The organism is Dactylosporangium sp. NPDC049525 (assembly GCF_040676755.1).
Taxonomy (GTDB): domain Bacteria; phylum Actinomycetota; class Actinomycetes; order Mycobacteriales; family Micromonosporaceae; genus Dactylosporangium.
The window spans coordinates 1-113,166 of sequence record NZ_JBFAPO010000025.1 but is presented as its reverse complement, the minus strand read 5'-3'; the positions used below and the strand labels follow the sequence as shown (position 1 = coordinate 113,166).

The following is a 113,166-nucleotide window of genomic DNA, read 5'->3' as shown; positions in this document are numbered from 1 at the left end:
CGAGTCGAGCCAGGACACCTGTCCGTCGTCCGTCCAGTGCGAGGCGAAGGAGTCGCGACGGCGCAGCACGGCCGCCGCGTCCAGCTCACCCGTCACCGCCTCACGGGCTCCGGGCAGCTGGCGAGCCGCCCGGAGCGCGGTTGCGCTGCGCAGCAGTGCCTTGGTCGGCATACAGGCCCAGTAGGAGCACTCGCCACCGACCAGTTCCCGCTCGACGATGGCGGCGGTCAGACCGCCCTGCACGATCCGGTCGGCGATGTTCTCTCCCACCGGCCCTGCGCCGATGACGATGACGTCGTACGTGGTGTTGTCCATGTCAGTTTCCCTTCGCAGCGCGGCCGAGACGGATTGCCGAGATGAGGAAGAAGATGGCGCCGGGGATGGCATAGCCGATCGCGTTGGTCAGCGTCGGGTCGGCCGCGGAGGCACCTGCGATGAACGACCCGCCGGCGAGCACGGAGATGCCACCACTGATGATCATCGGCCACTGGCCGCCCATCTTGCGGCGGGTGACGGCCACGATGAGCTGGATCAGCCCGGCGACGATCGCCCAGGCACCCCACACGCGCAGGACCGCCGGGATGTCGGACGCGCTGGCGGCGGCCACGCCGGCCGCGGCGAGCAGGCTGACCGCGACGTTCGCATACAGCAGATTGGGCGATCCGGTGGTGCGCGAGGCGCGGGCGTCGATGATGGCGGAGGCCACATCGAACAGCGGGTAGAGCACGAGCAGGGTGACGGCGAGCGGGCCGAGGTGCTCGGCGGTCGTGAACATCACGAGGGCCCAGACGATGGCGAACGCGAAACGGACGAAGTACAGCCGCCGCAGCGTGGATGCCGTCGTCGAGATGCCGGGAGCGGCAACGGTGGTGGTCATGCTGTTCCTCTCGAAGGTTTCTGCGGGGGTTGCGACCAGCGGGTGCCGCGGTCGGGGACCTTCACTCTGGGAGACCGAACGTTCTGTCGCTGCCCACAATGACGCCTTCGTGGGAAGGAGTCAAGACCGAACGTTCTATCTCTATTGGTGTGCGATGAACGCAGCAAGCCAGATGGCGAGACCGAACGTTCTGTCGCTACCATCGGTCCATGGCGCGTACCGATACCGCAACCCGGCCGTCCGAGGCACGACTCCGGCTCCTGACCACCGCGACCAGGATCTTCTACGCAGAGGGGATCCACTCGGTCGGCGTCGATCGGATCATCGCCGAGTCACAGGTGACCCGGGCCACGTTCTATCGGCACTTCCCCGGCAAGGAGGATCTCGTCCTCACCTATCTGCAGGAGATCGACCGGGCCCTCCGCAGCCAGGTGGACACGGCCGTCGCCGGCCTTCTGCCCGGCGACGCCGTCCGCGCCGTCGGGGCGTGGATCGCCCAGGGCATCCAGTCCCCAGGCTTTCGCGGATGCGCCTTCCTCAACGCCGTGGCGGAGTATCCCGATCCCGACCACCCCGTGCACCGGGCCGTCCTCGCCCATCGGCAGTGGTTCCTCGACACGGTCAACACCTTGATGGCCGGCATCCACGAAACCGAGGCCGAGCCTGCCGCGCAACACTTCGTCATGCTCCGCGACGGCGCCATGGCAGCCGGCTGCCTTCTCGATCCGACACTGATCTGCGCGACGTTCCTCCGCGGCGTCGAGGGACTCGTCCGGACTCATGCCGCCCGCCAGCCATCCTGAGCGGCGGCCCGGAGCCGGATCTCCTGGCGACGAGCGCTGAACGCCGCCGACACCGTGCTGCGCACCTGACCGGCCGAAGGGAACCCTGATGCACGTCCTGCCCGAACTTGTTCACGGCATCGCCGAGGTCGAGGCCACCCCGCGCGGCATCCGGCCACACCGGCTACCCACCTGGGTACGGGAGCAATTCCCGGACGGACAGCTGCTGTCGATGGAGAGCCAGCCGTCCGGCGTACGCGTCGTGTTCCAGACGACAGCCAGCACCGTCGAGCTGGTGACCCACCCGACCCGGATCGCCTACGTGGGTGCCGAGCGGCCGCGCGGGCACATCGACGTCTACGCCGACGGCGCGCTCGCCGTTCGCGACGTGCTGACCGGCGGCGACCGGATCGAGGTCGACCTCGCCACCGGGCAGACCGCGTTCACACCCGGGCAGGCACACACGACCACGGTGGCCGGCCTGCCCACGGGCCGTCACCGGCTGGAGATCTGGCTGCCGCACAACGAGACCGTCGAACTGATCGAGCTGAGGGCCGACGCCCCGATCGAACCGGACGACATCGGACTGCCGCTGTGGGTGCACCACGGCAGCTCGATCAGCCACGGCTCGAACGCCCTGGCGCCCAGCGAGATCTGGCCGGCCGTAGCCGCCCGGCATGCCGGTGTCGAGCTGCGCAACCTCGGCCTGGGCGGCAGCGCGCTGGTCGATCCGTTCCTGGCCCGCGTGATCCGCGACGCACCGGCCGACTACATCAGTGTCAAGCTCGGCATCAACGTCGTGAACCTCGACGCGATGCGGCTGCGTGCCTTCATCCCAGCCGTCCATGGCTTCCTCGACACGATCCGCGACGGCCACCCGGAGGCCCCGTTGCTGTTGATCTCACCCCTGTTCTGCGCCATCCACGAGGAAACACCCGGCCCAGGCGCGATCGACCCTGTCTCGATCGGCACCGACCAGGTGCGTTTCATCGCGACCGGGACACCCGGGGACGTCACGCTGGGACGCCTGACACTCCAGGTCATCCGGCGCGAGCTGCGTTCGCTGGCCGATCGCCGCGCGGCCGACAAGAACCTGCACTACCTCGACGGCACCGCCTTGTACGGTCCGACCGACGCCGCCGAACTCCCGTTGCCCGACGACTTGCACCCGGGCCCCGAGGCCCACCAGCGCATCGGCACCCGGTTCGCCGAGTACGCCTTCACCGGCGCCGGCGCATTCGCCCGGTGACCGTCTCGACGGACCGCGGCTTGCCGATGGCGGCTCGGCGGCGTCCCTGACGAGGTCGGTCCGCATGGCGGCAGTCCCGCGGATCGTCCACCCCCGCGTCGCCGAGCATCATCGCGACGCGTCCGCTCAGCGCCGACACGGGCGACCGGGCGCTGATCGAGGCCATCCGCACCGACGGGGTTCGTGTTCGATCGTGGCACCGTCCTCGACGGGGCTGGCGGCGCGAGGCGGTGGCCGCTCTCAGGCGGCCCGCGACGAGCGCCACACCGCCGTCGCGGGCGGCCTCGCGCACGTCGGCGGTACCGCTCATGGCGTTCACCGTGCACCCGGCGCTGCGGCCGGTCGGCGCGCGGCGCCGGTGCAGCATGTGTTACTCGATGTCCGAGAACAGCCCTGTGAACGTCACCTGCGTCCCCTGGAGCCCGCCGAAGACAGCAGCGGCAGCCGGCGCGGCCACCGCGGCGGAGGCGTCCTCGTAGCTTTCGAAGTACAGGTCGAGCGTTCGGTAGGCGGGCGTGGGCGTGCCGTCCTCCTTCGGCCACACCTTGGCCGACTCGACGCGCTGGAGCTTGGGCAACGACCTGGCGGCCGCCTGCACGTCGGCGTAGTCGCGCTCGAATGCATCGGGGTTCGCGGGGTTGTCGATGATCAACGTGATCTTGGTGGGCATGCGCTCTCCCTGCATGTTCCGCGTGTGTCGAGAAGAAGTCGTTCGACAGGTGGAATGAACGTTCTGTCGCCAGGAACGGTACCGACTCGCGGGACCACGTGCAAGACCGAACGTTCTATCTTGCTGTTACTCAGGTGACCCTGCTGGCCGAAATAACCACGTTGGCACCCCACACACTCCTGCCTGTTCCGAACTTCCAGGCCTGTCAGGCACACAACACGATCGTGGCCGGTCTCCGCTCACCCGGAGCAGGCGATCTGAACTTCCAGCCTTGCGCCGCGACATGCAGATCGCCGCCTGCGCGCTCCCTCGAACAGTTGCTGTCGACGTGCATCGCGGCCGGCGACCGTACACGCTCGCTCAAGATCAGCGCTAACGCGCCGCGGCTGCCCGTTCCAGCAGCTCTGCGGTGGCCGCCCATAGGCGCCGCTCGCGGTCGCGGTCGCGGGCGACGGGCTGTACCTCGGTCGGCTTCGTCTTCACCACGAACGCGCCGTCGCGCAGGTGCGCCCACTGCTCGCCGACGGCCATCGCGGCCAGCAGCGGCCCTGAGCGTTGTGGGGTCGATACACCTGGAACGTGACCCAGGGCACGACCGATTGCCTGGAACGCCTTGGGAGCGTCGCGGCCAAGCGCGGTACCCGGCATCCAGCCGGGCTCGAACACCGAAACGTTGATCCCGGCCCCGGCGTGGCGCTGCAGCTCGTGGGCGTAGTACAGGATCGCCAGCTTCGCGTTGGAGTAGGCGATCCCGGACTCGGTCATGCCCGGGTTCGTGTCGCCGCCGGCGGGACGGGCGAGCTCGACCGGGTCGGCCCACCTGGCCTCCGGCACGTGCAGCATCCGGCGCCACACGTTGGCGCTGTAGGTGTTCGAGCCGACCAGCACGGCCCGGGCCGGGGCGGTGAACGAGCCGAGCAGGTCACCGATGAGCTGCGCGTGCGCTAGGTAGTTGACGGCGAAGGTCATCTCGTAGCCGTCGGCGGAGGCCTGGCGGGTATCGGCCGACATGGCGCCCGCGTTGGCGACCACAGCACGCAGCGGGTGTACGGCGCCGGCGGCGAGCAGGTCGCCGACTGCGGCCGCGGCGGCGCGTACGTCGGCCAGGCGCGACAGGTCGCAGCCGATCTCGCGGACACGAGCGCCGCGCGCGCGGGCCTCGCCGGCGACCGCGGTCAGGTCCGGCCCGGCGCGGCCGACCAGCAGCAGGTCGGCGCGCCGCTCGGCCAGGGCGAGCGTCGCGTAGCGGCCCAGATTACGCGTCGGGCCGGTGATCAGAACGGTTCCGGGATGGATGGAAGTCATAGCCTCAGCCTGTAGGCTCGGCGCGGCGTCAGGCAGTCGTTCGGTTTTCGTAGGACTGCCAGGACCACGACAAGCCCAGGCGGCCTCGCGCAGACTGGACGCTGTGGAAGCGTGGGAGTTCGGCCGTACGATGCGCCGCTGGCGAGACCGGGTGGCACCCGAGAACGTCGGCGTGCCGGTCGGGCGACGCCGCCGGGCCAGCGGGCTGCGCCGCGAGGAGTTGGCCGCGCTCGCCGGCATCTCGACCGACTATCTGACCCGGCTCGAGCAGGGCCGTGCGACCGCGCCCTCAGCGCAGGTGGTCGAGGCCCTGGCTCGGGCACTGCGCCTGGCCGACACCGAACGTGACCTGCTGTACAGGTTGGCTGGGCACGCCCCACCCGGCCTGGACGTCGTGCCGTCGCGGGTCACCCCCAGCGTGCAGCGGCTGCTCGACCGGCTCGCACACACCCCGGTGGTCGTATACGACGCGACCTGGACCCTGATTGTGGCCAACGCGCCCTACGACGCGCTGATGGGCGACACGTCGACCTGGCACGGCCTGGAACGCAACACCGTCTGGCGCAACCTCGCCGGCCTGGCCACCCGGGTCGTACACACCCCGGTCGAGCAGGCCGACCATGAGGCCAGGCTCGTCGCCGACCTGCGCCTGACCGCCTCGCGTTACCCTGCCGACCACGCGCTGCGTCTGCTGATCGCCGAACTGGCCGGCAAGAGCCCGCGCTTCGCCGAACTGTGGGACACCGAGGCTCCGCCACTGTCCGACCCGTCGAAGCACAAGATCGTCGACCACCCGGCGGTCGGGCGCATCACCTTGGACTGCGACACACTTGTCGTCGCCCTGGACGATCTGCGCATCACGGTCTACACCGCCGAACCGGGCACCGAGGACGCCGAACGCCTCGCCCTTGCCGTCGTCCTGGGCACGCAGACCCTCGTCGAGTAGCCACCTCGCGGACGACAGCGAGTCGTGCAAAGTGGCGCTGATTGCCGGTTCGGTCGTCGCGGGGGTGCTGCTCGCGCTCAACATCGTTCTGGAGATCGACTCGCAGCGCAACCTGAATGCCTGCGCTTACCTACTCGTGTCCCTACTCGTGGCCGGGGCGGCACCGGCAGCTGTCGGCGCGTGGCTCGCCCAGTCGACAGCGGGGTCCGGCGCGGGGGCCTCGCAGCGATTGCGCACCGCTGCCGGCTGGATGCTGGTCGCCGGGACCGTCATCGCCGTCGTGCTGCTGGAGACGGACGTCTACTTCTGACCCCGGCATGCCGATGAGCTCCTCCACCTGCAGACGCGTACTCCGATCGCTGCGCGTCAAGCACCGTCAGAGCACCAGAGCCTGAATGGTCGGGATCCGGGTCAGGCTGGTTCAGATTCGGATTCGAGGCTCAGGCCTGCGGCGGCACCCGCCGGTCACCTCGTGAAGCCACCGCCGGGCACTGGGGCGGGCAGCGGGCCCGGGGGAAGGAGGGCCGTCAGGGCAGCTGCCGCGCGGGCGGGGGCCGCGGACTCCGGTTCGTCGATCAGGTGGCGCACAGGGTCGCGGACGCCGTCTGCGAGCGCGGGCCGCAGCGCCGCAGCGATGATGGCGGGCTGCCACCGCTCCTCGGTCAGCACCTGGGCCCGGCCGAGCCGGGCGAATCGGGCGGCGTTGTCCGGCCGGTCCGCGCCGTGCGCCAGGATGACCTGGGGCGCGCCCGCGAGCAAGGCCCGGACCGCGGTGCCAAGGCCGCCGTGATGCAGCACCGCCACCGCCCGCCGCATCACCGCCGGGAAGGACAGCCGGGGCTGCCACACGGTGCCGTCCGGCAGCCGGTCGGGCAGCAGTTCGCGGCGCGGGGCCACGACGGTGGCCGGGTGCCCGAGTTCGGCGACGCCCGCGAGCGCGACCCGATAGAACTCTGGATGCGGCGGCGGCCCGGCGCCGCCGGCGACGAGCAGCGGGCACTGCCCGCGGCGGTCGCCCGGGCCGGCGTCATCGGGGAATCCGGCGAGTCCGGCGTCGGCGAATCCGATGGCGTCGCCGGTGACGAAACCGGTCAGTTGGACACCTGCCGGTGCGGGGGTGCCGGCCCGGTCGAACCAGTCCGGCCACAAACCCAGCATCGGGTAGGCCGCACCGAGCCAGGACGCCCAGTCGGCCACCGGTGGCAGGCCCATCGCGGCCCGAACCGTGCTCACGGCTCCCGCCCGCCCGCCCCGTTCACCCAACGCAGCCTCCGGGGTGACCGTCAGCCGGCCCGGGGTCAGGGCCACCCACGCCGCGGGTGCGTTGAGAAACTCCGCGGCGATCAGTACCGGCAGCGCCGACCCGGGCGTTCCCACCAGCACCGTCGCGTACAAATGGTGGTGCCGGGCGAGCAGGACGACCTCGTGGCGCAGCTGGTCCGCTCCATATTCCCGACCGGCCGTGTCCTCGGTGTCAATCGCGGCGAACCCGATGCCGGCCCGGCGCGCCACCGCGGCGAACGAGGCGTGGCTGACCAGGATCGCCTCGTGGCCCGTCGCGACCAGTTCGGCGCCGATGCGCACGAATGGCAGGACATCACCGGCGGTGCCGCGGGTCGTCAGCAGAAAGCGTCCCAATTGAGCCCCTCCACGGTGTACGTCCGTCATGGTGGTGGGTCGGCACGCCGCCGCGACACCACCGAAGATGCAGATTCGCGGGCCCGCGCGGTCAGCCACCGTCCGCAAGGTCGGTGCGCCGTGGATCTTCGATTCCTTGACGGCAGCCTCGGACGAATCGGTCGGCAGGGCTTGTGTACTAGGGTTGCCCGGCGAGTAGCAGACCAGGCGGTGGCTGGTCTGCGGGGTGGTTGAAAAGGGGAGGTGTCGCGAAATCGGCGCCTCGCAGGTCGACGGTGCCGCCACTGAACTGCGCATCGGCGGAACTGACCGCAGCCAGGAACTGCGCGCGTTCGAGGTGAAGTACTCCGCCGGTGAATCGCGCGCCTTCGAAAGATGCTGGCCCCACGCCTCATCCCAGATGGGCGAGGGTGATGGTTCCGACCGCGATGCCGGCCGCGAAGGAGACTCGGTCGCCCTTGAAGGCGACGGCCTCCACGGGGTCCAGAGTGGCCTGCATCGCGATCGTGGCACCGCTGGTGGCGGCCCAAATCCGAATCGTGGCGTCGGCGCTGCCTGAGACAATCGTTGCGACGTCGCCGATCCGACCTGTCGCAAGCGCGTAGACGGGACCGCTGTGCCCGGTCAGTGGGTTTCCGATTGGTGCGCCGGTTGCGGCATCCCACAGCCGCAGCGTTTTGTCTTCGCCGCCGGTGACAATTACGTCGCGGTCGCCGACGCGGCTCATCACCACCGCGTAGACGGGCCCATCGTGGCCGCGCAGCGGATCGCCGATCGGTGTGCCGGCGGTCGCGTCCCACACCTGCGCCGTGCCGTCCTTGCTTCCGGACACGATCACGTCAAGCCCACCGATTCGCCCCACCGCCACCGTCCCGGCAACATCAGTGTGGCCAGCGAGCAGGTCACCGATCGGCGTACTGGCAACTACATCCCAGACTCGCACAGTCCCGTTATGGTCTCCGAACGTGTCTCGAAAGCCGAAGCTGCCAGTGCTGCCAGTGACGATGACGTCGCGATTGCGGACTCGGCCGATCGCGACGCCAAAGATCGCTCCCGTGTGGTCAATGAGCGGATCGCCGATCGACGCGCCCGTCGCCGCATCCCAGATTCGCACCATGCCGTCGCCATAATTGTCGTAATCGGCCATGTATTCGGTCGCCGCGCTCCCGGAGACGACGACATCGCGGTGACCGATTCGCCCGGTAGCCACTGCACGGACAGGGACGTACTGGGAAAGCGGCTCGCCGGCGGCACTACCGGTAGCCGCATCCCACAACCGCACCGTTCCGTCGTCACTGCCGGACACGATCACCTCGCGGGCACCGATCCGTCCCGTCGCCACCGACTTGACCAAGCGGGTGTGGCCAGAGATTGGGCCGCCGGCGAGTTCGGCAGATGTGGCGTCCCACCAACGCACCGTATTGTCATTGCCACCGGAGATGATCACCTCACGGTCACCGATGCGCCCCATCACGACCGCGCTGATTGCATCGGTGTGGCCAGCGAATGGATCGCCGATCGGCTTGCGAGTGGTCGCGTCCCACCGCCGCACCATGCCGTCATCGCTGCCGGAGACGATCATGTCAAGGTCGCCGATGCGCCTTGTCGCAACCGCAAGGACCCGGCCAGTGCCGGGTGTGCGTAGCGCATACAACTTGTTGCGGGTCGCCGCGTCCCACACCACCACTTCGCCGTCATGCAGCTCTTGATCGAGCGAGTTGTCGCTGATTACGCCGCCGGAGACGATGACGTCGCGGTCGCCACTCCGCCCCATCGCCACCGCATTGACCGACCCGGACATGTGCTCGAGCGGCCCACCGACCGGCATGCCGGTTGCTGCGTCCCAGACCCACACGGTTCCGAATCCGCTACCAGCGACGATGAGGTCGCAGTCGCCCACCCGCCCTACGGCCACCGCAAGAACCCCCTCTGGAGGGATTGGATCGAGGTGGCCGACGAGCGGGTCGCCGACCGGTGTTCCGGTGGCGATGTCCCACATGCGCACCGTGGCGTCTTCGCTGCCCGAGACGACGATGTCGCGGTCGCCGGCCCGGCCGACCGCCACGGTGTTCACCGGGTGGGTGTGGCCGGTTAGGGGATCGCCGATCGGTTTGCCGGTCGCAGCATTCCACAACCGCACCGTAGCGTCCTTGCCGCCGGAGACGACCACATCGAGGTCGCCAGACCGCGCAATCACAACCGCGCGGACAGGACCCTCGTGACCGGTCAACGGATCCCCGATTGGTGTTCCCGTTGCGGCATCCCAGATGCGCACCGTCCCGTGGTCGCCGGACACCACCACCTCTCTGCCACGGATGCGTCCGAGCGCCAATGCCCATGCCTGGAGGCCAGCAAGGGTCTGATAGGCCCGGCCACGTGAATGGGCCCACCCGATCAGTGGTTGGCCAGTTCGACGATAGCGGCGAGTGAGTTCCGGCAGGCCCAGGTGGGCGCAGGTGAGCGCGAGCAGTCCGGCCCGTGGCGCCCCAGGTTCGAGCGTACGGGCCCGCCCCGCCAACATTTGCAGTGCCGCCGCCACCGCCGCACTCTCGCCGGCAAGGTCGGCGGGCAACACGGCCAGGAGCCGGGTCAGCTCGGCAACGCTGGGGTAGACGGGATCGGCGAGCAACTCTCCAAGCCGACCCGCGGCCTGGGCGTGGTTGGCCGCGAACGTTCTCGCGTAATCCCCAGCGTCCTCCCACCCACTCGGGGTCGCTGGCACCAGGCAGCCCAGGATCTTCGCCTCATCGACTAGCCGGGGCCGGTCATGGAGAAGCTCGTCGGCGAGAGCCTGGTGGAATAGGCGGGTAACCCGCCCCTGCTCCACGGTGGACGATTGGAGGAGGTAGTCGGCGGCTGCGCCGTGGCGCAGCATCCCCAGGTATGCCGCGCTGACTGGGAAACCCAGCGCAGAGGCGAAGGCGGTCCATTGGTCATCATCGACCCCGATACCGCGGGCGTAGGCCAGCGCAGTGAGCAGGCCTCGGACATTCTCTCGTTCCACAGGCGGTAGCTGGTTGAGGTACTTAGCCAGCGCCTCGCCGACGCTGGCAGGCAGGCTGCTTGGCTTAAACCCCGGCGCGCTCGGGTCAACGACCTCGTTATGTCGGGACAGGGGGTCGGCGGTCAGCGCCGCCACCAGGTAGTTCCGCCCGGCCCGCCCCGCGACCGCCATAGCCAGCCGCCCCACGAGTTCCGCGTCCGTCCGGTAGCGCCGCCACGCCCCCGCACCCGGCGCCGGCGCCGTCGCCCCGTCCTGGCGAAGCACCGCGGACGCGAACTCGGCCAAGTCGAGCGGTTCGAAGAACCGATTGTTGTCCAGGTCGACCAGGTTCACGTTGCTGTCCCGCCCGACGCCGAGTCGGGATAGTAGAGCAGACGGACCGAACCGGTTTGCCTCGTCTGTGGCAAGTGCCCGGGTGGCGACCACAACCCGGAACGCGGGCAGAGCGCCCAGCGCAGCCAGGGCATCGGCCAGGCTGTCGCGCTCGTTGGTGCTGGCCGCCTCGTCGAGCGCGTCGACGACGATCCGCCAGATCCCGCCCGATGGTGGCGTGGCCTGAGAGATACGGTCGAGCATGTCGGAGATCGTCTCAGCCGCTCTGGTGTGGGTGGTGACAGCGATAGCGTGCAGTAGGTCGGCCAGGGTGGCCGTCCGGGCGTGGAAGACCAGCCCGAGCTCCCGGTCCTCGGCCAGCCCCGCTGGTTCGAGGGCAAGGGCGACGCGAGCGACCACGGCAGACTTGCCGGCGCCGGGCTGGCCGGTCACCACCAGGACCTGTCCTGGAGGCCGCTCGACCTGCAACCAGTCACCGATCGCCTTCAAGGCGCGGACACGCCCCTTGAACAGGTCCCCGCCTCGGGCCAGCGCCCGCTGACCCCGGGCGCGGAGTTGGATGTGCTCCCGTACCACTTCGGCACCCGCCCGTCCGGCGTTGGCGCCCGCATACACCCACCCGGTACTGGACTTTCCAGCCAGTCCTGCAGGCAGGGGCCGCTGACCCAGCAAGATCCCCACGAGCTCCCGTACGCCGTCAGCGGTCAGCTCGTCCACCGCAACGAGCGCGTTCTGCCCCAGGTTGAACAGCTCCGGCACGTACACCGCCACCCCGCCGGGGAGCAGAACGGGCAGGACCTTGCTCGCCCTCTCCCGGCCGTCGTAGATGATGTCGCGCAATCGGCGGGCCTCCCAATGCACGCCGCGTCCCTCGTCCTCCGGAAGGTGCTGCGGACTGTCCGCGCGGCGCTTGTAGGCGGCAGAGACGACAACCAACACGAAGTCGGCCAGCTTGATCTGGTCTAGGCACCATCCTGGCCAGTCCCGTTCGCGGTCTTGGCCGACCTCCTCGGCGTGGACCTGGTCCAGAACGGCGTCGATGCCGGCTTCGACGAGCAGGTCTCGCAGCTGTCGCACCTGGGCCTTGTGAGTGTCGCTCTCCTGCGCGTACGACAGGAATACCCGTGGCATCACCGCCCCCATCCGCAACGGCGCAACAGCCACCGCACCCCGCTCCCCTCCAACCCTCGCGACTATCCGCCATGATGCCAACCATCGACGAACCCGCGCCAGCAGCCAAATGGCCGGCCGGTTCCGACCTTCCCGCCCGGCCTCGCGAATCAGGGGGGACCAGCACCGCCGCAATCAACGCGCGGAGCAGACCGAGGTCGAATGATGCTCGTCGGTTGGAATTCAAGTCCCAGTGCAATCGGCAGTGGTGTTGGGCCGAGGGTGTGGGAGGTTCGTCCCGGCAGTCACACCGATCTCCGCGGCCTCAGATTAGGTCCGGCACAGCCAAGATGCCGGACCTTGGGCAGTACTGCAGCACACGCCTCAGCGGCCAAGACCGAATCGGCGACGCCTCAGCGCGGCGGTATCGACCCGCCCTCACCGCCTGGCACGACCCGTACGCCAACCCGCCACGCATCGCGACCCTCGGGCCCGTCCACGAACCCGCCGACAGCACCATCCGAGTCGCCACCGTCCGCACCCGCCGTTGGCTCGGCCACAAGCCGGCCTGATCACGCTGTCGAGTAGCGCAACAGAGCCGGTCGGCGCTTACCTGTGGCGGTGAGCGAGGTTAGGGGTCCGACCCAGGGTCCCGGCAAAGGGCGAGTCTTCGCCAACCACCTCAAGCCGGACAGCCATCACGACTTTGCCGGGGCCCTGCCGGCGTGGGTCAGCCAACCTGGCCGCGGTGCGCGTGCTGCGGGTTTCGAACCGGATGCAACACCTGCCCGATCTGCTATTGGACCGACGACGGCCGCAGCGAAGCGCACGCCGAGGCGGTGGCAGGCAGCCGCAACGGCGACCTGAGTCTCGCCGATGCCCGGCTCAACTACAGCATCTACGGCGCCAGCACGCCCCGCTACCAACACCTGGTGCGCCCACCCCGCGACGACGAACGACCCTGACGCAGCGATCGACACCCGGACGAGGCCAAACCTTCCTCCGAGAGGCAGTCCCACACGTCCGTGGCGGCATTTCCTCGCGGTTCGGGGTCAGCCGACGCCCTGGCAGGGGCGGCCGTCGATGACGCACGCGGTCGGGGTCGCGTCCAGCAGCGCAGCCCCACTGACCCGGAACGACACGGTGACGGACGTGCCCGCACCGACCTGTGCGGTGGTGGAGACGGGGATGAATGTCCACACGGCACCGTCCCGGGTGACCGTCGCCCCGGCGACGTCCGTGACGTTGAGCGTGCTGCGCGGCAGGGTCAGCGTCACCGTCCAGCCGTTCACCGGCGCCGTGCCCAGGTTGGTGATCGCCACCGTGGCCTGGTAGCCGGCGAGGCCGCCGTCGGCCCCCTTGGTGAACCTGGCGGTCAGCGGCACCGGCGCGGCGGTCCGGGACCCGCTCGGGGTGCTCGGCCCCGGTGTCGGCTTCGTCGAGCGGCTCGGCGACGCGGTGACCGACGCCGAGGGTACCTGCTGGGCAGAGCCTCTCGGGTGGCCGGCGGCCGACGGCGGCGACCCGGCCGCGGGCGTCGACCGCACAGGCGGCCACACGAACGCCGCGACGAGCACCGCCGTGCCGAGCAGCGTGGCGAAGGCGCCGGCGATCAACCCCAGCACGACCGACATGTCCGCGCCACGCAGCAGGCGGCGGAGGCCACCCGGCGCGTTGGCCAGTTTGTCCAGCACCATGACCGGCATGCTCCGACGCTCCTTCACAATTCCCACAGCCCGCTGAGGACCTTGCCGAGCAGCTGTTCGGACGGCTCGTCGGCGGAGCGCTCGGCGCCGGTCACGACGAGCCCGTTGGCCTGTAGGTCGGCCAGGAGCACGCGGGCGGTGCTCACCGGCAGCCCGAGGTGGACGGCCACCTCGGCAACCGAGACTGGATGGGCGCACAGCCGCAGGATCTCGGACTGCTCCGGGGAGAGGTCCTCCAGGCCGGTCGGCGCCGGCCCGACGGTCACGACGGTGGCCAGGTCGAGGCCGTCGGTGTTCATGGCGACCCGGCCGCGGGTCACCGCGTACAGGCGGACCACCGGACCGGCATCCGCGTCGTACCAGACCTCGTCGGCAAGATCGGGCATGATCTGTACGGTCACCGGATGCCGCCAGGCGTCAGACCGGTCCCGGCGAGTACTCGAGCGGCCCGGTCGGCGGTCTCGGCGATCGGCCCGTTCACCGCCTCCGGGTCCGTTGCGGCGCTGAACGTGACGGCGAGCAGCGCGCCGTCGCCGGCCGGCTCGACGGCGAGCAGGACGTGCTCCATCTCGACGACGGTGCGCAGGGCGGTGCCGCCGTGCAGCTGACGACCGGCCGCAACGGCGAGGGCGTGCAGGGCTGCCGCGGCCGCCGCGACGAAGGCGCCGGACTCCGTGGTGACCGCCTGGGAGGTGGCCAGCGGCAGCCCGTCGGGCGACAGGAGCACGGACAGGTCCGCGGCGGGCACCTGCTCGACGAGGTCGTCGAGCAACCGATGCAGGTCGGTGGCGGATGCCAGCGCGGTCTGCGTCATGGTCTTTCCTCCTACGGTTGCGCGGCTTCGTCCACAGTGGAGTGTTGCGGCGGCGGATCGCTCTGCACGGGCAGCTCGACCGTGCGTGCGGCGGCGTTCGGGCCGGCGTCGCTGGGCGGTCCCGGCGCGCGGGCGGCGAGGCGGTCGCGGAAGCGGGCGGTCCGGTCGACCGGTTGCCGGTCCGGGCCGCTGGCTCCGCGCCGCCGCACGAAGCCGGCCACCCCGGCCGGGACAGGGCGTGGTGCCCGCACCGGCAGACCGCCGGATCGCGGGTCGGGCAGGCCCGGCGGTTCGGCCGGCTGTTCGGTGTTGACGACCAGCAACGCGAGCGGGACCCGGACCCTGGCGACGATCCCGCCGCGCGGCGCCTCATCCAGCTCGATCGCGATGTCGTGCGCGCGGGCCAGCCGGCCCGCCATCCGCAACCCGGTCATCGTGGCCTCGCCGGGCCGGTACGGGCGGGCCAGTACGTCGCGGGCCGACGCCAGCTCGTCGACCGGCATGCCAGGGCCGCGGTCCTGCACGACGACGGTGTACGCGGTGAGCCCGAGTTCCCCGGTGACCCAGACCGTCGCCTCGCCGGGCGCGTACCGGGTGGCGTTGTCGATCAGTTCGGTCAGCAGGTGGGTGACGTCACCGACGGCCGGTCCGACCAGCGAGGCAGGGTCGACCGAGGCGACCATCACCGCGGCGTGCCGCTCCACGGAGGCGGCCGCTGCGCGCGCCACGTCGACGACGGGTACCGGCCGGCGCCAGCGGCGGCCCGGCTCCTCGCCGCTGAGAATGATCGCCTTCTCGACGTTGCGCCGTAGCTGGGTCGCGAGGTGGTCGGCGCGGAACAGCGCTGCCAGGTCGGTGGTGTCGGCCTCGCGCTGCTCCAGCTCGTCGAGCACGCTCAGTTGCCGGTGCAGCAACGCCTGGTTGCGCTTGCTGAGTCGTAGCAGCACCGCGCCGGTGCCATCGTCCGGCTCGGCTGCCGCCGCGGTCCGGCGCCGAGACACGACATATGCGGTGAGGACCGCGACGAGCCCGAGGCCGCCGAAGAGCCCGGCCTGGACGACGGCCGACACACCGGACGGTACGGCGGCGCCGGCGCCGTCGCGCACCCCCGCGGCGACGACCCGTTGCACCGCCGCGAGCGCCGGCTCGACGGCCGCGCGCCAGGCCGCGGCGTCGAGTGTCCCCGCCCCGCGCAGCAGCGTGTCCTCGGCCCCACTCACCCCGGTGTCCGGTCCGCTGTCGAGGTCGGCCAACGCGGCACGGTCGGGTGCGGCGAGCCCGGCGACAGCGTCTGCGCGCAGCACCCGGCGGGCGCCGGCGAGTTGGGCCAGCTCGGTCCGGTCGGTGTCGGTGAGTCCGGCCGGCGCGCCCGAGACCAGCGTGTCCTCTCGGGCCAGCAGCTCGCCGGCGCGGGCCAGGCCGGACAGCGCGCGCTGCCGGTCGGCAGCCGGCGGGTCCGTCCGGGGCCACGTGGTAGCGCCCAGCCGCAGCGCGGCCTCGACGGCTTCGGTGTACGCCGCCGTGGCCTGCCGCCGGTCGAGCGGCCGGGTGTCCACACTGGTACGCGCAGCGGGCAGCGCCGCCAGCCGGTCGAGCAGCCGCGACGCGGCGCCCCCGGCTGGTGTGCCGGTCCAGGAGGCCCGGACCCGGTCGGCGGAGTGACGCAGGTCGGCCGCCGCGCGATCGGTACGGGCGCGCTGCTCGGCCAGCCGGCCGCGATCCCCCGCGCCGGCCAGGACGAGCACGGTCAGGCGGCGCTCCTCCTGCAGGGCGGCGATCACCGGCTGGGCGGGCTCGACGAGGTCCGCTGCGGTCGCGCGATCCTGGAAGTGCGTCAGCGCGGCGCGGCCACCGTGGTAGGTGCCGAACGCCCACATGACAGCGAGGAGGAAGAGGAGGGCCTGCCGGCGTCGCAACGTCACGACGCCCCGCCCGGGGTGGCCGCGCCCGCCTCGTCGCCGGCCAGCACACGCAGCTGCTCCAGCAGGTCGGCGCGGCTGGCGGACCCGAGCCGCTGCCGCATCCGGGCCATGTGGTGCTCGACGGTCTTGGCGGCGATGAAGAGCCGGTCACCGACCTCCCGGTAGGTCAGCCCGTCGAGGACGAGCCTGGCCACTTCCTGCTCGCGGGTGCTGAGGACCGGCTCTGCCTGGTCCCCGCGGCCACCGGGTCCGGGCGCCGGCTCGGCCGCGACGGCACCGGCTCGGCCGGCACCGCGGCCCTGCAACAGTCGGGCGCACTCCAGCAGCCCGGTCATCGCGCGGCGGTCGGTGGTCCGGATCGCGGCCTGCCCAGCCAGCCTGGCTCCGTCCCAGCGGAACCCCACCGCGTGCAGCCCCCGGGCGGCCGCCTCGACGGCGACGGGGTCGACCCGCCCGTTGAGGACCTCCAGCCAGCTAGCGGCGGCGGCCGCGGCTGCGGCCGCGTAGCTACTGTGTCCACTGTGGACGGTAAGTGCGGTGACGTGCCGAGCGGCCACCGCCGGCTGCTCGGCGATGACCGCCGCGTGCAGCGCGCTCCAATGCAGCGGCACCGCCCACAGCGGCGGCTCGGCCATCGCGGCCAGCAGCAGGTCCGCCTCGCGCAGGTGGGTGGCAAGCCAGCGTTGCTGGCCGAGTCGGGCCGCCGCGATCGCGAACTCGCCCAGCGGCAGCATGGTGAACAGGTCCACGGGGTGGCGGACCAGCGCCTCGCACGCCGCGGGCCAGCCCCGGTGCAGCCCGACGAGGTCGCTGCGCCGGCGGGCCAGGCCGATGCCCAGCGCTGCGGCGAACACCAGGTCCCGTGGTTCGAGCCGGTCCCGGTCCGCGGCCGCGGTGGTGAGCTGCGCCTCCGCCGTGGTGAGGTTTCCTCGTACCATCTCGAGCCAGGCGCGGATCAGCCTGTGCCGGGTGGCCAGCAGGGCGCCGCCCACCTGGGACTCGAGGGCCCGGTCCAGGACCGACTCACCGATGTCCAGCTCGCCGCAGTGCAGGGCGACGAGGCCGGCCAGCGCCGCGGGACTGTCTGGCAGCGGCAGAGCCGGGCCGGCGGACTCCAGCAACGCCGCCGACTGCACCAGCGTCGACAGCGCGCCGGTCGCGGTGCCAGTGAACGACGTGTGCGCGCCGCGCGCCATGAGCGCCGCCGCGCCGGTGAGCAGCGTCGGCGGCCCGTCCACGGGCGACTCGCGCAGCATCGCCTCGGCGTCGGCCAGCCGGCCGGTGCCGAGCAGACCGATCGCGGCGAACGCGGACGACGGGCCGCGGTTGGACCAGCGGTACAGTTCGGCGCTACGACCCAGCTGGCCCCGGTGCGCGATCGCGGTGGCGGCCAGCTGCGCCGCCTCGGCGCGCTCCGGCGAGTCCGGGGTGGCGACCACCTGGTCCGCCAGGCGCAGCGCGGCGTCCAGGTCACCGGCCAGTGCCGACGCCTGTGCCTGGCGGACCAGCGTGGGGCGGCCGGCGGCGGCCGCGGCCGCGAACAGGTCGGCGGCCAGGGCCGGTTCGCCGTCCAGCGCTTCCTCGGCTGCGGCCTCGAACGCCATCGCCATCCCGGCGCCGCCGAACCGGTCGGACCCGCCAGGGCCTGCGCTGAGTAGGGAGCGCACCAGCGGCAGCACCGGGCCGCGTCGATCCAGTTGCAACTCGGTTAGCCGCTGCCACACCGCCACCCGCTCGGCCATCGGGGTCAACCTTGCCAGCGCCAGCCGGGCGATCGGCACCAACTGCCCGTCGCGCCCGACCAGGCCCGTCGCGCGGGCCGCCTCGAGGACCGCGCCGACGCCATCGGGCCCGCAGCCCAGCAGCGCGCCCAGCAGGTCGATCCGCAGGCCCAGGCCGGCCTCCGCGGCGAGCAGTGCGCGCCGTACGTCGGGGTGGAGCTCGTCGAGCTCGGCGGTGAACCCGGCGACGGCCGCCGCCGGCACCTCCAGCCGCGCACCGCCGTGCCGTCCGCCGCTGGCCGCCAGGGCCGCCGCCAGGCGGACCACGTATGCCGGCACCCCGGCGGTCTGCGCCGCGACGAACGCCGTGACCTCCGGCGCCGGGGTCAGCTCCCAGGCACCGGCGAGGTACGCGCGGACCTGTTCGGGGCCGAATGGTGTCAGCGTGACCGGCGGCCGGAGCCGGGGCAGCGCGTCGATGAGCTCCAGCAGCTCGACGGGGCGCGGCCACGGCCGGTAGGCAAGCACCAACCGGGGGTGCGCCTGGCGGACCCGGTCGCGCAGCGCCGCCAGCCGGGCCTGGCCGAGCAGGTGCGCGTCGTCGACGAGCAGGACCGCGTCGTCGTCCGGGCCGGGATCGGCCTGCCACGGCGTCCGGACCCGCACGCCCGCGGCGGTGAACGCGTCGCCCAGCTCCCGCAGCAGCGCCGTCTTGCCGTACCCGCCCGGGGCCCGCACCTGCGCGCAGACCGCTCCGCGCGGGTCGGCTGTGGCCGCGTCGAGCAGCTGCCTGACCGGCGCGCCGTGGACCAGCCGGTGCGCGATCGCCGGAACCCCGGTCAACGCCGCCCCCTGGTCCGGCCGACACGGCGGGCGACCAGCGTCCGGCCGGGCGGTCTGCCGTCCGGCTCATCGTGCGATGCCGGCTCCGCGGCGCCCTGCCACGACGGTGGGGATGCGAGCGGCAGCGCGGCGGTGGTCTCGTGCGGCCAGACCGGCACAGATCCGGTACGGTGGCCGCTCACGATCCGCCGGGCGACGAGCGCCGCACCCCGCGCCGGCGTGGTGCGCGGGTCCTCGTCGATCAGGATCGGACCGGTCGTCCCGGGTGGTCCAGGGAGGTCGGGCAGCTGGGCGGTGATCAGCTCGGCGACCAGCGGGGTTCGGGCGGCACCACCGACGAGCAGCACCCCAGCCACGTCGGCCGGGTCGTGGTCGCCGCCGTACACCAGGCGCACCAGGCCGTCCACTGTCGCCCGCAGCAGCGGGCGGATGAGCGTCTCCAGCTCGGCCCGGGAGACCGGCAGCGCGCGCTGCGACCCGCCGGACGGGCCGCCCGGGTCCGGTGCCCACCACGGCAGCGGCACGTCCGCCCCGGTGGAGTCCGACAGCCGTTCCCGGGCCCGCGTGCAGTCGCGACGCAGCAGCACGGCGACCGGTCCGGAGTCGACATCCGCCACGGGATCGGTGACGGCCCGGCCGATCGCCGCCCGGACGTACGCCACCAGTACGTCGTCCAGGTCCGCGCCGCCGACCGGGTGTTCCTCGTGGGCGAGCAGCTCCACCGACCGGCGGGCCGGACGGCCGACCAGGAACGTGGTGCAGGTGGTGGCGCCCAGGTCGTAGCCGGCGAGGATGCCGTTGGCCGGCCACTGCCCGGCGGCCAGCCGGTGCTCGGCCGCCGCGACGGGGCCGGGCACCAGCACGACGTCGTCGAGCCCGACGTCGCGCAGCGCCTCGTACAGCACGCCCTGGCGGTGCAGGCCCCAACCGGCCGGGTGGGTGAGGACCACCTGCTCGCACGGCTCGCCCTCCTGCTCACGGAGCCGGTCGACCACCAGCCGGACCAGCGCGGCCAGCAGTTCCTGCGGGTGGTACGGCCGGCCGTCGACGACCATCGGCACGTCGTCGCCGACCCGCCGGTTGAACCCGCGCAGGATCCGGCCCGGGTCACCGGACGTGTCGGCGCGGACACCGTCGCCGGTGAGCAACGCGCCGGCCGGCGACAGCTCGATCAACGACTCGGCGGCAGGCGAGCGGGCACCCAGCCGGACCGTCTCGGCCCCACCCCAGGTGGCATCGCTGCGCCGGCAGACCGCGGCCGAGGTGAAGCTGTCGCCAATGTCTACTCCGAGCACGTACGCCATGGTGATGTTCCTCGATCGGTTCGGGCGGTTCAACGGGTTGTTCGTACCAGAAACGGCATCGACAATCTCCCCTAGATCTCAGGTCAGCCGGATTTCCCCTAACGCCCCTAACCGCAGGTGGAGGCCACCCCCCAAGGAGTCGTCCGGTTACTCGGCGCGATCCCCGATGCCGGCTCCGGCCCCGTGAACCTACCTTCGGCGGCAGCGCTGGACGAACGCATCCAGTCGCGTTTATGTTGTTGACACCCTGCGAGGAGAACAGGTTCATGGAAACCCTGACGCTGCACGACTTCGTGCTCACCCTGATCACCGACCCGGCCGCGCGCACGGCATTCGAGCTCGACCCCGAGGGTGTCCTCGTCGACGCCGGCCTGGGCGACATCACCGAGGCCGACGTGCAGGAGGTCATCCCGCTGGTGATGGACTACGCGCCTGTGGGTGGCCTCACCAGCGTCGTCGGCGCCGACGAACCGGTGCTCAGCGGGTTCGACGGCGACGTGACCGGCGCCGTCCGGCAGCTGCAGGGCATCAGTCAGCTGGCCGTCGTCAGCCACAACCACGGCTCCGACCTCACGGTCAACGCCACGGCGGCCGCCGGCGTCTCGGTCAACCTCGGTGGGCTGCCCCTCGCCCCGGCCGGGCTGCCGGTGCTGGGCGGCTCGGCGAGTGGCGGATTCGACCTGTCGCTGCTCGGCGACCCGGCGGGCACGCTCGACGCCGTCGACCCGGTGCTCGGCACGATCGACCCGGTGCTCGGCACCGTCGACCCGGTCGCAAGCAGTGTCGACCCGGCGCTGCAGTCGGTCGACCCGATCCTCGGCACCGTCGACCCGGTGCTCGGCGGTGTCTACGGCACCGTCGACGTCACGCTCGGCACGGTGTCCGGGCTGGACCCGGTCACCGGCGCGGTCGACTCGCTGGGCCTCGGCGGGCAGGCCGGCACCGGCACCGACGCGCACACGCTCGTCGACCCGCTCACCGGCACCGTGACGCACACGGTCGACTCGACCGTGTCCGGCGTCTCCGGCTCGATCCTGTCCGGCCATGGCGACAGCCTCGTCGGCGGTGTGCTCGGCGGCGACACCGCGACGGCCGGGCACGACCAGGACGGTCTGCTGGGCCACCTGCACTGACCATCGCAGCGCCGATCGCCGCGCAACATCGACTGTGGACGGAAGCACGTCTTGATGGACCCCTGGGAGGCCGGACTCGCGACGTACCCGCGTCCGGCCTCTCCCTTCGCAGCGGAGTCCGGCACGGCGGAGACGCGCTGGCTCGACCTGCTCGACCGCACCACCCGCACCTGCGTGGCGCACGACCGGCCCGACCTGGCGCGCTGGCTGGTGCGGCGACGCGCGCGGCTGCTCGACCCGCAGCTGCGCGTCATGGTCGTCGGGGAGGCCAAGCAGGGCAAGAGCCAGCTCATCAACGCGTTGCTCAACGCCACGGTCTGTCCCGCCGGGGACAGCGCCCGGCGGCGAGTGGCCACGGTCGTGCAGCACGCGGCGGCACCCTCGGCGCATCTGGTGCGCCGGCAGCCGGCCCAGCCGCACGGCGACGAACCCGCGGAGGACCGGCTGCCGCTGCCCGTCGAACGGCTCGCCGAGCGGCTCGACACCGGCGACGACCACGACCCGTCCGGCAACCTGCTCTACGCCGAGGTGGGTCTGCCCCGGGAACTGCTGGCCAGCGGGCTGGCCCTGATCGAGGCACCCGCCGTGGACTGGTCCGACCCGGTGCCGGCAGTGACCGCGATCGGCACGCTGACCCGCGCCGACACCGTACTCTTCGTCACCGAGGCGACCCGCGACCTGTCGCCGGCCGAGCTGGCGCTCCTCGTGCACCTCAGCCGCTCGTACCCCGGGCTCGTGGTCGCACTCACCAAGACCGACCTGTCCCCGGACTGGCGGCGGGTGCTGCGGCGCGACCAGCAGCTGCTGGCCGAGGCGGGTGTGCCGGCGCGCCTCGTCGCCCTGTCCGCGACCCTGCGCCTGCACGCCGCGCGGACCGGTGACCAGACACTCAACGCCGAGTCCGGCTTCCCGCACCTGGTGACCCACCTGCGACAGACGGTGGCCGGCAAGAGCGAGCAGCTGGCCCGCGTCGGCGCCGGGTTGGTGACCCGGTCGGCGCTGGAGGACCTGGCCGCGGCACTGCGCGACGAGCTGTCCGCCGAGCGCGAGGGCGGGACGACCGACGCCATGTCGCGGCTGCACGACGCCCAGCGCGGGCTCGAGGAGCTGCGCAGCTGTACCACCCGATGGCAGTACGCGCTGGCGGACGAGGTCGCCGACCTGGTTTCCGACATCGAGTACGACCTGCGTGAGCGGACCCGCGCGATCCTGCGCAAGGCCGACGAGAACCTCGACGAGGCCGATCCCGACCGCAGCTGGCGACCGTTCGAGGAGTGGCTGGACGGCTCGCTGCGCGACGTCGCCGAGGCGAACTTCGGCTGGCTCGCCGAGCGCATCGAGTCCATGGCCGACCGGGTGGCGCAGGAGTTGCCGAACGGCACGGTCGACTACCTTCCACAGTGGACACCTGCGCTGCTGCGGGACGCACCAGACCGGGTCGACCGGCTCGGCAAACCGGCCGTCGACCGGCTCTCGCTGAGCCAGAAGGTCTTCACCGGGCTGCGCGGGTCGTACGGTGGCGTGCTCATGTTCGGCCTCGCCACCGGCCTGGCCGGGATGCCGCTGATCAACCCCGTCTCGCTCGGCGCCGGCGCCCTCTTCGCCGGCAAGAGCATCCGCGACGAGAGCCGCTCCACCCGCAAGCGGCGGCAGGCCACCGCGAAGGCCGCCGTCCAGCGGCACGTGGACGACGTCTTCGCCAGGCTGAACAAGGACGCCAAGGACGTGATCCGGCAGGCACAACGGGTGCTGCGCACCCATTTCACCGACCTCACCGAGGAGTTGCAGCAGGCCGTCGTGGAGTCGGCCCGCACCGCCAAGCAGGCGGTGGACAACGACGCGGCGATGCGCGAGCACCGCACGCGGCGCATCCAGCGCGAACTGGTCAGCCTCTCCGGCCTGTACAAACAGGCCACCGCCCTGAGCGTCGCCCGGCCCGCGCTCGTGCCGACCCAACGGCCGCCGTCCGTATGAGGCCCGCCGACGACCTCCGCGACGCGGTACGCAGCCTGATGGGCGAGGCGCTGTACCTGTACCAGGACAGTCCGCGCGCCTCGACCTGGCTGCGCGACCACCTCGACCGTTTCGACGAACCGCTGCGCGTCGCGGTCACCGGACGAGCCGGCGCCGGCAAGTCGACGCTGATCAATGTGCTGGTCGGCGCGGAAGCCGCACCTATCGGCGCCGGGCTCGCCGGGCGGCCACTCACCCGGTACCAGGACGGGCCGACACCCCGGATCACGGTCTACTCGACCGCGGGCCCGGCCTACGAGTTGCCCGTGGCACGGCTCGGCGACGGGCTGCGCCTCGACCCAGCCGCCCCGCCGCCACCGGACGCCAGCGAGCTGGTGGTCGAGCTGCCGGTCCGGGCGCTCCGGCATTGGCAGCTCGTCGACACCCCCGCCGTCCAGATCGGCGCCGGCGGCCCGCCCGCGGACGGGAACGGCGCACCGGGCGCCGCGCTCGCCCGCCGGGTGCTGCGTGACGCGGACGCCGTGCTGTACCTCACCCGCCACGTCGACGACGCCGATCTGCGCTTCCTGCGGATGGCGCGGCAGGGCGCGGTCGCGGCGGCGACGCCGGTCAACGTACTGACCGTGCTGTCCCGCGCCGACGAGATCGCCGGTGGTGGCATCGGCGCGCTGACCGAGGCGAAACAGCTCGCCCGGCGGCACCGTCGCGACCCGGTGTTCGGGCCGATGTCGCAGCACGTCGTCGCCCTCGCGCCGCGGCTGGCCCGTGCCGCCGCCACACTCACCGATCCGGAGTTCGCCGCGCTCATCACGATCGCCGGGGTGCCGCGGACAGACCTCGACGCCTTCCTGCTGTCGGCGGACCGGTTCACTGGACTCCATCCGGCGTCGAACGCCGCGTTCCCGGCCCCGGCCGACGCCGCCACGCGCCGGGTGCTGCTCGACCGGCTCGGGCTGTTCGGCGTGCGGCTGTGCACCACCCTCGTGCGCACCGGATGCCGGACCCGCGAGCAGCTCTCGGCGGAGCTGGTGCGCCGCAGCGGACTGGCCGAGCTGCGCGAGTCGGTCCGCGAGCTCTTCCTCGACCGCAGGGACGCGCTGAAGGCCCGCTCGGCGCTCATCGCCCTCGAGTTCATGGTCCGCGCCGAGCCGACGTCGGGCGCCGACCACCTGCTCGCCGAGCTGGAGCGCACCGTCGCCGGGACCCACGACTTCCAGGAGCTGCGGCTACTGGCGGCACTGCGGGCGAGCCGGGTGAGGATGCCGGCACTCCTCGTAGCGGAGGCACGGCGGCTCGCCGGTGCCGCCGGAACGAGCATCGTGGCGCGCCTAGGGTTGGAACACGACCCGACCGAGGACGAGCTGTGGACGCTCAGCAACGAGGCCTTGCGTCGCTGGCGCCTGGCCGCCGAGGATGTGGCCCTCACCGCCGAGCAGCACCGCGCCGCGACCGTGGTGGTGCGCAGTTGCGAGGGGATCGTCGCCCGCGTCGGTGCGGCCGGCGTGGCGGCCTGAACCACGCTCGTGTCGATGTCAGCGGTTGTGCGGGGGCGGCGCTGATGCGTTAGCCGCGCACACCGCCACTACCACTGCCAGCAGACTGGCCAGGGAGTAACGAATCCCGCGCCGGTCACGGGGGTCAGGCACCCGGGCCAGGGCTGCCAGCAGGCTATGCGGTTGCGGCTGCACGAAATGCGGTGTGACATCCATCCAGCCATTGCCGGCCGCGCCGGTGAGGCGGCCGTTGCTGGCGGTGGACAGCGTGTATCAGGAGTCGACGTAGTCAGGATCGTCGAGGAGGGCGCGGACCGCTCCGCGGCCAGCTGGAGACAATCCGACCTCCGAAGGACCGACACCAGCGAACGGCGCGATCGCCGACAGTGGCAGCCAACACCAGTGACGGGCCTGAACAGTCGACCAACTCGCATCGAGCACCGCCATAGCTGTCACTCGCCGTGGCGACAACCGGTGCCCGCTGCGCTGGGCTTGCCGCCGACTCGAAGGGCCGGCGGCGCCATCGGCGACATCATGCGCGCGATCGGCGAGCTGTCCGGCAGGAACGGGCACCGTCGTTCCACCGGATCTGACGAAGCGCGTTTCAGCCGATGGCCGCGGCGGTCAGTGGCCTGGCCCGGCGGGTGCCGAGCCAGGGCACCACGTCGGCGGACGGCATGGGGCGGCTCAGGAAGTAGCCCTGGATCTCGTCGCAGCCGAGGGCGCTCAGCGCCTGCCAGGTGGCCGCGTCCTCGACGCCTTCGGCGACCACCCGCATCCCGAGGTTGTGGCCGAGGTCCACCGTGGAGCGGACGATGGCCAGTTCGCTCTGCCGTTCGCGCATGTGCGTGACGAACGAGCGGTCCACCTTCAGCTCCTGCACGGGGAGGTTCTTGAGGTACGCCAGGGAGGAGTACCCGGTGCCGAAGTCGTCGATGGACAGCCGGACACCGAGCGCGTGCAGCCGGTTGAGGACCTCCAGAGCCCGGGTCGGGTCGCTCATGATGACGCTCTCCGTGATCTCCACGACGAGCCGGTGGGTCGGCACGGCGTGCTGCTCGGTGAGGCGCTGGATCTCCAGCGGCAGGTCCAGGTCGAGCAGGCACCGGGCCGAGACGTTGACCGCGACCGAGACGTCGTGACCGGCGTCGTGCCAGGCCCGGCAGTCGCGCAGGGCGGTCGCCAGGACATAGGACGTGAGCTGACGAATGAGGCCGGTGGTCTCGGCGAGCGGGATGAACTCGTTGGGCCCGAGCAGGCCGTGCTCCGGATGCTGCCAGCGCACGAGGGCCTCGGCGCCGATGACGGCACCGGTGCGGGCGTCCGCCTTCGGCTGGTAGAACAGAACCAGCTCGCCGCCCGCGATCGCACGGCGCAGCTGGCCGAGCAGCCCGAGCCGGTGCGGGTTGTGCCGGTCCAAGCGCGGGTCGTACGCGACGTGGCCCAGGTGCCCGGTCTTGGCCGCGTACATCGCCACATCAGCCCGCTGCAACAGCTGGGCGGCGTCGAGCGCGTGGACGGGGTACACCGCGACACCGACGCTGCCATCGACCTCCAGCGACAGGCCCTCCAGCAGGAACGGGGTCTCCAGCGCGGCGGTGATCTTCGCGGCCGCCGCCATCGCGTCGTCGAGCCCACCGACGTCCGGCAGCAGCACGGCGAACTCGTCCCCGCCGAGCCGCGCCACCGTGTCGGTGTCGCGCAGCACCCCGGTCAGCCGCCGCGCCACCTGCTGCAGCAGCAGGTCGCCGTTGTGGTGCCCGAGGGTGTCGTTGACCTCCTTGAACCGATCCAGGTCGATGAGCAGCAGCGCGCAGGGCCGGCCCTGCCGGTTAGCGTCGCGCAGCAGTCGCCCGGTGCGGTCCTGCAGCAGCACCCGGTTGGGCAGCCCGGTCAGCTGGTCGGTGAACGCCTGCTCGGTCAGCGCGCGTTCGAGGTTGGTCCGCTCGCTGACGTCGCGCAGGGTCACCAGTACGCCCCGCACGTCCTCGTCGTCGCACAGGTTGCGGGCGATGCCCTCGACGTCGCGCCACCCGCTGCCCGCGGTCACCTGGAACCGGACCGTCTCCTCGGTGCCCGGGTGGCTCAGCAGGTGCGCCAGGCGGCCGTGCACCCGGGCGGCGTCCTCGGCGCGGACATGCCGGGCCACGATCTCGGCCGCGTCGAGCGCCCGGATGTCGCCGACCGGCAGCCGCAGCAGCCGCGCGATGTTGGGGCTGACGTAGCTGAACCGGCCGTCGGCGGCGATCACCATGGTGGCGTCGGAGGACGCGGCGAGCAGCGCCTGGAAGCGGCGTTCGTCGTGCTCGCGCAGTCGTTGCTGGGCGCCGTGCAAGCGGGTCGTGAGCCAGGCCACGCACTCGCCGGCCAGCACGCAGGTGGCCGTCACGTAGAACACCGAGTTCTCCAGGCCAGGCGCGTGATCCGCGAGGGCGAGCGGCGCCCAGTACGTCACCGCGAACACGGGACTGAGCAGCAGCGTGGTGCCGCGCCGCTGGGCGGTGCCGACCCACACCGCGAGGAGGAAGTAGAAGATCGTCGCCAGGTAGGGGTCCGGCTCCGCCCAGTTGCCCAGGCTCATCAGCAGCAGTGCGGGGACCAGGGTCCACAGCGACGCCCGTCGCGACCACCGCTGCCAGGGCAGCCGCCACAGCACGAGCCCGGCGAGCGCGGCGACCGCGCCGACCCCGAGCAGCACCCCCGTCACCAGGGCACCCGAGCCGGCCAGCGACATCGACAGACCGCAGGTGAGCAGGCCACCGATGACGAAGATCGCGCTGATCGCCCGGCCGGACACCCGGCGGAACTCGCCGTCCGGCTCGACCCTCGGCAGCACCCCCGCACTCGACGTCACAGCTCGACCATCGGACCGACGCCGCACAAGCAAATATGAACGAGGTCCTTGCACCCGAATTGCTCCCACCGGCACCGACGGCCACTGGCCTCAGTTCGGCCATGGCGCCGGACGGCGGTGCCCTGGCCTGGCGGCGACTTGAGACGTGTCGCGATCGGACACCGTCCGTCAGATGCCTGCTGGCGAGAGCTTCGTGGACGTGTCTGGGATGTGTCGTCTCGGACGTCGCGGTGCGGCTGCCTTGCCAGTAAAGGCTGGGCACCTATTGAGGGGGCTGGGAGTGGAGCAAACCGCGAACTGGGCCACTGTGGCCGTCACACTTGTCCTCGGCGTGGCCGGTTTCGCGGTCGCACACAATATTCGCCGGGACGTCCGGCTGCGACTTGCCGAGCGACGGTTAGCGGCGTACGAGCGGCTGTGGGCGTTGATGCGTCCGGCTAGTGGCTACGACGAGCCGCTTTCTCAGCAGGCGCGGCTGGCCATGTGCAAGGCATTGACGGACTGGTACTACGCCAACGGTGATGGGATGCTGCTGGAGCGGGAGAGTCGTACGGTCTTCCTCGAGGCTAGGGACAACCTCGTGCGTCCAATTGCAGCTCTGACCCCAGCTGAGTCGCGCCTGAGGCTGGAAGGTCATACAGGCAATGAACAGGAGCGGCACCGCGGCCTGCTCGCCAAACGGCAACTCTCCCTGCTGCGTAGTCAGCTGAGGGGAGATCTTGCGATATACGGTCGCCCATACGGGCCTCAGTTGGATGCGGAGGATTGGGCGTTCCTTGCGCATTGTGGCGTGAACCTTGGTCGCAGACCGTGGAAACGCTCTTCCCGAAGGACCAGGCAGGCATAGTTGGGCGGTCATGGTCCTTGTGGGTGGTTGGTGCTGAGGTACGCAAGGACTGCTTTGACCCGGCGGTGTTCGTCGGCACCGTTGGGGATGTCGAGTTTGGCGAATACCGCGCTGGTGTAGGTCTCGACGGTACGGACGCCGACGTGGAGACGTGCCGCGATACCGCTGTTGGACAGTCCTTCTGCCATGAGTGCGAGCGCTGCTGTTTCGCGGTCGGTGAGGACGGCGAGTGGGTTGGAGCGTGCGGTGGTGCGGCCGACGAGTTTGGCGACGACGGCCGGATCGATGGCGCTGCCGCCTGCGGCGACCCGGCGGACCGAGTCGAGGAAGTCCTCGATCTGCAGTATCCGGTCCTTGAGGAGATAACCCAGGCCGGCGGGGTTGTCCTGGAACAGGTCAACGGCGGCGGTCGTCTCGATGTACTGGGACAGCAGGACGATCGCGGTCGAGGGCCGCTGCGCTCGGATCTGCCGTGCGGCGGCGATGCCGTCGTCGATGTGGTTGGGCGGCATCCGGATGTCGGTGACGACCAGGTCCGGTGCGTGGTTGCGCGCGGCACGAATGAGGTCGGGGGCGGCGCCGACCGCTGCGACGACCTGGTAGCCGTCGTCGGCGAGAATGCGGACCAGTCCTTCGCGGAGGAGGACGGCGTCGTCGGCGACTACGACGCGCACGGCAGTTCCGCGATGACGATGGTGCCGCCATGGGCGGGGCTCTGGACGCGCAGCGATCCGGCGTGCGCCTCCACACGGTCGGCGAGATGCCGCAATCCCTCGCCGTGCGGGTCGGCGCCGCCGGGTCCGTGATCGGTGATCCGCACGTGCAGTCGTCCGTCGTGAGCCGATACATCGACCTGGACAGGCTCGCCGGGTGCGTGTTTGTTGGCGTTGGCGAGGGCCTCGCAGGCCACGAACCAGGCGGTTGCCTCGATGCTCGGGTCCGGGCGGTCGGGCACTGCGCAGGTGACGAGCACCGCGTCGGGCCGGGCCAGATCCGCGATGGCGGCCGGTAGGCCACCGGTGACCAGCGCGGGCGGCAGGATGCCGTGTACGAGGGCTCGGATGTCCTCAACACCGGCACCCAACTGCTCGACGGTGAAGCCGAGCAGCTCGCCGATGTCCGGTGGATAGGACCCCCGTCGCCGCGCGGACTGGATGTGCAGTGCGAGCCCGACGAGTCGCTGCTGGGCTCCGTCGTGAAGGTCGCGTTCGATTCGGCGTCGTTCGGCGTCGGCGGCCAGCGCCAGCCGCGCCCGGGACGCGCGGACCTCGATCAGTTGCAGCGACAGTTCGGCCTGCAGCCGGGCGTGTTCCAGCAGCGGCGTCGCGGCTCGCAGCACCGGACGGACCGATCGCGGATCGCGAACGGTGTGGGCGATCAGCGCGATGGTTTCCGTGCCACGACCGACCCGCTCAGTCGTACGGCCCTCGACGTCCGGTGGCGGGTCGACCACGGCACCGTCCGGATCGACCAGGACGTCCGGCTGGCGGGCGTGCAGGTAGACCTCCAGCCCGGGATCGCGGAGCGCCTTGCGCAGCGCGTCACGTACCGCCGCCGGGCGTACCGGGTCATGACCGATCTGTTGGGACAGCTGGCGAAGGACCCGTACGGCGTCGTAGGTCCGTCGGTCGAACAGGCGGTCGATCAGACCCTGGAGCAGGTCGCGGACCGGGCGCAGCAGCAGCGCCACCGCGAACGCGCTGGCCGCCGCGACGAGTGCCGAGTCCTGGCCGGCGATGAGCGCAACGGTGATGTCCACGGCGGCGACCGCGGCAAGCAGGGTGACGGTGAGCGAGCCGTACACCAGGGTCCGGCTGATCAGCCGGTCGACGTCGTAGAGCCGGAACCGGAAGATGCCCAGGCCGATGCCGGTCAGGACCGCGACCGGGCCGAGCACGCGGACCCACGCAAGGCCGGGGACCAGCCCGGCCATGCTGAGCGCGAGTCCGCACGCCGCGCCGAAGCCGAACCACTTCATCTGCTGCCGGACGTCGCCCGTCGCGCGCCGGGCGCGGACGACCACGGCGGCCAGCGCCAGCAGGGTCGCGACGACGGCCAGTAGCGCACCAGCGCTGATGGCGGCGGTGACCGCGTGGCCCGTGGTGGTGTCGGGCGCCGGCGCGTCGGGCAGCAGCTGTGGCCCCCGATACGGCCAGATCGCCAGCGGCACAACGACGCCGTACACGGTCACGATGACGCCGGCCAGCACCGGAACCACCCGCCATGCCGGTCCCGGCAGCCGCCCGTCCGGGAACAGCACCACGATCATCGGCGCCGCGGCGACCGACGGCAGGAATGCCCAGGCCAGCCAGGAGGCCAACGCCCCGCCCGGCAACGATCCGGGGTCGGTGACCAGGGCACGATGCGACCACGCCTCGGCCGCCGCGGCGACTGCCCGCAGCAACCCGCTGCACACGAACAGCCAGCCGACCTGATGCCGCGGGTGGCGCGTCACGATGAACGCGCCCAGCAGACCGCTACCGAGCCCCAGCGCGCAGTCCAAGGCCAGGTCGCCCTCGGGCGACACGCCGTCGAGCAGCCCGAACACCGCCGCCGCGCCGGTCATGCACACGGTCAGGGCGCACAGCACCCAACCCGCAACGCTGCCGAACGAGACCCACGGACGCGCTGATGGCGCCACCGCCAGCACCTGTGACCCGTCCATCCCGGAATCGTCGCACCTCGTCCGCCCGTCCGGCTCCGGGCCAGCACGGAGACCCCGGGGTCTCCCCGACCGGGCCAACCCGGACCCGGACCCGGGTCTGCCACGATGCGCAGCCCACATCCCGGGGCAGAACCTGGAGACCGACAACCCCGTACCTGACCCACGGAGGTCACCATGTTTGCTCTGCTCCCTGTGATCGGCGGACTCCTCGCCGGCTGGCTCGCACCCCGCAAGCTCGCCGTCGCACTCCAGATCGTGTTCTACGCGGTCGCCGTGGCGGCATTGACCGCCAGCGCTCCAGACCACGGCGGCGACTACGGCGACATCGTCTGGATCGCACCCGCCCTCGCCGTCGTCTCCACCGGCACCCTCCTCATCGGACTGCGGCTCGGCCGCCGGGCCGCCGGCCGTGGCGTCACCCAACCGTGAGCAGGACGGCACTGCGACGGGTGCTGGGCGCCGCCGCCGTCGCGGGACCCATCGCCTTCACGGTCGCCTGGGTGGTCGCCTCAACGTCCAGTCCTCGCCACCACCCGTGGCGCGCCGACATCAGCGCCCTAGCCGCGGCAGACGCGCCCAGACCATGGATCATCGTGATCGGAGAACTGCTCCTCGCGGCGGGCATCCTCGCCCTGGCGGCCGGACTCGCGATCGCGCTGGCCGGCCGCGATCTCGCCGTCGCGGTCGGCATGCTCACCGTGGCAGCGCTCGCCGTCGCGGTACAGGCCACCGCCCGCGAGGACTGCGACACCGGCCTCGCCGACTGCGCCGCCCGGCAACAGGCCGGCCTGGTCTCCTGGCACCACAGCCTGCACGGCCAGGCCAGCGCGCTGTCCTTCCTCACCATCCTTGCCGCACCGGTGATCCTGGCCCGTCCGCTCCGCGGGAACCCTCGCTGGCACCGCCTCGGCACGTACTCCGCTGTCACCGCAGCCGTCGGGCTTGCCATCCTCATCGCGTACGTTGCCACCCCCGACGGGTGGACCGGCCTGACGCAGCGCCTCTTCGTCAGCATTCCGGCGACCTGGACCGCGGTCCTCGGCACGCAGCTCATCGCCACCTCCGGCCAGACAGCCGTCCGTACCGGCGGGCCGTGACGGCTTGACGAAGGCGATCCCAGTGCAATCATCGCTGGTCTTCGAGGAAGGCGGGGACGTCGGCGGGGGTGGGGTAGTTCGGCAGTGGCGGCGGGCGGTCGTCGAGGAACGCGGTGACGACGTCGGCCGCTCGTGCGTTGTTGTCGTCCAGGCCGTTCCACATGTGGTGGCCGACGCCGGGCAGGTATTGGGTCCGGGTGATGGCGGGATCCGTGGCCAGCACGGTCGTCTCCCATTGGCGAACCTGAGCCGAGCACTCGGCGATCATCAGCATCGCAGGAGTGCCGGAGCGGCGTAGTTGCGGTGCGATGGGTGGGCTGTCGATGATCGTCTGCCGCACTCGAAGGCTGGCGGCGGCGTTGAAGGAGAAGTTCTCGGCGCTGTCCTCGGCCGGGATGCGGTGTGCGTCCCGCGCGCAGTAGGCCGACGCCGTGTCGCTGCCGAGGTCGGCGGCGGTGAAGGCGTTGGCGCCTTCGGCCTGGCCGACCAGGCCGTTGTCGAAGTTCAGCAGGCCGAAGCGCATGAGGCCGAACACCACCGCGTATCGCGGAATGTAGGTGGAGCGGGGTCCTTGCGGCGCCGGAGCGAGGCCGCGTGCGGTCGGCCGGCCCGGATGCCCGTCGATCCGGGCGGTCGGGCCGTCCATGGGGCCGGGCTCGGCGATGACCGCCCGGCGCACGTGCGCGGCGACCTGCGGGTCGGCCAGTGCGCGGATGAGCACGACCGCGCCCGAGGAGAATCCGAGGACGTCGACCGGGCCCTCATGCAGGCGGTCGGTGAACGCCCCGAGGTCGGCGACCAGGCGGTCGATGGTGTACTGCGCCATGGGCAGCAGATCACTGCGACCACCGCCGGCCTGTTCGTAGGCGTAGACGTCGTATCCCCGCCCGGCGAGCAGCTGCAGGAATCGGTGGTCGAGCAGCGAGATGCCGCGGATCGGGCCGCCGTTGAGATACACCAGCGGCGTCGTGTGCTCAGGGTGCCCGGGGGCCGGCGGGTAGTGGTACACCGCGACCCGGCTTCCGGTGGCGAGGCTCCAGCGCTGCGTCGCCACGAATGGCAGATCCGCGGGGTACCGCCGCTGCGTGGGGACGCTGGGAATGAACACCGTCGCCGTGAGCGCCGTGGCGACGAACACCGGCAGGAGGCTCACAATCCGTGCGCGCCAACGGCTGTGGCGGCTGAGTCCAAGCACGCCGCCGGCACCCGCCAGCAGGGTCGCCAGCCATGCGGCGAGTCCCCCGCCCGCGCCGTCCGTCGCAGCGATCAACGCGAGAAACAGCATGACAAGGACCGCGAAGGTAACCACGCCCAGGCACACGCGGTTCAGTACTCGTCGCATCCGAACCTCTCAAGAGTTTCTGAACATCGTTTCAAAACAATGTATCAGAACTGCTGACCGGGACGGCACTACGCTGGTCGTCGTGGGCAGGCCGAGAACGAACGACGACGCTGTGAAGGAGCGGCTGGTGCGGACCGCGACCGAGATGCTGGCCACCCAGCCCGAAGAGTCGATCACCGTCCGTGCCCTGGCCGCCGCCGCCGGCACCGCAACCGCGGCGGTCTACACGCTGTTCGGCAGCCGGGAGGCGCTCATCGGCGAGGTGCGCGGCCGGGCGGTCGCCGGACTGTCGCAAACCTTGTCGGCCACGCCGGCCTCCCCCGACCCTCTGGCCGACATCCACGCCCTCGCCGTCGCGTACCGACAATGGGCGCGTGGACACCGCCACCTCTATGCGGTGCTGTTCGGCGGCGTCCAGACGTTCGACCCGTCCGGCCCGGTCGGTTCCGGCGACCCCGTGCGACCACTGCTGGACACGATCGGCCGCGCCCGCTCAGCCTCCCTGCTCACCGGCGATCCGACCCTCATCGCCCTCTCCCTGTGGGTGACACTCCACGGGCTCGTCACGCTCGAACTCGCCGGAGCGCTCGACACCGACACCGCCGAGCGGACCTTCGACCCCGCTCTCCACGCCACCCTGCGCGGCTGGACATCCTCGACAAACGCCGGCTAGTCAGCCGCCCACGAAACGGGTCCGCGGGCGTTTCGCGTCAGCTGGGGAGCGGGAGCGGGCCTCCGTGGCCGGGTAGACCCCGGTCGGGCGGGATCGGTGGTTCGGTTGTCGCAGCTGTGGTGATGCCGTGGGTGCGGGTCTGGTCGGCGAGGCGGTGGTGGTACGCCGAGACCGCAGCCAGCGCCTGACCCGCGGCGTTCAAGAGGGTGGGGGCAGCACGTTCGATGACGTCGGCCTCGTGGGTCTCAAACGCCCGGATGCCATCAAGGATGGCGGTCTTCAGGTCGCGGAGCAGGTGCAGATCGGCGTTCGCGTAGACATGGCACAACGTCGTGACGCGGCGTGGGTCGTCCCCGCCAAGGAGGAGTTCCTTGACAGCGGGGACGGAGTGGCGGACCAGGTCCGCGTCCGGGTGGGCCGACATGGCGGCGACGTCGGTGTCGAAGGAGCGGATGTCGAGGTGCGGGTCGCAGAAGCCGGCGGTGCGCTGCCACAGCGTGCGCAGGTCCTCCTGCACCAGGCCGTCGAGGTAGCTGACGAGGAAACGCCGGTGCGCCTCGAGGACGTACTGCGCCTTGAACGGTGTCAGCTCCCGCGGGTCCTCGCCCAGGGTGGCGACCGACGCCGTGAAACCGTAGTCGGCGCTGAGCGCGTTCTCCATGCCGGCCAGCAGGTACACAAACCGCACCCAGGTCGTGAACAGGTCCTCCAGGGGCGGGGAGTGCAAGCCGTCCTCGGTGAGGACCACGCCCCACCGGGAGCCGAACCGCAGCCGCCGCAGGTGGCCGATCTGGTACATGGCGAGCTGCGCGTCGATCTCGGCATGCGCGTGGTGCAGCACCGTCCGATAGGCAGCGGTCGCGTCGAGGCCGGCGTGGTTGCGGATGATGTGCGGACCGCCGATGTGCAGGTGCAGGAACTCCCCGACGTCGTACACCGCGCCGCCGATCGCCATCCAGTAGCCGGCATTCGCGTTGTTGTGCCGCACCAGGTCCGACACCTCGAAGCGGGGGCCCTGCTGTGCGTGGCCGAGATAGGTGGTGAAGACGTCCTGCCCGAGCCGTCCGTCGGCGATCAGGCGGCGCAGGAACTCGCGACCGTCGCCGGGCACGACGTCGGTCAGCGCCTCGATGACGGCGGCGGCGAAGGGCGCGCTGCCGCACACGTAGACGTTCGCGCCGCGGCCGCCGTCCTCAGGTGCGCGCAGCATTTCCCACAATGCGTCCGCGTCGGCGCGGATCACGTCGTCGACCCGGCGCCGGCGGCCGTCCTGCACGGCGTGGCGGCGGCCGTCGAAGCCGATCGCGGCGTCGGCCCGGGAGAACGCGACGGTGAACCTGAGCCTGCCGGCCGCCGCAGCCTCGTCCAGGACCGGGTGCTCCACGTACTCCTCCGGCGTGCGGATCCCCAGATACAGCAGGTTCTCGCCGGGCCCGGTGCGGGCGGCGACGAACCCGAGGAACGGGGCGATGCCGGAGCCGGCCGCGAACATGACGACGGGGCGGGCCGGATCGGCCGGCAACCGGAACCGCGGTGTAGGCACGATCTGCAGCGACAGCCGCTGCCGGCCTTCGGCGCTCGCCCGGCGCAGGAAGTGCGACGCCGCGCCGCGCCGCTGCCGCGGGTAGGACCACGGCGTCCGGGCGGAGGAGTACTCAAGGCCGGCGACGACCAGCCGCAGCGTGGCGGCCGGCTGCCCCGGCGGCGGCGCCGAGGCGATCGAGTACAGCCGCAACGGCTCGGGCGGGACAACCGCACAGAACGCGTCGTCGTCGTCCGGGTCGGCCTTCCACAGCCGGGTGACGTCATAACCTCCCGCGTACAGCAGGTTCAGGATGTCCCACAGCTCCCACTGGTCCTCCATGCGAGCGTCGACCACCCGCCGCCACGATCCCACTGCGGTCAGCTCGGCAAGCCGCTTCGCCACCTCCCGCCCGACCGGGCGGAGCCGGCCGAAACGCAGCAGGGTCCGCAACGGCAGCACGTCGACGTCGCCGTAGCCGGCCCGGCACGCCACCGCCCGCTGCCACCGCGGGGTAAGCCGTACCAGCTCGTCGCCGGTCGCCTGCAGAGCGGCGACGGTCCGCCGGACCAGCTCGTCATCGTGCTCGGCGAGCACGCCGACCCGGTCGCCGGGCAGATGGTGCACACCCTGGCCCGCGACGTCGATGTCCACGTAGCAGGTCCATGCCCCGGAAGCGCCGGTGACGACCCGGCCCCGGCGAGCGGTCCCGAACACTACCGGCGGCCCCACCGGCGGGCGGCGCTCCTCACGGACGACGGCCAGCTCATGGTCGACCTTGTCCCAGGTCCGATCCTTGAACAGGCCAGTGAACCGGGCACCGGTCGTCACCTGCCGGCCGACCTTGAACGACACCTCGAGGAAGCCGTACGCCTTGATCCGGTGCAGGCCCATCCAGCCGCGGTCGCCCACGTACGCGTCGAGCACGGCGTTGTAGATGCCGCGCAGCGTGCTGTTGCGGGTGTCCTCGACGTACTGGCGCACCGACACCTCGCGCAGCGCGGCGACGAGTTCCTGCCAGTGCCGGGGGAAGAACCCGGCGAGGTAGGTGCTCTGCTGGCCGACCACCGAACCGTAGTCGCGGCGCTCGAGGAACGCGTCCAGGGCGTGGATCTGCGGCTGCGCGGTGCCGCTCGGGCTGGGTGCACCGTCGAAGATCGGCACGCCCGCGGTGCCGACAGTCTTCGCCCACAGCACCTGATCGAGAGGGTGCCGCCCGCGCGGGTTCGGGTCGATCTGCGGATAGATGGTCTGGGTGACGTACTGCAGCCGGTCGAGGATGACGAGCAGCGCGCGCTCCACGGCGGCCGGATCGTCGGCGGCGACGGCCTCCTGAGCGTCGAGCATCGCGCCGAGCACCGGCGTCAGCCCCATCGCAAACTCGGTGGTCACGATATAGAAGACCCGCTCAGCCTCGTTGTTCCAGGTCGGCACGAGCAGATCCATGTTGTCCAGGACGCGCGGACCGGCCGGATCACGCAGCCGCCAGTTGTAGAAGAACAGGTCGATGTACGATACCGCCGGGACCTTCTTGCCCAGCCGGCGCGACACTGTGGCCCACGGCCGCAGCAGCGACTCCGGCAGCGCGTTCGGCGGATCGACCGCCATGTACTGGTAGGCATGGGCGTACACGCCGAGCAGCGTCGACGCGCGCAGCAGGTACTCCTCGGGCAGCGCCTCGGGCCGGGCGTCCAGGACCGGCATCGCGTCAAACGCCCGGCGCAGCGACAGCCGCCGGAACAGCTCGGGGAGCCGCTCGGACATGTCGTCCCACGCCCGGTGCGACTCCGGGAACGCCGTCAACGGCGGCTCGACCGGCAGGAACCCCTGCGCCAGCGACAGGAACCCGTCCAGCTCGTGCCCGACCCGCCGGTTGTGTGCCTCGGCCGCCTCGACCACGCGCCGGGCGCTGACCGCCGGCGGTGCGAGGGGCCGCAGCATGGTCCGCTCGCCGGGGTCCATCAACGCCGTCGCGTCCGGGTCGATCAGCGTCCACACGAGGTCGAACCGGCCGATCCGCAGGCGGTCCCCGGCCGCGAGCACCCGGCGGGTCACCCGCTCGTCATTGACGAACGTGCCGTTGGTACTGCCGAGATCGGTGACGACGAGATTGCCGTCGACGATCTCGAGCCGGGCGTGGCGCCGCGAGACATCGCGGTCGTCCAGCACGACCGCCGCCGCTGCGCTGCCCCGGCCGAACGTGGCGGGCAGCGTGCACACCCGCTCGACGCTGCTCAGGGTGTGCCGGTCGGTGATGACCAGCCGGAGCTCAGGAATGGTAGATCACCGCTCGGCACAGATCGGCCCGCGACAACGTGCCGACCAGTGCTCCGTCGTCGACCACGGCCAGCCTGCGGATCCCGCGGTCGATCATCACGATCGCCGCCCGGGCGAGCTCGTCACTGGACCGGACCGTCGCCGTGTCCCGCACGACAAGCGGGTCGACGACCCGGTCGGCGAGCGTCCGGCCCCGCTCAAGGAACAGCCGGAACGCGTCGGCGAGCGTGCCACCGGCCTCGGTCACGTCGTCGAAGCCGGGGAGCATGGCGCGCACCAGATCCTCCTCGGACACCGACCCGACGAACCGCCCATCGTGGTCCAGCACCATGAGCTGGCCAACCTCGGACACGCTGACCACCTCGGCCGCCCGCCGGATGGTCGCGCCAAGCCGTATGTAGGCCGGAAACGCCGTCATGACATCGCTGACCAGCATGGCACCTCCCAGTCCGCCCTCCCCCGCGTCCGCACGCCGGGAATGCCGCAGCAGATGAGGTTGATCTACCCGGCATCATCGCACCGCGCGCCGCAGAAGTTCATCGAACGAGCGGCTGACGGTGCCCCTCAGCCGTTCGCCGCCAACCCAACCGGCGCCAGGCATGTTGGTGGGGCTGTGCCAGAGCACGCAAGGGTGGCGCCGTGCCCTGATCGCACGGATGATGACCGCAGTCGCACTCTGCAGTCCACGTCCGTCCTTCGCCGGCGCGGTCTGGAGCGGTCTGACCACTGGCAGCTGGAGTGCTTCCGCGGCTGTCGAGGCTGGCCGGTCCGCGCGATGGCTGGGCCCTTGCCGCGACCGTTGATGGGGTTGCCTTCCCGGTGCTCAGCGCTTGGTGGCGCGCCGCTGCTCGTTTGTCAGACCGGCCGCCCGGGCGGGGCCGGGTGTCGTACGCCGGAAATGATCATTCGGGCCGCCGCCGTTGAGCCTGCGCGGCCGTCACCGTTTGGCCCGGGCCGGCGGGGGTAGCGCAATCATGGGCTGCGAGTTGGGGCGATTCTCGTCGAGGCGAGGGAGGCGCCAATGCGCTGATGGGACCGACTTCGGCAGCCGACGCCTACTGGTCGTGGTGCTCATTAAGGGTGAAGAGGCGTTCGAGACGGCGGTGTCCGCCGTACACCACTAAGGCATCCAGGCGGCTCAGGTCACCGCGCGGTCGGGCCTTCAAGAACGTTGGACCCGGGTTCCTTTCTTGGCAGCCAGCAGCGATCAGTGCTCGGGCCCTGAGGCAAGTCTCGTGAAAGTGTTCGTGGACGTTCGGCCAGCCATGTCGGACTGAACGTCAATTGAACATTGAAGGATGGCGGAAATGCCTATCACCGAACACGCTGTGAAGACCGACAGGCATACCACATTCTATCTGGCGGCAGGGCCGGAAAGCGGCCCGCTTGTCATCTTCGTCCATGGCTGGCCCGAGTTGTCCACGAGCTGGCGGCATCAACTGCCTGCGCTGGCGGCGCTGGGATTTCGTACCATCGCCCCGGACATGCGAGGGTATGGGCGTTCCTCCGTGTACCCCCAGCACTCCGAGTATGCCCAGGAATGCATTGTTCGTGACATGATTCAACTGCTGGATGCCGTGGGCAGAGAGAAGGCGGTCTGGATCGGTCACGACTGGGGGAGCCCAGTCGTATGGAACCTCGCCAGCCACCATCCCGACCGCTGTCATGCAGTTGCCAGTTTGTGTGTGCCCTACTACACGCTTGAGCGTGGGCTGGACCAACTGTTAGCCCTGGTCGATCGCGAGTTGTATCCGGAGAACGAGTTTCCCGCCGGCCAGTGGGATTACATGCGTTACTACGAAGAGAGTTTCGCAGAGGCCACCGCGTCCATGGATGCCAACGTCTCCCAATTTGTGAGGCTACTGTTTCGCAAGGGAGACCCAGCAAGGGAAGGGAAGCCAGCGTTCACCGCAACAGCCCGCCGCAGCCACAGCTTCTTTGGAACGCGTCGACTTCCCGACCTAGCACCAGACACCGACGTGGTGACCGAGGAAAACCTGAGCATCTATGTTTCCGCGTTGGAGCGCAACGGATTTGCGGGTCCGTCCTCCTGGTATCTGAATCACGGCGCCAACGCCTCCTACGCCAAGACGGCCCAGAATAATGGCTACCTCGATCTGCCCGTCTTGTTCCTCAACGCACAGTATGACTACATATGCGAATGCACTCATTCTCGCTTGGCTAAGCCCATGCGCGCCTACTGTCGGCAACTCACCGAAGAGACGATTCAGTCAGGCCATTGGCTGGCGCAAGAGAAGCCAGCCGAGGTGAATGCCGCTGTAGTGAAGTGGCTGGCAACCGCGGTCCCTGACGTGTGGCCATAGCTACCGGCAGGTTTGCACCCGGCGTTGGGTGATTCCGGCCGGAGATGGTGATGGGTCGAGCACAGTGGGCATCGGCAAGGGGTCGTCGGTGACCTGGCCTTCGACGTACTCGTAAGTCGCGGCGGCCGGCCTCTCAATCCAACCATAAAAACGCTCTTTCGTAGTCGGGCTGCCGGCCGGGTCCAGTGGGGGAATACGTATGAACGCCATGATCACCAACGATGGCACGGAAATCTACGTCAAAGACTGGGGGAAGGGGCGGCCTGTCGTATTCAATCACGCATACGCGCTTGATTCGGACAGCTTCGAATACCAGATGCTCTTCCTGGCCGACCGGGGCTATCGTTGCGTAGCCCATGATCGCAGAGGGCATGGGCGTTCCAACCAGCCGTGGGTCGGCAATGATGTAGACACGTATGCCGACGATCTCGCCGAACTCATGGAAACGCTCGACCTGAAGGATACCGTTCTTGTCGGTCATTCGACCGGCGGGAGTGTAGTGGCTCGATATATCGGACGGCACGGCGCAAAGCGCGTAACAAAATCCGTTTTCATCGGCGCGACGGTGCCATTGATGCTGAAAACGTCCAAAAATCCAGACGGTGTGTCGATGGACATTTACGACGGAATGCGGCAATCCGTCCTCGCCAGCCGACCCGAATATTTCAAGGATATGGTGACTCTGCACTTCGGGGCCAACCGTCCCTGGTCGCACATTCCACAGAGTGAGCTTGATGCCTGCTGGCAGCAGACCATGCGCACCGGTATGCCCGCTTCCTTCTTTGCGATCAAAGCATTCGCAGAAACGGACACCACCGAGGATTTGAAGAAAATTGATGTTCCGACCTTGATATTGCATGGCGAAGACGATCAGATCGCTCCCGTCCGGAACGCCTACCGCGCGGCCGAGCTGGTGCCAAGCTCAATCATAAAGGTCTACCCCGGAGCCCCGCACGCCATGACCACGACGGCGAAGGACGAAGTGAACGAAGATCTCCTCGAATTCATCGAGAGGTGATCGTGAGGAACGAAGGTCATGCGGCGGAGACCGCGCACAGATGCTTTTCGCAAGCCGTGCCGCGCCGTGGGCATCAATCACGACGAAACGGAGGAGAATCATGGCGGTAGAGCAACGGCACCGCAGAGTAGTGCCTTCCAAAGATGCTGATGCTATTTACTACAAGGACGCCACGGAACTCGCTGCTCTGGTCCGTGCGAAGCAGCTGACGTCTGTCGAGATTGTCCAGGCCCATCTGGATCGGATCGAGGCCATCAACCCCAAGATCAATGCTGTCGTCACGCTCATCGCCGAAGGCGCCCTCCGAGCTGCGGAAGCTGCGGACGCGGCGGTCTCAGCCGGCGGGGACCTGGATGCCCTTCACGGCGTTCCGTTCACCATCAAGGACTCGATCGACACTGCGGGCGTGTTGACCCAGCGGGCTTCCCGGATCTTTCTCGGACACGTACCCGACAAGGACGCGACCGTGGTGTCGCGGATCAAGGCTGCCGGCGGGATACCGCTGGCAAAGACGAACCTCCCCGAGTTCTCAGCCTGGCAGGAGACAGACAACCTCGTGACCGGCTTGTCGCGGAACCCGTGGAATCTAGATCGCACCCCTGGCGGCTCGAGCGGGGGCGAGTCCGCCGCTATCGCGGCCGGACTATCACCTCTCGGGTGTGGCAGTGACGTTGCGATCTCGATCCGCGGCCCAGCCGCGCTGACCGGGATCGTCGGTCTGAAAGCAACCCATGGACGTATCCCATTCACCGGTCACTTTCCCCAGCACGAATTGAGCCGCTACTTCCATATAGGCCCTCTGGCTCGTAGTGTCCGCGACGTCGCGACTGCGTTCTCGATCATGCAGGGGCCGGACGGGATCGACGGCCTCGCGATCCATTCCAAAGACGCCGGGCCGGACAATCCCCCGATTCCGGGCAAACCACTCCGAGTCGGCTGGCTCGCCAGTCCAGGATTCGGGGCCATCGACCCCGAGGTAGCGGCCGCGGTCTCGGCCGCAGCCGACTTCCTCGACGATGTCGGCTGTGCAGTGGAACCGGTCGCCATTCCCTTCCTCACGGAGAACAACGTCAACGACACGGCGGCGCTTCTGTACGGTGCGGAACTTGGACGACCCCTTCGCGCATTGGTCGGCGATCGGTCGGATGAGCTGCATGCCATCGGCAAGTTCTACTATGACATGCCGGATCCCTCGTTCGCCGACTACATAGACGCTGAAAAAAAGGTAGACCGGCTGAAGGCGGCACTCGTAGAGTATTTCCAACGCTACGACGTGCTGCTCTGCCCAGTAGTCCCCTTCACGGCACCACTCCCGGGTCAGGCAGGATATATGGTCGACGGAGAGAACGTGCCATCGACTCACATGATGCGCGCGACGGTCCCATTTGATCTGTCGGGTAATCCCGGTCTTTCGGTACCCTTCACCTTTAGCTCCGAGGGCCTTCCCATCAACATCCAGCTCGTGTCCAAGTGGTTCGATGAAGCAACCATCCTGCGCGTCGGCGCTCTGATCGAGTCAGAAAACGGGCTTAAAGACCACCACCCCAACTTCTGAAAGAGGGGGTGCTACTTGTTTAATTTTATCTACGACCTTAGCTTGATCTTTAACCCGGTCGGCCGTTGAGGGTCTTGTCACGCTTGGTGGTTTTGCCGACGTTGTGGCGGGTGGCGGTCGTTTTGTTTGTGGACCCCGGTGGGCGTCCGGGGCCCGCGGTGGCGGGTTTTGGTGCTCCGGCGGGGCGCGTGGTCTTCGGCCGGATGTTCCGAAACGCGCGGCGAACGCGTGCAGGGGTGAGCCGGCCGGGAATGGCGGGGCGTTCCCAGGGCCGGCGCAGATCGGCGGCCAGGGTGCGGGCCAGCCGGAGTTGGGTGTAGCAGGCGATGATGAGCCACGTCCACCGATCCGCGGCGCACGGTTCGCGGAGTTTCGGTGCGTCCAGCCACCGCGGGTGGTGCCGTTTTGCTCAGTCAGCGCCTGGGCCTGCCGGGACCGTGCCGGTGGATGCCGTCGAAGCGCCGAGGTAGATGCCGAGGGACCTTCAGCCCTTGCCCCCGCAGACTGGCCGGGCCAGAGTTGGAAATGAGCCCCGGATGCCGGCGAGGTGATCGGAAATGGTGTTCGCCGTCTTCTTGATCGTGCTGGTGGCAGTCGCGGCCGTGTCATCCGCCAGCGCATGGGTTGCCAGGCGCCGAAGCCGGGATGCGACCGGACCACAGCCGGCTTCGCCGTGCCCGGCGGACCTGTGCGCCATCTCTGAGGCGGTCAGTCGAGCTGACTCGCACGGCGAGCACGTCGAGGCCGTAGTCACCGGGTGGCTGCTCGCTGGTCACCTGTCGGCCGAAGAGTACCGGCGAGACATGGCCATCATTGCCGCGCGGGACGCGCTCTTCCATCCGCTGGTCACCCCGCCCGACCGGTGATCGGGCCTTGCGCACCGCACACCGAATAGACCAGCCAACCCTGCCCATAGGCCGATGGTGAAGCCGACGAGCCCGCTGTTTCAGGTGTCTGGGCGGCCCGCGTGGGCGGTGTGGCGTAGGTGGCTGGTGAACCAGGCTTGGGCATGGCGGGCGGCGCTGGTCAGGGTGCGGGGCTCTTCGAACAGGTGCGTGGCGCCAGGTACCACGACCAGTTCGTTGGGGCATCTCAATTGGGCCTGCGCGGCTCGGTTGAGGGCCAGTACCTGAGTGTCCAGGCCGCCGACGATGAGCAGGGTGGGCGCGGTCACGGCGGACAGCCGCAGTCCGGCCAGGTCGGGGCGGCCACTCCGGGAGACGATCGCGGCGACGTTGGCGTGTGGCTTGGCGGCAGCCCACAGGGCCGCGCCGGCGCCGGTACTGGCGCCGAACCAGCCGATACTCAGGGTGCCGCCCCACGGGCGGCCGGCCACCCAGGCGGTGACGTCGGTGAGCCGGTCGGCGAGCAGTTCGATGTTGAACACGTTGGCCCGGTCTGCGGCCTCGTCAGGGGTGAGCAGGTCGAACAGCAGTGTGCCCAGGCCCGCCTGGTTGAGTACCAACGCCACGTACTGATTGCGAGGGCTGTGGCGGCTGCTGCCACTGCCATGAGCGAACACCACCAGCCCGCTCGCATCCGGGGGCAGGGTGAGGTGTCCGTGCAGGTTGAGCTTCTCGGAACGGATCACGACCTCCTCATCGCGGCCGGGCACGGCGCTGGCCTGTTGGCCCTGAGCCGGCGGTTTGGCGGAAGCCCGGTGGGCGGCGGCGCGGGTGAGCAGGTCGCGGACCTCGTCGTCGGAGGTGGCGGTGAAGTCGGTATACCACTGGCCGACCGCGGACAGCCAGCCCGGGGTTCGTACGCAGATCACGTCATCGGCGCTGCGGCGCAGCGACTCGATCAGGCCCGCCGGCGCCACAGGGACGGCGAGGATGACGCGGGCGGCACCGCGGACACGGGCGACCTGGCAGGCGGCGCGGGCGGTGGAGCCGGTGGCGATCCCGTCGTCGACGACGATTGCGGTGCGCCCGGCGAGGTCGACTGAGGGCCGGTCCCCGCACAGCAGCCGGGCGCGACGGGTCAATGCGGCGTGTTCGGCCTCCTCGACCGTCGCCAGTTCCTCGTCGGCGACGCGGGCGAGGCGGATCACCTCCGGGTTGAGGATGCGAACACCGCGTTCACCGATGGCACCCATGCCGAGTTCGGGCTGTTGCGGGACGCCGAGTTTGCGCACGATGATCACATCGAGTGGAGCCTCGAGCGCCTCGGCGACCTGGTAGGCGACCGGTACGCCGCCGCGGGGCAGGCCCAACACCACGAGCTCTTGGCCGCGTAGGTGGGACAGCTTGTGGGCGAGTTGCCGACCTGCGTCAACACGGTTTCCGAAGATCATGGTCCGCCCCCGCATGAACCCGTCGAAGTCCAGCCTTGCTCCAGTGTTGTCCGGATTCGGCGACGACCGGCAGGACACAGGCTCACACGAGGGGGTATTCACCTGATTGCCGGAGGCGTCTGTGCCGGCACCGAGGTGGGTACCCAGTCACGCGTCGGTCAAATCGGCAGACGCGGCGGCAACCCGCCCGCGTTTCATCGCGCGAGATGGGCCGGAACTCGGGGACGATGAGAAGGATCGAGCCGGCGACCAACGACGCCCACCACGACCGGCGGCACCTCCCGACCCGACGCCTCGTCGTGCACGCCAACCACCCCGCGGCCCACCTTGCACCGCTCCCGGCTGCTTCCGCTCTGCAGAACGCCGACGCACGGCACGCGGCCGAATCGCCCGCCGACAGCGCCTTGTGCTCCGCGTGGCGGGAAGCACGGATCGGTCACGACGCAGCGACGTCGCGCACCCCGACGATGTGTTCCAGGCGCAGGCGGCACAGCAGGTTGCCCGGCCCACTGTTGGCGCGTCCGTACCCCTCGGCTTGACCGGCCGGCACGTATCGCTCGGCGATCCTGGTTGTCCAGGTCACGAGGTCGGCGGGCTGTTCGACAACGCTGACTGCACCACCGACGGACACGAAGCTGTATGGGAACTGTTCGTCGTCGACCACGAGGGCGGCACTCGGGTTCGCGCGCAGGTGGCGCCCCTTCACCGAGTCGCTCCCGGTGGTGAAGACGAGGTCGCGGCCGTCGACAATGAACCAGACCGGCGCCACGTGGGGCTTGGCGGACTCCGACGCGGTGGCCAGTTTACCGGTGTGGGTTCCCTGCGACAGAACGTTGATCGCTTCGTCCTTGGTCATGGTCGGCACACTGTCAGTGTGTCCCGCCGGCCGGCTGATGCGGGGTGAGCCGGGGTGTGAGGTCACCGGCGGGCGTTCCCGTCGCCCGCCCCTCGGTTGAAGCAGACCGCCCGGGGTCACACAAGTCCGCACCGGGGCCGGCTGCGGGCGCAGATCGTGTTGGACGCGGCCGGCGGCTACGCCAACGCCGTGATCGCCCGCCGGCGACACGTCAACCACCTCCGCGAGGAGCTTCAGCGCGGCCGACCTCGTAGAATGTAGGTAGCCGGGGTTGCACTTCGATCACGGGAGGTGCCCGTGGTAGACCCGCACCAGCCCCAAAACGAACCCCAAGGCCCGACGCAGGAGCGATCGCAGCCCGGCAAGCGGGGGTATTGAACACTGCCGGGTAGCGGCTATTGGCGTGTTTGTCATGGCGATCGCGGCATTGTGGCTGCTCGAGCAGTCCGGCGTCCTCGGGGTTTGATGCCGTGCGTCACCGCCTGTGGCCATGCTCAGGCGAGGCTCACGTCCCAATCCGCTGGAGCGTACGCAAGCCCGAATGGGACTACAAAAAAGTTGCGGTCAGACCAGCCCTCGGGGAGTGGTCATGAAACGACGCAAGACCGACGTCCGGGCCCTGCCGGCCAAGTCCGCCAGGGCGCTCGACGAACGCTTCCAGGCGGCCACGCCGCTGCGGCGCCTGCTCAGCAAGGTCTTCCCCGACCACTGGTCGTTCCTGCTGGGCGAGATCGCGCTCTACTCGTTCATCGTGCTGCTGCTCAGCGGTACCTTCCTGGCGTTGTTCTTCGACCCGTCGATGCGCGAGGTCGTCTACGACGGCAGCTACGCGCCCCAGCGCGGCGTGGAGATGTCGCAGGCGTACAACAGCACGCTGCAGATCTCGTTCGACGTGCGCGGCGGTCTGTTCATACGGCAGATGCATCACTGGGCCGCGCTGCTGTTCGTGGCCGCGATCGTGGTGCACATGTTCCGGATCTTCTTCACCGGCGCGTTCCGCAAGCCCCGCGAGGCCAACTGGATCGTCGGCCTGCTGCTGTTCTGGATGGCCTTCCTGGAGGGCTTCGCCGGTTACTCGCTGCCCGACGATGCGCTGTCCGGCACCGGCCTGCGCATCGCCAGCGCGATCATGCTGTCCATCCCGATCGTCGGCACCTGGGTGACCACCTCACTGTTCGGGGGTGAGTTCCCGGGTGAGGTGATCCTCGACCGGCTCTACATCGTGCATGTGCTGCTGGTCCCCGGCGCGCTGCTCGCGCTCATCAGCGTGCACATGGGCCTGCTGGTGAAGCAGAAGCACACCCAGTGGCCCGGCCCCGGCCGGACCAACAACAACGTGGTCGGCGTGCGCATGTTCCCCGGCTTCGCAGCCAAGTCCGGCGGCTTCTTCATGATCGTGTTCGCCGTGTTGGCCGCGCTGGCCGGCCTCTTCCAGATCAACCCGATCTGGCTGTTTGGCCCGTACCAGGCCGCGGTGGTCTCAGCGGCGAGCCAGCCCGACTGGTACGTCATGTTCCTCGACGGCGCGGCCCGTCTCTTCCCGGCGTGGGAGATCAGATTCCACTTGTTCGGCAACGGCTACACCCTCCCGCCGATCTTCTGGCCCACGGTCGTGCTGCCCGGCCTCCTGGCGATGTTGCCGATGTTCTACCCGTTCATCGAGCAGCGGTTCTCGAAGGACAAGGCTGTCCACAACCTGCTGCAGCGCCCAAGGGATAACCCGTCCCGCACCGCGCTCGGGGCCATGGCCATCGCCTTCTACATGGTCCTGCTGGTTTCCGGCGGCAACGACGTGGTGGCCGACAAGTTCAACATCAGCCTCAACGCGATCGTCTGGGCCGGGCGCATCGGCATCCTGATCCTGCCGCCGCTGGCCTACTACGTGGCGTACCGGATCGCGCTGGGCCTGCAGCAGCACGACCGCGAGGTGCTGGGCCACGGCATCGAGACCGGCATCATCCAGCGCCTGCCGGACGGCCGCTTCGTCGAGATCCACCAGCCGCTCCCGGTGGCCGGCGACGGCCGGGGCGCCGAGGAGGAGCACGGCCCGGAGTACGCGGATTGGGTGGTGCCGAAGAAGATGAACCGCGTCGGAGCGCTCGCTCCACCGGTGAGGGGCTTCTGGGTCCCGATCGAGAAGGCCGCCCCGCCGAAGTCCGCCCCGCCGAAGTCCGCCCGGCGCGAACTCGAAGAGCGCAGGAAGACCACCACGGGCCACAAGGCCGAGTAGCCGAGAGGATCTCACCTCTCGGCTCTCACAGATCTGGACGTAGCAGTTCCGCTACCCACCTATTATCATCCTGTCTGCAAGGCGGCATGGACTCACCGCGACACCCGTGAGCGCTTGGACGTGCTTCGCCGAAAGCGTCATCGAGGTGCCGTCAGGTCTGCTCACCTCGACGTCGGCACGACGGGTACGCAACCACTGACCAGTGCGGTGGCAAACGCACCGATGCCGGCCGGTCCCGGCACCGCTACCAAGCCGCCGGTTAGCGCCCCGAGCGTGTTTGTTGGAACGATCTCGTTCCCACGCAGCTGCACCCGCCCGCGCAGCTCGTCCTCCTCGCCCAGCCATTTGGCGAGGCCACGAAAACTCTCCCCGACGCTCCAACGACCACGTCGTCGACCACCACGCCGACGCCATCGGCCGGCTCACCCGCTGGTTCGACCGGTGGCGCCGACACGACCCCTATGGCGGCACCTGGTGGCAGGGCGGGCGGGTCGGCGTAACGTGACTTTCCGTTCCGCTGCCAGCCTCAACGGCCGTTGACGCGCGCCGCTGCTCTGCCGGTGTGCACGCTGCCGGCGTGCTGTAGCAGGGCGATCAGCACGTCCTTGCCGTCCTGCCGCTGCCGGGCGTCGCAGAGCACGATTGGCACCTCGGATTCGAGGTTCAGCGCCTGCTTGATCTCGTGGATCTCGTAGCGGCGGGCGCCCACGAAGCAGTTCACCGCGATGACGAAGGGCGTGCCACGTCGTTCGAAGTAGTCGACCGAGGGGAAGCAGTCGTCGAGCCGACGGGTGTCGGCCAGCACGACCGCGCCGGTCGCGCCAAGGGCGAGCTCGTCCCAGAGGAACCAGAACCGGTCCTGGCCCGGCGTGCCGAACAGGTACAGCACCAACTGGTCGTTGATGGTGATCCGGCCGAAGTCCAGCGCCACCGTGGTGGTCGACTTGGCCTCCACGCCGGCGAGGCTGTCGATGCCGCTGCTCGCCTCGGTGAGGACCTCCTCCGTGCGCAGCGGACCGGTCTCGCTCACGGCGCCGACCATGGTGGTCTTGCCGACGCCGAACCCACCCGCGATGAGGATCTTTATCGCAGTGGGAGCCCCGTCAGAGTGCCCGTAAGCCATTTATCGCCGCCTCTATGATGTCTGCGTCGGGATGTGTCCCGGCTGGGTGAGGTTCACGCACTTGGACGAGGCGCCGGTCGAGCAGGTCGCCGAGCATCACGCGCACGGTGCCGAGCGGCAGGTTGAGGTACGCCGCCAGCTCGGCCACCGACAGCGGCCGCTGACACATCCTGACGATGGCAAGGTGCTCGGGCTCCATCCCGGCCTCGGGCGCCGTCGTGGTCACCGTCGCTGTTACCAGCGCGATGCGGTCGAACGCGCCCCACACCGGCTGGGTCCTTCCACGGGTCATCGCATACGGTCGCACGACCGGGCCGGCGTGGTCGTCGACCCACTGCTCTTCCACGGGCTCCTCAGGGACGCTCATCGGGCCGCGTCACGCCTCCCCCGCGAGCTGGTCCAACCGCGGCGGCGAGCCGAGGTACTTCCCGGCGCGGGTGACCAGCATCGCCATCTCGTAGGCGATGACGCCGAGATCGGCGCTCTCCGTCGCGAGGACCGCCAGGCACGAGCCGTCCCCCGCCGCCGTGACGAGCAGCGACGCCTGCCTCATCTCCACGATCGTCTGCTGCAGCGGTCCGCCGTTGAACCGCTTGCCCGCAGCCTTGGCCAGGCTCTGGATGCCTGCGGCGATCGCACACAGATGCTCCGCGTCGTCCTGGCCGAGCGCTTGCGATGATGCCTTGAGCAGGCCGTCCACGGAGAGCACGATCGCGTGCTCGGCCTGGTCGATCCGCGCCACGAAGTCGTCCAACAGCCAGGTCAGGTCGGCGTTCGCCGATGTCTTCTGCACCACAGGTTTCCCCTTACATCAGGCCGGCGATCGGTGAGTTCGGTCCCGTCGCTCTGCTCACGTCATCGGCTGTTCGTCGCCGGCAGACCCAGCGCGGGTCGGAAGGGGTGGCGGTGGGGAGATGTCGTCGGCTGCATGCCGCGGAGCGTCGGCGCGGCCCCGGCGGATGCCCTGCTGGTAGGAGGAGATCCGGCTGAGCACCTGCTCGGGCGGCCGCGACGGCTGCGTGTCCGGCGCCGGGTCGTCGGTGGCGAGGTCGCCGTCCCGCAGCGGCGCCACAATGTTGGCCTGGCGCACCCGGACGGGCAGGCCCGACGGGGTGAATGGGCTGTCCGCGTCGGCGGACGCGGACGCAGCAGGCTCGGCATCGTTCCCGGCTGCCGGCATCGCGCGGGGCCGTTCCGGCCGTTGCGGCACCAACGCGCTCATCGCTGCGGCGAAATCCTGATCGAACGCCGGCCGGTGTTCGGCAAGAGCGACGGAGCCGCGTTCACTCGCTGGCGGAACGAATTCAACAGATCCCTCCAGATTGTGCGTACCGCGAGCCGACGCCGAGGCGCGCAGGCTCGACGCCGGCATTCCGTTGCTCTCGTCGCCGCCGGTGTCCTCGCCCAGCATGCTCTGCGGGATCAGTACGACAGCCGTCGTGCCGCCGTACGCGGACGCCTTCAGCTGGACCTTGATCCCGTGCCGCTCGGCGAGCCGGCTCACGACGAACAGGCCGAGGCGGGCGGCGCTGGACAGGTTGAAGTCCGGGTGGCTGGCGATGCGGTGGTTCAGCTCGACGAGGTCGTCCTCGCCGATGCCGAGGCCACGGTCCTCGACCTCCAGGACGTAGCCGGCGCCGACCATCTGGCCCTTGATGTGGACCTCGGTGTGTGGCGGAGAGAACGACAGCGCGTTCTCGACCAGCTCGGAGAGGAGGTGGATCACGTCACTGACGGCCCGGCCGGCGAGCCCCACCGGCCCGATCGGGTACACCGTGACCCGCGCGTAGTCCTCGACCTCCGCGATGGCGCCGCGCACGATGTCGATCATCGGCACGGTGCGGCGCCAGGTCCGCCCGGGGCTGGATCCGGCCAGCACGATGAGGTTCTCGGCGTTGCGTCGCATGCGGGTGGCTAGGTGGTCGACGCGGAACAGGCCGTCGAGCTTGACCGCGTCGCCCTCCGACCGCTCCATGCCGTCGAGCAGTGCGAGCTGACGGTGGACCAGCGCCTGGGAGCGCCGGGCGATGCTGAGAAAGACGTCACGGACACTGCGGCGCAGGTCGGCCTGCTCAACGGCGGCCAGCACCGCCGTCTCCTGGACCGCGTTGAACGCCTGGCCCACCTGGCCGATCTCGTCGTTGCCGAACTCGAGCGGTGGCGCCTCGGTCGCGACGTCCACCGGCTCGCCGCGGCTGAGACGGGCGACGACGTTCGGAAGGCGCTCGTCGGCGAGCTGCCGCGCCGCGTCACGCAGCAGCTCCAACTGCCGCAGCATCCGCCGGGCCGTAGTGATCGAGACGATGATCGACGCGATGACGGTGACCAGCCCGAGGCCGGCCGCGAGCAGCAGGCGGACGAAGACCCCGATCGCGACCGGCGTGGATCGCTCCACGATCTCCTTACCGCCGGTCACTACGACGTTGTGCAAGTCGGTCAGGGCGGGCTCGACCGCGGCGCGCCATTCGTCCCTGGTGGTCGGCGGCTTGACGCCCGGTCGCGCGTCGAGAATCACGCGATCCTCAACGGCTCGGAAGAGCGTGAAGGTTTTCCCGCTGACCATCTGGTCGTATCGGGCCCGGTCTGCGCTCGACAGTCTCGCCGCGGTCTCGCTGCCGAGGAACCGTTGCGCGCCCACGATCTGGACGAATTGTGCGTGTTCATCGGCGGTCATCCGGCCGGCTGCGATGGAGCCGGTCAACAGCGCGTCTTCTTGGGAGATCAGCTCCCAGGTCCGGTTGAGCTGGATCAGGGCTGCCGCGTCGGCGGCGATCTCCTTGTCGTCCAGACCGCCCAACGAGTCGTAGACCTCGAACAAGGAGGCGACCAGATCGGTGAACGCGATCGACGCGGTGGTGCGGTCGATGGCACGGGTGTCGATCGAGACTCGGGTGGCGGCCAGTCCGTCCAGGCCGGCGACGACCTTGTCGACCCGCCGTTGCAGCTCGCCATCCCCCGACGGGTTGGCCTGCCAGCTCTGAACCGACCTCTTGAACGCTGCCGTGGCCTGCTCGGTCTCCCGCCGTCCGGCAGCCAGGTCCTGACGCTGCTGGTTGCTGGGGTCACCGAGATAGGCCGTCGAGAGCCGACGCTCGGTCTGCAGGTCTCTCAGCAGCGGCTCGCTTGGCTGGTAGATCCTGCTGTTGTGCGCCTGAACCCAGAACAGGTTCAGACCCTCCCGCAGGGTCACCCACGCCGCGAATGCCCACAGGGCAGCCAGCGAAACCAGTAGCGCGGTAATTTTCGTACGCAGATTCGTCCTGCGAGAATCCATTACACCATCCACCGCGGGGCCGGGAAGCAAATGTCGACGCTATTTGGCGAAAGTCGATCGTGCTGCAACTTCCAACCTCGTAGACGCCGACCACCGGCACCGTAACAGCGTTCGATGGCTCCCTCAAGCCGCCCTGGTCAGCCGCTGTTCATATCTATTGACGTCGGGCAGTTGCGTCAAACACCACCGAGCCTGACCGTACCTGCGCCAAGTGCAGCGCGGCGAGCACAGCAGCGCGCACGATCGCTTCGGGCAGATAGAGCTCCTTGCCATACCACAGCGGGGGGTCAGCACGTCGACCGACGGCCTCGCACAGAAAGGCGTAGCCCCGCCCCACGGCCTGGTCGATCGCGCGACGTGCGGGATTACGCGTGGCCAGCAGCACCTGCATGGCGTATGCCGTCTCCTCTGCGGTGCCGTACCACCGGCCCCACGACCCGTCGGGCCGTTGCGTCGCCAAGACCCAGTCCACGGCCGCGGCGACCGCCTCGACCGCAGCCGGCCCGCGGCCGAACCGATCCAGTGCGACCGCGCAACAAACCGTCGCGTAGTAGGGCGAGGCGTGCCACCGATCGCACCATGATCCATCCACCTGCTGTTCGGCCGACAGCGTCGCCGACAGTTTGTCCTGCACCGCGAGATAGCGCGGTGGCGCATCGGCACGAGCGATCAAATGCTGCCCGAAAGCATCCAATACATGAGCGTTGGTGGTGACCGAGAAGCCGTCCTCACCGGGCCAGGTGCAAAAGCCAGCCTCGGTCTCGAACGCCCACAGACTGTCCGGAGCGACTTTCCGGCCGAGCTTGGCAAGCGCGTACAACATCACGGAGCTGGTGTCCGCGTCAGCGGGCAGTCCGGCACCGGCGGCGATGCCGGCCGGCTCCACGGCAGCGGAAAGCTCTTCGAGCAACGCGGGCGGCACGGTGAGCGGCACACCGGCGCGCGCCAACGAACTCAGTACCCAGGCACGCTCGAACACCGTAATCGGGGTCGGGCACGGCACCGGTCCGCCCTGCCGGCTGACGACGCCCTCCAAGAACTCCCTCGCGGCCCCTGCCGGTCCCGACGCTGCCGATCCCGACGCTGTCGGCCCGCCGAGCCACGCGGCGGTCGCCGCGGGCGAGGCGCCGACCACACCTGGCGGTACGGGACGCAAGCCGGGCGCGCCTCGCGCCCCGTCCCCCAGTACCTCCAGGAAATGCAGCAACTTCGCCGGCAGTTGGACCCCGGCTGTGAGCAGCTGCCGGACCGCGGCGAGACGCGCCCCGCTCATGCCCGGGGGCAGGCCGAGGCGGCGGTCGCCCCACCACGGGGCCAGTCCCCTGATCGGCGCTTCGCGGACCTGGCGGAGATGCTCATTGATGGCGGCCACCAAGGCCGGCACGATGACGTCGATCGCCGGAGTGTCCGGAACTGACAGTGCGCCCGTCTGCAGCCAGCCGAACAGCGCCCGCAACCCTCGATCAACCGCGCCGGCCAAATCCGCCTCGGCGACGCCGCCTGGTGAACCCGTGTCAAGGCGGCGGAGCGTACTGAGCAGGGCCTCGGTCGCGCTCAAGGTCGGGACGAGGGCGTAACACTCCCGAGGCCCCCAACCACCATCGGGCCGCTGGTTGTCCAGCAGGTACCGCACCCGCTGGTCGTGCCCGGACAGCCACGAGGCGACGGTCACAAGTCGGGCGGTCTCATACACCGATGGGCCGACCTGTCCCCATGGATTGAGCGCCAACTGGGCGATCAGGTCACGCGCCGACGCGGCGACGTCGATGTCCGTCACCGCGCGCCGCGTCACGCTCTTGCCCGCGTCTTCGATCGTCACGAACCACCCCAGAAATCTGTGACCTGATAGAAACCGCTCGTGAACCCGATCTGTCGCGCCAGATAGACGACCTGCGGGGGACAGGTCGTCTCCAATGGGCGCAGCAGATCATGACAGCGCTCAACGAGCATGGTGATCCGCCGGGACACGTCAACGTGGTCGGTCAACATGAGGGCGTTGAGATCACCCCAGACCGCATCGCGCTCGTGAGTGGCAAGGTCGTTGACGAGTCGCAGCACGCGCTGTGCCTCACGGCTGGCCGTGGTGAGCTCGCCGAGTTGTTCCAGACAGGCCCGGTCGCCGGTGAAAAGCCAATGCGAGACGTTGACGAACGAGAGTCCGGTGTTGTCGGCGTTGTCCAGGTATCCGTCGAACGTCGGCCCGGTCGCTCCGCTGGCGAGAGCGGACTTCCACTCCCATTCCTGGGCCATGGCCGCCAACATTCGCTCGACCTCCTCGCGCCAGAGTCGACGCCCAGTCAGGAACGAGGGTGTCGTCGCCAACCCGTCCCGGATCTCGGCCAGGAGGCACCCGAGCGGGCTGGCGGCCGTCGGCGCGGCGCCATCCGCGACGGCGAGGCAATCAGCGACGATTGCCGTCACCTCATCCTGTGATGTCGCCAGGTAGTCGATCAGCCAGTCGGCCGCGAAGACCCACAGCGAAGCCCGGTTCGCGATCTGCAGCTGCTCGACCGTGCACCAGGGAGCGCCGAACGCGGTGGCATGGGCGATGGCGCTGAAGAGGGTGGCGTCGAAAGGTTTGGCCGCGAACAGCTCGGGGTGAGCGGTGACGCACTGCTGTAGATCACGCTGGCCGGCGGCAGCCAAGGCACAGATCCTACCGTGCTCCGACCCCACCAGTATTTCATCGCGGCTGGTGAGCGGTGTGTGCACGCGGGCTCCTCAGCGCGCGCGGGAGCGGTCGACGGGCACCAGCGTCAACCGTGCGCTCTGACGTGGCCGGAGTGAGGCACCCATCCGTGGGGTGAGGTCGGCGTCGCCGTGCAACTGGATCCGGAACCGGCTCAGGAGGGTTGCGATGATCAGTGGCGCCTCCAGGAGGAACAGGTACTGCCCAAGGCATTGATGCGGGCCGCCGCCGAAGGGAAAGAAGGAGTACCGGTGCTGACGTCGTGGCGCGGTGGGAGAGAACCGCTCCGGCTCGAAGATGTCGGGACGCTCCCACAACGCCGCCATCCGCTGGGTGACGTACGGACTGACGAGAATCGTCGCACCGCTCGCGATCCGCGTTCCGCCCAGGACCTCGCTGGCCACGGCCGTGCGCGGGATCATCCAGCCGGCCGGGTATAGGCGCAGCAGCTCGTCCAGGACCATCCGGGTGTACCGAAGCTCGGCCACGTGCGATCGCTGGATCTGGTCCGCGCCGACCACCTGGTCGATCTCGTCGTAGAGCCGGGCCGCCACCTCGGGATACGTGTCGAGAACCGGCCACAACCAGGACAGCACCGCGATAGTCGTCTCGGTCGACGTCGAGAACATCGCCACGACGTCGTCACGAATCTGCTTCTCGGTGATCTCCTGACCGTTGACGACGCGCGTCCGGCACAAGGTGGAGATGATGTCCTGGCCGTCGCCCGGTCGGCGGAGGGTCTCGCGGATGATCGGGAGCACCACATCGTCGATGGTCCGGACCGCACCGCGGAACGCGCGATCGCCCGGCATGGGTATCGCGTAGGGCATGAACGGCACAAGAAGCCGAGGAACCATCGCCGTCGCGATCGTGCCCAGCGCGGAGACGACCCGCAGCGCGTCGGGAACGGAAATCTTGTCTCCGAAGAGCACCCGCATGGTGGCTTGGCATACGATCCGGGACAGCGTGTCGCTAGCGTCGACCGTCTGTCCAGCCCTGGCCGGCTCGTCCAGCACGTCGACCGCCTCGCCGATCGCGGCGGCCATCTTGTCGATCAGCGTCTCGACCCGCTTGGCTGTGAACAGCGGTTGCAGGACGCTCCGGCTGGACTCCCACAGCGGCCCCTCCGCGACGAGGATCGCCTCCCCGACCGCCCGGCGTACCGGCCGCCAGAGCAGGCCCTTGCCGTCACGCACATAATTGGCGGCGTTGTCCCGCAGAATGTGCTGCAGGTGCTCGGGATGAGTCACCAGGTACGGGCGGAACGTGCCGAGGTTCAACCGTACGACCTCGCCGCCGGCCTCGTCGGCAAAGCCGACCAACGCATCGAGCGGACCGCGGACGAGCCGTGGCAGCGCCCGGCGCAATGGTACGGAGCCGGCCGTGACATCCTGCAAGGCTGACAACGGACCCCCCAAAAGCCCGGGGCTCACGGAACCGGGGCGCTCAAACAGTACGCACGTTCCACATCGCCCCCGATCATCTCACCTGCCCACGGCGAGCGGTAGGATCAATCTCATTCATGTCGATGCCCCGCCGTGCATGCCTACAAAACCCATCGAATGATGTCACAGTGACACGCCGACCAGCCACAGCATCGACCCCGGCACCCTGCCCGCAGTTCAGCGCCTTCGCCTACCTCGCGTTCACCGTTGGGATGACGTTCCAGGTCTCCGACACGAAGCTACGCACCGCCGCGTTCCGCTCCGCCGTGCTGCGCCAGGCCCTGCTGTCCTACCTGTTCGACACCGTCATCGTTGCGCTCACCATCAACCTCGTCGCAGCGCTGAGCCGCTGACGAGTCACCGGCGAACCGGGCCCGACGCCGAGGATCCGGTTCGGTGTCCGGCGTAGCGGCGTTGCCGGCCATCGCCGCGCTCAGCGCGCCGATGATGGTCACGCCGGCCAGCACCGCCAGCAACGGCAGCAGTGTGCCGACCGGTGGCCGCCAGGCGCCGGCGAACGGGTCGAGGCGTGCGCCCGGGCCGGACTGGAAACGTGTCATCACGAACGCAAGGATGTACAGGTGCAGCACTGCGGCGGAGCCGATCAGGACAAGTGCAATAGCGGCGCAAGCGGCCCAGCCGGACCAGCCGGCGCTCGAACTGCGGCGCGCTCGCGGCGCACAGCACCACACCGGCGGCTGCCGGCATTGCGTACCGGCCGTGCGCGAACCAGCCGATGTTCGGCAGATAGTGCAGTTCCAGGGCCACGAGCAGGCCGATGGAGGCGGTGCCGAGCGAGGCGGCGACGAGGGCGAGCCGGCGGCCGCCGTGGATCAGGCTCGGTACCACCAAGGCGCCCAGCAGCAGGTACCAGGCCGCGACGACCGCCAGTGGCAGCTTGGTCTCGCCGTAACCGAATTGGCCGACGATCTGCTGGAAATAGAAAGGGATGCGCCGGGTGGCCAGGAGCTGCGCCAGCTGTGCCGAGGTGAGGTGCTGCGCGTCGCGGGCGACCGGCGCGACGCGGGCCACGCCGGAGTACGCCAGCCAGCCGAGCCAACCGGCCAGACCGAGCGACCACGAGCAGGCGATGATCCAACGTGTGTCGCGGCGCCGCCAAAGCTGGGCGATGCGACCGGGACGGGCCAGCGTCGCGCACGCCGTCACGATGAGCGTCAGCAGCGCGGGCCCGAGCTGGCGGACGGTGAGCAACACCAGCGAGCCGACCCCGACCAGCACCAGCAGGCGGCACACGGCGCGGTCGTCGAGCCGCGTATCAGGCGCGCGCAGCAGGGCCAGCAGCGCGCAGCGGGCAAATCTCGTTGCTTCTCTCGCCGGCATCGCGCTGTTGCCCGCAAGACAAGTGATGCGCCACTGTTGAGGAAGGCCTGCGCACTGCGGCGATCGTGCGTGGCTCAGCAGCGAACGCAATCGCTGACTACGGCGCGGCGCCGAGAGCGAGCAGATGTTCAGAGGACGTGCTTGGCGGCCGCACGGTGGGCACACCAGTCCGGCCGGTCCGGCCGGAATCGGATGGACGGTGCAGCCGATCGGCGGCTGTGATGCCCGGCGGTGTGGCCGGTTAGGGTCGGCGTAGGGCGAGGATCGCGACGTCGTCCGTTGGTTGGCTGGCGTCGAGCAGCGCGGTCATGGCGGCGCTGCACAGTTGGTCGGCGTCGCCGTCGGTGAGGCTGGCGGCGAGCAGGTTGAGCCCGTCGGAGATGGGCCGGTTGCGCCGTTCGACGAGCCCGTCGGTGTAGAGGAACAGCCCGGACCCGGGTGGTAGTTGCCGGGTGGTGGCGGTGCGGGCGATGTCGGGGTAGGCGCCGATGGGCAGGTTCGGTCCGATCCTGAGCAGTTCGGCCGGTCTACCTGCGGTGAGTGCCACCGGCGGCATGTGCCCGGCGTTGGACAGTGTCACCGTGTCCAGGGTGGCGTAGATGACGGCGTAGATGACGGTGGCCATGGCGCCGGGTTCGAACTGCTGGACCTTGCGGTCCAGTCGGGTGAGCACGTCGGCGGGGTCGTCGGTTTCCATGGCGTAGGCGCGTAGTGCGGAGCGGATGCGGCCCATGACGACCGCGGCGTGCAGGCCGCTGCCGGCGACGTCACCGACGGCGACGCCGAGCGTGCCGGAGGGCAGGGCGAACACGTCGTACCAGTCGCCGCCGACGCCGGCGTCGCTGCCGGGCACGTACCGCACGGCGATGTCGAGGCCGGGCAGCGTCGGTGGCCGGTCCGGCAGGAGGCTGCGCTGCAGCGCATATGCGGCGGCCCGGTCGAGGCTGTGGGAGCGGGCCACGGTGGCGTGCGCGGCGCGCTCGGCAGCCATCTGGAGCAGCTCGATGTCGGCGACGGTGAACAGTCGCCGTGTGCGGGTGCCGACGTGTAGCACGCCGATGACCCGGCCGCCGCTGAGCATCGGTACGCCGAGCATGGCGACGAGGTGTTCGCTGACCAGGACGGGGCTCACTACGGTGGTGTCGTCGACGTGGTCGATGACGAGCGGCTGGGCGCTGGCCGCGACGTGACCGGCGAAGCCTTGACCGAACGGTACCCGTACCCCGAGCAGCACCTCGCGCTCCAGGCCGACGGCCGCGGTCGCGACGAGGAGTGGACGCGTACCTTCGACATCAACATCCACGCGATGTTCCGGCTGGTGAAGGCCTCCCTGCCGCACCTGCATCCGGGGTCGTCCATCATCAACACCAGCTCGGTGAACTACGACATGCCGCGGCCGACGCTGCTGCCGTACGCCACCACGAAAGGCGCGATCGCCAACTTCACCGCAGGGCTGGCGCAGATGCTCGGCGAGCACGGCGTACGGGTCAACGCGGTCGCGCCGGGCCCGATCTGGACGCCGCTGATCCCGTCGACGATGCCACCCGAGCAGGTCGATGAGTTCGGAAAGAACACGCCACTCGGCCGGCCGGGGCAGCCCGCGGAGGTCGCGCCGGCGTATGTGCTGCTGGCCTCCGACGATGCGAGCTACATTTCCGGCGCGATCGTTCCGGTGACCGGCGGCAAGCCGATCCTCTGAGCGGGCCCGGCCGGCTCCTGTCAGAGCTGAGCCCTCGACGCGTCGTCATTCGCCGCCGGTCCGCAGCCGCCACGGATCCACGGTGGCTGCGGACCGGAGGCGGCGCAGGAACTGGGCCTCCCCGCCTCCGCGGTGCGCGCGTCGTTTTCTTTGCCGGGCCCTCGTGGGACCGCGACCAGCGACGAGACGCGGCGCCGACCGCGGATGCCGCACCGCCGCCCAACACGGTGGCCAGGGATTCAGTCGTTGTGGGACTGGCGCCAGTCACGCACCGCGTCACGCATCTTGTCGAACACCGCGACCGGCGGCCCAAGCACCATGGTACCGGCCGCGGATTCACCGGCGGCAGGGTGCGGACGGGTCGGTGCGAGCGCTTCGGCCGCGCGGACGGCGCCAGCCATACGGCGGAGTTTGTCCGGCTCGGTCGCACGGCGCAACTGCGGGAACTCCTCTTGTTCCTCATGCGTCGCGTGGGCCAGAACGGCCTGTTCGAACTCGGCGAACTTCGCCGGGAACTCCGGCGAGTCGACACCGAGGTCGTAAAGGTCGGACAGCACGTGCTTGGCCTCGCTCTCCTCCTGCAGACGGGCGTCGACGACGGCATCGCCGACGTCATGGCGGGCCGCCGGGTGGACCACCTGCTCCTCGGCGCTCTCATGCACCGCGAGCAGCCGCACCAGCGCCTGGAACGCCTCCTGCCGGGCGTCGCCGCGGGCGGACTTTACCTGCGCGAAGAGTGTCTTGATCTCATCATGCTGCTGCAGCAGCAGCTCAATGACATCCTGCTGCTGTTCGGTTGTCGTCACGGAAGAACCTCCATTGGGCATGAGCTGCTCAAGAACTTTCCCTGGCCGTTACCCCATGGACGTCAGAACAAGCATTCTCGTTCGCCGGGCACCGCTGGCAATCCCTGTACACATCGGTCAGGGACGCAGGAGCACCTTCACGGTGCCGTCCTTCTTCTCCTGGAAATTCTCGTACGCCTCCGGTGCCGCGTCCAGCGGCACGCGGTGGGTCGCGAAGCTGTCCACGCCGAGTGGATCGGTGTCGCCGGTCAGCAACGGCAGGATCTCCGGCACCCAGCGCTTCACGTTCGCCTGCCCCATCCGCAGCTGGATCTGCTTGTCGAACAGGTCCATCATCGGCATTGGGTCCGCGGTCCCACCGTAGACGCCGGACAAGGAGATCGTGCCGCCCCTGCGGACCGCGTCGATCGCCAGGTACAGCGCACCGAGCCGGTCCACGCCGGACTTCTCGATCAGCTTCGCCGCGGCCGCGTCAGGCAGCAGCCCGGCGACCGTCTGCGCCAGCTTGCCCGCCGGTGAGCCGTGTGCCTCCATGCCGACCGCGTCGATGACGGAGTCCGCACCCCGGCCGCCGGTCAGCTCACGGATCGACTCGGCGACGTCGTTGTGCGCGGTCAGATCGAGACCTCGACACCGTTCGCCCGCGTCCGCTGCAGACGCTCAGGGACCAGGTCCACGCCGATCACGCGGTACCCCAGGTGCAGCCCCACCCGCGTGGCCATGTCCCCGATCGGGCCGAGCCCGAGCACCGCGACAGTCCCGCCGTCGGGCACCGCGGCGTACTGCACCGCCTGCCACGCCGTCGGCAGCACGTCCGACAGATACACGAACCGGTCGTCCGGCGGCCCGTCCGGCACCTTGACCGGCCCGAACTGCGCCTGCGGCACCCGCAGGTACTCCGCCTGCCCGCCCGGCACCTGACCGTACAGGCGGGTGTAGCCGAACAACGCGGCGCCCTTGCCCTCGGCGCGGACCTGCGTCGTCTCACACTGTGTCATCAGCCCCTGGCGGCACATGTAGCAGTGCCCGCAGGAGATGTTGAACGGGATGACGACCCGGTCGCCGACGCGCAGGTGGGTGATCGCCGAACCGACCTCCTGGACCACGCCCATCGGCTCGTGCCCGAGGATGTCGCCCTCCGCCATGAACGGCCCGAGCACCTCGTACAGGTGCAGGTCTGAACCGCAGATCCCGCTGGACGTGACGCGGATGACGATATCGTTGGATTCCTGGATGACCGGATCCGGCACCGTGTCGACCCGCACATCCCGTTTGCCGTGCCACACAACCGCTTTCACTGCATTCTCTCCCACCTGGCGCAGTTGCCGTCGCCGCTATCTGTCCGCTACCCGGGGGTGCGCTGCGGAAACGTCGCCAGAGGCGGCCGTCGGGCCAGGCTGCGGAGCTTCACGAGCGCGCCGGCGTGGAAGGCCGAGCGAGACGGAGTGCGTGTCAGCGCAGCCAGGCACCGGGCGGATGCTCGGGCACCGCCAGGTCCGCGATCACACCGAAATGGTCACTCGCCCATACTCCGTCGACCGGTTCGTCGAAGACCCGCCGGCAGTCGATGACGTCCAGCGTCGGGCCGTGGATGCCGCAGCGGACCATGACATAGTCGATGCGACGGCCGAGCTCCAACGACATCTCGCCGGCCCGCTCGAGCGGGTTCAACGGCGTGAACGTGTGCCCCGGATCGTCGGAATGCACCGCCGCCCAGGTATCTCGGTACGCGACGCTGACACCCAGCAGGGACTGCTTCCCGGTCCAGAACCGGACGCTGGCGGCATCGGGCGGATCGTCGAAGTCACCGGCCAACACCACATGCCGGTCCCGGCCGGCCAGCTGCTCCTCCACAAACAGGGCGCAGGCCACCGCCTGCAGCTCCCGCTCGTGGGCGTAGCCGACCTGATACGCCGGTTTGTGGTGGACGAACAGCAGCGGCCCAGCCGGCGGTGGCGCCTCGATCTCAGCGACCACCGCCGCGCACCACGGCAGGTCCACCCGGTCGGTGACATGCAGATCCAGTTCACGGACCGCGCCGACCGGCCACCGGCTGGCGAAGGCGGCACCGACGCCGTCGGCGGAGCGCCCGGAATGGCGGACGATGTGATAGTCGGGGCCGAGCAGGTCCAGTGCCTGGTCGTAACCGTCGCCCCAGACCGTCTCCTGCAACGCGATCAGATCCGGTCCCAGGTCCGCGAGCCCGGCCCGTAGCAGCGGGCGGCGACGATTCCAGTCACCGTGCTCCGGCGACAGCAGATTGAGCGTCATGACCCTCACGTGTGCTGGACGCGCACCGCCCGGCACGCTGTCTCCCAACTCCGGCACATCGATTCTGTACCTCAGCTTTCGGCTGCCCAAACATCAGCCGCGCCCGGCTGGGTACAGATGCGCGCATGAAGGTCACCGTCGTCGGTCAGCTGGCCAGGGACCTCGTCCTGGTACTGGACAAAATCCCGGACGTGGGCAGCTCCGGGTCCGTGCGGCAACGCCGTGAGCTGCTCGGCGGCAAAGGCGCCAACCAGGCCGTGGCCCTCGCCCAGCTCGGCGCCCGCCCCGCGCTCGTCGCGGTCGCCGGTGATGACGCTACCGGCGACGCGCTGCTCGTGCAGGCGCATGCCGACGGCGTCGACGTGGACGGGGTCGTCCGCCGGCGGGGGATGCAGACCGGGCTCATCGTGGAGTCCTCGAACCACCGAACCGCTGGCGATATCTCGAGCACCTTCCCGAGCAGGTGCTGCTCACCGCCGATGACATCGCCGCAGCCGGACCGCTGTTCGCGACGTCCGACGCGGTGCTGGTGCAGTTGCAGCAGCCAGCCGAGGCGACGCTCGCCGCCGCCAGGCGCGGCGCCGACGCCGGCGCGCTGGTGGTGCTGGACGGCGCACCGCCAGCCGAGCACCGCGAGGCGCTGCTGGCAGCCGCCGACGTGGTCCGGGCCGACACCACCGAAGCGGAGCTGCTCACCGGCGTGCCGGCCGACGACCCGCAACAGCTGCTCGCAGCCGCCCGATCGTTGCTGGACGTGGGACCGTCGGTCGTGGCGCTCGCGCTCACCGACGGCAACCTGTTCGTGTGGCGCGATGCTCCAGGGTCCCGGGTCGAGAGTCTCGTGCTGCCGCTGGGCGACGACGACGTGGTCGACACCACCGGAGGCGGCGACGCCTTCGTGGCGGCGCTGACCGTCGCACTGCTGCGCGGCGATCCGGTCCCAGCAGCGGCCAGACGTGCGGTCGCCGCATCCGCTGCCACGGTCGGGTATCCGGGCGGCCGCCCGGATCTGCGCGGCCTCACCTGGCTCCGGGCCGGGATCGACGTGCCGGGTACGACCGGGTGACCGCCGGTCGGATCATGTGTGCCGTCCACCGCAGGTGGGGCACTGCAGGCGACATGCGAACCAGACGGCCGGTCGTGCTGGCCGCCGCTACGAGTGGTGATGGCGACGCTGGTGCCCGGGTGCGGCGACGGCGGGTCGCGCCGGATGCGGTCTCGGCCAATGCAGTGCTCGGGACCCGACGAACGCTGACCGTGGCGGCGACGACAGCCAGCGGCTTGGAGACATCACTGCTCAACGCTGCCCTCGATCATGCCGAAGTCCGTGCCCGGGTGCGCAACGCGGAATGCAACAGCGCCTCCGACCGCCGTCAGAGGTCCAGGACGAGTCGGGGCGAGCGCGCGCGGCCGACGCAGATCATCATGACCTCGCCGCGCTCGCGTTCGGCGTCGGACAGGACGGTGTCGCGGTGGTCGGGGATGCCGGCGAGGACCTTGGTCTCGCAGGAGCCGCAGTAGCCCTCCTGGCAGGAGTACGCCGCATCCGGTACGGCGTCGAGGACCACGTCGAGCAGGGAGCGCTGCGGCGGTACCACCAGCACCATCCCGCTCTGGCGCAGCTCCACCTCGAACGCGTCCCCACCGGCCGGGGGCGCTGTGGCGGTGCCGGTGAAGCGCTCGAGGTGCAGCTCCCTTCCGGTGGTCGCGCACACGGCGGCCGCGGCGTCGAGCATCGGGGCGGGACCGCAGGCGTAGACGACCGTGTCCGGGGCGGTGGCGGCGACGATGTCGGCCAGTGGCAGGTGTCCCCCGGTGTCCTGCGGATGCAGGTGCACTGCACCGCTCGGCAGTTCCGCGGTGAACGCCATCGCCGAGCGGCTTCGTCCGCCGTACCAGAGCGTCCACGGCACCCCGGCAGCGGCGGCGGCGCGGGCCATCGTGAGGATCGGGGTGATCCCGATGCCGCCGGCGAGAAACAGGTAGCGCGGCGCCGCGGTGAGTTCGAAGTGGTTGCGCGGCCCGAGCACCTCGAGGATCCGGCCGGCGAGGGCGGTCTCGTGGATCTCGCGGGAGCCGCCCCGGCCCTGCTCTTCCCGCAGCACCGCGATCCGGTACGAGGTTCGGTCGTCCGGGTCGCCGCACAGTGAGTACTGCCGCAGCTGGCCGCTGGGCAGCCGCAGGTCGATGTGCGCGCCCGGCCGCCACGGCGCGAGGGGTGCCCCGGACGGCTCGGCGAGGCGCAGCGAGAGGACCGCGTCGGCCTCCCAGGTGACCTGGGTGATCCGCAGCCGTTGAACGTCGCCGCTCATGGCCGGCCGAACCCGTAGATGTCCATGGTGGACGCTCCGGCCCGGATACGCCGCAGGTATTCGGACTCGGCTGAGGCCCGTGCCTCGGCGGCGGCGGTGATCCGGGCGAGCTCGGCGGCCGGGAGCGCGACGATGCCGTCGGCGTCGGCGACGATCATGTCGCCGCGGTAGACGGTCACGGCGCCCAACGGCAGCGGCGCGCCGATCGGGCCGGTGGCGTGCTTGACGGTGCCGCGGATCGCCGTCCAGGTGCTGAAGGCTGGGAACGGCAGGTCGCGGAGGCGTTCGACATCGCGGACGCCGCCGTCGATGACGAGGCCGGTCACGCCGCGGGCCAGGGCCGCCTCGGCGAGGACTTCGCCCCAGTAGCCGAAGGGCTCGCCGCCGCCGTCGACGACGAGCACGTCGCCGGGCTCGGCGTGTTCGAGGGCGAGGTGCAGGGCGAGGTTGTCGCCGGGTGGGGCGGAGACGGTCAGCGCGGTGCCGGCGAGCGCGGCGCCGGGCCAGGCGGGGCGGATGCGGTGCGGCAGGATGCAGTCGAGCCCCGAGGCCTCGTACAGCGTCGCGGTGCCGAGCGCGAGCAATGCGGCGCTCACGAGACGGCCCGCCGTGGCGTCGCGATGCCGGCGTTCAGCGGTGCGGCGGTCATGAGACGGCTCGCCGCGGCGCCGCGGTGGCCGGCGGCCAGCGGTGCGGCGGTCATGAGCCGGCCCGCTGCAGCGCGTGGTAGCCGTGCCGGGCACGTGCGGCGGCGATGGTGTCGCCGGCGAGGACGTCGGCGAGGATCGCCGCCTCCCGCTCGTGGATCTCGGCGCAGATGGCCGCGAGGCGCTCTTCGACGTCGGCGGGCACGGCCACGACGCCGTCCTCGTCACCGACCAGGAGCTGGCCGGGCGCGACCTGGACGCCGCCAATGGTGACGGGCCGGCCGGTGTCGGAGACCTCGACGCGGTCCTTGCCGGTGCGCATGAACCGGCCCCGGCTGTAGATCGGGTAGCCGGTGCCGAGGGCGCGGGCCACGTCGCGGCAGACGCCGTCGATGACGGTGCCGGCCACACCGCGCTGGTGGGCCGTGGCGGTGAGGATGTCGCCCCAGACAGTGCAGTCGGTGCGCCCGGCGTTGTCCAGGACGACGACCGACCCGGGTGTCACGTCGTCGAGGTAGTCGCCGACGGTCCCGGCGGGGTGCCCGGCGGTCACGTACCGCACCGTGAACGCGCGGCCGAAGAGTCTCGTGCCGGGGAAGAGCCCGGCGAGCCCGTGCAGGGAGCCGGGGCGGCCGAGGCGGTCGAGTCCGTCGGAGATGGTGGCCGTCGAGAACGCGGCCAGGGGGTGCTCGGAGGTCATGAGGGCTCCAGGGTGGGGAACTGCGAGTCGTGCATCACGGCGGTCACGGGACGGCCGGCGAGGACGTCGGCGACCATGGCCGCCTCCCGTGCGGCGATGCGCTCGGCGAGGGTGACGACGTCCGCGGCGCGGGCCGCGGGGACGAACGCGACGCCGTTGACGTCGGCGATGACGTAGTCGCCGGGGTGCACGGGGTGCCCGGCGAAGGTGACGGGCTCGTCCATGGCGAGCTGCACGATGCGGCCGCGGGCGCTGACGGGCACCACGGCCTGGGAGAAGACCGGGAATCCGAGCTCCTCGGCCTCGCCCGCGTCGCGGCAGGCGCCGTCGACGACGACCCCGGCGATGCCCCGCTGCTGCGCGGCGCGGGTGAGGATGCCGCCCCAGCAGGACACGTCGGGCCGGCCGCCGTTGGCGATGACGAGGACGTGGTCGGCTCCGGAGTCGTCGACGGCCCGGGCGGCGATGTGGTCGAACGGTCCGGGGCCCTGCCGCGGGCCTGCCTGCACGGTGCGGACCAGCCCGGCGACCACCGTGCGGTTCGGCCAGACCGGGCGCGGGCCGAGCGTCACGCCGGGCAGGCCGAGGGTGTCCAGGGCGTCGGAGACCGCGCACACGTCCAGGGCGCGCAGCCGTGCCAGGAGCGAACCGGCGCTCACGCCGCCACCTCCGCTGCGCTCCGGCGTCGGCCTGAGCCAAACCTGAGCCCCTGATTCACGGCTCCTCCGCTACGCTCCGGCCCGCTCATGCCGCCCCCTCCGCTACGCTCCGGCCCGCTCATGCCGCCCCCTCCGCTACGCTCCGGCCCGCTCATGCCGGCTCCCACGTCTGGAACGCCATGGCGCAGCCGGTGCCGGCCTCGGTGCGGTAGCACGGTTCGTAGGCCAGCAGCCGCGGGCGCAGCGGCGAGGCGTGCAGCGCCCCGGCCACGACGATCCAGTTGCGCAGCTCGGAGGTGCCGGAGCGCAGCAGATCGTCGCCGAGCCCGCGCAGGTGGGCGGCGTCGCGGTCGGCGAGGGCCTGGAGGAAGGCGCGGTCGAGTTCCTCGTCGACGACGAAGTGGCTCAGGCCGCCGGAGGCGACGACACCGACGCGCAGGTCGGCGGGGAAGCTCGCGATCGCGGCGCCCAGCGCGACGCCGAAGTCGAAGCAGCGGGCCGCCGAGGGCGGGTTGGGCTGCCAGAAGGTGTTGACGAACAGCGGGACCACGGGCAGAGTGTCGCCGCCGCCGAGCAGCTGCTGGAAGACGAAGCCCCAGCCGTGCGGGATGCCGTGGTCGCCGTAGCGGCCGGCGGGCAGCGTCAGCGACGCGGCAGGGTCGAAGCCGGCCGCGGAGGTCTCCCGGATGAGGTGCCGGGCGAGCGGTTGGTGGCCGCGGCGGACGGTCGGCTCGGCGGGCACGTTGGCGACCTCGGCGACGGCGAGGCCGGGCGGCATCGCGTCGAGCGCCGCCTGGGTGAACGGCTCGTGGCGCATGCTCTCGCCCCAGTAGAACGCGAACTGGGGCAGCAGTTCGTCGCCGTAGACCTCCTTGTGGTCGCTGGAGACGACGACGAGGGCGTCGAGGTCGGCGCCGGTGAGGATGGCGCCGAGTTCGTCGATCGCGTGGCGGGAGGCGGCGTGCCGGGCCGCCTGGGCCTCGGGCTTGCACTCCCCCGCGAAGCCCGGCGCCCGTAGGGCCAGGAGGTCGTCGTAGGTGTGGTCGTGGCCGCGGTAGGCCAGGGCGGGGTTGCGCCGGTCGGCGCCGCCGCGCAGGCCCCACTGCTCCGGTGGGGTGCTCAGCAGCGGGCCGTGGGAGGTGCCGGCGCCGAGGGCCAGGGTGGCCACGTCAGTGCTCCAGCCGGAACAGGGCGCGGGCGGTGCCTTCGAACAGCTGGGCGCGGTCGGCGTCGGTGAGCCAGGCGATGTCGCCGATGAGCAGGTGGATGTCGTCGATCCAGCGGCCGGTGGCGGGGTCGCGGACCGAACCGGTGCCGGGCTTCTCGCTGCCGAACAGGCACCGGTCGGCTCCGACGGTCCGGATCAGCAGCTCGATCGCGTCGGCGGTGTAGAGGCAGGTGTCGAAGTACAGCTGCCGCAGTTGCTCCTCGAACGCGATCCCCTGGCGGACCGCGGAGGCGTAGAAGCGGCCCTTTTGGTACGGGATCGCGCCGCCGCCGTGCGAGACGATGACCTTGAGATCCGGGAAGTCCTTGAACACGGCCGACTGCAGCAGGCCGACGACGGCGAGGGTCTCCTCCTGCACGAAGTGCAGTGAGTAGCTCTCCCGGGCCGGGGGCCGGCATCCGGCGGAGTGGATGAGCACCGGCACGTCGAGCTCGCACAGCGCCTCCCAGACCGGGTACCAGAACCGGTCGCCGAGCCCGGGCGGCTGGGCGAGGCCCTCGCAGGGGTCCGGGTTGAGCATCGCGCCGACGAACCCGAGTTCGGTGACGCAGCGGCGCAGCTCGGCGGTCCAGGCGGCCGGGGTGAGCTCCATGCTCTGCGGCAGCCCGGCGACGCCGCGGAACCTGGGTTCGACCTGGCAGGCCAGGTGGATGGCGTCGTTGGTCTCGGCGGTGAACCACTCGACGAGCTTCGCGGGCGACTCGCTGTGCATCATCTGGAACGGCCGCGGCGAGACGAGCTGCAGGTCGATGCCGGCGTCGTCGAGGTGGCGGCGGTGCGAGACGCCGCCGAAGCTCTTGCTCGGTGCGTCGAGGGCCGCCGCGACCTGGTCTTTGTCCAGGCCCGCGCCACTGCGGCCGTGGGCGCCGCGGTGCGCGAGCAGCCCCGCCTTGTAGGCGTACAGCTCTGCGGGGGCGCTGATGTGCCCGTGGACGTCGATGTACATCGGATGACGCCTCTCGTGAGGTGGTACCGGCAGGGTAGGCACGCATGACCTGATGCCGGAATGAACGATGTCAGAATTCCTGTGAGTGGAATATCAGCGACTTTATGGTCACCGGCAGCACGGTGGAGCCCGGCAACGGCAGGCCGATGTCGACCAGGTCCAGCGCCTGCGCCTCGACCCCGTCGACCGCGACGACCGGGCCGCGCCAGCCGAACTCGTCGCGCAGCAGCACGCCGAGGGTGCGCCCGACATCGCCGTCGACGAGCAGGCACAGCGGCGCGTCCGACCCGCGGACCCGCCCGGCCGCGGTGCCGATGCCGTCCACGGTGGCCCGCAGCCGGGCGTAGCTCGGCGGCCCGTCCCAGCGCAGCGCGAGCGCCGCAGCGAGGGCCGCGGCCGGGTCCAGCCGGTCGAGCGCGGCCCGCACGGCGCGCTGGGTGCCGGCCGCGTCGCCGATCGGGGCGTCGACCGGGCACACCGGCAGGTTGCGCAGCGGCAGCACGGCGTCGGCGAGCACGGTGCTGCCGCTGACCTGCACGGTGTGCTGGGCGGCGCCGATCACCGTGGCCCGGATGCCCAGCGGCGCCTCGACCAGCGGCCCGGGCAGCGCTCCCGCCCGGTCCAGCAGCGCCGCGGCGAGGGCCGGGCCGTGGTCGCCGAAGTCGCGGGTCTCGCGGCCGTAGACGTATTCGGCGACCCCGCCGGAGCAGCGCACGGCGTCGAAGCGGCCCAGACGCGCCGCGGCCGTGAGGATCGGGCCGGGGTCGGCGGTGTGTCTGGCACCCACGGGCACCCAGTCCGTCGCGGTGATCACGCCGCGCTCGACCGCCGCGAGCTTGGTGGTGGCCCCGCCGATGTCGACGTTGAGCACCCGGGTGCCGTCCGCCCGGGACGCGGCCACGGCGCCGGAGCCGTGCGCGGCCAGCACCGCCTCGAGATGGTCGCCGGCGACCGCGCACACGAACCCGCCGGCGCTGCGGGCGAAGACCTCGGCGACGCTGCGCGCGTTGGCCGTGCGGGCCGCCGCACCGGTGACGATCACGGCTCCGGTGTCGATGTCCACCGTGGACAGTCCGGCGGCCGCGAGCGCGGCGGCGTAGGCGTCCTCGACGAAGGCCGCGTCGATGTAGTCGCCGTCGAACCGGGTCGCGGCGATCTCGGAGCGGTGCAGGATCTCCCGCCCGGCAACCTCGTGCCGGGCGGTGAACCCGGTGCGGCGCAACAGGATCCGCGAGAAGACGAAGTGCGTGGTGGCCGAGCCGATGTCGGCACCGGCGCTGGTGAGGACGATGTCGTCGGGGAGGCCGTCACTCGCCGGCATACTGCCGCCAGGCCGAGCGGTAGTGCTGCCGGCGCACGTGCGCCGGCGGGTCCCCGAAGGTGTCGAGGTCGGCCGGGTCCAGCGGCCGGGGCTGCCCGAGCAGCCGGGCGCGGTAGTTGAGCTCGGCGATCTCGTCCACCTTGATCGCGTTCACCACGGCCTCCTCCAGGTCCGCGCCGACCGCGGTGATGCCGTGGCCGCGCATGAGGCACGCGTCGGCGTCACCCAGGGTCGCGGCCAGCTCGTCGCCGAGGGCGTCGTCGGCGATGAGGATGCTGCGCTCGTACCTGGGGATGCCCTTGCGCAGCAGGCGCAGCGCGAGCGGGTCGTATGCCCCGGCCAGCGGCAGCAGCGGGGTGTCCGTCACCGAGAAGAGCACGGGCGTGAGCGGGTGGATGTGCACCACCGCGCCGACGTCCGGGCGGGCCCGGTAGACGGCGGTGTGGATGAACACCTCCCGGGGCACCCCGGTCCCGGCGGCGGCGTCGACGATGTCGGCCGCGGTGGCGTGGCGCAGCCCCGACTCGTCGGCGCCGCGGGACTTGATGAGCACCCGCCCGTCCGGGTCGCGGACGCTGACGTGCCCGGCCGGCTCGCGGGTCAGGCCGAGCCGGCCCAGCGTGCGGCACGCCAGCGCGATCCGCTCAGCCGACGTATTCGGCACGGGCCTGTCCCTTGGACACCTCGAAGTTGACGACCGCCCGCTCCGGGTCGCGGATCAACGCCATCGGGTCCTCCCCGGCCTGGACCCGCTGGATCTGCTCGCGCAGCAGCCGGCGGTACATGGCGATGCCCTTGTCCTCGGCGCCGAGGTTCTCCAGCGTGCGGTCGTAGACCTCGCCCTGGGTCTCCCAGGCCATCCGGTCCTGGCTGGAGAACGTGGTCATGGCGTGGTCGCCGTTCACGTCGACCTCCCGCGGGACGCGCTCCACGGCGGGCGGGCCGTCCACTGTGGACCCGTCCTTGCTCGGCAGCAGCCCTGCGCGGAAGAGCATCGTGCGGGTGTCATCGACGGGGACCCGCCAGTGCAGCGCCTGGCGTGGGCCCTCCGGCAGCCGCAGGATGTTCGGGAAGACGAGCGGGTGCCCGGTCTCCTCCTCGACGTCGCCGGTGCCCACGTCGCGGTACACCCGGCGCTTGATGATGCCCCACTCGAACAGCTCGAAGCCGTACTTCTCGATCGGCCGGTAGTAGTACTTGCCCTTGTCGATGCCCTTGAGGTGCATGGTGTGCCCGTGCAGCCAGTAGGTGTGCACGGTGTCGACCGCGTTCTCCATCGGCTGCAGCCAGTTGCACTGCAGGTCCTCCTCGACGTACAGGGTCAGCTGCCCGTCGGTGCGCTCCAGCACGTCCCAGCGCGGCAGGACCGGCGGCTCGCCGGGGCCGAGGTAGGCGAACAGCAGGCCGCGGTACTCCTGCACGGGATATGCGGGGATCCGGACCCGCTCGCGGGCGCGCCGGTTGTCCTGCTCGAACGGCTGCTCCAGGCACTGGCCGTCCTGATCGTAGAGCCAGCCGTGGTACGGGCAGCGGATCGCGCAGCCCTCCACGAACCCGTAGTACAGCGAGACCCGCCGGTGCGCGCACGCCTCCTGCACGAGGGCGTAGGTGCCCTCGTCGGTGCGGTACAGCACCAGATCCTCGCCGAGCACCCGCACCCGCTTGGTGCGAGCCTCGGAGAGATCGTCGGCGACGGCGACCGGGTGCCAGTACCGCCGCAGCAGCTCGCCGGCAGGGGTCCCCGGGCCGACCTGAGTGAGAAACGCATTCTGCTCGGCACTGAGCATGCTTCACGATCCTTTCGTGGACAGGGCTTCGGCGAGCATCCGGCCCGCCTCGCCGCGCAGGAGCGCCCGCTCGGACCCGTCGGCCGCGGCGCACCAGCGGGCCGCGGTGGCCGCGAGCCAGTTGGTGCTGGGCTCGCCGTCCTCGAGCTCCAGCTCCAGCTCCTCCAGGTGATCCCAGGCGCGGTCCGCGGCCGGGCTCCAGTCCAGCGCGGACTGGCTGGCGTTGAGGAAGCTCCAGAAGTCGATGAGGAGGGTCTGCGGGTCGCCGGCGAGCCGGAACTCGTCGGCGAACCGCAGCGGCAGGACGCCCATCAGACGGTGACCATCAGACGTCGGCCATCCGGCTCTGCCCACCGTTGCCGGCCAGCTCGGCCTCGAACATGGCGCGCACGGCCGGGTCCTCGTCCTCGTACTCGATCTGGTCGCCGCCCTGGGTGGTCGGCTTGTCGATCTGGTAGTTGCGGAACACCGGGTACTTCTTGGAGCCCCAGCGCAGCGCCAGGTACCGCGCGGGCGTGGTGCCGGTGTTGAAGTGCTGATGGAACCAGCGCTCCGGCGGGACCACGACCGAGCCGGCCTTCCAACGCACCTGCTGCATCGGGTCGCCCTCGGCCCACAGCAGCGAGAAGCCGACGCCGTCCACGACGATGACGTGCGCGCCCGCGGTGTGCCGGTGCGCCTTCTTGTACGTGCCGACCGGGAACTGCGAGATGTGCCCGCACATGCTGCTGTCGGCGAGCTCGAGCATGATGTTCGTGCCGCCGGCACCGCGCGCGTCCCACGCCTTGAGCTCCATCGCGGCGACATCGGGGATGAAGTTGGTCTCCCAGACGCGACGCTGGTATGCGGTGCCGTCGCCGGCGAACGATGACTGCGGGCCGAACCGGTCGGTGAAGTCGAAGTCGCATCCGTAGATGAACTCCCGGTTGTGGAACAGCCGCATCACCAGCGGGGCGCTGGTCACCGAGTAGAACCGGACGGGCTCCTTGCCGCTGGTGTTGTGGTGCCGGCTGAAGACGTTGAGCGGCACCGAGAACAGGCTCCCGGCGTGCCACTCGAATGTGCTGCGGTCGCCCTGGCCGTTCCAGAGTTCGGTGGTACCGCGGCCGGAGACGACGTAGACGAGCTCCTCGTAGAGGTGCCGCTCCGGCTCGGTCGACGAGGCCGGGGCGAGCTCGATGATGTGCGCGTCGTTGACGTCCTCGGCGCCCTCGAGCCGGGCCACGACGGCCCGGCAGCCGCGGCGCGCCCAGTCGCCGAGCTCGACGGTGCGCAGGTCCTCGATGTGCAGCCCGGCGATGACGCCGAGCCCCTCGTCGGCGAGCCACGTCTCGTAGGCGGTGGGCCGCTGGATGGACGGCAGGTCGGGTTGGGTCATGAGGCGCTCTTTCATCATCCGATGACGGTCTTCACCAGGTTGGTGGCGTCATTGCGGCCCTTGGTGAGGAAGTCCCAGTTGCTGGCGTCGAAGTACTTGACCGCGCGGTCCGGGATCTCCCACTTGGGTGTGTCGGTCGCGGGCTGCACGTCGGTGCGGGTGCTGACCGAGCCGTACGCGTCGTTCCAGACCTTGTTGCCCTCGCTGCAGGCCAGCCACGACGCGAGCAGCTTGCCGGCGTTGGGGTGCGGCATCTTGTCGGCGACGGCGAGGTAGCCGAACCCGCTGGTGATCTGCAGCAGGTCGGGCACGATCACCTTGATCGGCAGCCCGTCCGCGGCGGCGGTGGCGACGTCGGCCTGGCCGAACGCGATGCCGATGGCGTACTTGCCCTTGGCGACGTCGTCGACGCCCTGCCGGGAGTCGCTGCTGAACACCGGCTTCTGGTCGTGGTAGAGCTTCGTGACGTAGTCCTGGCCGTAGCCGGGGTCGGCCAGGAACATGCCGACGTTGTACACCGCACCGCCCGACTTACGCGGGTCGATCATGAGGATCTTGCCGGTGTACTTCGGGTCGAGCAGGTCCTTCCAGGTCTTCGGCTCGTCCTTGACCAGGTTGGTGTTGATGACGTACGGCAGCGACACGTACTCGCTGATCTTGAGGATGCTGGAGTCCGGGTCGATGAACGGCGTGGAGCCCTGCCGCCACTGGTCGGCGGACTGCACCGACGCGGGCAGCGTGTCCTTCAGCGAGCCCAGCCACCCGGACGCCTTGTAGGTGTTGGCCATCGTCTCGCCACCGCCGACGAACACGTCCTGGGAGTAGATGTTGGCCTGCCGCTCGGAGCGCAGCCGGGCGGCGTTGTCGGAGCCGCCGGTGCCGATGTAGTCGACGCTGATGCCGTACGCCTTCTGGAACGCGGCCGGCAACTGCTCGCGGACGTTCTGGTCGGGCGGGCCGGACATGACGACCTTGCCCTCGGTCTTGGCCGCGGCGACGAGCGCGTCGGTGGGCGGGATGCAGCCGGTGCCGGAGCCGGACGCGGCGACGGGGGTGTCGTCGCCGGCGTCGTCACCGCAGGCGACCATGGTGGAGATGGCTAAGGCGGCGAGGGCGGCAAGTGCGCCGGCCCGCCAGGGGCGTCGGGTCATGACTGGGCCTTCTTCCGATCAGCGGGGGGTGTACGGCGGCGCAGACGGCCGCTGGTGAGTGCCCGTGCGACGAGCGCGACGGAGACGGTGAGGACGCTGATGACCACGCCGAGCGCGGAGGCCTGCTCCAACGCTCCGCTGGTGCTGTACTCCAGCAGCAGGATCGACAGTGGTCGCGAGTTCTGGCTGCTGAGCAGGACCACCGTGCTGATGTCGCCGACGGCGGAGTGGAACGTGAGGATGCCGGCCGCGGCCACGGACGGGCCGAGCAGCGGGAGCATGACGTGGCGGTTGGCGCGCAGGAAGCCTGCGCCGGCGAGCCGGGCGGCGTGCTCGTGGTCGGGGTTCACCTGCATGAGCGCGGCTTTGATCTGCTGGGTGCCGGTGGACATGTGGCTGATGACCACGGCGATGGTGAGGCCGAGGACGTTGCCGTAGAGCACGGTGCGCAGCGGCGTGGCCAGGTACAGCCAGAGCAGACCGAGCCCGAGCAGGATGCCCGGGATGGCGGCCGGCAGCCACGCCATGACGTCGATGCCGCCGCGGGTGGCCAGCCGGCTGCGCACGATGGCGTAGCCGACCGCGAAGTACACGGCGATGCCGAGCACGGTGGCGATGAGCCCGAGCAGCAGGCTGTTGCCGATCGCGGAGAGGAACAGGTTGTCGTTGAACAGCGTGTGCCACTGCCGGGTGGTGAACGGCTCGCGGATGTCGAAGAAGCCGAAGCGACGCATGAACGAGCCTGTGATGATCGCGGCGACCGGCAGCACGGTGGTGATGAGCACATACAGCCAGACGAGGCCGCCGGCCACCCAGCGTCCGGCCCGGCCGAGGCGCACCGGCTCGTCGTTGAAGGAGTGCCCGGTGACGGTGACATAGTTGCGCCGCCGCACCGCGAGCCGCTGCAGGACCGCGAGGAGCACCAGCACGGGAATGAACACGGCCCCCAGGGCGGTGGCGATGCCGTACTCCGGCGGGTTGCCGCGAATCCACTCGTAGATCTGGGTGGAGTACACGTTGATGCCGATCGGCGTGCCGAGCAGCAGCTCGATCTCGAACGCCTTGAGCGAGTAGATGAACGCCAGCAGCCCGGCGCCGAGCATGGTGGGCAGCATGATCGGCACCGTGATGCGGGCCGCGGTCTGCCACCGGCTCGCCCCGCTGAGCAGCGCCGCCTCCTCCAGCCCGGCGTTCATCCGGCGGAAGCCCGGGATGAGCAGGATGGTCATGATCGGCACGGTGGTCGCGGAGAGGTGGGACCAGATGATGCCCCAGTAGCTGTAGATGTTCAGCGGCCCCTGCCCGTCGGCGCCGACCCCGAACGCCGCGCGCAGGACCTGGTTGACCGCGCCGGTGGCCGGGTCGAGCAGCAGGATCCAGCCGAGCGTCATGGACAGCGACGGGATGAAGAACGCGAACCAGAACGCGACCTCGACGGCTCTGGCCCCGGGCAGGTCGGTGCGGGCGATGAGCCAGGACAGCACCGTGGCCACGACCAGGCCGATGAGGACCCGGGGCACCGCGAGGCGCACGGTGTTCCAGGCGGCGTCGCGCAGCGTCGGGTCGGCGAAGGCGGTGCGCCAGTTGTCCAGGCCGTAGCTGGTCGGCTGGCCCGGCGCGGCGACGTTGAGGCTGTTGAGCAACAGCAGCGTGATCGGCACCAGGGTGACGGCGGCGACCGCGGCGAGGGCCAGCAGGGCGCGCCAGGACAGCCGGCGCGGGCGGCGGGGCGGGGTGCCGGCGGCGGGCGGCGCGGGCCGGTTCAGCACGGCGGTCACCGCGGCCACACCGTGGCCCGGGCGGGATCAACGGTGAGGGCGAGGGTGTCGCCGAGCGCGAACGGGGCGTGCCGACCGCCGGTGACCACGGCGGTCCCGGCGCCGATGCGCAGGATGTACTCGATGCTGTCGCCGAGGTACGCCGCGGACTCGACCACGCCCCGCAGCTCGTTCGGGACGGCCGGGCTGGACAGGGCGGGGCGGATGTCGAGGTCCTCGGGCCGGCAGTAGAGGGCGACCTTGTCCCCGTCGGCGAGGTCGGTGGCGGCGGCGAGGTCGACGTGCGCGGCGCCGTCCAGGAGCACCCGGACACCGCCGGGGGTGCGCGCGAGGATGCCCTCGACCATGACCACGCGGCCGAGGAAGTCGCGGACGAACGGGGTGGCCGGGCGTTCGTACAGCTCCGTCGGCGCGCCGACCTGCTCGACCCGGCCGCCGTGCATGACGGCCACCCGGTCGGCCAGCGAGAGCGCCTCGTCCTGGTCGTGGGTGACGAAGAGCATCGTCGTGCCGAGCTCGCGGTTGAGACGACGGATCTCGTGGCGCATCTGGGTGCGCAGCTTGGCGTCGAGGTTGGACAGCGGCTCGTCGAGCAGGAGCAGGTCCGGGGCGTAGACCAGGGCTCGGGCGAGGGCGACGCGCTGCTGCTGGCCGCCGGACAGCATCGCGGCGGAGCGCCCAGTGACCGCGCCGAGGCCGGTGACCTCGAGGATGTCGGCGACCCGGCGGCGGCGCTCGGCCTTCGCCACGCCGCGCATCTTCAGCGGAAACTCGACGTTCTGCCCGACGGTCATGTGCGGCCACACGGCGTAGGACTGGAAGACCATGGCGATGTTGCGCTTCTCCGGCCGCAGCGCCTTGCCGGTGGCACCGTCGGCGAGGGCGCGCCCGGCCATCGCGATGGTGCCGGCGTCGACGCGCTCCAGTCCGGCGATCATCCGCAAGGTGGTGCTCTTGCCGCAGCCGCTCGGGCCGAGCAGCGCGAAGATCTCGCCTCTGGGCAGGTCCAGGTCGACGCCGTCGACGGCGGCGACGTCCCCGAAGCGCCGGGTGACCCCGCGGAGGGTCAGGTGGGCCATGACCTCATTCTCTGCACTTTTCGCCACTATCGGGGTGGAAGGGGCGGATGTCATGAAATCCCCTCAACGGTGCGGGTCTTGACCGGTTCGCCGATGCCGTAACGGCGCACGCTCTCCAGCAGCGACGCCCGGCGCATGTAGGCGCGGGCGCGCTCCGGGTCGGCAGCGATGGCGCGCATCTCGTCGTGGGCGCGGCGGCGGCGGTCCTCGTCGCGCTCCTTGAGCCGGTCGGTGTTGCGCTGGGTGTCGGCCTGCACGTATTCGACCGCGACCAGCCGCCGGACCGTGTCGAACGCGTCGAGCTCGGCGTCCAGGGCGGTGCCGTCGTGGCCCAGCGCGGGCCCGGTGCCGAGCGACCGGATCAGCCGGGTGGTGAGGTCCATGGCGTCGTGGATGCCGCTGTTGAGCCCGACCCCGCCAATGGGGCTGTTGACGTGCGCGGCGTCGCCGATGATGGCGACCCGCCCGGCTCGGAACCGGGCGGCGACGCGCTGGTGCACGTTGTAGAGCTGGGTGTCGAGCACCTGGTAGCCGTCCGGGTGGTGCGCGATGCGCTGCAGCCCGGCCTGGACCGCGGCGGCCGAGGCGGGGTCCTCGACGTCGGCCGGGACCGGCCACACGGCGCGCCAGGACTCGGAGGTGCGCAGGATGAACAGCCACTCCTCGGGGTCGGCGACGTAGTTGACGTCGGCCAGGTCCGGGATGAGGCTGCGCAGGTCGTCGGCGACGCTGGCGATGAGGAAGCGCTCGGGGTAGGTGAAGCCCTCGAACGCGACGCCGAGGGTGCGGCGGATCGTGGAGCCGGCGCCGTCGGCGCCGATGACGAACGCGGCCCGCCACGTCTCGACGGCCCCACCGGTCTCGACGGTCACGGCCACCTCGTCGCCGTGGTCGGTGACGGCGAGCGCGCGGGTGCCGAACGCGAACACCGCCCGGCCGGTGAGCCGCTCGTGCAGCATGCGCACCAGGTGCTGCTGGTTGAGCTGGAGCCGGTACGGGTACGGCGTCTCGTCGCCCAGCAGCGAGAAGTCGAACGCGGCGACGAGCCCGGCACGGCGGTCACGGAAGTGGTACTGCGGGACCACGAGGCCCTCGTCGTGCATTCGCCCGGTCACGCCGATGCGGTCGAGCAGCTCCAGCGTCGGGGCGTGGAAGGTCGAGGCGCGCCAGTCGGTCTGCGGCTCGGGGTGGCGTTCGATGACGACCACCGGCACCCCGGCCTCGGCGAGCATCGCGGCGGCGGTCATTCCGACCGGCCCGCCGCCGACGACCACCACCGGCAGTCCGTGCGTGGTGTTCCCTGTTCCCATGGCCGGAACGCTAGGACGGCTTCCGGTAGGCGACAAGAACTCCCGCAGCCATTCCGCTACATGGAATTCACGCTTCACAACACGGACACAAAAGAGCCCCGCCCGGGCCGGCCGGGCGGGGCTCCCCTGTTGGAGGGCGGCCTGCATGCGCCCGCCCTGTGGAGGGCGGCCTGCATGCGCAGGCGCGGTTAGAGGGCGGCCTGCATACGCACGCGGATGCCGTCGCGTGCGGCGACCAGCGGACCGAGGAAGGCCTCGGCCCGTGACATGTCGGGCATCCGCCCGGCCGGCACCACGACGGCGATGGCCGCGCGGGGCGAACCGGCGAGTTCGGGCAGAGCGGCGGCCACGGCACTGATGCCGGACTCGCCCTCCTCGAAGTTGAAGGCGAAGCCGGTCGCCCGGATGACGTCGAGCTCGGCGAGCAGATCGGGCCAGGTGGCGACCGACAACGGCGTGTTCGCGCCGAGCGCCCGGCCCGGATAGCGCCGCTCCAGGTCCGGCAGTGCCAGCTCGGCGAGGATGGCCTTGCCCGCGGCGGTGCAGTGGGCGGGCAGCACCATGCCGGTCCGGTCGCCGACACGCACCGACTGGGTGCCCTCCAGGCAGTCGTGGAAGCGCACCGTGTCGCCCTCCAGCAGCGCCAGGCTGACCGTCTCGAGGGTGGCGTCGCGCAACTCCTGCAGCACCGGCTGCGCCAGCCGGCGCACGTCAATGCGGTTGATCGCCGCGATGCCGATCTTGTTGAGCGCCGGACCGGCCCGGTAGGCGCCGTTGGGCCGGTCCTGGATCGCGAAGTCCCGCTGGCGCAGCGCACTGAGCAGCCGATGCGCCGTCGAGCGGGCCACCCCGAGTTCCTCGGCGGCGTCCGCGACGCGCAGGATCTGCCGCTCGCCGAGCATCTCCAGCAGGCGAAGCGCGTTGTCGACCGAGGCGAGGCCGTTGCCCGCGGCGACTATGTCGTTCGCCATGGCGGCATGCTACCAATCAGCATTCGGTGGAGCAGAACTCATCGCACACGGCTGTGCAACTCGCCCAGGCCGCTGATCGTGGCGCGCAGGTCGTCGCCGGCCGCGATCGGGCCGACCCCGGGCGGGGCGCCGGTGAACACCACGTCGCCCGGCAGCAGGGTCATGCACGCGGAGGCGTACGCGACGATCTCGGCCACGCCGGTGAGCATGTCGGCGGTGTGCACGTGCTGGCGGGTCGCGCCGTTGACGGTCAGGTCGATGGTGAGCGCCTGCGGATCGGGCACGTCCGCGGTGGTGCTGACCCATGGGCCGAGCGGGCTGAAGGTGTCGTAGCTCTTGCGCCGGGACCGATCGGCGGGGCTGCGCACGGTGATGTCCAGCCCGACGGTGTAGCCGAACACGTGCTCGAGGGCGGTTTCGACCGGGATGTCCCGCCCGCCGGTCCCGATGACGACGACGAGCTCGGACTCGTGGTGGATCTCGTGCCCGGCGGCCACCACGGCGGCGGGCAGCACGATGTCCTCGCCGGGGCCGGCGATCGAGGAAGTCGCCTTGAGAAACACGTCGAAGGACATCATCCAGGCCTCGACGGCACCGAGGGTGCGTTCCTGGACGCCGTGCATCTCCGCGACGTGCTCGGCGTAGTTGCTCGCCGCGGCGATGATCTTCGACGGGTTCAGCACCGGCGCGCGCAGCCGGACGTCCGCGAGGGCGTGCTCGGGCCCATCGGCGCCGGCGAGCGTCGCGCTCAGGTCGGCGAAGTCGCGGCAGAGCGCGCGCCACCAGCCGGCCGTGAGCGGATCCGGATCGTGGGGGTAGGGCAGGGCCGCGGTCACGTCCCGGACGCGGTCGCCATCCACGATGCCGAGCCGGTAGTCGTCGAACAGGGCGAGCCTCACGCCACTGCCTCCCGCCGGAAGATGCCGATCGCGCGCAGGACCGGGCTGTCGTCGATGCTGAACAGGTCAGCCCCGGCCGCGTGGTGCGAGACCGGCAGCCAGGACGGCACGACGAACATGTCCCCCGGTGCCCAGTCGAAGCGCTCGCCGGCGATGACGGAGTGACCGGCACCCTGGTAGACGACGAAGATCTGGTTGCCGGACTGGCGGGTCGCGGTCCCGTCCCCGGACACCCGATGCATGTGGCAGGCCAGCGTGGGCAGCACGCTGGCGCCGGAGCGGGGATTGACGAACTCCACCGACACGTGGGCGGCACCGGACTCCCCGGCGAGGCGGGTCAGGTCGGCGTCGGTGTCCTCGCGGCGGTACACCAGCAGTGGGGACGGGCTGGGGTCCAGCCGTTCGGACCGGCCGGGCACCGTGCGCGAGCCGCGGCTTGCGTGCGTGGTCTCCGACCGGTTGTGCGGCTCCTGCTGCGGCTGTTGCAGCGCCGGGTACTCCTCGAAGAACACCCCGTCGAGCGCCTCGATCATCGGCAGGTCCAGGCCGTCGAACCAGAACATCGGGCCGTTGCCGGTGTTCGTGTGGTCGTGCCAGGCCCACCCGGGGGTGAGCACGAGGTCGCCGGGCCGCATGTCGCAGGCGTCGCCGTCGACGGTGGTGAAGACGCCCCGGCCGTCGAGCACGAACCGGATCGCTCCCGGGGTGTGCCGGTGCGCGGGCGCCGACTCGTGCGGCCCGAGCGCCTGCAGCGCACCCCAGAGCGTTCCGGCCGCATACGGACGGCCGCCGAGACCGGGGTTGGCCAGGCTCAGCACCCGTCGCTCGCCGCCCCGCTCGACCGGCACCAGCTCGATCGCCCGCTCGGCGAGCGGCCGCAGCACGTCGCCGCGCCACAGCCAGGGCACCGCCCGCGGCCGGGGCTGCGGGGTGAGCAGGTGTTCGGTGATGTTCCACAGCGGCGCGAGGTCCGCGCGGGCAAGGTCCGCGTAGAACTCGTCGAGCCGGACGGTCTCTGTCGTCACGCGGCCTCCCTCGTTCGGTCAAGGATGACCGTAGAGTCGTGTTCTTTATTTCGGAAGAACACCGCCGTACTGTTCCTCTATGTCGAACACCCTGACCCGCTTGCCGGCGGTATCCAGCTCGGTGGACAACGCGCTGTTCCTGCTCCAGCTCGTCGGCGAGCACCGCGTCCTGCGCGTCTCGGAGGCCGCCGACCTCCTCGGCGTCGGCCGCTCGACCGCGCACCGCCTCTTCGCCGCGCTGCGCGAGCGCGGCTTCGTCCTGCAGGACCGCCCCAACGGCCCCTACCGCCCCGGGCCGGCGCTCAACGAGATCGGCCTCGCCGCGATCGGCCGCATCGACATCCGGCGCCTCGCTCAGCCGGTCCTGGAGGCGCTGCGCGACGAGACGCAGGAGACCACGAGCCTGGTGCTGCTCGAAGGGCGCACGGTGCGGTTCATCGACTGCATGGAGAGCCCGCGCTCGGTCCGCGTCGGCTCGCGCACCGGCCTGGTGATGCCCGCCCACTGCACCGCGTCGGGCAAGGCGATCCTGGCCACCCTGCCGCCGGCCGACCTCAAGCGCCGCTTCGCCGGACAGCCACTGACCGCCCGCACCGATGGTTCGGTCACCGACTGGCCGGCCATGGAGGGCGAGCTGCGCGAGATCCGCCGCCGCGGCTTCGCGATCAACTCCGAGGAGGCCGAGACCGGGATCTGCGCGGTCGGCGCCGCCGTGGCCGACCTGGTGGGCGCGCCGCTGGCCGGCGTGGCCGTGGCCCTGCCGGCGTCCCGGATGACCAGCCGCGAGGTCGTGCGCACGATCGCCCCGGCCGTGCTGCGGGCCGCGGCCGCGATCCAGGACGCGGTGCGCCACCAGCCGCTCGCCGCCGGGCCGGTGACGTGACGGACGCGCGCGACTCCGGCACGACGTGCCGGACGGCGAGCGACCGGCGGGCAGGACCCGCCAGGAACGCCCACCGGCCCGGCACGCGCGCCGAGGCCGGTCCACGCCGGACGGTGCCTGGCCGATCGGCCGGCGCCCGCGGCCGTGCGCAGCCGTGGGCGCCGCAAGCGGTCGACGGACGTCAGCAGCCGCAGGTGTAGTAGGTGATGTCCCAGTGGTTGCCCTCGTCGGTGTAGAGGTTGCCGGAGGCGGCCCGGTACTGGTATCCCCAGCCCGCGATGTAGCCGACATAGGTGTACGAGCGGGTGATGTAGCCGTTCACGCACGAGGTCTTGGCGATGTCGAGCTTGTAGCCGTTCCAATGGCTGTAGGTCCCGCCGGCGTGCCCGGTCTCGGTGCCGGCCGTGATCGTGATGGCGCAGCCGCTGGCCCGCTTGAACGTGATGATGCCGCTGATGCTCGCCTGCCGGATGCCCTCGAACGAGGTGCACGTGGCGTTGTTCCGGTCGCTGCAGTTGCCGCTCGAGGTCCAGCCGATCCCGGCCGCCCGCAGCTGCGAGGCGGCGCTGGAGTGGCTGACCGCGAACGCGGGCGTGCCGAATCCGAGCACGACGGCGAGCGCGGCGGCGGTGGCGAGGAGCACCGTGAGCATGCGGCGGCGCACGGTGTGACGGGTCGTTGACATGAGGCATCTCCTGGTTCGCAGCACAGGGGTAACTATTTGCGACAAGGAGGCCGGCCCGGAAGATTTTTACCATAGATCGTTCTCAATGCAAAGCTGCTGGCGTCTGGGTTCGCCGGGCCTCCGTGACGCCCGCGGCACGGTCGTCACGGCCCGTGTGTCAACGGCCCGGCCTGGCGGTCCGGTCAGCGGCCCTTGGCGGTCAGCTGCGCGTCCAGACGGGGGTAGACGCGTCGTACGTTGCCGCCGAACACCTTGGCCCGGTCGGCCTCGTCGATGGCAAGCGCATCGATGTAGCGCTTGGTGTCGTCGAAGTAGTGGCCCGTGGTCGGGTCGATACCCCGCACGGCGCCGACCATCTCCGAGCCGAACAGGATGTTGCCGGTGTCGATGACACGGAACAGCAGATCGATGCCGGGCTGGTGGTACACACAGGTGTCGAAGAAGACGTTGCCCATGAGGTGGGCATCCAGCGGCGGCTTGTGCAGCATGTCCGCCAGTCCCCGGAAGCGGCCCCAGTGGTAGGGCACAGCGCCGCCGCCGTGCGGGATCACCAGCCGCAGCTGCGGGAAGTCGGCGAACAGGTCGCCCTGCAGCAGCTGCATGAACGCGGTGGTGTCGGCGTTGAGATAGTGCGCACCGGTGGCGTGGAACGCCGGGTTGCAGGTCGCGGAGACATGCACCATCGCCGGCACGTCGAGTGTCACCATCGCCTCGTACAGCGGATACCAGTAGCGGTCGGTCAGTGGCGGGGCGGTCCAGTGCCCGCCGCTGGGGTCAAGGCTCAGGTTGAGGCCGACGAATCCCATCGCCATGCAGCGCTCGAGCTCGGCGATCGCGGCGTCGAGCGGTTCGCCGTCGACCTGGGGCAGTTGGCAGGCCCCGGCGAAGGTGTCCGGGAACAGCTGCACCACCCGGGCGATCAGATCGTTGCACGCCTGCGCCCATGCGACACCGACGTCGAGGTCGCCCTGGTGGTGTGCCATGGCGGACGCCCGTGGCGAGAACACCGTCAGGTCGGCGCCGCGCTCGGTGAGCAGCCGCAGCTGGTTGTTCTCGATCGACTCGCGGATCTCGTCGTCGGAGATCGTCGGGTACGGCGGGGCCGCCCGGCCGGTGCGGAATGCGTCGAGCTGGGCGACGCGCCAGTCGCTGTGGGCGGCGGGGACCGTGGTGTAGTGACCGTGGCAGTCAATGATCATGGCTGCTCGGCGCGCTCGGCGTGCTCGACGTAGCGCAGTCCCTTGGCGGCGAGCTTCTCCCGCATCCCGTAGAGGTCGAGGCCGAGTTCGCCGTCCGCGAGCCGGAGCCGTTTCACGGTCTCGTTCTCCTCGCGCGCCCGCGCGGCGTCGAGCACGCGGGGCGCGTCGGCGCGCGGCACGGCGACCACGCCGTCGTCGTCGGCCACGATCACGTCGCCCGGGTGGATCAGGACGCCCGCGCACACGATCGGCGTGCCCACGTTGCCGAGGGTCTCCTTCACCGTTCCCTGCGCGCAGATCGACTTGGCCCATACCGGGAACCGCATCGCGGTGAGCGCGGCGACGTCACGCACCCCGGCGTCGATCACCAGGCCCCGCACGCCGTGGGCGCGCAGGCTCTCGGCCAGCAGGTCACCGAGGTAGCCGTCGTCGCAGGGGCTGGTCGGGGTGACGACGAGGATGTCGCCGGGCCGGGCCTGCTCGACCGCGACGTGGAGCATCCAGTTGTCGCCGGGCGCCACCTCGCACGTCAGCGCCGTCCCGGCGACGGCGGCCGGTCGGTAGATCGGGCGCAGCCGGTGGTGCAGCAGCCCGGTGCGGCCCTGCGCCTCGTGGACGGTCGCGGTGCCGGCCGCGCCCAGCGCGTCGACGAGGGCAGGATCGGCGCGGGGCGTGTTGCGCACGACAACGGGCATGACGGCACCTCCGGATGTGTGACCGGCCAGCAGTTATGGCCGGGGGGTCTGCTCCTGCGGATGGGTGGCGAGCGGCTCGACGGTGATCTCCATCCAGGCGAACATCGGCAGGGACGCCAGGACGTCGTGCAGCACGGTCGCGTCCGGAGCGCAGTAGAGGCCGATGGAGTCCCGGGTGCCGGGCACGCGCCACAGCCGCAGCAGCGTCCCGGCCTCCCGCAGCTCTTTCGCCCGGGCGCGCTCGGCGATCACCAGGCGTTCGCGGAGTTCCCGGCCCTCGGGGGTGACGGGCATCCGGTTCGACTGACGTACGAGGAACTCCATCACGCCACCGCGTCTTTCACGTCCGAGGAGGTCAGCGCCCGAACGAGCAGCGCCGGATCGGTGAGCGGCACCTCATGATCGGCGTCGATCCGCTCGACGTGCCAGCCCAGGCTCGCGGCTCGTTCGGCATACGGCTCGAACGGCGTGTTCCAGCCGGCGCACAGCAGGTAGGTGCCCGCGGCGGTGATGGCGCTCGCCGAGCCGGCCGAGTCCTCGAAGTAGGTGCGCGCCGGCTGCGGGGTCAGCCGGGGGGTCACGACGTCGATGAGGTCCCGGTCGGTCACCCCGAGGTTGGCCAGCGGCCTCGGCGGGATGGCCTTGGCGCCGTCGATCTCGATGACGGACTCGCGGTAGTGCTTCGCCGCGTGCGGGGGCAGCAAATCGATGGCCTGTTCGCCCGCCTCGGGCAGGAACCCGTCGACGATGACCACCCGACGAACCCGGTTGCCGAGCTGCACGGCGGCGCCCACGGCGACCATGCCGGCGTAGCTGTGCCCGACGAGCACCAGGTCATCGAGGCCTTCCGCGGCGGCGACCACGTCGGCGACGTGCGTCGCGAGTCCCGGGCCCGTGCCGATCAGGTCGGCCCGCTCGGCCAGGCCGGCGAGCGTCGGCGCCACGACCTCGTGCCCCGCCTCCCGCAGGTGGGCCGCCACCGGATCCCAGGACCAGGCGCCGTGCCAGGCGCCGTGCACCAACAGGTAGGTCGTCACCGTCTTCGCTCCTCGTCCGGGGCCGCCATCGGCGGGTTCACTGTATGAAGATCACCATGGATTGTCAACGAAACTGTTCTCCATAGCGAAATCGCTAGCAGGATTGTTGACTATCCTGCACACCACCCACGAGACTTGGCCCGTGGCTTTCGTGATCACGCAAGGGTGCGTCGACATCAAGGACAAGACCTGCCTCACGGTCTGCCCGGTGGACTGTATTTATGAGGGCGAGCGGATGACCTACATCCAGCCGCTGGAGTGCATCGACTGCGGCGCCTGCGCACCGCAATGCCCGCAGGACGCGATCTACTACGAACTCGACCTGCCGGCCGACCGGCAGGAGTACGCAAGGGTCAACGCCGAGTTCTTCGACGACATCGGCTCGCCCGGCAGCTCGTCCACTGTGGACCTCACCGACCGCGACCACGAGACGGTCCGGGCGCTGCCGGCCACGCCCGGCGGGACGCACGAGCGGTGACGGGGCGGCGGATCGCGATTGTCGGCGCCGGACCGGCCGGCCTGTATGCCTTGCAGGCGCTGCTCACGCGGCCCGAGGTGGCCGGGGTCGACGTCTTCGACCGGCTGCCCGTGCCGTACGGGCTGGTCCGATACGGCGTCGCGGCCGACCATCCCAAGACCCGGGCCGTGGTGCGCGTCTTCCATCGGCTGCTCGCCGACCCGCGCGTGCGCTTCCTGGGCAACGTCACGATCGGCACCCACCTGCAGCGCGACGACCTGCGCGCCCACTACGACGCCGTGGTCTACGCCACCGGCGCGCGCCTGGACCGCGACCTCGGCATCGCCGGAGAGACCCTGCCCGGAAGCCTCGGCGCGGCCGAGTTCGTCTCGTGGTACTCCGGGCACCCCGACGCGGTCCCCGCCGACGCGCTGGCCGGTGCCCGCTCCGCGGTGGTCATCGGCGCCGGCAACGTGGCCCTGGACGTGGTGCGCATCCTCGGCAAGGACCCGGCCTCGCTGCGGGACACCGACATGCCCGACGAGGTGCTCGCGGCGCTGTCGCGCAGCACCCTGACCGACATCCACCTCCTCGCCCGCCGCGGACCCGCCGACGCCCGGTTCAGCCCGCTGGAGCTGCGCGAGCTCGGCGACGTGCCCGACCTGGACATCCTGGTCGACCGGGCCGATCTCGCCGCCGACCGGGCGGGCCTGTCCGGCGACGCCGGCCGCAACCTCACGCTGCTGGACGGCCTCGCCGACCGGACCCCGGCCGGCCGGGGACGCCGCATCCACCTGCATTTCTGGCACCGCCCGATCCGGATCGAAGGGGACGGACGGGTCGGGGCCGTCGTCGCCGAGGACCCACGGACCGGCACGACCGTCCGCTACCCGGCCGACATCGTCCTGCGCGCGATCGGCTACCGCGCCGTGCCCGTCCCCGGCCTGCCGTTCGACGACGATCGGGCGATCGTCCCGCACACCGACGGCCGGATCGCGCCGGGCGAATACGTGACCGGCTGGCTCGGTCGCGGGCCCTCCGGAGTGATCGGCACCAACCGGCCCGACGCCGTGCGGGCCGTGGCGAGCCTCGTGGCCGACCTGCCCACGCTGCCGCAGCGACCCGGGACCGCGCCGTCCGCGGTCCCGGCCCTGCTCGCCGCCCGCGGTGTGCCGGTGGTCGACTGGGCCGGATGGCTGCGCATCGAGGCACACGAGGCCCAGCTGGGTGCGCGGCGCGGCACCGCGACCGTCAAGCTCGTCGACCGTGCACGGATGCTGGCGATCGCCGCCACCTGAGCACCCGGCTGACCGACCGGCTGACCGACCGGCTGACCGACCGGCCCGGCCACGGCGTCTCAGGGCGCCACCTCCGTCGGCCCCGGCGCGACCGGGGCGAGGGCCGCGGTGAGGCGGTTCACCACCAGGTCTCGAATCGCCGTGTTCGGCCAGGCGTCCACCGCAACGGCGGTGTTCCAGAAATGCGTCGCCTCCGGCACGCCGACGAGCGTCACGTCGGCGCCGGCCGCCGAGAGCGCGGCGGCGAATCCTCCGGACTGCTCCAGCGGCGGCACGACCGGATCGCGCTCCCCGTAGACGATCGTCCAGGCGATCCCGGCGGCCAGCCCGGAACCGGCCGCGAGGCGCACCGGAGAGGCGGCGGCGTAGCGTGCCCCGAGCGCCGACGGCGGGCCACCCATCAGCAACTCCACCGCGTTGAAGGGCCGGGTCGCCGAGTACGCGTGCTGCGGGCGCAGGTCGTACACGCCGTTGACCAGCACCGCCGCCTGGCACCCGGTGTCCTGGGTGAGGGCGGCGGTGGCCAGCAGATGCGCGCCGGCGGACGTGCCCAGACAGCCGGTCCGGGCCGGGTCCACGCCCAGCCGGTCGCGCTGCGTCCACAGCAGGCGGAACGCGGCCGCGACGTCGTCGGCGGCCGCCGGCCACGACGGCGTGTCGTCGGTGGCGAGCGTGTAGTCGACGGACAGCGTGGCAAAACCCGCCGCGGTGAGCACCCTGGCCCAGCCGTCGTAGTCGCCGCGCGCGCCCATCTTCCAGGCGCCGCCGTGGGCCAGCACCACGACGGGCACCGGTTCCGGACCGCCGGGGTGACGCAGGTCGGCGGTCAGTGCGGTGCCCGCCGCCGACCGGTAGGTGACGGCACGTGGCGTGCTCATCCGTCGAGACCTCGCCGCCAAGGGATCACGAGCCGCTCGATGCCGTCGATGACGAGGAAGCTCAACCACCCCAGCAGGCCGGTGATGACGAGCCCGGCATACATGGTGTCGATGTCGAACACCTGCCACGCGCTGAGGATCATCCGGCCGAGACCGGTGTCGGAGTTGGTGAATTCGGCGGCCACGTCGATGACCAGGGCGATGCCCCAGGAGGTGCGCAGCGAGGCGAAGATGACCGGCAGCGCGCCAGGGATCGCGATCGTGCGCAGGTACCGGTGGCCGCGCACCTGCAGCGTGCGCGCGACGTCCTGATAGATGGCGGGAATGTTGCTGACACCGGCAACGGTGTTCATCAGCACCACGTAGGCCACGGAGACCGCCACGACGAGGTAGATGCTCGTGTCGCCGGTGCCGAAGATGAGCAGCAGAACCGGCAGCAGCGCGATCTTCGGGATCGGGTAGGTGGCCGCGACGACCGGGTTGACGAGCGCCCGCACGATCCAGACCCGGGCCGCCGCGACGCCCACGAGACCACCGACGAGCGCCCCGAGCACGAACCCCACGAGCACCCGCCGCCCCGTGGCGCCGATCGCCGTCCAGAGCTCGCCGCTGCCACCCAGCGCCCACAGCGTCCTGACGATCGACGTCGGAGCGGAGAAGAACCGCTGGTCGAGCACGCCGGTCTCGACCAGCACCTGCCACACGACGAGCAGCAGCAACGGCATCGCCAGGTTGACGTACTGGGTGCGCCGGTACCGGCGGGACATCGCGCGCAGGTCCAGCGGCTTCGCCGCGAACACGACCTCGCGCCCGGCGGCGGCCGGATCGGTCCCGGCGTCCGGCGCCGATGGGTTCACGGCGGTCATCGTCCCTCCCCTTGGGTGAGCTCGGCGGGGGCGCCGGTCAGGGCGGCCTGCAGCTCGGCCGCCAGTTCCGCGTAGCGGGGCTGCGCGGCGAGGCCGAGCGCGGTCCGCGGACGTGGGAACGGCACCTGCTGCTGGTGCACGACCCGGCCGGGCCGGCTGCTCAGCACGACCACCCGGTCCGCCAGCAGGATCGCCTCCTGGATGGAGTGCGTCACGAACACGACGGTCTTGCCGGTCTCCGCCCAGATCCGGGCGAGGTCCTGCTGCAGGGCGTGCCGGGTCGGCTCGTCGAGCAGACCGAACGGCTCGTCCATGTACAGGATCTCGGAGCCGACGGCGAGAGCTCGGGCCACAGCGACCCGCTGCTTCATGCCGCCGGACAGCTGATGCGGATAGTTGTCGGCGAAGGCGGCAAGGCCGACCATCTCCAGGAGACGGTCGACCTCCCGCTTCGCCTCGGCCCGCTTCACCCCGAGCGCCCACAGCCCGTAGGCGATGTTGCGGCGCACCGTCATCCACGGGAATGCCGACGGCTCCTGGAACACGGTCGCGGACAGGGCACGCCCGGCCGACCGCCCCCGCGGGCGGACGACCAGTTCTCCTTCGGTGTGCTCGTCCAGCCGGGCCAGCACCCGCAGCAGGGTGGTCTTGCCGCCGCCGGACGCACCGAGGATCGAGACGAACTCGCCGTGCCGGACCTCCAGGTCGACGCCGGCGAACGCCTGCACCTCCCGGCGTCCGACGGCGAACGACTTGCCGAGCCCGCGGGCCTCGATGGCGAAACTCACCCGGTGCTCCCGAGCGCCTTCTGCGCGGCCTCGGCGTAGGAGCTGTCGATCGACTTCTTGTACTCGACGTTCGGGGCCGTCACCAGGCCGAGTTCCTTGAGGGCGTTGAGGAACATGTCGATCGACTTCGTGTCCAGCGTCGCCGAACCGCCGGTCACGTAGTAGCCGTCGAGATCGGTCGCCGCCTTGATCGTCTGCACATGCGCCATCAGGTCCTTGGCGACCTCGGCCTTGGCCGTCTGGTCCTTGGCCCCGAACGCCTTGTTCACCAGTTCGGACGCCTTGAGGTAGGCGGTCATGAAGCGGTTGGCGAGGTCCTTCTTGCCGGAGAACTGCGGCGAGTAGAGCACGGTGGCGATCTGGTGATCCACGTTGCCGGCGAGCTGGTAGTTGGTGCCGTACAGCTTCGCGTCGCCCTTCGCGGTGGCCGCGGCGATGAGCGGGTCGACGAGGAACGCGCCGTCGATGGCGCCGCTGGCCAGCGCGGTCACCTGGTTGGGCAGCGACAGGACCTTGATCGGGACGTCCTTGTCGGCGATCCCGGCCTGCTTGAGCACGTCGTGCAGGTACGCCTGGGCGCCGATGCCGGAGCCGTTGACGGCCAGGGTCTTGCCCTTGAGCGTCTTCGGGTCGCCGGGCACGATCCCGGACTTGGTCGTCACGACGAGGCCGCTGGTGGTGTTCTTGTCGACGCTGCCGGCGCTGGCGACCATCTTGACGTCGATGCCGCGGCCGATGGCGTTGAACAGTCCGGCGGTGTACTGGCCCCAGCCGACGTCGAGCTGGCCGGACGCGATGGCCGGAATCATGTCCGCGCCGGACTGGAACGTGCTGAACTCGACCTTGATGCCCTGCTGCTGGAAGTAGCCGCTGCTGTCGGCCACGAAGAATGGCGCGTCGGCGACGAGGCCGAGCACGCCGACCTTGACGGTGGTGATGGTGCCCGGTGAGGCGGCCGCGCCGGTCTTGTCGTCGGACTTGCCGCCGCAGGCGGCGACGAGGACTACCGTCGCCAGCGCCAGGACGGCGAGCTTGAGAGATCTAGTCGCTCGCATGGATACGACCCTTCGTCGATGGCCCGGGGGTGGGGCCGCGCGGGGTGTGGATGTGAGGACCGGCCCGGGAGACCGGGTGGGGGTGTCAGTCCTCGTCGGCGTGTTCGTTGACGACGTTCGGCCGCCGGCCGCCGGTGCCGCCGGGAACCCCGGCCGCACGCAGCTCCAGGGCCTCGATCTTGCGGGTCCACATCTGGCGGAGCTTGATGATGACGCGGTCGGAGCGGCCGAGCCGTTCGTTGGTGCGATCGGCGATGCGGCCCTGGCCGACCATCGCGGTGTAGTCCTCTTCGGTGACGCTCTGCGGGCCGCGGTCGGCGGCCATGAGCTCCTGGTGCGAGGTCGGGGTCCAGCCGCGGCCGGCGCCCTTGATGAAGAACGGCACCTCCGGCACGAGCCGCTTCGGGATCACCGTGTTGCTGATCATCAGGGTGTTCTCGTCGTCGACGGGGACGAACCAGATGAAGTGGTCGAACTGGTGGTCGGCGCCCGTGACCAGGTAGATGGTGATCCGGAACAGGTTCGGGAAGAAGTAGTGCGTGACCCGCACGTCCTTCTCCTCGCCGTCGTTGCGGGTGCGGGTCGCGGTGATCTCGAAGCCGTATTCGGTCTCGACGCCGTCGACCTCGGGTACCCCGTTCCAGTGCGGCTCGCTGGCCCGGTGCACGAACGCGGTGTGCACAGGGTCGACGCCGTTCTCGACGGCCTGGAAGTAGTTCATCGGCCAGACGCCGGGCGGCCGGATGGCCGAGACGACCTGGTTCGCGTCGTTGTCGAACTGGTCGAACTGCCACATCGGCGGCGGCTCGCCGGGGCCGAAGTAGCCGAAGATCAGGCCGGCGTAGTCGACGGCCCGGTAGTTCGGGATCTGGATCTTGCGGGCGAACGTGTCGTTCTCGGCCGGCATCTCGACGCACTGGCCGTCGCCGTCGTACTTCCAGCCGTGATAGAAGCACCGGATGCAATCGTCCTCGACCCAGCCGGTGTGCAGCCAGGTGAGCCGGTGCGCGCAGCGGGCACCGACGATGAAGGGCTTGCCGCTCTGCCCACGGTAGAGCGTGAACTCCTCGCCGAGCACCCGCAGCGGCCTGGCCTTGCCGGGTGCGAGATCGGCCGAGACGCCGATCGGGTGCCAGTGTTGGCGGAGGACCTGCCCGCCGGGTGTGCCAGGACCGACGTTCGCCACCGGAACCGTATAGACCATCGCTGTCTCCTTGGCTCGTGCCCCCGACCTCACCAGCGCTGTCAGGCTGGGATGGCTCTCGCCGGGGCGCCCACCGGTCACCGTAGGCAGCGTTCAGAGATCGGTCAAGGGATTGTTAGCAATCGCGTTGACCTTCTGGCCGATGATATCGCCATCGATCGATTGGCCGAGGATTCAGCATGACGGAATCCTCGCTGGCAGACCTTTCACATCAAGGGACAACGGCTACAGTTCCGCCCATGCTCCCGGTGCTCATGGTCCGCGGCGGGCCCGTCGGCATGACCGCCACGGCCGCGCCGGCTCACCCAGCCGTCCCGGCCGCCTGGTGCCGCCGCTCCTCGCCGCTGGGAAGCATGCAACACCGCCGGGTCGGCGCGCCGTCCAGCGGCTCCGGACCGGACGCGGCGCAGCCCGTCACCGGCCGCGAGCGCGCAGCCGTGCGACCCGGGACGTCAGAGCCGCTGGGGCAACGCCGGCAGCGTGTCGGGCAGCTGGGCGATGGCGTCGATGACGCTCAGCAGGTGCTCGCGCATCGTCCGCTCGGCCACCTCCGGGTCGCCGGACGTGACCGCCTTGATCACCGCGAGGTGCTCCTTGAGGCCGACGCTCGGCCGGCCCGGCAGCAGCGCAACCCCGAACTGGTAGCGCACGCTGCGGTAGCGCAGCCGGTTCACCAGCTCCGACGCCGTGCTCTGGCCGGAGATCTCCCGGATGCGCAGGTGCACGTCCTGGCTGATCTGGCTATAGGTCATCACGTCGCCGCGCTTGACCGCCTCGCGCATCGCGGTGCCGAGATCCTTGAGCTCCTGGCGCTGCGCGGCGGTGATCCGCGCCGCCGCATGCGCCGCGCACACACCCTCCAGCGCCGCGCGCGCCTCGGTGATCTCAATGGCCTCGGCCTTGGAGACCGGGCGGACCCAGGCCCCGCGATTGGCCTCGCGGGCGGCCAGGCCCTCGTTCTCCAGCAGCACGAGAACCTCACGGACAGTGCCCCGGGAGGCGCAGAAACGGGCCGACAACTCGGTCTCGACGAGGCGCTGACCCGGATTCAGCTCACCGACCAGGATCGCCTGCCGAATCGCCTCCAACACGGTGGCCGTGTCCAGCAGCCGCTCAGCCGAACGCGTCGTCGTCATCGAAGTCCTTCCGAGGCCGGATGGTGCACCGGCCGGGCGCCGCTCTGGTGAACAGGATTGCTGATGATCCTATTATCAATCCGGTGTGCGGTCGATAGGGGCACCACCGTTCCGTCACGCCGTATCCGGGCAACAAGGAAGGAATCCCATGGCGGAGATCGTCGCTGCGGCCGCCGCGGTGCACGCCCCCCAGCTGCTGAGCCGGCCGCCCCACGAAGATCCGGCGAAACTCGACGCGAGCACCGACGGGCTGCGGGCCTTCGGTGAGGTGCTCGACGAGACCCGGCCCGACGTCATCCTGCTGATCGGACTCGACCACCTGGAGACGTTCTGGCTCGAGGCGGTGCCGGCGTTCACCTTCGTGCTGTCCCCCGAGGTCCACGCGCACTACATGCACCAGCGGCGGACCGCCCGGGTGCACACGGAACTCGCCGCGCACCTGCTGCGCGGGGTCATCGAGCGGGACTTCGACCCGACCTACTCCCAGGACGCGGTGCTCGGCCACGCGTTCCTCACGCCGCTGGAGTTCATCGTCGGCGACCGCGACATCCCGATCGTGCCGATCCTGGTGAACACCTACCTGCCGCCGATCCCGAGCCCACGACGGGCGTTCGCACTGGGGCAGGCGATCGGCGAGGCACTGGCCGAACGTCCCGAGCGGGTGGCGGTCATCGCCAGCGGCGGCATGTCGCACTTCCCCGGCACCGCACGCTACGAGCAGCCGAACTTCGCCTTCGACGAGTGGGTCATCACCGAGATGGCGCACGGCCGCTACGACGAACTGCTCGCGCTGAGCCCGGTCAACCTGGACGAAGTGGGCGAGAGCGAACTGATGACGTGGTTCGTCGCACTCGGGATCATCGGCAAGGTCCCCGGCACACTCCTGACGTATCAGGAACTGTCACACCACGGCCACGGGGTGGTCCAGTTCCTGCCCCCGCTGCCACCGGACCGCAAGTGGCTCGACAACACCGCCGAGCCCTACGGCGGGCACACCTTCACGTTCACCGACTACACGTACTACCGCTTCCCCGACCCGTCCACGCTGGAGATCAACCGGATGCTGCACCGGATCATCATCGAGGCCGACTACCGGGAGGCGTTCGTCCGCGACCGTGCGACAGTCGTCGCCGCGGCCGCCCTGCGCCCCGAGGAACGTGCCGCACTGCTGGAGACCGAAAGCTTCGACGCGCTGACCGCGCTCGGCGCCCATCCGCTCCTGGCACTCTCGGCCCGGCAGGTGGCGACGCTCGAGCAGCAGCGCCAGCAGGCCGAGCGGTCCGACGGGTAGGACCGGCGCCGGAGACTCCAGAGGCCCGGAGACCGGACGGCTACGGGCGCCGCAGGAGGCCCTCCAGGCGGGTCACGGACTCCTCGAGTTGCGGTGCCCAGCGGGCGACCTGGACACGGTTCCAGCGCACGCTCGGCACCGCGATCGCCATGGCACCGATCGAGGCACCGTCCGGGCCCGTCACCTGACGGCCGACGGCGCTCACGCCCTGCGCGCTCTCGTCGGTGTTGACCGCGAAGCCGCGGCGGCGGGTCGTGGCCAGGTCACGCTTGAGCGAGGCGAGGTCCTTGCCACCGCGGCCGCTCGGTGACGTGGCGCCGCGCGGGTACAGCTGACGCAGGTCCGGCTCGCTGAGACGGGACAGCAGGGCCTTGCCGACCGCGGTGGTGTGGGCCGGCAGCAGCATGCCGATGCGGGAGGCGATGCGCAGGATCTGGCCCGACTCGGCACAGTCGACGAAGCGGACGCTGTTGCCCTCCAGGACTGCGAAATGGCACGTCTCATCGATCCGGGCGCTCAGCGCGGCAAGGACGCCGTGCACGATCTCGCGGATCGAGTCGAAGGGCAGCGGCGGGGCGAGCGGCGGCAGCATCGGGCCCCGGCGGTACGCCCGTGACCGGTCCTGCACCGCGAACCCGCGGTTGACGAGCGTGGTGAGCAGCCGGTGCGCGGTCGAGTTGGCGATGTCGAGCTCACGCGCCGCATCGGACAGGCGCAGCTGGGGGCGTTCGTTGAGCAGGATCAGCAGCCGTAGCGCGTTGTCGACCGAGGCCAGCGCGTAGGGATCGTCTTTCCCAGCAGCAGAAAGCATGGGCGGTTCCTGTCCTCGTCGATCGAGTGACGGCAGCATACGTCGCAGAATCCGTCGGCAGCATCCAACGGATCATTCAAAAGATTGCCGGAAAGGACACTGCATGAAACGTTCCGGTGCAGGGCCGACGGTGCTGATTGCGGGCGCCGGAGTAGCGGGACTGACCACGGCACTCGCCCTGCACAGGGCTGGTGTGCCGTGCCTGGTGGCCGAGGCGGTGAGCCATTTCGATCCGATCGGTGCGGGTATCAACATTCTGCCGCACGCGACGGCCCGGCTGCATGCGCTGGGCCTGGAGAGCGAGCTGGCGAAACGCGCCGTGGAAACGCGGGAGTCCGTGTTCTTCAACCGTTTCGGGCAGCTGATTTTCCGTGAGCCGGCAGGTCGGCACGCGGGTTTCCCGCACGCCCAGTACTCAATCCACCGCGCCGATCTGCACGACGTGCTCCTCACCGCCGTGCGCGAGCGACTCGGCCCGGACGCGGTGCTCACCGGGCACCGGCTGATCCGGGTGACGCAGCGACCAGGCGGCGTCACCGCGCACTTCGACGGGCGGGGCGAACTGGACGCGGAGGTCCTGGTCGGCGCGGACGGCATCCACTCGGCCGTGCGGCGCCAGCTCTTCCCGGACGAGGGCGAGCCGCGGTACTCCGGCGTCACCATGTGGCGGGGCGTGTCGACCTGGCCATCGTTCCTCAGCGGCGCCAGCATGGTCCGGGCCGGCTGGCTCACCACCGGCAAACTGGTCGTCTACCCCGTCCGCGACCTGCCCGAGCAGCAGCTGGTCAACTGGGTCGCGGAGCTCGAGACGCCCCGCGGCGCGCATCGCGACTGGACCCGCCGCGGCGAGCTCGACGACTTCCTGCCCGCGTTCGCCGACTGGCGCTTCGACTGGCTCGACGTGCCGGCGATGCTGGCCGCCGCCAGCCAGATCCTGCTGTTCCCGATGGTGGACCAGGACCCGCTGCCGCGCTGGAGCCACGGCCGGGTCACACTGCTCGGCGACTCGGCCCACCCGATGGTGCCGCGCGGCTCCAACGGCGCCGGACAGGCGATCCTCGACGCCGCGGTCCTCGCCGAATGCCTCGCCGCCCAGCCGGGCGACCCGGTGGCGGCGCTGGAGGAATACGACCGCAGGCGACGGCCACCCACTTCCGAGATCGTGCTGCTGAATCGCCGGACGCCACCCGACGCGATTCTGCGGGAAGTGTACGAGCGCACCGGCGACCGGCCGTTCCGGCACATCGACGACGTCGTGTCGCAGACGTATCTGGCGGAGATCGCGGCCCGGTACCGCGTGGCCACCGGCCAGGTCCGCACAGCGTAAAAAGAAATGCGGGACCGGGTAATCCGGTCCCGCATTTCCTGTGGTTCAGATCTTGTAGAGCCGCTGCGCGTTGTTGGCGAAGATGTCAGCCTTGTCGGCCGCGGACAGGAACCCGATGCTCTCGATGACCGGCTTCAGCACGTCCATCCGGTTTCCGGTGACGGGGTCGACGACCGAGGCACTGCCCGGAATCTCCGTGCCGAAGACACAGCGGTCCGTGCCGACGACCTTGAAGAGCAGTTCGAGCCCCTCCACGGAATAGACGCAGGTGTCGAAGTACATCTGCCGCATCCGCTCGACGAAGACGTCCCGGGTGCCGCGCCGGAAGTGCGCCGCCCGGAACCGGCCCAGCTGATACGGCACCGCACCCCCGCCGTGGCCGACCACGACCTTGAGGTCGGGGAACCGGTCGAACACGTCGGAGTTCGCCAGGCTCGCGACCGCGATCGTCTCCTCGTTGATGAAATGGATCGAGTGCAGCTCGCGTTGCGTACCGCAGCTGGCCGAGTGGATGAGCATCGGCACGTCCAGCTCGCACAGCTTCTCGTACACCGGATACCAGAACGGATCGCCGAGGCCCGGCGGGGCCGGCGCGTCACCTTCCATCGGGTCCGGGTTGAGCAGGCACCCCACGAACCCGAGCTCGGTGACGCACCGCTCGAGCTCGCCGAGGCAGTCGCGGGGGTCGTCGAGGCGGAACTGCGGCAGCCCGGCGATGCCACGCAGCCGGTCCGGGCGCAGCGCCACCTGAGCGGCGATCACGTCGTTGACGTACCGCGTCCAGTGGGCGACGAGCCGCGGGTTGAACAGGCTGTGCATCATCATGTACGGCCGCGGCGAAATGAGCTGCAGGTCGACGCCGGCCATGTCGAGCAGGGCGACGTGCTGGTCCATCGCCGGCTGCAGCAGCTCCGTGGTGAGCGCGGGCGGCCGCATCGGTGCCCGGTTCGCAACGATTTTCGCCTGGTACTCGTAGACCTCCGCCGGAGCCGACACATGCCCGTGGGCATCGATGGTGATCATGCGCCCTCCTGCGGGGTCCAGTATGCGAAAGCCAGGCCGCACGGCGACGCCGGCACCGGAACGTAGTCGACGACGGTGCCCGGCACCTCGCCGGCGACCGCGGCCGCGACGATCCAGTTCCGGACCTCACCGCTGCCGCTGCCGACCCCACCGGCCATCCCGGTCCGCGGCCCCACCGCCGAAACGACCGGCGGGGCGGCGTCGAACCACCGCGCCAGCCCGTGCGGGTCACCGGCCCTCACCGCGTCGAGCACAGCGGTGTCGAACGGCTCGTTGAGCGACGCGTCCGGGGCACCGGGCGTGTGCCACAGCCCGCCCGAGCCGATCACCGCGACCCGCAGATCCGCGTCCCAGGCATCGATGAGTTCACGGACCGCGACACCGAGCTGGTAGCAGCGCTCGCCGGTCGGTTGCGGCTCGAAGTAGCAGTTCACGAAGAACGGGACGGTCGGCAGGTCGTAGTCCGGCCGCAGGTGGAACGACGGCCGCATGAACGCGTGACCGATACCCTCATCGGGCTCGGGCAGCTCGGTGGAGAACGCGAGGTCGAAATGGCGGGCGACGAGGCCCTCCATCAGGTACCGCGCGAGCGGCGCATGCGACTTGACCTGCGTCCACGACTGCGGGGTCTTCGGGGTGCGCTGCCGCTGGACCCCCGGCACATACATGCTCTGCCAGGGCGAGACCTTGTAACCCTCGTAGGACTCACCGACGTACAGCCCGAACGCCGGGAAGTTGGCGAAATGGAACTGCTCGCCCTGGTCGTCGCCGAACACCAGCAGCACGTCGGGCTCGGCCGCGGCCAGCCGCTCGCGCAGGACGCCGAGCGCCGCCAGGCTCCGCGCATGCTTGTCCCGGTTGACCTCGGGCGGGTCGACGGGCAGACCGGGGTGGGTACCGCCGGCCGCCGTCCGCGCCGCCCGCACCGCATCCCACTCCTGCGGGGTCGCGTACAGAAACGGCGAGTGCGAGGTCGCCAGAACCAGGCTCACTTCGGCCATGATGCTCCCTCCAGCGGCTGCGCCTGCGCGGACAGCCAGGCGTGCCAGTCGGCGTCACCGTCCACAGTGGTGGCGGCGGTGATGAGCGCGTCCGCCGCCGCCGGGTCACCGGCCGGCTCCTCCCCGCGCTGCAGCGCCGCGATGCCGTCGAGCAGCACCCGGCGCGACGCCGCGATCGCCCGGTCGGTGGTGCCGAGCTTCTCCGTCGTACGGTCCTGGATCGGGCCCTGCGACTCGACCGCGTAGGCGTCATGCACCTCGAAGTTGCTGCCGAGCCCGGCGAACCACTGATCCTGCATGGTCGCGCGGTCCTGCAGGTACCGGTTGGCGGCGTGCCGCTTGAGCGAGAAGTCCGGGTTCATCTCCTCGGGGTCGAAGCCGACGGCCCGCTCCCGGTCGATCGGCACGCCGACGGTGAACTGCACGACGTACTTGTGATGCGTGACGTCGTCGATCGGGACGTGCCAGTGCATCTGGTAGCCGCCGGGCTCGCACACCGGCGTCGGGAACGAGCTCGCGTTGGGCGTGATGAAGTTCGACACCCGCACCAGCCGGCGCTCCCCCATCGTGCGGACCGCGACGATCCGGGCGCCGAAGCTCGCCGGGGTCACCTCGATCTCGGGGGCCGGGTCGGCGCGGTGCACGTCGAACCGGTCCAGCCGCGCGTGCAGGAACGACAGGTGCTGCGGGTCGAGGTTGCCCTCGTTGCCCTGCAGGTAGTTGCAGTTGAGGCGGACCTTGACCACGGCCCGGCTCTCCTCAGGCACGTCCATGAAGCCGTAACGCGGCAGCGGCGGCGGCTCGCCCGGGCCCATCCAGGCGAAGACGATCCCGCCGGCTTCCTCACACGGGTACGCGGTGTTGCGGACCCGCTCGAAGTAGCGGCTGCCGGGCGGCTCGCCCGGCTGGGCCAGGCAGCGGCCGTCGGGCGCCCACAGCCAGCCGTGGTACAGGCAGCGCAGGCCGCCGTCCTCGAGCCGGCCGTAGCTGAGGTCGGCGCCGCGGTGCGGGCAGTGCCGGCCGAGAAGGCGGGGCGTGCCGTCCTCCGCCCGGAACAGCACCAGCTCCTCCCCCATCACCTGCAGCGGGACGGGATCGCCGGCGGCGAGCTCGGTGCCCAGGGCGACCGGCTGCCAGTAGCAGCGCATCAGCTGCCCACCGGGTGTCTGTGCGCCGGTGCGGGTGAGCAGTTCGCTGTTCTCCTTGCTGAGCATGGCAGTCCTCCTCGCTACGGCTTGAAACCGTTGTCTTGCAACGTCTTCGCGGCGCTCTGCGCGTACGACCAGTCAGCGATGCCCTCCGGTGTGCTGGTCGCGTTCTGCACACCCGCCTTGCGCCGGTTCACCGCATCGGTCCACTGACCGGCCTGCGGCACGCCGTCCGGGGTGAGGATCGGCTGCAGCTTCGCCATCACGTTCTTGGCCAGAGCGGTGCTGGTGTCATCGGCGGTACCGGAGCTGGACAGGCCCGCCGCGACGTACTTCAGCGCCCGGTCGGGGTTCTGGGTGTACACCTTGGCGCCCATGATGGTGCCGGTGACGAACGCCTGGATCGCCGCCGCGCGTTTCTGCAGCAGTGACTGGGTGGTCCACACGCTCCAGTCCATAGTGGGCAGGTCGCCGAAGTCGCCCAGGACGTTGAGTCCCTGCTGCTGGGCGGCGAGCAGGCCGACCGCGGAGACGACGGCGGCGTCGTAGGCGCCGCTCTTGATCGCGGCGAGCTCCGACTGGTCGTTGACGCCGCCGGCCGCGGAGAAGCTCACCTTCGCCGACTTCGCGTCGACGCCGTGACGCTGCAGCACGGAGGTGGTGTCGGCGACGAGGGTACCGGTGGTGCTGTAGACGCCGACGACCTTGCCGGCCAGCCCGGCGTAGTCCTTGATCTCGGGCTTCGCCACGACCCAGTAGGGGCCGAGCGGGGTGGCGGTGTAGATCGCCTTGAGCGGGGCGCCCTGCAGGGCCGCGTTGATGCCGGGCGAGGCGGCGTGGGCGATGTCGAGCTGCCCGGCGATGAGCGCCTGCGTCGCCTGCGGCGAGTTGAGCACCTTGATCTCGACCTTCAGGCCGAGGGCGGCGTAGAAGCCCTCGCCGTTGGCGATCTGCACGAAGTTGGCCGGCGCAACCTGGCTGCTGGCGAACGCGACCTGCAGGGTGCCGAGGTCGGGGGTGCCGGATCCGGTCACGGCGGGGCCGGAGCCGGTGTCGTCGTCGCCGCACGCGGCAACCAGGGCGAAAACGGATATCAGCGCGATGACGGTACGCGTCAGGCGCCGCGGGGCGTGCTGCAGCATGGCTCGAGCCTCCGGAGCGGGGGTACGGGTGGGGTGTTGGGGGTGCGTCACTCGGAGCGGTCACGGGCGGCGATCCAGGGCGCGAACCGGCGCTCGAGGCGGCCGGCGGCGAAGGAGAGCAGCAGCCCGGTGGCGGTCATCACGAGCACGCCGACGTAGACGAGGGCCGAGTCGAACACCGAGCCGGCCCGCACGATCATGTAGCCGATGCCCTCGTTCGCCGAATACAGCTCGGCGACGAACACCATCGTCAGCGCCCGGATGACGCCGAGGCGCAGCCCGGCCATGATGAACGGCACCGCGGCGGGCAGGATGACCTTGCGGAACACGGCCGCCTCGCCGGCGGTGAACGAGGTCGCCATCTCCAGGAGATTGCGGTCGACCTCCCGCACGCCGGCCTGGGTGTTGATGATGATCGGGAAGATGCCGCCGAGGACGACGAGGGCGATGTTGGAGGCGACGCCGATGCCGAAGAACAGGATCAGCACCGGCAGCAGGGCGACGGCGGGGGTCGAGTAGAGCGCGATGATGTACGGCTCGACGGTCGATCGCACGAGCCGGTAGCGACCGATGGCGAGCCCGATCGGGATGCCGGCCGCCACGGACAGCAGGAAGCCCAACAGCAGGGTCTTGCCGCTGAAGGCGAGGTTCGGGTAGATGGTGCGGCTGACGGCGAACACGTCCCAGCCCCGCAGCCAGATCTTCGACGGGGAGGAGAAGAACAGCGGGTTGAGCCAGCCCTGCCGCGCGCCGAGCTCCCAGCCGGCGATCAGCAGGACCAGCAGCACCAGCGGCGGGGCGACGGACTTCATCCGGGGGGTGAACCGGGTCCGGCGGCGGGCGGGGGCGACGGGTGCGGGTGCCGCGGCGGCGACCGCCGGGGGTTGTTGGGTCAGGGACATCACTGGCTCCGATCTACCGCTCGCCGGCTTCGGCGAGCGCCCGCGTGACGAGCCGCCGGTGCTGCACGAACTCGGCGTCGGTCTCGAATTCCTCGGTGAAGGTGCGCGGGCGGGGAAGGTCCACGCGGACCATCTCGCTGAGCATTCCGGGGCGGGCCCGCAGCACGAGGACGACATCTGACAACAGCACCGCCTCCTCGATGGAATGCGTCACGAAGAGCACCGTCTTGCGGTCCGCCTCCCAGATGCGCAGCAATTCGCGCTGCATCGCGGTGCGGGTCATCATGTCCAGCGCCCCGAACGGTTCGTCCATGAGCAGCAATTGCGGCCGGATGCTCAACGCCCGGGCCAGCCCGACCCGCTGGCGCATGCCGCCGGACAGCTGCGCGGGATAGTGGCCCTCGAAGCCGGTCAGGTTCGCGACGTCCATCGCGGCCTGGGCGCGGGCCCGCCGCTCGCGCCGGGGCACGCCGTGGACCTCGAGGCCGAACTCGACGTTGGACAGCGCCGTCCGCCAGGGCAGGAGGTTGGCGTCCTGGAAGACCATCGCGTGGGCCCGGCTCGGCCCGGTGACCCGGTTGCCGCTGGTGTGCACGGCGCCCGAGGACGGCGGGATGAGCCCGGCGATGATGCGCAGCAGCGTCGTCTTGCCGCAGCCGCTGGGTCCGAGAATCGACACGAACTGCTGCGCCTCGACGGTGAAGGAAACGTCGCGCAGCACCTCCACGGCGTTGTTTCCGCGGCCTTTCGCCGGGGGGAACCGGTGCGACACCGATTCGACGCGCACCGCCCCGGCGAGATCCACCGCGATGCCTGTTCCTGAGTCGGTCAGCGCCACGTCGATCCTTTCCGTTCCCGAAGGCTTTGCCTGGGACGAGAATGCTCCGCCGGGGAATGCGGCTGAAGGATCCGCACTGCTTTTCTGGAGGTCGGAAAAAGCGTTCAGACGATCCGGGTGTGCAGGGTGCCGACCGTTTCCGCGCGCACCGACACGGTGTCGCCGCGGCGCAGGAACCGCTGCGGATCGCGGGTGTCGGCCGCCGTGCCGGCGCCCGTGCCGCCGCAGACGACGTCGCCGTCGACGAGCGTGAGGTCGCGGGAGAGATACGCGACGATCTCGGCGAACGAGAACACCATGTCGCCGGTGCTGAACCGCTGCCGCAGCTCGCCGTTGACGTGGGTCTCGACGTCCACGCCGCCCGGGTCGGCCCCCACGAGGATGCACGGGCCCAGCACGATCGAGCCGTCGAAGTTCTTGGCGAGGTTGTACGACATGGGCCGGGGTGTGCCGCGGGGCTCGTCGCGCAGGCTCAGGTCGTTGGCGAGCGTGATACCCCAGACGTGCGCGGCGACGTCGTCCGGCCGCACGTCCCGGGCGTTGCCGCGCAGGACGATCGCCACCTCGGCCTCGTAGTCCAGGCACGCGGTCCGCGCGGGCACCGCCACCTCCCCGCCGTCGCCGGGCACCCGGTCCGGCACCTTCCAGAAGCCCCACTGGCCCTGTTCCCGGGCCCGCCGGGTCACCTCGTCGAGGGTTGCCTCGGGGTCGAGCATGCCGCGGAGATGCTCGGCGTAGTTGCCGCCCGCGCAGGCGATCCGCTTGCCGGGCCACGGGGCGTGCAGGACGGGATCGGGCACGACCCCCGCCCCGGTCCGCGCCGCGTGCTCGACGGCGGCGCGGGCCCGGTCGAGTGCGGCCTCGCCGGCGGCGATGAAGTCCCGCAGCCCCGACGGCACGTGCTCGGCGGCGTCGCCGCGGTGCCGGACCCGGTCGGCGTAGGCCCGGTTGACGTCGACGACACGGTCGCCGTCCAGCACGCCGACCCGGTGGGCGTCGCCGTGCACGACGACTCTCATGGCCGGTCGATCCCGAGCAGCCGCAGCGCGTTGCCGGCGCTGATGGCGGCGATCTCGTCGGGGCTCAGCGGCAGCCGCTGCACGAGGTCGATGGCTCGCGGCAGCAGCGGTGACAGCGGCGGCGCGTCGGCCCCGAGGACCAGGTGGTCGGCGCCGACGGTCGCCACCGCGCACATGAGCGCCGGGGCGTGGTAGCTGACCGTGTCGAAGTACAACTGGCGCAGGTATTCGCTCGGCGGCCGGGTGATCCGCATCGGCTCGTAGGGGCCGAGGAACGCGGCCTCGTCCCGTAGCTCGTACGCGTAGTCCAGGCGCCCGACGACCTCGCAGATCCCGCCGCCGAGGTGCGCCCCGACGATCGTGACGTCCGGGAACTGCTCGAGCACGCCGCGCACGATGAGCCGGGCCAGGGACAGGCACTCGTCGAACGGCCGGCCGACGCTGGAGGCGAGGCGGTAGTCGCGCATGTGTTCCTCGCCCGGGCCGGTCCGCGGCGCGTGCAGGAAGACGGGGATGCCGAGGCGGCTGACCAGCTCCCAGAACGGGCGGGCGGCGTCCGCGTCCGGGTACACGCCGTCGTGGCTGGAGTTGATCAGCACGCCCTTGAGGTGGTACTCGGTGACGGCCCGCTCGAGCTCGGCCAGGAACCCGTCGCCGCCGCCGGGAATCGTGCTGGCGAAGGCGACGACGCGGTCGGGGTGGCGGCGCTGTACCTCGGCCGCGTACTCGTCCCAGCGCTGCACGCCGGCCAGCGCCCGGTCCATCGGCAGCCCGGCGAGGCTGTGAATGGTGTTGCTGACCACGCTGAGGTCAACGCCCGCCGCGGCGTGGATGTCGAGGTAGCTGTCGAGCGCGAACGGCGAGCGTCCGCTCCACTGCCGGGCGGCGAGATCCTCGGGCGGGTACACATGGCCGTGCCAGTTCACAATCATCGTGGATGCTCCTTCGCTACAGCCAGCGCGGCGGCTGCGGCCGCGTCGGGTCGTCTGCCCGCCCGACGAGCCAGGCCAGGGCGTCCGCGGCGGTGCCGCGCACAGTGATCGCGGCGTCGTCCACGCCAGTGGTGGCCCCGCCCAGCGCCCAGACCCGGGTGCGGTCCGCGGGCCGGATGAGCACCGCCGGGCAGCCGTCCCGGGTGGTGAGCGCCGGCACGATGTCGTCCAGCAGCGCGTCGACGACGTCGCCGGGCACGGTGCCGGGCGGCGCGCCGAGGTCGACGGCGTGCAGGTACACCTCCCGGACCCGCAGCCAGGGAATCTCGCTCGCCCGGATGGTCCGGCCGGTGGCGCTGCGAACCGGGGCGAGCCAGGTGTCGTGATCCAGTTCGCCGAGCGCGGCGTCGAGAGCCGCGGCGGTCTTGCGTAGGTCGTCGCGCAGCACCGCCGCGGGCGCACCGGCCGACGCCGCGATCTCGGCCGCCCGCTGTTGCGGGTCCCGGTACATCGGCGTCTCCACCCCGGTGCGGGCCCACGCCGCCAGCCGTCCGAGCGCCTCGGCGTTGCGCGCCAGGTGCCCGATCACGTGCGCCCGGGTCCAGCCCGGCAGCAGGCTCGGCCCGCCCAGGTCGGCATCGTCCAGCCCGGCCACCGTCGCCGCCACGAACGCCTCGCCGGCGCGCATCTGCTCCAGCACCGCTCAGCCCGCTCGGCAGATGTTGCGCAGCTCGCCGACGCCGTCGACGCGGGTCACCAGTTCGCTGCCGGGCCTGAGGTACCGCGGCGGCTTCCGGGCGTGCCCGACCCCGCCCGGAGTGCCGGTGGCGATGAGATCCCCCGGCGCCAGCGTGATGATCGCGGAGAGGTACACCACCAGCGCCACCGGGTCGAAGACCAGATCGGCCGGATCGGCCCGCTGCATCAGTTCACCGTCGACCGTGCAGCTGAGCTCGCCCGGCTCGACGCCGGTCACCAGCCACGGCCCGACCGGCGTGCTCGACTCGAACGTCTTGCCCTGCAACCATTGCAGCGTCCGGTACTGGAAGTCGCGGGCGGTCACGTCGTTGACGACGGTGTAGCCGGCGATCGCCGCGCGGGCCGTCTCGGCGTCGGCATGACGCACCTCGGCGCCGATCACCACGCCGAGCTCCGCCTCCCAGTCGACCTCGGCCGAGCCCGCCGGCAGCACCACCGGATCGTGCGCGCCGACCAGCGCGCGGCCGAACTTGCCGAACACCGTCGGATACGCCGGCAGGTCGCGGCCCATCTCCTCGATGTGCGCGCGGTAGTTGTGCCCGACGCAGAAGATCTTCTCCGGGTTCGGCACCGGCGGCGCGTAGTCGAGCCCGTCCAGCGCATGACGGGGGCCGGTCGCCGCGGCCGCCTCGGCCCGCCAGTCCGGCCGCTCGAGCAGTGCGCGCAGATCCGGGTGGCCGAGCTCGACCGCACCGTCCTCGTCGACGCGAACCGCGCGGGTGCCGCCCGCCGTACGGATCGTGGCCAGCCTCATCGGTCCGCCTCCCGCTCGTCGCCGGAGCGGTCCAGTCCCAGCGCCTCGAACACGGGGTCGTCGCTGAAGCGGAACAGGTCCATGCCGTCCGCCGTCTCCAGGGTCCAGGGCACCCAGGACGGCACCGCGAACAGGTCCCCGGCGGCCACCTCGTGCCGCAGCCCGGCGAGCGTGACCGCCCCGGCGCCGTCGAACACCTGCCACACCGCCGAACCCGCGACCCGCCGGGCCGCCGTCCGCGCGCCGGGCGCGAGCCGGTGCATCTCCGTGCGGATCGTGGACAGCGCGTCGCCGCCGGTGCGTGGGTTGGTGTACCGGACCGCGGCGTGGCCGTCACCCACCACGCCCGGATGCCCCTGCGCCGCGAGCTCCAGCTGGGCCGCGAGCGCGGCGTCCGTGTGCTCCCACCGGTAGGCCAGCAGCGGCGACGCCGGCCGCGCGGGCACTCCTACGGGGCGAAGCCCCGGGTGTCCCCACAGCCGCTCGTTGCGCGACACCGCCGGCGTCGCGGTGGTCGCCAGCGTGTCCGGCCCGAACTCGAAGAACCCCGCGTCGAGGCCGCGCACGAGCGGAATGTCCAGCCCGTCGAGCCACGCCATCGGCGCGCCGGTCGTGTTGTGGTGCTCGTGGAAGTGCATGCCTGGCGTGAGCAGCAGATCACCGCGGCGCATGGCGACCGGGTCGCCCTCGACGTTCGTCCACACGCCCTCGCCCTCCACGACGAACCGGAACGCGGTCTGCGAGTGACGGTGGGCCGGTGCCTGCTCACGCGGCCCGAGATACTGGATCGCCGCCCACAGCGTCGCCGTCGCGTACGGGGCACCGCCGAGCCCGGGATTCGCCAGCGCGATGGCCCGCCGCTCCCCGCCCCGCCCGACGGGCACCAGCTCGCCGCTGCGCTCCGCCAGTCCGTAGACGTCCTTCCAGCGCCACACCGCCGGCACCGCATCGGGCTGCGGCGTCTCCGGCATCAACCCCTCCCGCTGTGTCCACAGTGGATTCAGGTCGGCGTCGGCTAAGTCCTGATACAGCTGGTCAAGGGCGCTAGGCTCACGGGTGCTCACGGCGGCAACGTATGACCCCTGTGAGCAGGGCGTCCATCAACACGGGCGCTTTTCCGCAGGGCGGAACCCCGCCCCGGCCCAGCCGGTGGGGCCCCGTGCGCGGCGTCCTTGATACGCACCGGGCTCATACTTGGTGACGGTTCGACTCCGGGTGGTTGCGTTGAGGGAATGGCGGTCGGCATGGCTTCGAGTGACGACATCGAGCGGGCGATGCAGCACCGGATCGCGGAGGAGCGGAAGCAGAAGAGCAACGAGGAGCGGCTGCTCGCGGAGCGGCTCACCGCCGGAGCGCAGGCCGCACAGGGGTTCATCGAATTGATGCGGAAGCGCGGCGTGGAGCCGGACCCGATCTACCGGTACGAACAGGTCACCACATACGGCAAGACCTTGATCTTCCGGGAGACCAAGAAAGGCAAAACCATCGATCGGTATGAGCTGGCCGATCGCGGGTGGGTCGTACGGTGGAGCGTGAATGAGTACAACGAGCCGTGGTTGATCAAATACCTGCGCCCGGACGGGCTCCTCGGTGACTGCGAAATGCGGCCGTGGCCCAATCTGGCGACACAGAACCGCTACTACCGCTGCGACATCCCCGCGGAAGGGCTGATGGAAGGGCCGTCGCTGGGCCAGCCGAACGCGCGGCGGGTGCTCTGCCTGAAACGCTTCGGCAACGACGGACCGCGCAGTCCCAGCCTGACCGTCGGCGAGTACGCCATCGCAGCCCAGCACTACCTCATGGCGCGGTGAGGGCTTCGGTGGGGGCGAGCCGCGCGGCGCGGATTGCCGGGTACAGGCCGGCGACCGCGCCGGTGACCAGTGTGAGCGCGACCCCACCGGCGGGCACCCAGACGGGCACGACGGGCGGCCACGACCTACTGGTGGCGTACAGGGCAGTCACCGCGATACCGAGCAGCGCTCCCCGGCGCCGCCGAGTGCTGACAGCAGCAGCGACTCGGGACAGGAACTGCAGCCGGATCTGGCCCTGGGTGGCGTCGAGGGAGCGGCGTAGCCCGATCTCGGCACGGCGTTCGAGGACCGAGATGATAAGGGCTACGCCCACGACTCGACCCGTATGGCGTTGCGGCGTCGGGGGATCCGGCACGTCATCCCGCAACGCAGCGATCAGGTCGCCCGCCGTGCGGCCAAGGGCAGCAACGGCGGGCGGCCGCCGGACTTCGACAAGGCCCTCTACAAGCAGCGCAACGTCGTCGAGCGGTGTTTCAATCGGTTCAAGCAGTGGCGCGACCTTGCCACCCCCTACGCCAAAGCGCCAGCCTCTACCGCGCCACCCTGGTCCTCATCGCCGCCGTCATGCGGCTCCCATGATCGGCAGGACACCCCTAGGGCGGAAGACAGCAGGCTGATGCTCGCGGTCGACGTGAGCCCGTGGCTGCGACCGGATGCGGCGACAGCCCGGACCGGTTGTTCTGCCACGTCTACGGCTGGGCCGCGATGCCGAGCAGTACATTCCAGGCTAGCCGTAATCGTTCGTCCTCGAGCCGGTCGGTCGTCGTGTTTTGCGATCCTCGACGCGGTCCGGCTCGGACCGCACGACGACGTCGCCGAGGTCACTGCCGTCCAGGTCCGCGCGGTGGCAGAACGCCTCATCGCTACCGGGCAGTGGCAGGCCGCCTATCCGGACGTGCTGGTCGTGTTCGACGCCGCTACGGCATGACCAGGCTAGCGTTCCTGCTCGCCGATCTGTGCCGGTCGAGGTGCTGGGCAGGATACGCGCCGACCGCGTACTGCGGCTGCCGGCACCACCCCGCGAGTCCGGCTTGGGTGGGCGCCCGCCCAAGCACGGCAACGAACCCGGCTCACCTACGCCGAGACGCGCCCCGACGGTGGTCACGACGACCAGCACTACCCGCTACGGCACCGCCATCGCGATCGGCTGGGATTGCCTGTTGTCTGTGTAAAGGAGCCATGATGGTAAGCAAGGAGCGCGCCGGCGCTGGTGTTGCGGGGATATTCCGAGGTTGATTTGTCGGAATGACCGACGACCGGCTGCATCCCCGGCTGACCCACCGAGCCGCGCGGCTGGACCATCCTGGTGACCTGCCGGTCCTAGGTCGAACGAATGCCCGGTGACCACGACCCGAAACCGGTGTGACCACGGTCATCCCGCACTCGCGCGGCACGTCGCATGTGGGCAGACTTTGGCAGGCATACCTGCGCCGCCTCGACCTCGAACAGACAAGCAGCCTCAGCTACCAGCGCGCATGGCGGGGCTGCTCAATCGGGCATCGGAGGCTGACGCACCTTTTGGTGGATGCGATGCACGTGACGCGCCGACTGCTGCGTGGCTGGATGCTCCGTACCCAACGTGCGCTCACGAATTCGTAGCACCCGCTCGTGCAACGCCAGCGCCGATTCATACTGTCCGAGCCCCTCCAGAGCACCGGCCTCGTTGTTTAGAGATTGCAGCGTGTCGTAGTCGTCCGTGCCTAGTGTCTTTTCCCGGATTGTGCGGATCATCTGGTGCAGTTCGAGGGCTGCCACGACGTCCCCGGCGCTGGCGTAGGCATTCGCCAGGGCGTTAGCCGCCTGAAGGGTGCTCGCGTCCTGCGCTCCGAGCGTCGCACGACGAAACTGCCACACATCGACGAACATCGCTATTGCCAGCTGATGGTCACCGACGACTGCCAGCGAACGGGCGAATAGGAGCTGGACCTCCAGCGTTGCCGGATGTGAAGTCCCCAGGGCTGCGCTGCGGCCGGCCAGGACGGCCTCGAAAACCATCCGCGCAGCTTCGGGCCGGTCGCCTCGAAGCAACGTGCGCCCAATTTCGACGATATTCTCGATGGTCTCTACGTAGGCGTAGGGAGGGCCAGCGTGGACCGGTGGGCTGGGCTGCGCTGGCGCTTCCTCGCGCGCAGCAGTGACTCGGTACCACGCCTCGACGCACGCCTCCACGAGTTCGTCGGCCGCGCCGCAGGCTTTCACGTACCGCTCAACGAAGTCCCTGGTCGGAACTTTTTCGCTGTTGTTAAAAACGTCGGAAATGGCCGATGGGCTAGGGCCATTGTTGCGATGGATGTCGCGGTATGAAGGCTTCGGAGCCTTTAGCCGCATCAGCCGGAGGAGCTGGTGAAGATCAGCGAGCGTCTGCACCTGAGATGGATCCGGTGCGATCTTGTGCGGCTGAGGTGGCATCGAGTGACTCCGTGGTGTTCGGCGGTGTTCTGAACTGTCCGGAAGCGTACGCCGCCGATCTGATCACGCCATCCTCCTGTTCGGTGAGCATCGGCGAACGTGCGGCGGCCGGAGCGTGTTGTTCCCTTTTGTGCGGGCTGCGGCGTCCTATATCAGCAATGTGTGCGGAATTCTTCAGCCGGATGGTCAAAACAGGGGCGAACGTGGCTAGCTGGTCTCGCCCTTCCGGGCTCATCGGTCTTTGTTCCGAGGAGCGGAGAAAAGTGATGGAATTCCTGTTGCAGCTGGACACGGTCATCTGGTGGCTGCGCGACGACGGTCCGGCTTCAGAGCTCGCCAACGGGTTGCGGCTGGTCTCGGCGTTGATCGGGTTCGCGCTAACTGCAGCGCTGGCGTGGCGGCGCGTCCGTCGTTTTGTCCGTCGCCGTGTCGCTCGTCGGCGTGAGGTCACCGACGTTGCGAACGAAGCTGCTGGACCGGCGTCAGAAAGCTGATTCTCGAATCCTGCAATTTGTGCGGCATCGGCGTCTGTCGAGTGTTTGAATACGCGCGGACGGTCGAGCGCGTTGTGTCGCTCCCCCGTCCGCGACGTTCTTCGGATCTTGAAGGGTGGGCGGTGCCGGATGAATCACGACGAGGTCAGCGATCAGGCGGCGGCGTATGCGACGCCGTCAGCTGAGCTTCCCGGTGCTGGCGCGGCGAGGTCCTTTGGAGCAATCCTGCCGAGTTACGTCGGCGTTCGCGAGGACGTCATCACGCTGGTCGCGAGCGAGCGGCCAGCGGGCCCGCGACGGATATGGGGATCGAGGCCATGACACCCGAGTTCAGGACCGACCTGACCGACGCGCTGGGCACGCCACGGCCTGAACCCGCCGGGTGGGGCCTTGGCAGGGCTCTGCGCCTGGCCACGGGCGTTCGCGAGGACGTTCTGGCCAGTGCGCCCAGCGAACAGGCCCGTTACACGTCGATGGGCGGTGTCGTCGTCGGCGCCGCGGTCATGGCGATGCTGTCGATGGCAGCCGCGCTGTACTGGGTGTTCGGCGGCTTCCAGCCGTTCACCCTGGTCGCGATCCCGGTGTGGGGGCTGTTCATCCTGAGCCTGGACCGCTGGCTGATGTCCTCGACGTCCTTCGGCCACGCTGGCCAGGCCGCCCGTAAGCTGCTACCCCGCCTGCTGCTGTCGCTCGTGCTCGGCGTGATCCTGGCCGAGCCGCTGCTGCTCGGTGTGTACAACACGGCGATCAACGAACGGGTCGCCAAGGACCGGCAGGAGGAGCTGACCACCCGGGAGAGCAACCTGCGCACCTGCAACCCGGTGCCCGGCACGGCCGAGGCGAGCGACCCCGCCGCGAGCGACCCCAAGTGCGAGGACTTCCGGCTGTCGTTCGGCGGTGACTCGCCGGCGGCGTTGCTGAGCCAGGTCAACGACCTGACCAAGCAGCGGGACGAGCTACAGAAGGTCGTGGACACCGACGCGGCGAAGTACGCCAAGCTGACCGAGGAAGCGCGGCTGGAGTGCAACGGCACGCCGGGCCCGGGGCGCACCGGCAGGGTCGGGGTGGGCATCAACTGCACCCGGCTGCGCAACGAGGCCGACCA

104 protein-coding genes and 7 pseudogenes (1 of these 111 only partly in view) are annotated in these 113,166 nt (G+C 70.5%); 31 read left to right on the top strand and 80 right to left on the bottom strand.

What is annotated here, in order from left to right; all coding sequences use genetic code 11:
• Window positions 1-315 carry the start of an NAD(P)/FAD-dependent oxidoreductase gene (locus tag AB0K00_RS31135; protein ID WP_363527417.1) on the bottom strand. 1,125 nt of this gene lie to the left of the window's left edge, so 315 of the gene's 1,440 nt are visible here — the first part of the coding sequence; its start codon is at window positions 313-315; its stop codon lies beyond the left edge, outside the window.
• Window position 316: 1 nt separating this feature from the next.
• Complete coding sequence (locus AB0K00_RS31130; RefSeq protein WP_363527414.1) at window positions 317-877, bottom strand: hypothetical protein; 561 nt, start codon at window positions 875-877, stop codon at window positions 317-319.
• A gap of 209 nt (window positions 878-1,086) precedes the next feature.
• On the opposite strand from AB0K00_RS31130, the gene AB0K00_RS31125 reads away from it, so the two are divergent.
• On the top strand, window positions 1,087-1,680 hold the full coding sequence (locus AB0K00_RS31125; RefSeq protein ID WP_363527411.1) for a TetR/AcrR family transcriptional regulator: 594 nt from the start codon (window positions 1,087-1,089) through the stop codon (window positions 1,678-1,680).
• Window positions 1,681-1,768: 88 nt separating this feature from the next.
• Complete coding sequence (locus tag AB0K00_RS31120) at window positions 1,769-2,908, top strand: GDSL-type esterase/lipase family protein (RefSeq protein WP_363527408.1); 1,140 nt, start codon at window positions 1,769-1,771, stop codon at window positions 2,906-2,908.
• Here the strand turns inward: AB0K00_RS31120 and AB0K00_RS31115 are convergent.
• The 3 genes from AB0K00_RS31115 to AB0K00_RS31105 form a co-directional block, all read right to left on the bottom strand.
• Complete coding sequence (locus AB0K00_RS31115; protein ID WP_363527405.1) at window positions 2,880-3,275, bottom strand: hypothetical protein; 396 nt, start codon at window positions 3,273-3,275, stop codon at window positions 2,880-2,882. The genes AB0K00_RS31120 and AB0K00_RS31115 overlap by 29 nt on opposite strands.
• A 3-nt stretch (window positions 3,276-3,278) precedes the next feature.
• Window positions 3,279-3,578 (bottom strand): hypothetical protein, encoded by a 300-nt coding sequence (locus AB0K00_RS31110; RefSeq protein ID WP_363527402.1) that lies wholly within the window; start codon window positions 3,576-3,578, stop codon window positions 3,279-3,281.
• 372 nt (window positions 3,579-3,950) lie between these two features.
• Complete coding sequence (locus tag AB0K00_RS31105) at window positions 3,951-4,883, bottom strand: SDR family NAD(P)-dependent oxidoreductase (RefSeq protein ID WP_363527399.1); 933 nt, start codon at window positions 4,881-4,883, stop codon at window positions 3,951-3,953.
• A 130-nt stretch (window positions 4,884-5,013) separates the two neighbouring features.
• On the opposite strand from AB0K00_RS31105, the gene AB0K00_RS31100 reads away from it, so the two are divergent.
• Both AB0K00_RS31100 and AB0K00_RS31095 read left to right on the top strand, forming a co-directional pair.
• The gene (locus tag AB0K00_RS31100; protein ID WP_363527493.1) at window positions 5,014-5,829 is read left to right on the top strand and encodes a helix-turn-helix transcriptional regulator; all 816 of its coding nucleotides are present in this window, start codon (window positions 5,014-5,016) and stop codon (window positions 5,827-5,829) included.
• Window positions 5,830-5,860: 31 nt separating this feature from the next.
• Complete coding sequence (locus tag AB0K00_RS31095; RefSeq protein ID WP_363527396.1) at window positions 5,861-6,139, top strand: hypothetical protein; 279 nt, start codon at window positions 5,861-5,863, stop codon at window positions 6,137-6,139.
• Window positions 6,140-6,294: 155 nt separating this feature from the next.
• Here the strand turns inward: AB0K00_RS31095 and AB0K00_RS31090 are convergent, their stop codons facing one another.
• Together AB0K00_RS31090 and AB0K00_RS31085 are read right to left on the bottom strand one after the other, a co-directional pair.
• Window positions 6,295-7,467, bottom strand: a complete 1,173-nt coding sequence (locus AB0K00_RS31090) for a nucleotide disphospho-sugar-binding domain-containing protein (protein WP_363527393.1) — start codon at window positions 7,465-7,467, stop codon at window positions 6,295-6,297.
• 391 nt (window positions 7,468-7,858) lie between these two features.
• A complete protein-coding gene (locus AB0K00_RS31085; protein ID WP_363527390.1) occupies window positions 7,859-11,968 on the bottom strand; it encodes a TIR domain-containing protein in 4,110 nt (1,369 codons plus the stop codon).
• Window positions 11,969-12,639: 671 nt separating this feature from the next.
• On the opposite strand from AB0K00_RS31085, the gene AB0K00_RS31080 reads away from it, so the two are divergent.
• Window positions 12,640-12,879, top strand: a complete 240-nt coding sequence (locus AB0K00_RS31080; protein ID WP_363527387.1) for a CPCC family cysteine-rich protein — start codon at window positions 12,640-12,642, stop codon at window positions 12,877-12,879.
• Between the two features lie 87 nt (window positions 12,880-12,966).
• Here AB0K00_RS31080 and AB0K00_RS31075 read toward each other — a convergent pair whose 3' ends face one another.
• From AB0K00_RS31075 to AB0K00_RS31050, 6 genes are read right to left on the bottom strand one after another with little or no spacing between them, the layout of a single operon-like run.
• Complete coding sequence (locus AB0K00_RS31075; RefSeq protein ID WP_363527384.1) at window positions 12,967-13,620, bottom strand: cellulose binding domain-containing protein; 654 nt, start codon at window positions 13,618-13,620, stop codon at window positions 12,967-12,969.
• A gap of 14 nt (window positions 13,621-13,634) precedes the next feature.
• Window positions 13,635-14,006, bottom strand: a complete 372-nt coding sequence (locus AB0K00_RS31070; protein WP_363527381.1) for a DUF742 domain-containing protein — start codon at window positions 14,004-14,006, stop codon at window positions 13,635-13,637.
• Window positions 14,007-14,017: 11 nt separating this feature from the next.
• Entirely contained in the window at window positions 14,018-14,434 is a 417-nt protein-coding gene (locus tag AB0K00_RS31065; RefSeq protein ID WP_363527378.1) for a roadblock/LC7 domain-containing protein, read from the bottom strand.
• 11 nt (window positions 14,435-14,445) lie between these two features.
• Entirely contained in the window at window positions 14,446-16,356 is a 1,911-nt protein-coding gene (locus AB0K00_RS31060) for a nitrate- and nitrite sensing domain-containing protein (RefSeq protein WP_363527375.1), read from the bottom strand.
• Window positions 16,353-18,920: a helix-turn-helix transcriptional regulator gene (locus AB0K00_RS31055; RefSeq protein WP_363527372.1), complete on the bottom strand. Its 2,568-nt coding sequence runs from the start codon at window positions 18,918-18,920 to the stop codon at window positions 16,353-16,355. Before AB0K00_RS31055 ends, AB0K00_RS31060 begins: the two co-directional genes overlap by 4 nt.
• Window positions 18,917-20,224: an Hsp70 family protein gene (locus AB0K00_RS31050; RefSeq protein ID WP_363527369.1), complete on the bottom strand. Its 1,308-nt coding sequence runs from the start codon at window positions 20,222-20,224 to the stop codon at window positions 18,917-18,919. Before AB0K00_RS31050 ends, AB0K00_RS31055 begins: the two co-directional genes overlap by 4 nt.
• Window positions 20,225-20,490: 266 nt before the next feature.
• On the opposite strand from AB0K00_RS31050, the gene AB0K00_RS31045 reads away from it, so the two are divergent.
• From AB0K00_RS31045 to AB0K00_RS31035, 3 genes are read left to right on the top strand one after another with little or no spacing between them, the layout of a single operon-like run.
• A complete protein-coding gene (locus AB0K00_RS31045; protein ID WP_363527366.1) occupies window positions 20,491-21,357 on the top strand; it encodes an IniB N-terminal domain-containing protein in 867 nt (288 codons plus the stop codon).
• 54 nt (window positions 21,358-21,411) lie between these two features.
• Window positions 21,412-23,331: a dynamin family protein gene (locus AB0K00_RS31040; RefSeq protein WP_363527363.1), complete on the top strand. Its 1,920-nt coding sequence runs from the start codon at window positions 21,412-21,414 to the stop codon at window positions 23,329-23,331.
• Complete coding sequence (locus tag AB0K00_RS31035) at window positions 23,328-24,845, top strand: hypothetical protein (RefSeq protein WP_363527360.1); 1,518 nt, start codon at window positions 23,328-23,330, stop codon at window positions 24,843-24,845. Before AB0K00_RS31040 ends, AB0K00_RS31035 begins: the two co-directional genes overlap by 4 nt.
• Before the next feature lie 165 nt (window positions 24,846-25,010).
• Here AB0K00_RS31035 and AB0K00_RS31030 read toward each other — a convergent pair.
• Both AB0K00_RS31030 and AB0K00_RS31025 read right to left on the bottom strand, forming a co-directional pair.
• Window positions 25,011-25,127 (bottom strand): annotated as a pseudogene (locus AB0K00_RS31030) (DUF3103 domain-containing protein); the annotation flags it as partial.
• A gap of 301 nt (window positions 25,128-25,428) precedes the next feature.
• Entirely contained in the window at window positions 25,429-27,678 is a 2,250-nt protein-coding gene (locus AB0K00_RS31025; protein ID WP_363527357.1) for a bifunctional diguanylate cyclase/phosphodiesterase, read from the bottom strand.
• Window positions 27,679-27,958: 280 nt separating this feature from the next.
• On the opposite strand from AB0K00_RS31025, the gene AB0K00_RS31020 reads away from it, so the two are divergent.
• Entirely contained in the window at window positions 27,959-28,525 is a 567-nt protein-coding gene (locus AB0K00_RS31020) for a hypothetical protein (RefSeq protein WP_363527355.1), read from the top strand.
• 8 nt (window positions 28,526-28,533) lie between these two features.
• On the opposite strand, the gene AB0K00_RS31015 is transcribed toward AB0K00_RS31020, so the two are convergent.
• Window positions 28,534-29,199 (bottom strand): response regulator transcription factor, encoded by a 666-nt coding sequence (locus tag AB0K00_RS31015; protein WP_363527352.1) that lies wholly within the window; start codon window positions 29,197-29,199, stop codon window positions 28,534-28,536.
• The gene (locus tag AB0K00_RS31010; protein ID WP_363527349.1) at window positions 29,187-31,190 is read right to left on the bottom strand and encodes a histidine kinase; all 2,004 of its coding nucleotides are present in this window, start codon (window positions 31,188-31,190) and stop codon (window positions 29,187-29,189) included. The genes AB0K00_RS31015 and AB0K00_RS31010 overlap by 13 nt, the downstream gene beginning before the upstream one ends.
• A gap of 174 nt (window positions 31,191-31,364) precedes the next feature.
• Between AB0K00_RS31010 and AB0K00_RS31005 the strand changes: the two genes are divergently transcribed.
• Window positions 31,365-31,619 (top strand): hypothetical protein, encoded by a 255-nt coding sequence (locus AB0K00_RS31005; RefSeq protein WP_363527346.1) that lies wholly within the window; start codon window positions 31,365-31,367, stop codon window positions 31,617-31,619.
• Complete coding sequence (locus AB0K00_RS31000) at window positions 31,616-32,287, top strand: DUF998 domain-containing protein (protein WP_363527344.1); 672 nt, start codon at window positions 31,616-31,618, stop codon at window positions 32,285-32,287. The genes AB0K00_RS31005 and AB0K00_RS31000 overlap by 4 nt, the downstream gene beginning before the upstream one ends.
• 28 nt (window positions 32,288-32,315) lie before the next feature.
• Here the strand turns inward: AB0K00_RS31000 and AB0K00_RS30995 are convergent, their stop codons facing one another.
• Window positions 32,316-33,629 carry an alpha/beta fold hydrolase gene (locus AB0K00_RS30995; protein WP_363527341.1) on the bottom strand — a complete coding sequence of 438 codons (1,314 nt, stop codon included), beginning with the start codon at window positions 33,627-33,629 and terminating at the stop codon, window positions 32,316-32,318.
• 82 nt (window positions 33,630-33,711) lie between these two features.
• Between AB0K00_RS30995 and AB0K00_RS30990 the strand changes: the two genes are divergently transcribed.
• Complete coding sequence (locus tag AB0K00_RS30990; protein WP_363527338.1) at window positions 33,712-34,302, top strand: TetR-like C-terminal domain-containing protein; 591 nt, start codon at window positions 33,712-33,714, stop codon at window positions 34,300-34,302.
• 37 nt (window positions 34,303-34,339) lie between these two features.
• Here the strand turns inward: AB0K00_RS30990 and AB0K00_RS30985 are convergent, their stop codons facing one another.
• Both AB0K00_RS30985 and AB0K00_RS30980 read right to left on the bottom strand, forming a co-directional pair.
• Entirely contained in the window at window positions 34,340-38,044 is a 3,705-nt protein-coding gene (locus AB0K00_RS30985; RefSeq protein ID WP_363527335.1) for an FHA domain-containing protein, read from the bottom strand.
• Window positions 38,045-38,093: 49 nt separating this feature from the next.
• Window positions 38,094-38,519, bottom strand: coding sequence for a CBS domain-containing protein (locus tag AB0K00_RS30980; RefSeq protein ID WP_363527490.1), 426 nt, complete (start codon window positions 38,517-38,519; stop codon window positions 38,094-38,096).
• 889 nt (window positions 38,520-39,408) lie between these two features.
• Between AB0K00_RS30980 and AB0K00_RS30975 the strand changes: the two genes are divergently transcribed.
• The 3 genes from AB0K00_RS30975 to AB0K00_RS30965 all read left to right on the top strand — a co-directional run bounded on the left by AB0K00_RS30975 (window position 39,409) and on the right by AB0K00_RS30965 (window position 42,998).
• Complete coding sequence (locus tag AB0K00_RS30975) at window positions 39,409-40,425, top strand: alpha/beta hydrolase (protein WP_363527332.1); 1,017 nt, start codon at window positions 39,409-39,411, stop codon at window positions 40,423-40,425.
• Window positions 40,426-40,624: 199 nt separating this feature from the next.
• Window positions 40,625-41,443 (top strand): alpha/beta hydrolase, encoded by an 819-nt coding sequence (locus AB0K00_RS30970; protein ID WP_363527329.1) that lies wholly within the window; start codon window positions 40,625-40,627, stop codon window positions 41,441-41,443.
• Window positions 41,444-41,543: 100 nt separating this feature from the next.
• A complete protein-coding gene (locus AB0K00_RS30965; RefSeq protein WP_363527326.1) occupies window positions 41,544-42,998 on the top strand; it encodes an amidase in 1,455 nt (484 codons plus the stop codon).
• A gap of 49 nt (window positions 42,999-43,047) precedes the next feature.
• Here AB0K00_RS30965 and AB0K00_RS30960 read toward each other — a convergent pair.
• Window positions 43,048-43,377, bottom strand: a pseudogene (locus AB0K00_RS30960) (transposase); the annotation flags it as partial.
• A 178-nt stretch (window positions 43,378-43,555) separates the two neighbouring features.
• Between AB0K00_RS30960 and AB0K00_RS30955 the strand changes: the two are divergent.
• Window positions 43,556-43,864 carry a hypothetical protein gene (locus AB0K00_RS30955; protein ID WP_363527323.1) on the top strand — a complete coding sequence of 103 codons (309 nt, stop codon included), beginning with the start codon at window positions 43,556-43,558 and terminating at the stop codon, window positions 43,862-43,864.
• Between the two features lie 824 nt (window positions 43,865-44,688).
• Here AB0K00_RS30955 and AB0K00_RS30950 read toward each other — a convergent pair.
• Together AB0K00_RS30950 and AB0K00_RS30945 are read right to left on the bottom strand one after the other, a co-directional pair.
• Window positions 44,689-45,294: pseudogene (locus AB0K00_RS30950) on the bottom strand (phosphoribosyltransferase family protein); the annotation flags it as partial.
• A 436-nt stretch (window positions 45,295-45,730) separates the two neighbouring features.
• Window positions 45,731-46,150: a PPOX class F420-dependent oxidoreductase gene (locus AB0K00_RS30945; protein ID WP_363527321.1), complete on the bottom strand. Its 420-nt coding sequence runs from the start codon at window positions 46,148-46,150 to the stop codon at window positions 45,731-45,733.
• A gap of 589 nt (window positions 46,151-46,739) precedes the next feature.
• On the opposite strand from AB0K00_RS30945, the gene AB0K00_RS30940 reads away from it, so the two are divergent.
• Window positions 46,740-48,380, top strand: coding sequence for a ubiquinol-cytochrome c reductase cytochrome b subunit (locus AB0K00_RS30940; protein WP_363527318.1), 1,641 nt, complete (start codon window positions 46,740-46,742; stop codon window positions 48,378-48,380).
• 51 nt (window positions 48,381-48,431) lie between these two features.
• Here AB0K00_RS30940 and AB0K00_RS30935 read toward each other — a convergent pair.
• From AB0K00_RS30935 to AB0K00_RS30900, 8 genes and pseudogenes are all read right to left on the bottom strand, one after another.
• A pseudogene (locus AB0K00_RS30935) lies at window positions 48,432-48,736 on the bottom strand (hypothetical protein); the annotation flags it as partial.
• Window positions 48,737-48,906: 170 nt separating this feature from the next.
• Window positions 48,907-49,503, bottom strand: coding sequence for an ATP/GTP-binding protein (locus AB0K00_RS30930; RefSeq protein ID WP_363527315.1), 597 nt, complete (start codon window positions 49,501-49,503; stop codon window positions 48,907-48,909).
• Window positions 49,484-49,870: a DUF742 domain-containing protein gene (locus AB0K00_RS30925; RefSeq protein WP_363527312.1), complete on the bottom strand. Its 387-nt coding sequence runs from the start codon at window positions 49,868-49,870 to the stop codon at window positions 49,484-49,486. The genes AB0K00_RS30930 and AB0K00_RS30925 overlap by 20 nt, the downstream gene beginning before the upstream one ends.
• Window positions 49,871-49,879: 9 nt before the next feature.
• On the bottom strand, window positions 49,880-50,299 hold the full coding sequence (locus AB0K00_RS30920) for a roadblock/LC7 domain-containing protein (RefSeq protein WP_363527309.1): 420 nt from the start codon (window positions 50,297-50,299) through the stop codon (window positions 49,880-49,882).
• A gap of 54 nt (window positions 50,300-50,353) precedes the next feature.
• The gene (locus AB0K00_RS30915; RefSeq protein ID WP_363527306.1) at window positions 50,354-52,777 is read right to left on the bottom strand and encodes a nitrate- and nitrite sensing domain-containing protein; all 2,424 of its coding nucleotides are present in this window, start codon (window positions 52,775-52,777) and stop codon (window positions 50,354-50,356) included.
• A gap of 154 nt (window positions 52,778-52,931) precedes the next feature.
• The gene (locus AB0K00_RS30910; protein WP_363527303.1) at window positions 52,932-54,596 is read right to left on the bottom strand and encodes a prenyltransferase/squalene oxidase repeat-containing protein; all 1,665 of its coding nucleotides are present in this window, start codon (window positions 54,594-54,596) and stop codon (window positions 52,932-52,934) included.
• Window positions 54,593-55,489, bottom strand: coding sequence for a terpene synthase family protein (locus tag AB0K00_RS30905; protein ID WP_363527300.1), 897 nt, complete (start codon window positions 55,487-55,489; stop codon window positions 54,593-54,595). Before AB0K00_RS30905 ends, AB0K00_RS30910 begins: the two co-directional genes overlap by 4 nt.
• 9 nt (window positions 55,490-55,498) lie before the next feature.
• Entirely contained in the window at window positions 55,499-56,863 is a 1,365-nt protein-coding gene (locus AB0K00_RS30900; RefSeq protein WP_363527297.1) for a cytochrome P450, read from the bottom strand.
• 176 nt (window positions 56,864-57,039) lie between these two features.
• On the opposite strand from AB0K00_RS30900, the gene AB0K00_RS30895 reads away from it, so the two are divergent.
• Window positions 57,040-57,264 carry a DUF1345 domain-containing protein gene (locus tag AB0K00_RS30895; protein ID WP_363527294.1) on the top strand — a complete coding sequence of 75 codons (225 nt, stop codon included), beginning with the start codon at window positions 57,040-57,042 and terminating at the stop codon, window positions 57,262-57,264.
• Between the two features lie 4 nt (window positions 57,265-57,268).
• Here AB0K00_RS30895 and AB0K00_RS30890 read toward each other — a convergent pair whose 3' ends face one another.
• A complete protein-coding gene (locus AB0K00_RS30890; protein ID WP_363527292.1) occupies window positions 57,269-58,342 on the bottom strand; it encodes a hypothetical protein in 1,074 nt (357 codons plus the stop codon).
• A 151-nt stretch (window positions 58,343-58,493) separates the two neighbouring features.
• The gene (locus AB0K00_RS30885) at window positions 58,494-59,597 is read right to left on the bottom strand and encodes a GAF domain-containing SpoIIE family protein phosphatase (protein ID WP_363527289.1); all 1,104 of its coding nucleotides are present in this window, start codon (window positions 59,595-59,597) and stop codon (window positions 58,494-58,496) included.
• Between AB0K00_RS30885 and AB0K00_RS30880 the strand changes: the two are divergent.
• A pseudogene (locus AB0K00_RS30880) lies at window positions 59,520-59,951 on the top strand (SDR family oxidoreductase); the annotation flags it as partial. The gene AB0K00_RS30885 and the pseudogene AB0K00_RS30880 sit on opposite strands and share 78 nt — an antisense overlap.
• Window positions 59,952-60,190: 239 nt before the next feature.
• Here the strand turns inward: AB0K00_RS30880 and AB0K00_RS30875 are convergent.
• The 4 genes from AB0K00_RS30875 to AB0K00_RS30860 all read right to left on the bottom strand — a co-directional run bounded on the left by AB0K00_RS30875 (window position 60,191) and on the right by AB0K00_RS30860 (window position 63,028).
• Window positions 60,191-60,757, bottom strand: coding sequence for a hemerythrin domain-containing protein (locus tag AB0K00_RS30875; protein WP_363527286.1), 567 nt, complete (start codon window positions 60,755-60,757; stop codon window positions 60,191-60,193).
• A gap of 117 nt (window positions 60,758-60,874) precedes the next feature.
• Window positions 60,875-61,291: a hypothetical protein gene (locus AB0K00_RS30870; RefSeq protein WP_363527283.1), complete on the bottom strand. Its 417-nt coding sequence runs from the start codon at window positions 61,289-61,291 to the stop codon at window positions 60,875-60,877.
• Between the two features lie 80 nt (window positions 61,292-61,371).
• Window positions 61,372-62,055 (bottom strand): alcohol dehydrogenase catalytic domain-containing protein, encoded by a 684-nt coding sequence (locus AB0K00_RS30865; protein WP_363527280.1) that lies wholly within the window; start codon window positions 62,053-62,055, stop codon window positions 61,372-61,374.
• Between the two features lie 154 nt (window positions 62,056-62,209).
• Window positions 62,210-63,028: an endonuclease/exonuclease/phosphatase family protein gene (locus AB0K00_RS30860; RefSeq protein WP_363527277.1), complete on the bottom strand. Its 819-nt coding sequence runs from the start codon at window positions 63,026-63,028 to the stop codon at window positions 62,210-62,212.
• Window positions 63,029-63,153: 125 nt separating this feature from the next.
• On the opposite strand from AB0K00_RS30860, the pseudogene AB0K00_RS30855 reads away from it, so the two are divergent.
• Both AB0K00_RS30855 and AB0K00_RS30850 read left to right on the top strand, forming a co-directional pair.
• Window positions 63,154-63,378, top strand: a pseudogene (locus AB0K00_RS30855) (PfkB family carbohydrate kinase); the annotation flags it as partial.
• A 113-nt stretch (window positions 63,379-63,491) separates the two neighbouring features.
• Window positions 63,492-64,094 (top strand): PfkB family carbohydrate kinase, encoded by a 603-nt coding sequence (locus AB0K00_RS30850; RefSeq protein WP_363527274.1) that lies wholly within the window; start codon window positions 63,492-63,494, stop codon window positions 64,092-64,094.
• Between the two features lie 307 nt (window positions 64,095-64,401).
• On the opposite strand, the gene AB0K00_RS30845 is transcribed toward AB0K00_RS30850, so the two are convergent.
• From AB0K00_RS30845 to AB0K00_RS30760, 18 genes are all read right to left on the bottom strand, one after another.
• Window positions 64,402-65,340, bottom strand: coding sequence for a PDR/VanB family oxidoreductase (locus tag AB0K00_RS30845; protein ID WP_363527271.1), 939 nt, complete (start codon window positions 65,338-65,340; stop codon window positions 64,402-64,404).
• A complete protein-coding gene (locus AB0K00_RS30840) occupies window positions 65,337-65,936 on the bottom strand; it encodes a 4-carboxy-4-hydroxy-2-oxoadipate aldolase/oxaloacetate decarboxylase (protein WP_363527268.1) in 600 nt (199 codons plus the stop codon). Before AB0K00_RS30840 ends, AB0K00_RS30845 begins: the two co-directional genes overlap by 4 nt.
• A 103-nt stretch (window positions 65,937-66,039) precedes the next feature.
• Window positions 66,040-66,687, bottom strand: a complete 648-nt coding sequence (locus AB0K00_RS30835; protein ID WP_363527265.1) for an RraA family protein — start codon at window positions 66,685-66,687, stop codon at window positions 66,040-66,042.
• Window positions 66,684-67,346, bottom strand: a complete 663-nt coding sequence (locus tag AB0K00_RS30830; protein WP_363527262.1) for a 4-carboxy-4-hydroxy-2-oxoadipate aldolase/oxaloacetate decarboxylase — start codon at window positions 67,344-67,346, stop codon at window positions 66,684-66,686. Before AB0K00_RS30830 ends, AB0K00_RS30835 begins: the two co-directional genes overlap by 4 nt.
• Window positions 67,347-67,497: 151 nt before the next feature.
• A complete protein-coding gene (locus tag AB0K00_RS30825) occupies window positions 67,498-68,514 on the bottom strand; it encodes a hypothetical protein (protein ID WP_363527260.1) in 1,017 nt (338 codons plus the stop codon).
• A gap of 1 nt (window position 68,515) precedes the next feature.
• Window positions 68,516-69,520: an amidohydrolase family protein gene (locus AB0K00_RS30820; RefSeq protein ID WP_363527257.1), complete on the bottom strand. Its 1,005-nt coding sequence runs from the start codon at window positions 69,518-69,520 to the stop codon at window positions 68,516-68,518.
• Between the two features lie 70 nt (window positions 69,521-69,590).
• Window positions 69,591-70,841, bottom strand: coding sequence for an ethanolamine ammonia-lyase reactivating factor EutA (locus AB0K00_RS30815; protein ID WP_363527254.1), 1,251 nt, complete (start codon window positions 70,839-70,841; stop codon window positions 69,591-69,593).
• Window positions 70,828-71,505: a class II aldolase/adducin family protein gene (locus AB0K00_RS30810; protein ID WP_363527253.1), complete on the bottom strand. Its 678-nt coding sequence runs from the start codon at window positions 71,503-71,505 to the stop codon at window positions 70,828-70,830. The genes AB0K00_RS30815 and AB0K00_RS30810 overlap by 14 nt, the downstream gene beginning before the upstream one ends.
• On the bottom strand, window positions 71,486-72,628 hold the full coding sequence (locus tag AB0K00_RS30805; RefSeq protein ID WP_363527251.1) for a Rieske 2Fe-2S domain-containing protein: 1,143 nt from the start codon (window positions 72,626-72,628) through the stop codon (window positions 71,486-71,488). Before AB0K00_RS30805 ends, AB0K00_RS30810 begins: the two co-directional genes overlap by 20 nt.
• A 3-nt stretch (window positions 72,629-72,631) precedes the next feature.
• Window positions 72,632-72,940, bottom strand: a complete 309-nt coding sequence (locus AB0K00_RS30800) for a hypothetical protein (protein WP_363527248.1) — start codon at window positions 72,938-72,940, stop codon at window positions 72,632-72,634.
• 13 nt (window positions 72,941-72,953) lie between these two features.
• Window positions 72,954-74,006, bottom strand: coding sequence for a cupin domain-containing protein (locus tag AB0K00_RS30795; RefSeq protein WP_363527245.1), 1,053 nt, complete (start codon window positions 74,004-74,006; stop codon window positions 72,954-72,956).
• Window positions 74,007-74,020: 14 nt separating this feature from the next.
• Window positions 74,021-75,157 (bottom strand): ABC transporter substrate-binding protein, encoded by a 1,137-nt coding sequence (locus AB0K00_RS30790; protein ID WP_363527242.1) that lies wholly within the window; start codon window positions 75,155-75,157, stop codon window positions 74,021-74,023.
• Window positions 75,154-76,935: an iron ABC transporter permease gene (locus tag AB0K00_RS30785; RefSeq protein WP_363527239.1), complete on the bottom strand. Its 1,782-nt coding sequence runs from the start codon at window positions 76,933-76,935 to the stop codon at window positions 75,154-75,156. The genes AB0K00_RS30790 and AB0K00_RS30785 overlap by 4 nt, the downstream gene beginning before the upstream one ends.
• Window positions 76,932-78,014 carry an ABC transporter ATP-binding protein gene (locus tag AB0K00_RS30780; RefSeq protein WP_363527236.1) on the bottom strand — a complete coding sequence of 361 codons (1,083 nt, stop codon included), beginning with the start codon at window positions 78,012-78,014 and terminating at the stop codon, window positions 76,932-76,934. Before AB0K00_RS30780 ends, AB0K00_RS30785 begins: the two co-directional genes overlap by 4 nt.
• Window positions 78,015-78,064: 50 nt before the next feature.
• Entirely contained in the window at window positions 78,065-79,324 is a 1,260-nt protein-coding gene (locus tag AB0K00_RS30775; protein WP_363527233.1) for an FAD-dependent oxidoreductase, read from the bottom strand.
• 188 nt (window positions 79,325-79,512) lie between these two features.
• Window positions 79,513-80,295, bottom strand: a complete 783-nt coding sequence (locus tag AB0K00_RS30770) for an IclR family transcriptional regulator (RefSeq protein WP_363527230.1) — start codon at window positions 80,293-80,295, stop codon at window positions 79,513-79,515.
• Between the two features lie 38 nt (window positions 80,296-80,333).
• Window positions 80,334-81,194 carry a fumarylacetoacetate hydrolase family protein gene (locus AB0K00_RS30765; RefSeq protein WP_363527227.1) on the bottom strand — a complete coding sequence of 287 codons (861 nt, stop codon included), beginning with the start codon at window positions 81,192-81,194 and terminating at the stop codon, window positions 80,334-80,336.
• A complete protein-coding gene (locus AB0K00_RS30760) occupies window positions 81,191-82,219 on the bottom strand; it encodes a cupin domain-containing protein (protein WP_363527224.1) in 1,029 nt (342 codons plus the stop codon). Before AB0K00_RS30760 ends, AB0K00_RS30765 begins: the two co-directional genes overlap by 4 nt.
• Before the next feature lie 79 nt (window positions 82,220-82,298).
• Here AB0K00_RS30760 and AB0K00_RS30755 point away from each other — a divergent pair, with 79 nt between their 5' ends.
• Entirely contained in the window at window positions 82,299-83,102 is an 804-nt protein-coding gene (locus tag AB0K00_RS30755) for an IclR family transcriptional regulator (protein WP_363527221.1), read from the top strand.
• A 181-nt stretch (window positions 83,103-83,283) separates the two neighbouring features.
• On the opposite strand, the gene AB0K00_RS30750 is transcribed toward AB0K00_RS30755, so the two are convergent.
• From AB0K00_RS30750 to AB0K00_RS30730, 5 genes are all read right to left on the bottom strand, one after another.
• Window positions 83,284-83,787, bottom strand: a complete 504-nt coding sequence (locus AB0K00_RS30750) for a hypothetical protein (protein WP_363527218.1) — start codon at window positions 83,785-83,787, stop codon at window positions 83,284-83,286.
• A gap of 182 nt (window positions 83,788-83,969) precedes the next feature.
• Window positions 83,970-84,986: an amidohydrolase family protein gene (locus AB0K00_RS30745; RefSeq protein WP_363527215.1), complete on the bottom strand. Its 1,017-nt coding sequence runs from the start codon at window positions 84,984-84,986 to the stop codon at window positions 83,970-83,972.
• Window positions 84,983-85,681 (bottom strand): 4-carboxy-4-hydroxy-2-oxoadipate aldolase/oxaloacetate decarboxylase, encoded by a 699-nt coding sequence (locus AB0K00_RS30740; RefSeq protein ID WP_363527212.1) that lies wholly within the window; start codon window positions 85,679-85,681, stop codon window positions 84,983-84,985. Before AB0K00_RS30740 ends, AB0K00_RS30745 begins: the two co-directional genes overlap by 4 nt.
• A gap of 33 nt (window positions 85,682-85,714) precedes the next feature.
• Window positions 85,715-86,005 carry a muconolactone Delta-isomerase family protein gene (locus tag AB0K00_RS30735; RefSeq protein WP_363527209.1) on the bottom strand — a complete coding sequence of 97 codons (291 nt, stop codon included), beginning with the start codon at window positions 86,003-86,005 and terminating at the stop codon, window positions 85,715-85,717.
• A complete protein-coding gene (locus AB0K00_RS30730) occupies window positions 86,005-86,718 on the bottom strand; it encodes an alpha/beta hydrolase (protein ID WP_363527206.1) in 714 nt (237 codons plus the stop codon). Before AB0K00_RS30730 ends, AB0K00_RS30735 begins: the two co-directional genes overlap by 1 nt.
• 142 nt (window positions 86,719-86,860) lie before the next feature.
• On the opposite strand from AB0K00_RS30730, the gene fdxA reads away from it, so the two are divergent.
• A complete protein-coding gene (gene fdxA, locus AB0K00_RS30725; protein WP_363527203.1) occupies window positions 86,861-87,196 on the top strand; it encodes a ferredoxin in 336 nt (111 codons plus the stop codon).
• On the top strand, window positions 87,193-88,473 hold the full coding sequence (locus AB0K00_RS30720) for an FAD-dependent oxidoreductase (RefSeq protein WP_363527201.1): 1,281 nt from the start codon (window positions 87,193-87,195) through the stop codon (window positions 88,471-88,473). The genes fdxA and AB0K00_RS30720 overlap by 4 nt, the downstream gene beginning before the upstream one ends.
• Window positions 88,474-88,532: 59 nt before the next feature.
• Here the strand turns inward: AB0K00_RS30720 and AB0K00_RS30715 are convergent, their stop codons facing one another.
• From AB0K00_RS30715 to AB0K00_RS30690, 6 genes are all read right to left on the bottom strand, one after another.
• Window positions 88,533-89,351 carry an alpha/beta hydrolase fold domain-containing protein gene (locus tag AB0K00_RS30715; protein WP_363527198.1) on the bottom strand — a complete coding sequence of 273 codons (819 nt, stop codon included), beginning with the start codon at window positions 89,349-89,351 and terminating at the stop codon, window positions 88,533-88,535.
• The gene (locus tag AB0K00_RS30710; RefSeq protein WP_363527196.1) at window positions 89,348-90,217 is read right to left on the bottom strand and encodes an ABC transporter permease; all 870 of its coding nucleotides are present in this window, start codon (window positions 90,215-90,217) and stop codon (window positions 89,348-89,350) included. The genes AB0K00_RS30715 and AB0K00_RS30710 overlap by 4 nt, the downstream gene beginning before the upstream one ends.
• Window positions 90,214-91,005, bottom strand: a complete 792-nt coding sequence (locus tag AB0K00_RS30705; RefSeq protein ID WP_363527193.1) for an ABC transporter ATP-binding protein — start codon at window positions 91,003-91,005, stop codon at window positions 90,214-90,216. The genes AB0K00_RS30710 and AB0K00_RS30705 overlap by 4 nt, the downstream gene beginning before the upstream one ends.
• A complete protein-coding gene (locus tag AB0K00_RS30700) occupies window positions 91,002-92,060 on the bottom strand; it encodes an ABC transporter substrate-binding protein (protein ID WP_363527190.1) in 1,059 nt (352 codons plus the stop codon). The genes AB0K00_RS30705 and AB0K00_RS30700 overlap by 4 nt, the downstream gene beginning before the upstream one ends.
• Before the next feature lie 85 nt (window positions 92,061-92,145).
• On the bottom strand, window positions 92,146-93,264 hold the full coding sequence (locus tag AB0K00_RS30695) for a Rieske 2Fe-2S domain-containing protein (protein WP_363527187.1): 1,119 nt from the start codon (window positions 93,262-93,264) through the stop codon (window positions 92,146-92,148).
• 452 nt (window positions 93,265-93,716) lie between these two features.
• Window positions 93,717-94,400 (bottom strand): GntR family transcriptional regulator, encoded by a 684-nt coding sequence (locus AB0K00_RS30690; protein WP_363527184.1) that lies wholly within the window; start codon window positions 94,398-94,400, stop codon window positions 93,717-93,719.
• 148 nt (window positions 94,401-94,548) lie between these two features.
• On the opposite strand from AB0K00_RS30690, the gene AB0K00_RS30685 reads away from it, so the two are divergent.
• Complete coding sequence (locus AB0K00_RS30685; protein ID WP_363527181.1) at window positions 94,549-95,691, top strand: hypothetical protein; 1,143 nt, start codon at window positions 94,549-94,551, stop codon at window positions 95,689-95,691.
• Window positions 95,692-95,731: 40 nt separating this feature from the next.
• Here AB0K00_RS30685 and AB0K00_RS30680 read toward each other — a convergent pair whose 3' ends face one another.
• A complete protein-coding gene (locus tag AB0K00_RS30680) occupies window positions 95,732-96,502 on the bottom strand; it encodes an IclR family transcriptional regulator (protein ID WP_363527178.1) in 771 nt (256 codons plus the stop codon).
• 103 nt (window positions 96,503-96,605) lie between these two features.
• Here AB0K00_RS30680 and AB0K00_RS30675 point away from each other — a divergent pair, with 103 nt between their 5' ends.
• Window positions 96,606-97,829, top strand: coding sequence for a flavin-dependent oxidoreductase (locus tag AB0K00_RS30675; protein ID WP_363527175.1), 1,224 nt, complete (start codon window positions 96,606-96,608; stop codon window positions 97,827-97,829).
• A gap of 45 nt (window positions 97,830-97,874) precedes the next feature.
• Here the strand turns inward: AB0K00_RS30675 and AB0K00_RS30670 are convergent, their stop codons facing one another.
• The 11 genes from AB0K00_RS30670 to AB0K00_RS30620 form a co-directional block, all read right to left on the bottom strand.
• Entirely contained in the window at window positions 97,875-98,852 is a 978-nt protein-coding gene (locus AB0K00_RS30670; RefSeq protein ID WP_363527171.1) for an amidohydrolase family protein, read from the bottom strand.
• Window positions 98,849-99,844, bottom strand: a complete 996-nt coding sequence (locus AB0K00_RS30665) for a hypothetical protein (protein ID WP_363527168.1) — start codon at window positions 99,842-99,844, stop codon at window positions 98,849-98,851. The genes AB0K00_RS30670 and AB0K00_RS30665 overlap by 4 nt, the downstream gene beginning before the upstream one ends.
• Window positions 99,841-101,067: an aromatic ring-hydroxylating dioxygenase subunit alpha gene (locus AB0K00_RS30660; RefSeq protein ID WP_363527165.1), complete on the bottom strand. Its 1,227-nt coding sequence runs from the start codon at window positions 101,065-101,067 to the stop codon at window positions 99,841-99,843. Before AB0K00_RS30660 ends, AB0K00_RS30665 begins: the two co-directional genes overlap by 4 nt.
• A gap of 14 nt (window positions 101,068-101,081) precedes the next feature.
• Window positions 101,082-102,143 carry an ABC transporter substrate-binding protein gene (locus tag AB0K00_RS30655; protein ID WP_363527162.1) on the bottom strand — a complete coding sequence of 354 codons (1,062 nt, stop codon included), beginning with the start codon at window positions 102,141-102,143 and terminating at the stop codon, window positions 101,082-101,084.
• Window positions 102,144-102,190: 47 nt separating this feature from the next.
• Window positions 102,191-103,045, bottom strand: a complete 855-nt coding sequence (locus AB0K00_RS30650; RefSeq protein ID WP_363527159.1) for an ABC transporter permease — start codon at window positions 103,043-103,045, stop codon at window positions 102,191-102,193.
• Window positions 103,046-103,058: 13 nt separating this feature from the next.
• Entirely contained in the window at window positions 103,059-103,883 is an 825-nt protein-coding gene (locus AB0K00_RS30645) for an ABC transporter ATP-binding protein (protein WP_363527156.1), read from the bottom strand.
• A gap of 104 nt (window positions 103,884-103,987) precedes the next feature.
• Window positions 103,988-104,902: a fumarylacetoacetate hydrolase family protein gene (locus AB0K00_RS30640; RefSeq protein WP_363527153.1), complete on the bottom strand. Its 915-nt coding sequence runs from the start codon at window positions 104,900-104,902 to the stop codon at window positions 103,988-103,990.
• Window positions 104,899-105,834, bottom strand: coding sequence for an amidohydrolase family protein (locus AB0K00_RS30635; RefSeq protein WP_363527150.1), 936 nt, complete (start codon window positions 105,832-105,834; stop codon window positions 104,899-104,901). Before AB0K00_RS30635 ends, AB0K00_RS30640 begins: the two co-directional genes overlap by 4 nt.
• Before the next feature lie 16 nt (window positions 105,835-105,850).
• Window positions 105,851-106,534, bottom strand: a complete 684-nt coding sequence (locus AB0K00_RS30630; protein ID WP_363527147.1) for a maleylpyruvate isomerase family mycothiol-dependent enzyme — start codon at window positions 106,532-106,534, stop codon at window positions 105,851-105,853.
• A gap of 3 nt (window positions 106,535-106,537) precedes the next feature.
• Window positions 106,538-107,347 carry a fumarylacetoacetate hydrolase family protein gene (locus AB0K00_RS30625; RefSeq protein ID WP_363527144.1) on the bottom strand — a complete coding sequence of 270 codons (810 nt, stop codon included), beginning with the start codon at window positions 107,345-107,347 and terminating at the stop codon, window positions 106,538-106,540.
• Complete coding sequence (locus tag AB0K00_RS30620; protein WP_363527141.1) at window positions 107,344-108,411, bottom strand: cupin domain-containing protein; 1,068 nt, start codon at window positions 108,409-108,411, stop codon at window positions 107,344-107,346. The genes AB0K00_RS30625 and AB0K00_RS30620 overlap by 4 nt, the downstream gene beginning before the upstream one ends.
• A gap of 168 nt (window positions 108,412-108,579) precedes the next feature.
• Here AB0K00_RS30620 and AB0K00_RS30615 point away from each other — a divergent pair, with 168 nt between their 5' ends.
• On the top strand, window positions 108,580-109,158 hold the full coding sequence (locus AB0K00_RS30615; protein WP_363527138.1) for a hypothetical protein: 579 nt from the start codon (window positions 108,580-108,582) through the stop codon (window positions 109,156-109,158).
• Here AB0K00_RS30615 and AB0K00_RS30610 read toward each other — a convergent pair.
• On the bottom strand, window positions 109,145-109,471 hold the full coding sequence (locus AB0K00_RS30610; RefSeq protein ID WP_363527135.1) for an ABC transporter permease: 327 nt from the start codon (window positions 109,469-109,471) through the stop codon (window positions 109,145-109,147). The genes AB0K00_RS30615 and AB0K00_RS30610 overlap by 14 nt on opposite strands.
• On the opposite strand from AB0K00_RS30610, the pseudogene AB0K00_RS30605 reads away from it, so the two are divergent.
• A pseudogene (locus AB0K00_RS30605) lies at window positions 109,454-109,737 on the top strand (transposase); the annotation flags it as partial. The gene AB0K00_RS30610 and the pseudogene AB0K00_RS30605 sit on opposite strands and share 18 nt — an antisense overlap.
• 37 nt (window positions 109,738-109,774) lie before the next feature.
• Entirely contained in the window at window positions 109,775-110,086 is a 312-nt protein-coding gene (locus AB0K00_RS30600; RefSeq protein ID WP_363527132.1) for a transposase, read from the top strand.
• Between the two features lie 560 nt (window positions 110,087-110,646).
• Here the strand turns inward: AB0K00_RS30600 and AB0K00_RS30595 are convergent.
• Window positions 110,647-111,525, bottom strand: a complete 879-nt coding sequence (locus AB0K00_RS30595) for a tetratricopeptide repeat protein (protein WP_363527129.1) — start codon at window positions 111,523-111,525, stop codon at window positions 110,647-110,649.
• A gap of 53 nt (window positions 111,526-111,578) precedes the next feature.
• Here AB0K00_RS30595 and AB0K00_RS30590 point away from each other — a divergent pair, with 53 nt between their 5' ends.
• Entirely contained in the window at window positions 111,579-112,061 is a 483-nt protein-coding gene (locus tag AB0K00_RS30590) for a hypothetical protein (protein ID WP_363527126.1), read from the top strand.
• Between the two features lie 317 nt (window positions 112,062-112,378).
• The coding region (locus AB0K00_RS30585) for a DUF4407 domain-containing protein (protein WP_363527123.1) at window positions 112,379-113,166 on the top strand (788 nt) is incomplete at its 3' end.

What these genes read in the sequence shown, in the direction of transcription:
- AB0K00_RS31130 (WP_363527414.1), bottom strand. Translation starts at nt 877, where the DNA reads ATGACCACCACCGTTGCCGCTCCCGGCATCTCGACGACGGCATCCACG.
- AB0K00_RS31125 (WP_363527411.1), top strand. Translation starts at nt 1,087, where the DNA reads ATGGCGCGTACCGATACCGCAACCCGGCCGTCCGAGGCACGACTCCGG.
- AB0K00_RS31120 (WP_363527408.1), top strand. Translation starts at nt 1,769, where the DNA reads ATGCACGTCCTGCCCGAACTTGTTCACGGCATCGCCGAGGTCGAGGCC.
- AB0K00_RS31115 (WP_363527405.1), bottom strand. Translation starts at nt 3,275, where the DNA reads ATGCTGCACCGGCGCCGCGCGCCGACCGGCCGCAGCGCCGGGTGCACG.
- AB0K00_RS31110 (WP_363527402.1), bottom strand. Translation starts at nt 3,578, where the DNA reads ATGCCCACCAAGATCACGTTGATCATCGACAACCCCGCGAACCCCGAT.
- AB0K00_RS31105 (WP_363527399.1), bottom strand. Translation starts at nt 4,883, where the DNA reads ATGACTTCCATCCATCCCGGAACCGTTCTGATCACCGGCCCGACGCGT.
- AB0K00_RS31100 (WP_363527493.1), top strand. Translation starts at nt 5,014, where the DNA reads ATGCGCCGCTGGCGAGACCGGGTGGCACCCGAGAACGTCGGCGTGCCG.
- AB0K00_RS31075 (WP_363527384.1), bottom strand. Translation starts at nt 13,620, where the DNA reads ATGCCGGTCATGGTGCTGGACAAACTGGCCAACGCGCCGGGTGGCCTC.
- AB0K00_RS31070 (WP_363527381.1), bottom strand. Translation starts at nt 14,006, where the DNA reads ATGCCCGATCTTGCCGACGAGGTCTGGTACGACGCGGATGCCGGTCCG.
- AB0K00_RS31065 (WP_363527378.1), bottom strand. Translation starts at nt 14,434, where the DNA reads ATGACGCAGACCGCGCTGGCATCCGCCACCGACCTGCATCGGTTGCTC.
- AB0K00_RS31050 (WP_363527369.1), bottom strand. Translation starts at nt 20,224, where the DNA reads ATGGCGTACGTGCTCGGAGTAGACATTGGCGACAGCTTCACCTCGGCC.
- AB0K00_RS31045 (WP_363527366.1), top strand. Translation starts at nt 20,491, where the DNA reads ATGGAAACCCTGACGCTGCACGACTTCGTGCTCACCCTGATCACCGAC.
- AB0K00_RS31040 (WP_363527363.1), top strand. Translation starts at nt 21,412, where the DNA reads ATGGACCCCTGGGAGGCCGGACTCGCGACGTACCCGCGTCCGGCCTCT.
- AB0K00_RS31035 (WP_363527360.1), top strand. Translation starts at nt 23,328, where the DNA reads ATGAGGCCCGCCGACGACCTCCGCGACGCGGTACGCAGCCTGATGGGC.
- AB0K00_RS31010 (WP_363527349.1), bottom strand. Translation starts at nt 31,190, where the DNA reads ATGGACGGGTCACAGGTGCTGGCGGTGGCGCCATCAGCGCGTCCGTGG.
- AB0K00_RS31005 (WP_363527346.1), top strand. Translation starts at nt 31,365, where the DNA reads ATGTTTGCTCTGCTCCCTGTGATCGGCGGACTCCTCGCCGGCTGGCTC.
- AB0K00_RS30995 (WP_363527341.1), bottom strand. Translation starts at nt 33,629, where the DNA reads ATGCGACGAGTACTGAACCGCGTGTGCCTGGGCGTGGTTACCTTCGCG.
- AB0K00_RS30980 (WP_363527490.1), bottom strand. Translation starts at nt 38,519, where the DNA reads ATGACGGCGTTTCCGGCCTACATACGGCTTGGCGCGACCATCCGGCGG.
- AB0K00_RS30975 (WP_363527332.1), top strand. Translation starts at nt 39,409, where the DNA reads ATGCCTATCACCGAACACGCTGTGAAGACCGACAGGCATACCACATTC.
- AB0K00_RS30970 (WP_363527329.1), top strand. Translation starts at nt 40,625, where the DNA reads ATGAACGCCATGATCACCAACGATGGCACGGAAATCTACGTCAAAGAC.
- AB0K00_RS30965 (WP_363527326.1), top strand. Translation starts at nt 41,544, where the DNA reads ATGGCGGTAGAGCAACGGCACCGCAGAGTAGTGCCTTCCAAAGATGCT.
- AB0K00_RS30955 (WP_363527323.1), top strand. Translation starts at nt 43,556, where the DNA reads ATGGTGTTCGCCGTCTTCTTGATCGTGCTGGTGGCAGTCGCGGCCGTG.
- AB0K00_RS30945 (WP_363527321.1), bottom strand. Translation starts at nt 46,150, where the DNA reads ATGACCAAGGACGAAGCGATCAACGTTCTGTCGCAGGGAACCCACACC.
- AB0K00_RS30940 (WP_363527318.1), top strand. Translation starts at nt 46,740, where the DNA reads ATGAAACGACGCAAGACCGACGTCCGGGCCCTGCCGGCCAAGTCCGCC.
- AB0K00_RS30930 (WP_363527315.1), bottom strand. Translation starts at nt 49,503, where the DNA reads ATGGCTTACGGGCACTCTGACGGGGCTCCCACTGCGATAAAGATCCTC.
- AB0K00_RS30925 (WP_363527312.1), bottom strand. Translation starts at nt 49,870, where the DNA reads ATGAGCGTCCCTGAGGAGCCCGTGGAAGAGCAGTGGGTCGACGACCAC.
- AB0K00_RS30915 (WP_363527306.1), bottom strand. Translation starts at nt 52,777, where the DNA reads ATGGATTCTCGCAGGACGAATCTGCGTACGAAAATTACCGCGCTACTG.
- AB0K00_RS30885 (WP_363527289.1), bottom strand. Translation starts at nt 59,597, where the DNA reads ATGCAGGTGCGGCAGGGAGGCCTTCACCAGCCGGAACATCGCGTGGAT.
- AB0K00_RS30870 (WP_363527283.1), bottom strand. Translation starts at nt 61,291, where the DNA reads ATGGAGGCACACGGCTCACCGGCGGGCAAGCTGGCGCAGACGGTCGCC.
- AB0K00_RS30860 (WP_363527277.1), bottom strand. Translation starts at nt 63,028, where the DNA reads ATGACGCTCAATCTGCTGTCGCCGGAGCACGGTGACTGGAATCGTCGC.
- AB0K00_RS30845 (WP_363527271.1), bottom strand. Translation starts at nt 65,340, where the DNA reads ATGAGCGGCGACGTTCAACGGCTGCGGATCACCCAGGTCACCTGGGAG.
- AB0K00_RS30835 (WP_363527265.1), bottom strand. Translation starts at nt 66,687, where the DNA reads ATGACCTCCGAGCACCCCCTGGCCGCGTTCTCGACGGCCACCATCTCC.
- AB0K00_RS30820 (WP_363527257.1), bottom strand. Translation starts at nt 69,520, where the DNA reads ATGTACATCGACGTCCACGGGCACATCAGCGCCCCCGCAGAGCTGTAC.
- AB0K00_RS30815 (WP_363527254.1), bottom strand. Translation starts at nt 70,841, where the DNA reads ATGCCGGCGAGTGACGGCCTCCCCGACGACATCGTCCTCACCAGCGCC.
- AB0K00_RS30805 (WP_363527251.1), bottom strand. Translation starts at nt 72,628, where the DNA reads ATGCTCAGTGCCGAGCAGAATGCGTTTCTCACTCAGGTCGGCCCGGGG.
- AB0K00_RS30800 (WP_363527248.1), bottom strand. Translation starts at nt 72,940, where the DNA reads ATGGGCGTCCTGCCGCTGCGGTTCGCCGACGAGTTCCGGCTCGCCGGC.
- AB0K00_RS30795 (WP_363527245.1), bottom strand. Translation starts at nt 74,006, where the DNA reads ATGACCCAACCCGACCTGCCGTCCATCCAGCGGCCCACCGCCTACGAG.
- AB0K00_RS30790 (WP_363527242.1), bottom strand. Translation starts at nt 75,157, where the DNA reads ATGACCCGACGCCCCTGGCGGGCCGGCGCACTTGCCGCCCTCGCCGCC.
- AB0K00_RS30780 (WP_363527236.1), bottom strand. Translation starts at nt 78,014, where the DNA reads ATGGCCCACCTGACCCTCCGCGGGGTCACCCGGCGCTTCGGGGACGTC.
- AB0K00_RS30775 (WP_363527233.1), bottom strand. Translation starts at nt 79,324, where the DNA reads ATGGGAACAGGGAACACCACGCACGGACTGCCGGTGGTGGTCGTCGGC.
- AB0K00_RS30770 (WP_363527230.1), bottom strand. Translation starts at nt 80,295, where the DNA reads ATGGCGAACGACATAGTCGCCGCGGGCAACGGCCTCGCCTCGGTCGAC.
- AB0K00_RS30755 (WP_363527221.1), top strand. Translation starts at nt 82,299, where the DNA reads ATGTCGAACACCCTGACCCGCTTGCCGGCGGTATCCAGCTCGGTGGAC.
- AB0K00_RS30750 (WP_363527218.1), bottom strand. Translation starts at nt 83,787, where the DNA reads ATGTCAACGACCCGTCACACCGTGCGCCGCCGCATGCTCACGGTGCTC.
- AB0K00_RS30745 (WP_363527215.1), bottom strand. Translation starts at nt 84,986, where the DNA reads ATGATCATTGACTGCCACGGTCACTACACCACGGTCCCCGCCGCCCAC.
- AB0K00_RS30740 (WP_363527212.1), bottom strand. Translation starts at nt 85,681, where the DNA reads ATGCCCGTTGTCGTGCGCAACACGCCCCGCGCCGATCCTGCCCTCGTC.
- AB0K00_RS30735 (WP_363527209.1), bottom strand. Translation starts at nt 86,005, where the DNA reads ATGGAGTTCCTCGTACGTCAGTCGAACCGGATGCCCGTCACCCCCGAG.
- AB0K00_RS30715 (WP_363527198.1), bottom strand. Translation starts at nt 89,351, where the DNA reads ATGAGCACGCCACGTGCCGTCACCTACCGGTCGGCGGCGGGCACCGCA.
- AB0K00_RS30710 (WP_363527196.1), bottom strand. Translation starts at nt 90,217, where the DNA reads ATGACCGCCGTGAACCCATCGGCGCCGGACGCCGGGACCGATCCGGCC.
- AB0K00_RS30700 (WP_363527190.1), bottom strand. Translation starts at nt 92,060, where the DNA reads ATGCGAGCGACTAGATCTCTCAAGCTCGCCGTCCTGGCGCTGGCGACG.
- AB0K00_RS30695 (WP_363527187.1), bottom strand. Translation starts at nt 93,264, where the DNA reads ATGGTCTATACGGTTCCGGTGGCGAACGTCGGTCCTGGCACACCCGGC.
- AB0K00_RS30690 (WP_363527184.1), bottom strand. Translation starts at nt 94,400, where the DNA reads ATGACGACGACGCGTTCGGCTGAGCGGCTGCTGGACACGGCCACCGTG.
- AB0K00_RS30685 (WP_363527181.1), top strand. Translation starts at nt 94,549, where the DNA reads ATGGCGGAGATCGTCGCTGCGGCCGCCGCGGTGCACGCCCCCCAGCTG.
- AB0K00_RS30680 (WP_363527178.1), bottom strand. Translation starts at nt 96,502, where the DNA reads ATGCTTTCTGCTGCTGGGAAAGACGATCCCTACGCGCTGGCCTCGGTC.
- AB0K00_RS30675 (WP_363527175.1), top strand. Translation starts at nt 96,606, where the DNA reads ATGAAACGTTCCGGTGCAGGGCCGACGGTGCTGATTGCGGGCGCCGGA.
- AB0K00_RS30670 (WP_363527171.1), bottom strand. Translation starts at nt 98,852, where the DNA reads ATGATCACCATCGATGCCCACGGGCATGTGTCGGCTCCGGCGGAGGTC.
- AB0K00_RS30660 (WP_363527165.1), bottom strand. Translation starts at nt 101,067, where the DNA reads ATGCTCAGCAAGGAGAACAGCGAACTGCTCACCCGCACCGGCGCACAG.
- AB0K00_RS30655 (WP_363527162.1), bottom strand. Translation starts at nt 102,143, where the DNA reads ATGCTGCAGCACGCCCCGCGGCGCCTGACGCGTACCGTCATCGCGCTG.
- AB0K00_RS30650 (WP_363527159.1), bottom strand. Translation starts at nt 103,045, where the DNA reads ATGTCCCTGACCCAACAACCCCCGGCGGTCGCCGCCGCGGCACCCGCA.
- AB0K00_RS30640 (WP_363527153.1), bottom strand. Translation starts at nt 104,902, where the DNA reads ATGAGAGTCGTCGTGCACGGCGACGCCCACCGGGTCGGCGTGCTGGAC.
- AB0K00_RS30635 (WP_363527150.1), bottom strand. Translation starts at nt 105,834, where the DNA reads ATGATTGTGAACTGGCACGGCCATGTGTACCCGCCCGAGGATCTCGCC.
- AB0K00_RS30625 (WP_363527144.1), bottom strand. Translation starts at nt 107,347, where the DNA reads ATGAGGCTGGCCACGATCCGTACGGCGGGCGGCACCCGCGCGGTTCGC.
- AB0K00_RS30615 (WP_363527138.1), top strand. Translation starts at nt 108,580, where the DNA reads ATGGCGGTCGGCATGGCTTCGAGTGACGACATCGAGCGGGCGATGCAG.
- AB0K00_RS30600 (WP_363527132.1), top strand. Translation starts at nt 109,775, where the DNA reads ATGCTCGCGGTCGACGTGAGCCCGTGGCTGCGACCGGATGCGGCGACA.